Origin of the sequence: Moorena bouillonii PNG (assembly GCF_001942495.1) — a bacterium.
In the GTDB taxonomy this organism is placed as follows: domain Bacteria; phylum Cyanobacteriota; class Cyanobacteriia; order Cyanobacteriales; family Coleofasciculaceae; genus Moorena; species Moorena bouillonii.
Window position 1 is genome coordinate 1,365,452 of sequence record NZ_MKZS01000001.1, and the last position, 115,343, is coordinate 1,480,794.

Genomic DNA, 115,343 nt, shown 5'->3' on the forward strand with positions numbered 1-115,343 from the left:
GCATAGATCTTTCCCGACTCACTCTATACAATAAGTCTACACCCGGATTTGATATTATAGCATCAAACAACCTGTCGATATGTCGTATCCAAGTTACGAGGAGTACCGTGATTTTTGTCTGAAAAGTCCCCGGATGACAACCACCCGAAATTATCTGGAGCAAATCGGTAGACTAGAAATACAAGTTCCCAATAAAGTTGTCGAGGTCGATCCCAATTTCTTGTCTCAAAGTGACTCAGATATGTCACGCTATTGGAGCTTATTTAAGGAAAATGTAGGGAGATTCTCCTGGCATTATCATGCTACGGTTCCATTTATAACTGAGGAATCAATGCGCTTAGGCATGACCATGTGCAAATTTGCAGAATGGCTATCCGTTCAGCGAAATGACAACATTAAATATTACGAGATTAGTGGTGCAGATGCAGTTCATGGTCGCACAATGGCTGAATACTCTAACGGTTTGATTAGAACCTTAACTGATTCTCCTGACTTGGCGAATAAGGAGGATTTTTACCGCTTACTAAAACATAATTATTCAAAATTCTATCATGGCTCATTCGTAGATATTACACCTGAATATCTGGCTTCTGAACCGGAGTTAGAGTGGTTTAAAGATGGATTTGATATTGTTCATATGTGGATGACTTTACAATTCTATTGTTCGGATCGAGATACTCAAATCTTTTACATCAAAAAAGTACTGAAAGAAGATGGGATAATTTTATTCAAGGAAAAGTTGTTGATCCCCGATCAAGAACAATATCAGAGAAATGAGGATAATAAAGATAAATTATTTAAGTCACTCTACTTTTCAGAAGAAGTGATTGAATCCAAACGGTTGAATGCTCTGGTAAAAGGGAAGGGGCTGGGTGTTGGTCAAGTTGATTTTGAAACTTGTGTCACAGCAATTAAAAAGCACTTCAAGTTTGTCTATTTGATTTGGAATTGTGGAAATTTTTATGAGCTGGCAGCCTCGGATAATGAGTTAATGATCTCTAAGTTCCTAGAGATTTTGCCACCTCCTTATATGCCTGATCCATTTTCCACTGAAAAAGATTTGCCCAGACAGCTTTGATCCGAGGTCGATAAGGAATTGCACAAATGATAATGTCTCAGCAAATTACCTCTGCCATTACCATGACTCAACTCCATCTGGGTGAGCGAGCCTTACAAATTGATTGGTCTGATGGTCGAAAAAGTACGTTTCATTATTTCTGGTTACGGGACAACTGCCCTCAGTCAAGACTGATTGCAACTGACCAGCGAATCGTTGAGACGATTAATATTCCAGAGGATATCTATCCTAAAGCAGGCTATCTCACCGATGACAATCAACTGCAAATCACATGGGCTTACGATGGTCATGTCAGCCGTTATGATGGGAATTGGCTACGGGCCTATGACTATTCCAATGGTGCAAAATCTCCCCATAGACTCTTGAATGAGCAACCGAAGTTATGGGATGCCACGATTAAAAACGAATTGTCGATTGTTGATTATTCATCCTTGATAACGCAGCCATCGGTAGAGCGAGCTTTTTTGAATCAGTTTCATGCTCTGGGTTTTGGCATTCTCTGCAATGTGCCAACGGAACTGGGTCAAGTTCTCAAGGTTGGACGTCGATTTGGGATTGTGCGACCAACCAGTTGGGGCGAGTTGTTTGATATTAAAGCACGGGTTGAGACCGATGCAGTTGCCTACACCAACATTCCCTTAGCAGCTCATACCGATAGCACCTATCGTAACCCGCCACCGAGTATCCAAATCTTGCACTGTCTGGTTTCAGAGACAGAAGGGGGTGAATCAACCTTGGTCGATGGATTTAAGATTGCAGCCGATTTGCGAACCCAAGCCCCCCATAAATTTGATCTGTTAGCAACCACCCCGCTTCACTTTTATAGTCATACGGTCAATACTGAGCACCATGCCATTAGCCCTGTAATTCGCCTTGATGCTCAGGGTAATGTAGAAGGGATTCGCTACTCCAATCACGCTGTCCAGCCGTTTCTCCTACCTTCTGATGTAATGGAGGCTTATTATGATGCCTATTGCACCTTTGGTCGAATGCGAGAAGATAACATCTATCAAATTCGCTATCAACTCCGTCCAGGTGATTTGTATATGGTCGATAATCGGCGGGTGATGCACGGACGGACAGGATTTTCAAGGGGAGGCGATCGCCATCTCCAGGGATGCTACATCGAATATGATCAATTATTGAGCCGTAGAGAAGTCCTAAATCGTGACCAATTTAGTTAATCCGCTCGAACAGATGATTTTTATTGAAGGGGAAAAGCAAGTATGGAAAAAGTCAAGTTTACTTCCTTTGAAACAGGGAATCAGAAAGATTATGATCTGTTGTTTAACAGTTTTCAGAACTATAACTCAGATCTACCCAAACGCATTATAGGTGCATTAGCCGAATTGACAACTGCATACGGAGGCTATCAAATTACTCGTTATGAACACTCTTTGCAAACGGCAACAAGGGCTTATCGCAACGGTGAAAATGAAGAGATGGTCGTCGCTGCACTTGTTCACGATATTGGAGGAACTTTAGCTCCCTATAATCATGGGGCGATGGCTGCTGTCATTCTTCGAGCTTATGTTTCTGAAAAAGTTTGTTGGATTATCGAACATCACGACATATTTTCCATTTATTACTGGGGCCATCATTGGGGTTTAGATCGCCATGCTAGAGAAAAATATAAATACCACCCCTATTATCAAAGCGCAATAGATTTTTGTGAAAATTACGATCAAAAAAGTTTTGATCCTGATTATGATAGCCTATCTATAGAGTTTTTTGAACCTATGGTACATAGAATTTTCGCTCGACCTTGCCATAACAGTTCATACCTCCCAAAAAATTAAAGATGATCGTGATAAATATTAGACTTAGATCTTTCACCAAGTCGAAAATTTTCCGATGAAAGTAGGCAGCGGGCAATATTAATAATCCCTGACGGGGTGACAAACAACCTTAAAAGCTTTACTGGGTGTGGGGTGTGGGGTTAGGGCGAACGGGAAACATCAGGAGCTTGAAACGTTGGTAGCAGGGGCTATAGCTTTTTTAGAAATGCTCTGCATAAGTGACAGGTCCCGATAGATAGTCCTTTTTAGCACACTTTATTTCTCTGAAGGAGAAACTTGTTATGACAGCTGGGATGAATTCAGATCCCCCCAGAGGTCAAAACCTCGCCAGCACCATCGTGCTGGTAGTGGCTTGGCTTTTGGGGAATATCTGGGCACTGCAATGGCTATTTGAGTCATTTAAGTACGCATCACTGCTAAATCTGATGCTAATCGGTGTTGTGCTCATGGCTTGTTTGGTACAGCTATGGCGCGATCGCTTAATTATAACTGTGTCAGCAACTCCTACCTTAAGACTCTATCCCCTGTTGCTAATGTTAGGGTCTGGGATTAGTGCGATCGCATTCAGATGGTTGGTGTATATCCCACAACTCAACTTACTCCTATTCCTACTGGGTAGCTACGGGTTATGGGGCTTGTTTATCCCACCATCCCTTTGGCGTAAAGGGTTAGCTGCTGCAATTTTAGCTAAACCGCGAGAAGCCCCGCACTTTACCTGCGGAGGGTAAGTGTCGCATGGGAAGCGCGGGGCAAGGGTCGGAACGTCGAAATGCCAATGTGATATATTAAAAATGGTAGGGAAAATAAATTAAGAGCTAATCGCCACCTACCAACTGAAAATAGAACTTTTTTTGTATTGTTCCGGCGGGTCGGGGCATCCCGGAGACGAAACCTTAGAATAGGGCAGCCTTAATCATAAAGTTTTAACCCTTTACGCATAACCGACTAACCATAAAGGCTGCCCTATTCTTGCGGTAACTTCTGACCGTGTCGTTAATAAAGTTTACCCTTGTATCCTCAGCATTAGCTGGAGTTGGTAAGAAGCCCGCGCTGTCGAGTTAGGGCAGCGTCGGGAGTATGTCACTTTAACAGTGGTTTGGGTTTTCCATTAAGGGATGGCTATGCTTGGTTTATGGAATCAGCAACTGCTGAGACTACTGGTCAAACTGGATTTGAACCACTGGCGGCCAGGCAACTTATCCTAGGGTTGAGTCGAAACCTGAATGGTTCTCTAGAAGAACTGGATCGGATTCATGGCATAGCCAAGACCTATGACATTGTCAGTCCCTATTCATCCATGATTGTGCTGGTGAATGATGAGCAACGAAAGATGCTCAAAGAAGCAGAAGCGTCGAGCGATCGCTTTGACCGAGAGGTGGAAACTGGGGAAGAACAGTTGAATCAGCCGTCTAATCCCTTTAGTGTTTCCGGTGTTCCTGAACCAGAGGTATGGATGTTGATTTTGATAAGTGCGATCGCACTTTTGATTATTAGTAGACGGCAAAAAATTACTGTTGACGGTTAACGCTCAATAGTTGCCAATTATTTCATCAATAAGCAAGTGGCGTAGGGTGCCTTAGGGGCGGGATCGGCCTGATTTTCTCGGTTTCCAGTGTTGAAAAACCTAGCCCCGTAACGCACCACCGCCTCTTTGCCCTTTTTACTTTTTCAGACAACACGGGTCAAAATCTCTCCAGCAACTCGCTCAGCTGATTCCAACGCTGATTCCTTACCAGGAGATGCGATCGCAGTATGTTCACCTCATCCTACCACGATGGTCTACTAGTCATTAGTTTGTAGTGATTATTACATTATTTTATAATTTTAATATTTCATTTTATTGTTTACTATTACAATCTTTTCACATAGTTTAATTTTTATGTACTTGCCATGGTAACAAGAAGACAATTTAGCAAAATTGTTGAGGAATTATAATCAATTGAATTGAGAGACTTCAATGAGTAATAGTCAGTCCACAGGATTGCCTGTTTGGGTGCAGGAAAGAGATACAGTTATCGCCAATGATGCTGGGGTTGAATGGCGAGAGGGCAAACGCCCTGATTATTCCGAAACTAATGAATTTCTTAAGAAAGGGAGGAAATTCAATCATCCAGAGGGGTCTTTGGAAGCGATCGCTCAAAACTTAGTTAGAACTTTCGAGATGGAAGCCTCCTATAAAGCGAATCCTGAGCAGTGGTTGTCTATTGTTGCCGACCAGTTTCGGATGAGCACTAACGGTGGACCAAAGTACAATGCCCAGACTGTTGCTGATATCGGCACATACAACGTATTTCTTGGGGATACGGAACACTATCGTTCAACAGAAGAAACCTTTGAATCATCCATAGAAATTTTCCATAACGCTTTTCCCAATGGCTTTCTTTGGGAACTGATGGAAGTGCTTTCCGGACCTCCTAATGTCACCTTTAAGTGGCGGCATTGGGGGACGTTTAGCGGTTCCTTTAAAGGTCATGAACCCACAGGAGAAACCATAGAAGTTTTTGGAATCAGTATTGCTCGGGTTACTGAAGACTTGAAGATTGTCTCCTTGGAGCATTTCTTTGATAACAGTTTGTTTCTCAAGCAATTAACATCAGGCTGTCCATTCCACTAAAATTTCAATAAAATTAATCGTAGGGTGGGCAGTGCTTGACACCGATAAGATTAGCTTAATATCAAGTTATTAGGCACTGCCCACCGACTAAAATTTTAATAAAATTAATCGTAGGGTGGGCAGTGCTTGACACCGATAAGATTAGCTTAATATCAAGTTATTAGGCACTGCCCACCAACAGGATATTAATTATCAAAATCGTCGAAATTTTTAATAACATTAATCCGATGGTGGGCAGTGCTAAATAACAATGTCAAAGGTGAATATGGGGAAGGTAAGCACTGCCCACCCTACATCTCTGCCCACCCTACATCTACTACATCTATATCTGGGCTGGTGGGCAGTGCTAAATAACAATGTCAAAGGTGAATATGGGGAAGGTAAGCACTGCCCACCCTACATCTCTACTAGATCTCTACATCAAATCAAACGCAATCGCACTAAATTTTCAATAATAAGATTAATCCTAGGGTGGGCAGTGCTTGACACCGATAAGATTAGCTTAATATCAAGTTATTAGGCACTGCCCACCGACTAAAATTTTAATAAAATTAATCGTAGGGTGGGCAGTGCTTGACACCGATAAGATTAGCTTAATATCAAGTTATTAGGCACTGCCCACCAACAGGATATTAATTATCAAAATCGTCGAAATTTTTAATAACATTAATCCGATGGTGGGCAGTGCTAAATAACAATGTCAAAGGTGAATATGGGGAAGGTAAGCACTGCCCACCCTACATCTCTGCCCACCCTACATCTACTACATCTATATCTGGGCTGGTGGGCAGTGCTAAATAACAATGTCAAAGGTGAATATGGGGAAGGTAAGCACTGCCCACCCTACATCTCTACTAGATCTCTACATCAAATCAAACGCAATCGCACTAAATTTTCAATAATAAGATTAATCCTAGGGTGGGCAGTGCTTGACACCGATAAGATTAGCTTAATATCAAGTTATTAGGCACTGCCCACCGACAGGATATTAATTATCAAAATCGTCGAAATTTTTAATAACATTAATCCGATGGTGGGCAGTGCTAAATAACAATGTCAAAGGTGAATATGGGGAAGGTAAGCACTGCCCACCCTACATCTCTACTAGATCTCTACATCAAATCAAACGCAATCGCACTAAATTTTCAATAATAAGATTAATCCTAGGGTGGGCAGTGCTTGACACCGATAAGATTAGCTTAATATCAAGTTATTAGGCACTGCCCACCGACAGGATATTAATTATCAAAATCGTCGAAATTTTTAATAACATTAATCCGATGGTGGGCAGTGCTAAATAACAATGTCAAAGGTGAATATGGGGAAGGTAAGCACTGCCCACCCTACATATCTACTGCTGCCGCGACTGCTGTAATTCAGCAACGCCCTATCGCTTTATAGGCTTGCCCTCTATATTGGTCCTATATTTATATAGGCTTGCGCCAGTTTTTGATAAACTTCTATTGCCTCTGCCTTAATCTCTTGACGGCGTTGATCATTTATTGCCCAACTCCGCATGAGTTCCACTGCAGTTTTGCCTTGTTCGTAGGCATCGATGGCGGGTTGCCAGTTACCTTGGGTGAAGTGGAGGTTGCCTAAGCTGCGGGAAGTTGTCAGACAGTTAATCGGATTTGCTTCTGGGGTGCGAACGGACAAAGCTAGTTGGTATGCAGCAATTGCTTTGTTCAGATTCTCTTGCTTATCACCACGGATTTTCTGACTGTAGGCATTGCCCAGATTGTTTTGAGTCTTTGCCCAATCTTCGGGGAAGTCTTTTTTGGTGCGAACTGACAATGCTAGTTCGTATGCTTCAATCGCTTTTTCGAGATTCTGAGCCCTGTCGTGGCGGATTCTATCACGGTAGGCTGTGCCCAGATTGTTTTGAGTTATTGCCCACTCGATGGGGAAGTCTGTTTTGGTGTAAACTGACAAGGCTCGTTGGTATGCTTCAATAGCAAGTTCTATATTCTCAGCCCTGTGGTTGCGGATTCTTTGATAGTAGGCATTGCCCAGATTGGTTTGAATCACTGCCCAAATTTCCCGGTTACTCTCACGGGTAAAAACTGTTAGCAGCTGTTCGTAACCAGCCATAGCGATTTCCACGTTATTGGCTTTATTGCCCAGTGTAAAATTCTTGATCAGGTTGCTGAAGTTGCCAATATTTCTAGCAATGCCTTCTGCTGTTTCTGGTTCCGCTTCTGAGAATTTAGCACTAGCCCAGGCTTGAAGGATATGGATAAAGTTATCATCGAGTTTGTCTAGGTTGGCTTGCAGGAGTGGGTAGACAACTTTGGGGTCGCCATTGCTGTGGGCGATCGCTAGCAATACCTCCATCAAGAATTCGCGATAGTCTTGGGATGAGGGATTAGCTGAGGTAGCGGTTTCTGAGATTTCGTCCATTGTTAGTCGTTTTTTGTTGATCACAAAAAAAGCAAGTCCTTCAAAAGCACCAGGGGGGCTGCCTTAGATCAAGTCCGGTTGAATACCCATCATCAAGAAGATTGATGGGGAGATGGGGCAGATTGTGATTAAGGGTAATTATCAGGACATTATCTGAGTACATATATAAAAATGCGTGCTCAGGATATATAGCAATAAATCAATAAAAAAAATCGGTCAAGTTTTGGTTAACCCCAATTCTTGAGCAAATTCTATTATGTAAGCCTCAAGTACTTGGGGCGAGAGTATTGGAGGTGTGGTAAGTGTTTTAAATATGGTAGGCGTGGTAAGTGTGGGTGGGCAGATTGTGATTAAGGGTAATTATGAGGAGATTATCTGAGTACATATATAAAAATGTGTGCTCAGGATATATACCAATAAATCAATAAAAAAAATTCGGTCAAGGTCTGGTTAACCCCAAGTCTTGACCGATTTTTAGTTTGTAAGCTTCCACAAGTACAGCTGAGCTGCACTCAACTCTAAATCACTACTGATAAACTATCGAATTAGTCAGCAACTACTCGAAAGTAACTAGATCCCAACTCATCCTTCATCCTGATGTATACCCCTCCACAAAACAATTTTCACGATTCATAGTCGCCAGGGCGACGCCCTGGCAATTTACTATCCTAGTTTAGGTATAAGTATCGAATCAAAAAGGTCATAACCTGACCAGATTTTCCGGTAGGCTCGAAAGCGCTCCACTCGTCGGGATAGGCGTATTTAAGGGAATAGATAGCATTAATTGTTTTGCGAACTTGTTTAGGAGAACCGATCAAGATGTGCTTGACTTTCTTAGGTTTACGACCTGGGTTTTCAGGGTTGGTATTTTCATCGGAGTTGGGTGGAAGGTTGTCATTCATCAGTAGTAATTCCTTAAAACTGCTTACATTATTAATATATAAATAAATTAATTTAATGTCAAGGGATTTAGGAATTTTTTTTTATTATGAAATTGGGCATGTATGGAATATAAAATAGTTTTAGATTTTTAATAAATAAAAGTCATCGTAGGGTGGGCAGTGCTTTTAGATAAAATTAGCTAAATCTCAGGTAATTAGGCACTGCCCACCGACAGGATATTAACTATAAAAATACTTAGTTGTCTAAATTTTCAATAAAATTAATCCTCTGCTGGGCAGTGCTAAATACCAATTGAAAAGCTGATCCGGTACGAAAGGTTAGCACTGCCGAGTCTACATCTAAATCTGTAAAGCGATTGGCCTACGGCCACGCTAAGCGAACGCACTACATCTATTACATCTACTGGTACATCTACTGGGCTGGTGGGCAGTGCTCAATATCAATTAAAAAGGTAATCCGGTACGAAAGTAAGCACTGCCCACCCTACATCTAAATCTAAATCTATATCTATATCTACTAAATCTACTTACCTGGTGGGCTGGTGGGCAGTGCTCAATACCAATTAAAAAGCTGATCCGGTACGAAAGTCACCACTGCCCACCCTACATTTATAACTTACCTAATCATTCTTGGAATGGTCAAATTCATAAACGTAAAACAGCCGACTTAACCTTTTAAATGAGTAGCCTATGGTTGCTAGAATAATTGCTCCCGCAATCCCTAGCCAGAATCCGGTTGAAGGTATCACTTTCAAAGGAGATATAGTCACGGTATCTGTAGTCATTGCCATCTTAAATGCTACAGCCCGGGCATCCATAACTATTCCGATTAATAAACAGAGCGCCGCCGCTCCATAACTGATTACCACAGCACGATTGATATTGGTCAGAGCCTTTTGACAAACAACACAATCTTTAGTATGAGTTGACCACACATCAAAAAGCTGCTTTTTATCTAACTCAGCATTGGGAAGTTGATCATTGATACCTGAATCCCAAGGAATTTTACCTCCTGCTCTCGTTTTAAACCACTGACGAAAGGTGATTACCATTTTGTCTTGAGGATTGGGAGTATAAACTGTCTTGAGCCAGTCTTGCTGTTGTCGTCGAGCCAATATTTTTTCTTGGTAGTGAAGGAATACTAAGTCTTGATGCAAAAATACTGAAGCCAAGACATGACCCAACCAAATTGGCATTGGTAAGGCAAAAAATCCTAAGCCTTCTGGTGTTTTTCCCGCTTCATTCTTGACTAAGACCTGACAACCAATATGACGACACCAGCCAGGACGAGTAGGAATGGCATATAAGGCTAAGATTAATTTTCCGCCATCGTTATAGTTAGTAACAATTCTCATATGACAGGGAGGTTGAAAGTCATGAATTGCTTCGGCTACCTTTTCAACGGTGGGGTTAATAGCAAAGGAAAATCCTTCTTGAGTGGATATTTCCCTAAGACCAGGCATATCATAATACTTGGCATCTTCATAGCGACTACCCATAATACCGTGATGGGAAACCGGTACGTGAGCGGGATCAGCAACATTTTCCATGAAAAAGTCCCAGCCATAGGGCAAGTCGCGGATATTCCAAAATAGCTTGACTACTCGATCGGAATCTGATTCTAGTTCGGGAATTAAACGGGGTTTTCTCAACTGACTTTCCTGTTGAGCCTTGGTTCCCGATTCTGGCCATACCCAGAGTAAACCTTGATTTTCCTGAGTTGGATAGGCAACAGCACAGGATTTAGGATTCGAGCAGTTTTTAAGTTCAGTCTCCTGGTCTTGGGATTGAGGAATACTAACACAATTTCCTTGAGCATCAAAACGCCAAGCGTGATAAGCACACAATAAGGTTCCATCAGACTCCACACGCCCTTCAGAAAGAGGAGCTAATCGATGGGGACAAAAATCTTCAAAACAACGCCATTTACCAGACCCATCCCGCCATAACACTAGCTCTTTACCCAGTAACTGTATTTTGTGAGGACGAGATGGCGCAAGGAATTCAACAACAGCTACTGGATACCACTGCTTTGTCCATTGAAATGTTTCGTCTTGTTTGAGGTGAACTTGTTCCCTTGACTTATCAAGACTTTCGTTCAAATTAGTTAAATTGGCTTCAATCGTCATACTTTTCGGGAATACTTTGTTCACAAAGATAACAGCGCTTGCCGTAACTTCAATCATTATCCACCGAAACTAATCAATCTGAGGCAGGTGGGCAGTGCTTTATACCAATTAAAAGGCTGACCATCTCGAAGGGAACCACTGCCCACCCTACATCACAGGCTGCTATTGACTATTTTAGCTAAAATAGCTATTTTAGACTTTATGTCTAGTATTTTTACCTAAAAAGTTATGAAAATCCTTGGAGCATCTGATGCAAAAAACCGTTTTGGTGAACTGTTGGATTTAGCTCGAAGAGAGCCAATACAAATTACTAAAAAAGGACGTAAGGTTGCTGTTGTTATTTCTATAGAAGAATTTGAAAGGTTATTAGAATTAGAAGAGGAACTTATAGCTATCAAAGCTAAACAAGCACAACAAGAAGGGTTTATTGGGCTGTCAGAAAGTGAGCAGCTTTTGGAGGATATTATATAGAAATTATTATTTGGGTGACTGACAAAGCTTATCCTTTTAAGGCAAGAGGCAAGAGGCAAGAGGCAAGAGGCAAGAGGCAAGAGGAAAGAGGCAAGAGGCAAGAGGCAAGAGGCAGGAGGCAAGAGGCAAGAGGCAAGAGGCAAGCGGCAAGAGGCAAGAGGCAAGAGGCAAGAGTCAAGAGGCAAGAGGCAAGAGGCAAGAGGCAAGAGGCAAGAGGCAAGAGGCAAAAGGCAAAAGGCAATATTAAAGATAGTTTTCAGGGAATCAGTGTCCCAAAAAACTGTACCTCTTATTAAGTCATAAAAACGCTATAAAAGAAATGATGATGAAGATAAATCGTAGGGTGGGCAGTGCTCGAAACCGATCAGTAAGCCATGTCATCGGGGGAAAACACTGCCCACCGACAGGAAATTGACTGGGCTACTCCACCGCACTCAAACGCGATTGGCCGTAGGCCACGCTACGCGAACGCACTAAATTTTTAATAATATTAAGGAGCGTAGGGTAGGCTGTGCTCAAAACCGATCAGATTAGCTTTTCATCGGAGGAAAACACTGCCCACCACCAACAAAAAAAGGAAAAAAAAGTTACTTCTGTGACATACTCCCACACTGAATCGAAGATTACAGTGTGGGCTTCTTGCCAACTCCACCCAACGGTTCGGATACTCGGCAAGCTTTATTAACGACACGGGATGTCCCTCCGCGCCGGAACGATACAATAAGTTCTGTTTTTTAGTGGCTGACAAACCAGCATTTTCGGCTTTGTTTATCAGAATATATTATAGCAATTTTATTAATACCCTGTGCAAAATTCATCCCACACCTATGTGTGGGATGAATTTTGCCGGACAGCTAAATCATAACACAATTGATCCCACTGGTGGGGAGTGCTGGCGGACTAATTGAAAAGCTGATCATCGCCAAGGTCAGCACTGCCCACCCTACATCTACATCTACATCGATTCCCGACTCCCCACTCCCGACTCCCCACTCCCGGAATATATTACAATCTGTAAAGAAACTGAAAGGATAAGGGAGAATGCGCTTAGCAATCGTTGGTGCGGGGCTCGCGGGCATGGCCACAGCAGTAGAATTAGTAGATGCTGGTCATGAGGTGGAAATTTTTGAATCCCGTCCCTTTGTGGGGGGAAAGGTGGGCAGCTGGGTAGATAAGGATGGCAATCACATCGAAATGGGGTTGCATGTCTTCTTTGGCTGCTATTACAACCTGTTTGAGCTGATGAAGAAGGTGGGAGCGTTCCAGTTTCTGCGCCTGAAGGAGCATACTCACACCTTTATTAATAATGATGGACGCAAGGGTGAGCTAGACTTTCGCTTCATTACTGGTGCTCCCTTTAATGGCCTAAAAGCCTTTTTTACCACCTCCCAACTCTCCCTCCAGGATAAGCTGCAAAACTCCATTGCCCTGGGGATTAGCCCTCTGGTGCGTGGCTTGATAGATTTCGATGGCGCAATGAAAACGATTCGTGACCTAGATGCGGTCAGTTTCGCTGATTGGTTTCGCGGTCATGGTGGTTCCGACGGTAGTTTAAAGCGGATGTGGAATCCTATTGCCTATGCTCTGGGTTTCATCGATACCGAGAATATTTCTGCCCGTTGTATGCTAACCATATTCCAGTTATTTGCCGCTAGAACCGAAGCATCGGTACTACGAATGCTGGAAGGCTCTCCTCATGAGTACCTCCATAAACCAATTATTAACTATTTAGAGGAAAGAGGAGCAAAAATCCACACTCGCCGCCAAGTCAGGGAAATTCTGTTTACGGAAACCCCAGAGGAAACCCGAGTCACTGGTTTAGTGATTGCCAAAGGGGAAACCGAAGAAACCATTACCGCTGATGCCTATGTCTGTGCGGTTGATGTGCCTGGTGTTCAACGGCTGTTACCGAAATCATGGCGCAAGTGGTCCGATTTCGATAATATCTACAAGCTGGATACGGTACCAGTGGCCACGGTCCAACTACGATTTGATGGCTGGGTCACAGAGCTTCATGATGCCGAGAAACGCCAGCAACTCCAAGAAGCAGCAGGGATGGATAATCTACTGTATACTCCCGATGCTGATTTTTCCTGCTTTGCTGATTTAGCTCTCACTAGTCCTGGTGACTATTACAAAGCGGGGGAAGGGTCACTGATGCAGTTGGTACTAACTCCAGGAGACCCATTTATCCGACAAAGTAATGATGCGATCGCAAAACATGTGCTTCACCAAGTCCATAACTTGTTTCCCTCCTCACGAGACTTGACCATGACCTGGTCTAGTGTCGTAAAACTCGCTCAGTCTCTATACCGGGAAGCCCCTGGCATGGACCCCTATCGCCCTAACCAAAAGACCCCAATCCCTAATTTTTTCCTAGCCGGTAGCTATACCCAACAAGACTATATCGATAGTATGGAAGGAGCTACCCTATCCGGGCGTCGTGCTGCTAAGGCGATTGAGTCTTTGGTTAGTTGAAGAAGGGAATAGGGAACAGGGAACAGGGAATGGGGAATCGGGAATCGGGAATCGGGAATCGGGAATCGGGAATGGGGAATCGGGAATCGGGAGTAGGGAATCGGGAATCGTGGACAATAATTCACGACGAAAACAGTATCAGAAAACCACTTTTGCCAGAGGTCTACTCTTAATAAAAATCTCCCCCATCTCCCCATTTCACCATTTCCCCATCTCCCCACACTCCCGACTCCCAACTCCCGACTCCCGACTCCCGACTCCCGATTCCCGACTCCCGATATAATCACTAAAACTTGAGGAATCTAAAACCCTATGTCTGATTGGCTGGAACATAGTGTACAAGTTGAAGTAGAAGTTCCCATTGAGTTAGCGTGGGACCTTTGGTCAGATTTAGAACAAATGCCCCGGTGGATGAAGTGGATTGACTCAGTGGAAGTCCTAGAAGAGGATCCTGACTTATCCCGGTGGAAACTTGCCAATATGGGCTTTGAGTTTAGCTGGCTCTCTCGAATTCTGAAATTAGTTCCACACCAGATTATTCAGTGGGAATCAGTAGATGGTTTGCCCAATCGAGGTGCCGTGCGCTTCTACGACCGTAAGGATAGCAGTATCGTTAAGCTCACCATCGCTTACGCAATTCCCGGCATTCTTGGTCAGTTAATGGATAACTTATTTTTAGGTAACTTAGTTGAGTCTACCATCCAGGAAGATTTAGAACGATTCCGGGATTATGCTCTGAAGGTTAAAGGGTAGCAATGGGGAGTCGGGAATCGGGAGTCGGGAATCGGGAGTCGGGAATCGGGAGTGGCTCTATGGTAGAAACGCGCTGATCCCTATGGTTGTAAGTCTCCAAAAACATTTGCCATTTATGATATAATCCAAACCTTTTGTATACTAAGCGTACCCAATTTTTTAATAACAAATACAACATCCACAACCCGAAAAATATATCTATTCCCGATTCCCGATTCCCTACTCCCGATTAGCTACTCCCTACCGATTCGATTCCCGATTCCCGATTCCCGATTCCCGATTCCCGATTTACCATCAATCCTATGTTCACCTATCAAATACAAACCCTATAGTTTACATGCCTATTTTTTCCAAAACTTCTTGGGCAAGAGACCTAAATTCTTCTGAAGCCATAGAATAGGGCTTATAATCCAAAACAGACACAGGAGACGGTATATCTTGATTGTCTACTTTTTCAACTTGTTCAGCACACTTTGCCAAATCATCTCGATCGAAAATAACACTCTTCATCACATCAAAGCCATATCGATCGGAAATTGCTTGTATCCTTTTTGGCAAGGTATGTTGTATGAACATGTTATTGGTTGCTATTTTAGAAGGCAGCACTCCCAAGACTTCAAGTGGCGGTTTAATGTTGATTTGTTTTCGATAGCCATTAATAGCTCTGATGAAATCTTTTACATTCAGTAAGCCTTGATTAGAAAAAGGCTTGAGGTCTGAAGGGATGATTAAATAGTCAGCAGTGATTAAAGCAATTCTGGCATATAAATTCCAAGAGGGCGGAGTATCAATAATTACCACATCATAGTAAGTTTTAACATCCTCTAGTTTATCCATCAGCATTAGGAAGCTAAAATCAAGCTGATTCATATCAAGCTCATATTTCATGAGATCGATGTGGGCAGGAACCACATCAATTTCTGGATTGCTGAATTCAGATTTTCTAGCTACTTCCGAGATTGAGAAGAATTCCTCAGATTGCAAAACATGGAGAATATTACAATCTTTGATATCATCAAATGCTTCGTCATGAAATTTAACCAGTCCGGTAGCAAAGGTAGCATTCGCTTGGCTATCAAGATCGATCACAAGCACTTTTTTGCGGTTTTTTCGGATAGCGGCCCCTAGGTTAACCACCGTCGTGGTTTTTCCGACGCCGCCTTTGTTATGGTATACTGCAATGACCTTCACGTTATTTTACCTCTTTCTTTTTGTCAAAACTGGGATACACCATTTCTATAGTCAATATGAAAGGCGGTGTTGGCAAGACTACCACCACCGTCAACCTTGCTACCTGTCTTGCCAAAGATTATGGCATGCGAGTATTAATCGTTGATCTCGATACCCAGATTAATGCTACCCTAAGCCTGATGCCTCCAGTGCAATTTGCTAAACTCAAGAAGGAAGACCGAACCTTAAAAAAAATAATTAATCAAGTCATTCAGTCACCCACTCAGGCATATATTCCCATTGAACAAGCGATTCAGCGCAATATTTGTCGAGTCGATGGACTAGATTTATTGCCAGGGGATATCGAAACCTACAATGATTTTCTATTGGCTGCATTGCTGTTTTCTCAGTCAAAGGATAATCCTCAAGAGTTTGAAAACAACTGGAATCAGCTAGAAAATTATTTAATTAAGCGTGCCCTTGAGCCAGTTCAACAAACCTACGATTTTATTCTATTGGATTTCCCCCCAAGTGAGAATATTATCACTCGTAGTGGAATTATTGCTAGTGATTTTTATCTCATTCCTGCCAAAGCTGAACCGTTATCAGTGGTTGGGATTGGCATCCTCGAAGAAGGTCAGATCAAAAAGCTCGTACAAAGCGATCGCTCTGGGATAACCCTGATTGGGATTCTGTTTTTCTCCCTTGGTCACGCCACCAATATGGCTACACAAGTCAAGAACCGATTGACCGATAATTTTGGGAAAGACAAAATTTTTAGTATAGAAATTCCCAGGAATGTTGCGGTTGCCAAAGCTGTGGATGAGTTTCGACCTGTGGTCATCAATGAACCCCAAGCAACTGGAGCCAAAGCCTTTACTCAATTCACTCAAGAATTTATCCAAAAATTATCGAATATTATAACAAATAAATCTAAGAAATAGTTGAGCACAAGGGTGGAATCGGGAATCGGGAATCGGGAGTCGGGAATCGGGAGTCGGGAGTCGGGAGTCGGGAGTCGGGGATCGGGAATCGGGNACTGGAATCAGCTAGAAAATTATTTAATTAAGCGTGCCCTTGAGCCAGTTCAACAAACCTACGATTTTATTCTATTGGATTTCCCCCCAAGTGAGAATATTATCACTCGTAGTGGAATTATTGCTAGTGATTTTTATCTCATTCCTGCCAAAGCTGAACCGTTATCAGTGGTTGGGATTGGCATCCTCGAAGAAGGTCAGATCAAAAAGCTCGTACAAAGCGATCGCTCTGGGATAACCCTGATTGGGATTCTGTTTTTCTCCCTTGGTCACGCCACCAATATGGCTACACAAGTCAAGAACCGATTGACCGATAATTTTGGGAAAGACAAAATTTTTAGTATAGAAATTCCCAGGAATGTTGCGGTTGCCAAAGCTGTGGATGAGTTTCGACCTGTGGTCATCAATGAACCCCAAGCAACTGGAGCCAAAGCCTTTACTCAATTCACTCAAGAATTTATCCAAAAATTATCGAATATTATAACAAATAAATCTAAGAAATAGTTGAGCACAAGGGTGGAATCGGGAATCGGGAATCGGGAGTCGGGAATCGGGAGTCGGGAGTCGGGAGTCGGGAGTCGGGAATCGGGAATCGGGAATCGGGAATCGGGAGTCGGGCATCGGGGGAAGAGAGGTAAGAGGTATTTTTCGATTAATTTGGTTTATTTTACGACATTTTTGCTGATTTTTGATGAAATTGGGAATTTAGGAGCAAGGCGAAAATCATGATTAAATCTTGGATGGTAATTGCAGCGGTAACCCTGCTAGTAGCATTCGCTGGTAACTTAATCACCAGACCCGAAGGAGTCAGATGGTTCTATCGCTTACGTCGTCCGCAATGGCTCACCTTCGAGAGAGCAATTCCCCTGATCTGGATAACTATCTTTATTTGCGGTGGTTGGTCAGCGTATATAGTTTGGGAAAATGACCCAGGTAGCCGAAGCACCTGGTTGTTGATGGGTTTATATCTACTACTAGAAATCATCACCATGGCTTATACACCAGTCATGTTCCTGTTTCGTAGCCTCACCGTTGGCACCATTATTGGTGGCACAGGTGCCTTATTAAGTATTATCCTGGCTTTACTGATTTATCCTGTATCTCTCGTAGCGTTCTTGCTGCTACTTCCCTACATGATTTGGAGTCCGATTGGTACCTACACTACCTGGGAAATGAGGCGACTTAATCCAGGAGCAGCTTAATTTTATTGTAAGCATTCAGCCGTCAGCCGTCAGCAGTCAGGTGACGTAACAGAGATTAAACCAATACTTACTTGTTTTATTCAAAAGCTGTTCGCGTAGCGTGGGCGTAGCGCATTAGCTGATAGCTGATAGCTGATAGCTGAATGCTTACATTCATTTAATTTTAATTTAATTTTCCCAGAGATTAGTAATCATCCGTTCCATAAACAGTTTTCCCATCAGGCATCACAGCAAATTGTAAATCAGCGCCCTTTAGATTAGTGCCCTTTAATACTGCATCTTGCAAATTGGCGTAACGCAAATTGGCTTTATAAAGGTTAGCCCCAGTGAGATTAGCCTCCCTCAAAATTGCACCATAAATACTAGCATGACTCAAGTCAGCATGCTCCATATTGGCACCAGTCAAGTCAGCTTCTCGAAGCTCCGTACGATTAAGAATAGCAGCACTTAAATCAGCATTAGCCAATCGGATATTGAGGAGAGTAGCATCACTGAGATCAGCACCTTTCAAGTTAGTATCTTTAAAATCAGCGCCATCTAAGTCAGCAGAGGTTAACTTGGCGTTTTCTAAACGAGCACCAATTAGTTTGGCATCTTTGAGTTTAGCATTCTCTAGGTTACTATCGGATAAGTTAGCTTGGCTAAAGTCAGCTCGGCTAAAGTCAACTCCACTTAAGTCAAGTCCACTCAAATCAATACCGATGAGATCACACTCTACACAGGTCTTGGTTTTTAACATTAACTCAAGCACTTTTGTTTTGGCTTGTTGATGTTGAATTCTCTTACTAGAGTTATCATTAGTTTTTAGGGATATGCTGACCTGTTCCGCAGATGATAGATGAAGAGCAATTGGTATAGTTGCCCCGAAGATGACAGCAATGATTAAAGCTAGTTTAATGTTCATCAACAAAAGCTTGCCCAGATTGACCTGAGAGTAGCCCTCTACTTAGATAGATACAAGATATTTTTCGCCCCTACCGGAATAAAAGTTTAAACTTTTGTATATAGCAATAGCAGCTGTTGGCTGTAGTAAGAGGAGAGGCTTTGCCAGAACGGACCGATAATAGAGCTAGTTTGCCGTTTGCTTGCCCTCACCCTCTGCTCCCTGGTTAAACTATAGGGTGTAGCCTAGAAAAAAAATAGTTACTTAAAAAATTTCTCTGATTATAGCATGACATGGCACGAGAGCGTAAAAATTGGAATCAGGCTATGCTGCTAAAAGCTGCCATCATAGATGACAGCCTGGCCAACTAGATGGCAGTTAGATTAACTCTTAAAAGTTACCCACCAAAGCGCGGAATTTAAGGATTAAGGAAGTTCCATTATGTTAGTTTGTCCCCAGTGTCAGTTCGAGAACCCAAATACCAACAAGTTTTGTCAACGATGTGGAACTTCCCTAACCGATAAAAGTTGTCATGAATGCGCTACCCAAGTGCCCCTAAATGCTGAAAGTTGTCACAACTGCGGTGCCTTAACAGGAACGGTTTGGAGGGCAATTATTTCTAAGCAGCAAAATTCGCCAACGTCCCTCCAGGATTCTCCTCAAACCCCGGTTGAGGTGTCAGACTCCTCAGCTGAGCAGGCTACCCCAGTAGCAGTGTCACAACCACAGTCTGACCAGACCGAGAGGGCACTAACCCAGGCAGAATCATCCCTAGAAACAACACAAGAGTGGCTAACTGCATCGGATACTATACTAATTGAGTCAGGGGATGATGCTACCTTATCCCAAGCATCAACACTGTTGGCTGATGAAGCATCAATAAACAACAGCAGTGGCTCAGATCAAGTGGAACTAGAATCTGGGCAGGAGCCATTACTAGAGATTACGCCAATAGAGGAGAAACCTCAATCTACTGAAGCTTCGACCTGGTCAATTCCTAATCTCGAAAACCCAACTTCTCAGACAGCAACAATTGTCTATCTAGACCAGGGTAAGCGTTACAGAGTACTAGAACCTGAGAAAATCAGATATCAGATAGAGGAAAGTAAGACAACATATAGTATCTTTGTAACAGTTTTGGACTGCCAACCGTTACAAAAGTCTCCCCTAGAAGCCCTGATTACTCAAACAAAATTGTCTCCAGAGAAATTTGATCTATCGACAACTCTAGAGCAGCCAAAACCTTCCTCGAAAGAAAACGTAGACGTTTGGAAAGTCCTAGATATCCCACAAAGTGCTAAACCCTATTTGGCTCTTAAGGACTTATGTTACCCTAGCGTGCCAGAAATTCATGATGTTTGGCAGCAAAATGGTAAGGTGATAATCCTGCTAGAAAACCGTTCAGAATGGCAGTTACTGAGTAATTTGTGGGGTTCTGAAGAGTTTTCTAAACTGCAAATTTTATACTGGCTCGATGAAATGGCAAAGCTTTGGCAAGCTCTAGAGCCTTGGCATTGTCGTCAGAGTTTGTTGGAACTGACGAATCTCCGGGTGGATGAAGACCAAGCACTAGGTTTGGAGCGTCTCTATCTCGAAAGGGAGGAAAATCCCCTAAGCCTAGAGGATTTGGGACAACTGTGGCAACGATTATTTAACCAGTCCCAGCGAACCCAATTTACGTCCTTGTCAACGGTTGTCCGGCAGTTGTGTACTAAAGAAATTGAAACTATTGAGGAATTGCGATCGCATCTGCAAGGGATTGCTGACGAACAAGAATATGACCTATACGACTCCGGTATGCAATTAACTGAGGCTGTACTCTCAGAAATGGCAAGGGCAGACACTGAACCTCCTGATAGCGAAGAATTATTATCTGATCTATCCGCAAAAGAGCAACAAGGGGATGAAATGCCAACGGTACTGTTGCCAATGAGCTTGCAGAGTCTTGATGATCTCGGTATTACAGACATTGGTCATCAAAGAGATCATAATGAGGATTGTTTTGGCATCCAGACCCAAGTCAAAAAGCAGGAAAATCCTATTGGTCGAACTATACAAGCTCGTGGTTTATATATTCTCTGCGATGGCATGGGAGGGCATGCGGCTGGGGAAGTAGCCAGTTCTATGGCAGTAGAAGTACTCCAGAATTACTTTAAAGAAAATTGGCAAGACCAGTTTCCCACAGAAGATAGTCTCAGGAAATCCGTCTATGTAACAAATCAAGCGATTTTCGATATCAACCAAGAAAATGCTCGCTCTGGCAGTGGTCGAATGGGTACGACTCTAGTCATGATGTTGATTGAAAATACCAAGGTAGGGATTGTCCATGTCGGAGATAGTCGGGTCTATCGGCTAACTCGGAAACGAGGCTTAGAGCAAATCACTATAGACCACGAGGTGGGTCAACGAGAAATCCAGCACGGAGTAGATCCAGAGCTCGCTTACTCTCGTCCTGATGCCTATCAACTAACTCAAGCCCTTGGACCGCGTAGTGAGCAATTCCTAAATCCCGATGTGCAATTCATAGATATCGCAGAAGATAGTATATTCTTACTTTGTTCTGATGGTTTGTCAGATAATGACCTGTTGGAAAATCACTGGCAAACTCACTTAGCGCCTTTACTCAGTTCCCGATCTAGCCTCGATCAGGGTCTGGCTAACTTGATTGAGCTGGCAAATGAGCATAATGGTCACGACAACATTACACTAATCCTAGTTCGCGTGAAGGTGCGACCAAACTTGGCTCAACCAACATTAAATTAGGTCATTAGTTAGTCATTAGTTAGTCACTAGTCATTAGTTGTTTGTTATTAGTCATTAGGTTATTAGTTGTTTGTCATTAGTCATTAGTCATTAATCATTACTTGTATGTCATTAGTAGCTGCCAGTATATTCTGGTTAGTCACTTTGGACAAAGGACAAAACCGACAAAGGACAAAACCGACAAAGGACAAAACCGACAAAGGACAAAACCGACAAAGGATAAAACCGACAAAGGACTTTGGACAAAGGACAACTGACTATGGTCACACTGACCCTCTTAGATCCGTTAAGCCCCACTCCAGTGCAGCAGTGGAGCTTTCAGAGCAAATCTACGATTCGCATTGGTCGTGCTCCTGATAATGATGTGATTGTCGATGACCCGATCGTGTCACGACATCACCTGGAACTCAGGGCTAGTGCTTCCCCATCGGGTCCGATGTGGCAGTTGGTCAATCAGGGTGCCAATGGCACCTTCCTAAATGGTGTCTTGGTTTCCCAGGGGGTGCTGCCGGAAAAGGCTCTGATTCAGCTAGCCCAGAAAGGTCCACTGCTGCAATTCCAAGTTCAAACCCAGCAACTACCTGCCCTAGCACCCAAGCCCTTGGCTGAGACTACTAAGCCATGCCAACACCAAGGCAATGCACCAGGAAATTTGTTCTGTATTCACTGTGGTCAACCCTTGGTGCCAGTCGAGCGAGTCATTCGCAACTACCATGTTTTGCGAACTTTGGGACAGGGGGGAATGGGAACCACTTATCTTGCCTGGGACAAAGTTAACAGCAAAGATGGATACCCACTCCTACTAGTACTCAAGGAAATGAATGCTGACATGGCTCAAATTTCCAAGGCTCAAGAACTGTTTGAACGAGAGGCTCGCACCCTGAAAACCCTGAATCATCCCGGAATTCCCCAGTATTACGACTTTTTTGTGGAAGGGGGTAAAAAATACTTAGCAATGGCTCTGATTCACGGTGAAGATTTAGAAAAACGTGTCTTGAGCACTGGACCAGTTATCTTGCCCCAGGCAGTAGAGTGGATGATTCAAACTTGCGATATCTTAGACTACATCCACGATCGGCAGCCGCCTCTAATCCACCGAGACGTTAAGCCGGCGAATTTGATGGTACGCCATCGAGATAACCGAATTGTCATGTTGGATTTCGGTGCTGTTAAAGAAATTGGCACTATACCAGGTACACGGATTGGAGCGGAAGGATATAGCGCTCCTGAACAAGACCGAGGTCAGCCTTGCACTCAATCGGATCTTTACGCCATTGGCCCAACTTTAATCTTTCTGCTCACCGGGGAAGCGCCTCTAAAGTATTATCAAAGGCGTAGTTCAGGATATCGGTTTGATGTATCAAGCGTTCCCACTGTTACTCCCCAATTAAGGAAAGTGATTGAGCGGGTTTGTCAACCAAGGGCTTGCGATCGCTACCAAACGGCAAAAGAACTTATGCAGGCTTTGGTTGCTTGTATTTAGGAGTCGGCGTCTTAGAATATGAGCAGAAATTTCACGGGCAGAATTTGGCGTAGTAGGCTAGTGATTAGGATAAGGAAAATCAGGGAATAAAGAAAGTATATACTCACCATACCGGCAGCTATTCCTCATCCATGACCAAGCTCCACCGATTGAAGCTTGGACGCCAAACGGAAGCGAAAGAAGTCAGATCAAGTCCGGTTAATTACTTCTGACAATGGTTGATCCCCGTTGATCGCCTTTTGAAAATTGTTAATAGCTAATTGTTAATAGCTAATTTTCAATAGCTAATTAACCACTGACAACTTTCAATTCTCAATTTTCATTCTTACGAACAAAACAAATAGGTGCCCGCTTCCTAGGCCGCGAGGGATTGCTCGCGGCCTAGGGTCGCACCTGATGAGATATATAAGTACTTAACCTCAAATTGGATCAGATCATTCTTCGTCCCAGGCTTCCACAGCTAGTAAGTCACTGATCGGGTCTTGCATGGTAAACCCGAATTCAGTCAGTTCCTGTTTCCAGTAGGACCATTCATCCCCATAGAGCAGGGCAATTTTCCAAAGGCTGTCACTGGGTTTAATAATTTTGGATTCCGCCAGTGAACGCACATGGCGTTGCAACTTCACCATGGGGTGAGTAACTGTTTGAGTCATACTCTAAAATCTCTAAAATTCTGTTGTTAGATTGGCTTTTGCGAATACCTGAACTACAATGCTTCCCCTTTGCGGTAATGCGCCGATCTGTAGAGTTTTGTACGGCAAGGAAGCCCCTCTATACTCTTTTAGCGCAATCGGATGCATTTAAGCAAGTCCGATTTGGGTAAATGTACGGGAATCCCTACTTTAACGCTAACCATGGACACGTAGTCAGGTTATGATAGTACATATATCCTAAGCAAGTTAGAGGAAATAACAGCAGTTTTTCCATGACCCAACCAGCACACCTTGCCCCCTATGGTTCCTGGAAATCCCCTATTACCGCTGACATGATTGTTCAAGGCAGCGTTAGGTTGGGCAGCATAGCCCTTGATCAAAAGGATGTTTACTGGATTGAAGGGCGACCTGCAGAAGCTGGACGCAATGTAATCGTGCGACGCACCCCTGATGGCAAAAGTGTTGATCTGACTCCCGAGCCCTTCAATGCTCGGACTCGGGTTAACGAGTATGGTGGTGCTGCTTTTGCTGTTAAGGATGGCACAATTTACTTCTCTAATTTTGCTGACCAACGTCTGTACCAACAAACCCCAAGCTCCAAACCCCAACCCCTAACCCCCATAGCTAACTGGCGCTATGGTGATGGGGTAATTGACCAGCAACGGGGACGTATAATCTGTGTCGGAGAAAACCACACGGTGGATGGGGAACCAGTCAATACCTTGGTTAGCATCAGCCTAGAAAACGGTGAAGATATTCAAGTGCTAGCCTCTGGCTGTGACTTTTACTCCTCGCCGCGCCTAAGTCCCGATTGCTCTAAACTGGCGTGGCTAAGCTGGAATCATCCCAATATGCCCTGGGATGGTACTCAACTCTGGGTAGCTCCAATCTTAACCGATGGTTCTCTAGGTGTTGCAGAGCCCATTGCTGGTGGGGTAGATGAGTCGGTATTTCAGCCAGAGTGGTCACCAGATGGTGTCCTTTACTTTGTTTGCGATCGCACTAATTGGTGGAATCTCTACCGCTGGCAACCAACCCAAGGGGAAATCGAACCCCTGTGTGAAATGGAAGCCGAGTTTGGACTACCCCAGTGGGTCTTTGGCATGTCTACTTATGGCTTCGATGGTGCCAATCGAATCATATGTACCTATACTCAGGCAGGAAACTGGTATTTAGCTAGTATTGACCTAAAAACGAAGCAGCGGTCGGTGATTGCTACACCATACACCAGTATTTCCGACCTAAAGGTAGCTGATAATCAAGCGGTTTTTATCGCTGGTTCCGTAACAGAAGCAAGCGCTATTGTTCAGTTGGACTTGACAAATGGACAAATCAATGTATTAAGGAATAAGCGTGAGTTAGCTATCGATACTGGCTATCTATCGCGGCCTCAAGCGATCGCATTTCCGACAACTAATGGACTGACCGCCTATGGTTTCTTCTACCCACCACAAAACAAAGACTACACTGCACCAACCTCCGAAAAACCACCCCTAATTGTCAAAAGCCACGGTGGACCTACGGCAGCGACTTCCAGTGCCTTTAACCTAAAAATCCAATACTGGACCTCTCGTGGTTTTGCCATGCTAGATGTCAACTATGGAGGGAGTACTGGCTATGGGCGGGACTATCGTCAGCGCCTGAAAAACAACTGGGGGATTGTAGATGTTGATGACTGCACCAATGGCGCGCAATACCTAGCTGAGCAAGGACTAGTTGATGGTGAGCGACTGGCAATTGCTGGGGGGAGTGCTGGGGGGTATACAACTCTAGCTGCTCTGACATTCCGAGATGTGTTTAAAGCTGGCGCTAGCTACTACGGTATCAGTGATTTGGAGGTACTAGCCAAGGATACCCACAAATTTGAGTCCCGGTATCTAGATGGCTTGATCGGTCCTTATCCAGAACGTAAAGATTTATATCAACAGCGATCGCCTATTCATTTCACAGACCAACTGTCGTGTCCTGTAATTTTCTTCCAGGGGCTAGAAGACAAGGTAGTTCCTCCTAGTCAAGCAGAAATGATGGTGGCAGCTTTGAAGGCTAAGGGGTTACCTGTAGCCTATGTCACCTATGAAGGGGAGCAACACGGTTTTCGTAAAGCAGAAACGATTAAACGGACTCTCGAAGGGGAGTTGTATTTTTATTCCCGGGTATTTGGATTTGACCTAGCAGAGGCGATAGACCCTCTAACTATTTATAATTATTAGTCATTATTGAATTACGTTAATGTGTAGACATGGCTCAAGACCTGCGAAGTAAGCCAATGTCGGTATTTGTCTATTGGTTTCGATATTATTGTTCACCATAAACTGATCAACGATGACTAGGCAGGAAAAACAATCAATAACCAGTGAGTTACAAACTCAGGCAATTATCCTCGGTGGATGGGTCGCTCTGATGTGGATTGTAGAGCTGGTGGATATATTCATTTTTGGAAGGAAACTTGATCTATATGGCATCCTCCCCCGTAACCCGATTGGGCTGCGGGGTATTTTATTTGCCCCTTTTCTCCACGGCGGTTTTTCTCATCTGATTTCCAACACTATACCTTTTCTTGTCCTAGGCTGGTTTGTAATGTTGCAAGAAACTAGCGACTTTTTCGTCGTTACCACCATTACCATGCTGGTGGGTGGTCTTGGGGTTTGGCTGTTGGGCGCTCCCAATTCAGTTCACATTGGGGCAAGTGTGCTGATCTTTGGCTATCTAGGTTTTCTGCTATTTAGAGGCTTCTTTGAAAGAAACCTACCCTCAATTTTTCTATCAATTCTAGTCGGCTTCCTCTATGGTGGTTTAGTTTGGGGTGTCTTACCCTCACAGCCCCATGTATCTTGGCAAGGACATTTATTTGGTTTTATCGGCGGTATCCTAGCCGCACGTCTACTGGCAAAGCGTAAACTCTCTTCGTAGTGCTAAGTTTTGACTACTCAGTGTGAAAATAGAACCAGACAGACTTTGTGGGTCTGCAACAGATTTAAACTATCTGTCTGCTGGTGTGAGTAATATGTTTTGAGTAGAACTAGAGAAACTTTTATCAACAATTATGCGTTCACGTAGTGTATCCAAAGGAGAATCGCAGGGATTGTCGCTCCTTGGGTCAATTCTGAAAACCCAGTGTGAGTGCAAGGTGTCACAGTCTCAATCTTCTAGGTATAACTTTTACGTATAACCAACAAAGAACGAAAATTTTTTCCCTACGAACGCACTCACCACGCTCAAGCTTGATGATCAGACCATAGAGGAAATGGCTCAAAAACAAAAATTCCCTCATCTTGTGGGTTCAAAATGGACAGCTAAACAGAAAACTTGGGGCTGGCGGCATTTCCAAGTGGTCAATCGTAAAAACCAAGGAAAGTGGGTGTTTGCTGAAATGGTGGCTTCTTGTGACCCGAATGTCCGTTTTTGGCTAAATGCTAAACAGCTGAAAGATCCTGGCTTGTGGCAAGCAGGCTGGAAATCTTTAGCCGAAATCGAAAGCGAAGAGTAACCAATCCCCGTTGATATGGTATCAACGGGGATTTTGATTCAAACTCTCATAAAAATCTGCCTGATCTGGCGATATGCCTATCTCCCGATCAATCTTCAAGATTGATGGATATTCAACCGGACTTGATATAACAGAGAACTTTTATCCCCATGCATAAATCCCACAAGCTTCCAGTTTGCCCTTACCAACCCCCTACTCGGTCAAGGCGAAATCCTTGGTGCAGAGGATTAAAAGTCTTGGCTGTAAGCTAATGGTAATAGGTTTTAGGTATTTTGTCTGGTTAGTGATGCGGCTCAAGATGTTTGTCACACAACGGTTCCGGTTGACAGCAGCATCTGATTGATAAGATAAATGGCACGCTCCTTGAATTCAAGGCAAGCTAGTAATTGTTTATGGTTCAGTGTTTATTGTTTATTTGAGTTTTATGGTCATGGATGGAATCAATAAAGCAGAAATGCGGGAAAGACTGGGAAATCTTGAGAAGATACGTGATATAATAATAGGTTCTAACCTGCGAGAGTATGATACTCGCTTCACGAAGATAGAGTCTGACTTATCCATGTGGCAGCAGGAAATACGCGATCGCGTTGAGCAGATCAAAACGACTCTCTCAAAAGAAATGGCTGCTGCTGTAGATTCCCTGGAAAAAAAAATAAGTACTCTTAGTTTAACTGCAGCCGAAGAGAGGAATGAGATTCAGGAGCGGGTTGAGCTGCTCAACAAAAAGTTTTCTAAGAGTATTGAGGTGCTCGACGAGACAGTCTACAAGCAGTCAACCTCCCTAAAGAAGGAACTTTCAGAAACTAAAGAACAGCATCAGCAAGATGTGATCAATCTCAGAAAGCAGATCTTGGCCGAGCTGGAAACTAAATTTGCACAGATCAAAGATGCCAAAGCCTCGAAAGCAGATCTCGGAGACATGTTGTTAGAGTTGGGTTTGAGGCTCAAAGGGACTGAATTAGTTCCAGCACTCAAAGAAGCTAGTGATGGGTGGTCTGGGTTACCACAGACCAAAGGTCATAATGGTACGGTCATGGAGAAAACTGCTACTAATGATGACGAGCATCTCCAGTTAATCAAGCAAACTCAGACTTTGGAATAGACTTGGCACAGTCCTCCAATGCCAGCCACAAAAATTAACTTGATTTTCTCGCTAAGATTAGTTTTAAATCAAGGTGCGTTCGCGTAGCGGCTCTTTCAGAGCATCGCTGATTTTTGCAAAAGGTTAAATAGTAACGGATAGCCACCAGTGGCATTTTCAAACCAAAATCCGGCTGAGAAGCATCAGCCGGAAAATTCTAGATCAGAGTCAATTGAGGTCAATTCGAGTACAGAAGACGAGTTGAAGGATTTACTTAATTTACTCGTTGACCTCAAGATTATTGATCACAGGGATAAACCTAGCCAACATCCTAACTCTAAGCAGCAAGGGATGACCTCTGATCAGGGAGACACTATTGAACAATCCGATTCATCCGGTGACCTTGAGGTTCCAGCTATTGAACCTCAAACTGACCTAGGCAGTAGTAGCCTCCACGGGGTTCAGGAGAAAGAAGCATTAGCTCAAGAAAGGGATCAACCCCAATCCTTCGGTGTCAAAGTTTTTCCCCATCAGAACCCATCACCACAGCTTCCTACACCAAAGGAGCATCTGCCGCAAATGCCTCAACATCCCGAAGATCCAGTATTAGCTGAGAATTTAGTCCAATCCGAAGCCACAGAAACTAACCAAGACCTGCGATCAGAGTCTGATCACGACACCTCCCAGGAATTAGACACCTTGGCTGAGATTTTGCAAGAACTGGTGATATCTCCAGAAATGGCACAGTTTCGTGACCAGATAGAAACTCTAGCCCAGAGACAAGGCAGGCTTGAGCATCAGATTGATCAACCTCAAGAATTGATTAATCTATTGCTACCAGTTATGGCTAAGCTGCTGGATCTCACGGTAGCTCAGTTCAGTACCTCGGTGACCGATTCCGTGACCCCCATCATTGCGGAAGTCATTGGCCACAGAACTCAACAGGATAAAGAGGGTGTGGGAGAAGCGATCGCTCCCGCAGTTCCAATAGCTATTTCCTCCTGCATCGAGAAGTGCCCACAGGAAGTTGGGTTTGCGATCGCACCAGAAATGGCAGTAGCGATCCGGCAACAGATTAGAATTAAGCCAGAGGCCATGGTCAATGCTCTGTATCCGGTCATTGGCAGTACCATTTCCACATACTTAGCAGAAGAAATCCGAGCTATCAATGAGAAGCTGGAAAATGCCCTCAGCTTTGAAGGAATGATGCGCAAGATTCGCGCTAAGGTGCAGGGCGTTTCTGAAGCAGAACTGCTGTTTCGGGAGGTGATGCTATTTCAGGCGCGAGCTATCTTTTTGATTCATAAACACTCTGGTTTAGTGATTGCCGAGGTACAACCCTCTGACAGCCAGCATCTAGAGTCAGATATGGTAGCAGGGATGCTCACCGCTATCCGTAGCTTTGTCAATGACTGTATCGCTCAGTCTGGGGATGTGGCAGAAATCGATGCTATTGACTATGGTACATCCAAGATCATCCTGGAAGTAGAGGGATACTGCTACCTAGCAGTGGTAGTTCAAGGGGAACCCACCCACCAGTTCATTCATCAGTTGCGGGAAAGCCTAAAAACTATTATTACCCATTATGGTAAACCGATCAGGTCTTTTGATGGGGATATTACAACTATCCCGGTGGGAGTCAAGGAAATTTTACAAAATTTATTAGATCAATCCGTTAGTGAAGGACTTCGTGATACTCAGGAAAATCCGAAAAAAGGCAAGAAACCGCCAGGCTTATTGGTGCTTGGCTTGGGGCTTCTGGGTTTAATCGCTGTATTTGGGGGAATTTATCAGCATAGGGCTAGAATAAACCGTCGCATTGAGCAAAAAACTCAACTTGCCCTCGCCTATTATGCCCCAGAAGTGGCTGATTATGCTTTAACAGTTAAAGCCAATCGCCAGATACTAAAGCTAGCTGGACAGCTACCGAATCAGGCTATGCGCTCAAACGTCGAGCAAATTGCCAAAGCTGCGGCTCCTAAATTAGTGTTGGATAATCGAATTGAGGTGATCGAACTCCCCTATACTGAGCAGTTAACCAAAGCTCAAGTCCAACGGGTGAGCAACACCTTGAATCAAATGGATGGGGTTGTAATTTTAGCCCACTATACACAAGGCAAGGTCACAGTAAACGGAGCCGTACTTTATGCTCAGGATTTTCCTAAGATTATCCAAGCCTTTGAGAACATTCCTGGTGTCAAGTCGGTCGAGAACAATTTACAACTTCAAGGATTAGACCTTACCAGCCGGATCTACTTTGATCTTGGTTCAGCCAAGTTGAAACCAGAGGATATAGGCACTAAAATTCGATTAATTAAGGAATTCCTGGAGCGCTATCCTCAAAAGCACCTGAGGATAATCGGCTACGCCGATCCTAGGGATAAACTTACCGAAAATCAGGGATTAGCACAACAACGAGCCCAAAAGGTAAAAGATGTGCTTGTTCAGCAAGGCATTGATCCCAATCGACTGGAAGTTCGTGGGGTTGGCAAAGGACCGCCAGATGTTGATGCTAGTCAACCGCTATGGTTAAATCGATGTGTCGTATTTGATCAGTTTACCGAGAAACCCAATTGAAAGCGCCTTTGGTTGAGCCAGGAGATAACAACAAGTTATGGACTTTATTCCTTTGTTTATTAAATCTGGAATCAGGAGGTGAGCCAACTACTGCAATAGATCACTAATGCTAAAACTATACTGCTGTCTGGGAACATACGGTCGGTGAGCAATAGGTATTCAAGTCCGCTGAATAAATCATACCGTAAACCTGTTCAGATTTGGCTCCATGCCCATCTTGTAACAACCGTTTACAATCCCCCGTGATTTATCCATTGGAGAGTTCAAACCAGTTGTCAGCAACCAGTAACAATGTCCACTATTGATCGAAAAATTTGCCTAGTTGGAGACTTTGGTGTGGGCAAAACTAGCCTAATCCGCCGATTTGTGGAGGGTGTGTTTAGCGACCAATATCTTTCAACAGTTGGAGTGAAAATTTCCCGCAAAATCCTAAAATTTAAGGATGACACCCGATCAGAACTGCTGAATCTAAAATTGATGATTTGGGATTTAGAAGGTCATACTAAATTTAAGGGAATTTCACCAACATATTTAAAAGGGGCTCAGGGTGCAATTATTGTTGCTGATGTAACTCGCATTGAAACCATTGAGCACATTGTTCATCATATCGATCTGTTTTTATCCATCAATCCCAAAGGGGTGATTATTACTGCCTTAAATAAATCCGACTTAGTTGATCAAGAAAAATTGGAGCAATTGAAACAAATGTTAGAGAAAAAAACTGTGCAGGAAGACCAAGTGATAGCTAGTTATTATACCTCCGCGAAAACTGGGTTATACGTCGATGACATATTTCAGCAATTAGGTTGCGGAACGCTTCAACAGGATTCAGGAGCCTGGGAGTAACAAACCCCAAGGATAAATCCGGGGGCTTGTGAATCATTACCTGACCAGCCTAAGTCCCGTCAGGGACTACGTTATCAGCAAGAGTTAAAGTTCCTACCTTGAAATGCGAGGCTAGTTTCAAGCTCTAGAACCGGATTGTTAAACATCTTTATCAGGTTAAGGAAGTGCAATCTGGGAAGTACCGACTGATAACATTGGCGCAGCGAACTTTACCCTAGCAATAGGAGAATACTCACATTATGCGAGTTTTTGTACTTGATAAAAACAAAAAACCTTTAGATCCATGTCAGCCTGCTAGAGCTAGAATCTTGCTCAAACAAGGAAGGGCTAAGGTCTTTAGGAGATACCCGTTCACAATCATCATGGGCGATTTGGAGGAATTGGAATGTGTGACACATAATCATCAGATCAAACTTGACCCTGGTTCTCAAACGACAGGTTTAGCAATTATTCAAGAAAAGGTGGTTGTTTGGGGTGCGGAACTAACCCACAGAGGTCTTCAAATTCGAGATGGTTTAACCTCACGTAGACAGTTGAGACGTTCTCGTAGAAACCGCAAAACTCGTTATCGACAGCCAAGGTTTCTTAATCGTAAACGTCCTGATGGCTGGTTAGCTCCCAGTCTAATGTCGAGAGTTTATAATATTATCACATGGGTAAAAAAACTTACTCGATTTTGTCCGATAACTGGCATTTCTCAGGAATTAGTTAGGTTCGATACTCAGAAGATGGAAAACCCTGAGATTTCTGGCACAGAGTATCAGCAGGGCACACTCTACGGATATGAAGTTAGAGAATATCTACTTTCCAAATGGAATCGTAAATGTGCTTACTGTGGTGTGACTGATACTCCACTAGAGGTCGAACACATCAAACCTAAATCAAAGGGGGGTTCTGACCGAGTAAGTAACCTAGCAATTGCTTGTAGGAAGTGCAATCAAACCAAAGGTAATCAGGAAATCGAACAGTTTTTATCTGGTAAACCTGATGTTATAAAGCGTATTCTTTCTCAAGCCAAACGACCTTTAGTCGATGGGGCAGCCGTCAACTCAACTCGATGGAAGTTGTATAACGAATTAAAAGCCTTAGGTTTGCCGATTGAAACAGGGTCAGGTGGATTAACTAAGTACAATCGATGTCGGCAGAACCTTCCAAAAACACACTGGTTAGATGCCGCAAATGTTGGAAAAGTCGATACTTTGTACATCGAAGTTTATCAGCCATTGTTGATTTCAGCTAAAGGACATGGTACTCGTAAGATGTGCAGAACAAACAAGTTTGGCTTTCCCACTCGTTATGTACCAAGGTGGAAGTTTGTCAAAGGGTTTCAGACTGGAGATATTGCCAAAGCCGTTGTAACCAAAGGCAAGAAAGTGGGAACCTACACAGGTAGAATAGCTACTCGAAAAACTGGTTCATTCAATATCTCCACTAAACACGGACTGGTACAAGGAATCAGTCACAAATATTGCAGCATTGTACATAGGAAAGACGGATATGCTTATAGCTTCTAGTTCAAAAGAAGCACTGTCTAGCTGCTGTTTCTGTAAGGGGAGAAACTCCTCGGAGACGAAACCTTAGACAGTTGAGCCTTATTTCATATAACTTAAACTTATGACTCACAGACTGTCGCTTGTAAAGGCTCAACTGTCTTACGGTAACTTCAAACCCACGCATAAATGACAGGGGTATCCGTTTCTCCCCTTACCAACCCCCATTTTTGATGATTAGTTATATATATAGTGATATATAGCGTTTCTCATAGTAATGAGGTACACAAGGTTTTTTCCCTGTTACCTGTTGCCTGTTGCCGATTCACGAAAATCCAAAATTAAAATCCAAAATTTATCTCCCCTATTTTGGAAATGCTATATATCTTTATATATATAGCACAGTAGCTAATCTACCTATGCTTACTCAACTACTGAGTCAACCTCAACTACTGAGTCAACAGGTCGAGCAATCAGCACCCACTGTGTCAAGTCTCCGGGAGCAAGCCCTGGGAAAAAATCTAACATCCAACATCCAACATCCAACATCCAAAATCGAATGACGCCCCTCTATTGTAGTAAAGGACATGAGAATCCCAATGACAATAAGTTTTGCCGGGTTTGTGGCGAGATGCTGCCATCCTTAGCCAAAACCTTTGACACTGGGAAGATTCTGGGTGGTCGCTACCGCATCGTCCGGGAGTTGGGACACGGAGGCTTTGGACGCACCTATTTAGCTCAAGACCTTAACCGCTTTAATGAACCTTGTGTGCTAAAAGAATTTGCTCCCCAAGTTCAAGGTAACCACGCCTTACAAAAAGCAGAAGAACTATTTGAGCGGGAAGCAGGAGTTCTTTATCGACTGCAACACCCTCAAATTCCTCAATTTCGTGAGTTGTTTCAGGTACAACAACAGGACAAAGGCACCCTATTGTTGGTTCAGGACTATGTGGAGGGGCAAACCTACCGCGCTCTACTGGAGGCTCGCCGACCTCAGGGACTCCGGTTTAGTGAAGCAGAAGTGACTCAACTGCTGATCCAAATCCTGCCAGTGTTGGAATATATCCATTTTATGAGGGTGATTCATCGGGATATCTCTCCCGATAATCTGATTTTGCGCAGTACCGATGGTTTACCAGTGCTGATTGACTTTGGCGGTGTCAAGGAGGTAGCAGCAAATGTGGCATCGAAGTTCCTAGGGTCAAAGGTGGCTGGTCAAAATAAGCCGATAATAACTCGGTTGGGTAAAGTTGGCTATGCTCCCCCAGAGCAGATGCAAGGAGGAAGTGTTTTTCCCCACAGTGACCTCTATGCTCTAGGGGCAACTATATTAGTATTAGTGACTGGTCAGGAACCCCAGCAGATAATTGACCCCAATACCCTGACCTGGAACTGGCGGCGAGAGATCAGCCTTAGCCCTACCCTAGGTCGTATCCTCGATAAAATGCTTCAACCGAGACCAGGAGAACGGTACCAAAATGCCAAAGAAGTGTTGCGAGACCTCACCACTCACCTTCAATTTGCCAGTGACCCGCAATCAGCTTCATCACCTCCTCAGACTAAACCGACCTTAGCAGTTGCCCCTGGTTCCAAGCCAGTAGCGGTTAACCAGCCAGCAAGGCCAGCTACCGGAAGACCATTAACCACTTTTACGAACAATACCGTTTTAGACTGGCTTGGCAAGGTGGTTTTGGTATCTGTCTTAGCTGCTGCTGTATTTGGCTTTACCTTCTGGGCAACCAATTGGTGGTTCACATTGAGAGTACCTAGGCCGGGACCCTCACCAAAGGAATCACCCATCGATCAACCGGACATCAAGCCACCCGACTGGTTTACCAAGAACGAGGAAAACCGCAAGAAATTGCTAGATCAGCGTCGTGCCAATTTGGAGATTAACGAAAAGTTCTACATTGAGTTAGTCAATGAGGCGTTTTGGGACAAGTACCCAAATCAAGAAAAACGACAGCTAGGCAATGGATCACAGGATGCTCCGTTAAGAGAAGAGTGGGATAAGCTGGCATTTGAGCTATTGACCCGGATTGAGTTGCTCAATTTGAGTCGGACGGCACGGGGAAGGTTGGGAAGCTATGGGACAGCAGATTTAACTCGCTGGAAGCAGGAAGTGAATCAGGTGCGCCTTTCTAGCCGTGCAGCTTATGATATTGCAGATTCTAAATTCTTTCATAAGTTTCCCGATCAGCGGGGTCAGAAGTTTATCGATAAGTCTATTGGTCAGGTGTGGCAAGGAATTGTTGGGGATACGATCAAAGCGTTGACATCAGGAAAATCCCTACAGCGCATTGAGTTTGCTGCTGGCGGAGTTCAACAAGTTAATGGAACCCTCAAGCCAGGAGACGGGCAAGCGTTTACTGCTAAACTTTCTGGTGGTCAAGTCATGGAAGTGAGACTGGCTACCGATGTAAATGCCTTGTTTTCCATTTATGCTCCGACCCGTAAGACGACCCCCCTATTAGAAGACTCAAGCAAACGCGACTGGATCGGGGAGCTGCCAGCATCTGGCTTCTATGAATTTGTGGTAGTTTCTCAAGCTTCTAAACCGATTAATTATCAACTTAACTTTAGGGTTGAAGATTAGTGATTGGTGATTAGCTTCCGGTAAAATAAACCCCACATCTGCTGTTATATTAATCAGAGTATTGCTAACAAGATACAATAATGACAGACCCAAATTTTGTAGCTGACAACGCTACTACCACAGAAATACTGGAACAAGTGCTATACATAAATATAGCAAACTCGCCGCTTTGGGATAGGATTGATCCAAAATGAACCAACCAAAATATCTAATTACTCAAATAAGCCTCCTGTTCCAAATTATCCAGTAACTCTTCAGCAATTTGATACCAAGCTTGCCGGAATTGAACATCCTCTTGTTTATCGGAAAGAGTCTTTCCTTTTAATTGGGGATATGTACTATAAAAAAATTGATCAACTTTCTGATAAAAAGTCCCTGGATCAATGTTCAAATCTAGGCAACGCTGATAGATTTGCTTTTGCCGTTGCTGCTCGGTGTTACTCACAGATGGTGTAGAAGGCAATGATGGTATAGTGGGCAATTGCCAGGATATCTTCGGGAATTTTGGTGTAGGAAACCCTCCTCTGGCTACTGCTACCGTTCCAAACACTACTAATAAAGCAATGGACATAGAAAGACCAAAAAACTTTAGTTCACGGTTAGTGGATTGCTGTTTGCGATTTAGCACAGCAGTGAAGGTTGTTTTAATAGTTTGACCAGGAGCAGCAACTAAGGTAGCGATCTGGGTAAATAGTGTATTTGGTTGTTTATTTGGTAGCTTAGTTGGTAGCTTATTTGGTTGTTTATTTGGTAGATTATTTGGTAGCTTAGTTGGCTGCTGGCTACTTACCGGCTGGGGAATTACGGTTTCTAGGGCTTCACTGACCTCTTGGGCTGACTGATACCGTTGTTTAGGAAGATTATCCAGCATTTTAGCCAAGACCGATTTGAAGCTGGGGCTAATAGTTATCTCTTGCCAAAGCCAGGTAGCGTGATAACTATCATAAAGGTCTAGAGGCTGTTTACCGGTTAGCAATACTAAAGCAGTTACTGCTAAAGCGTAAAGGTCGCTAGTGGCATCAGCTTTACCATATCGTAACTGTTCATCTGGGGAGTAACCCCGTTTGCCCACTTGAGTTCCAATCACGTGTCCGGTTGATTGGACAATGGCAGTGGTTACCATTTCTTTGACACAACCAAAGTCAATTAATACTGGCTTATTGTCAGAATTCCGTTTAATCAGATTATCCGGAGAAATATCCCGATGAATGATCTGCTTAGAATGAATATAATCTAAAACTGGCAAGATGTCTTGGAGCAGTTTAATCACATCTGCTTCCCTAAACTTTTGACCCTGGACTAACAGCTGGTGATAGGTTAACCCTTCGACATAGTCTTGTACTAAAAAGAGATAATTTTTACGACCGATACTGGTTCTAAGTAACTCTCGAAAACAAGGAATTTGGTTATGTCTGAGCTGGTATAGCATCCCAGCTTCTCGCTCAAATAATTCTTGAGCTTTTTGTAATTCATGTTTGTTTTGAAGTTGGGGAGCAAATTCTTTAAGTACACAACGCTCTTGATAGCGATTAGCATCTTCAGCGAGATAGGTCCGTCCAAAAGTTCCTTGACCTAAGTCGCCTAAGATTTTATAGCGGTCTTTGATAATTGCTCCAGTTTTTAAGGTATTAGACATAATAGCCGCCAATTGATGATTTATAGTTTAGGGAAGAGGGAGCAGGGAGCAGGGAATCGGGAATCGGGAATCGGGAATCGGGAATCGGGAATCGGGAATCGGGAATCGGGAATCGGGAGCAGTAAGAAAGAAATACGAGGATTTTTTGTAGAAGTGTTTAATCCAGTAATAACAATTTACCTTGTCAACTTATCGTTGTTGTCAAGCTATCCAGAGGTGCGACTCGTGGCGAATTTAATTACGGGTCAAACGCACCATTACGGTCTTGGAGGTTTCCATCATGAGCGACTACATCAAGACACAGAGCAGAAAGTACGAGAAAAATGATAAACAATGTATTTAAATAAAATGTATTTAAAAATTCCAACTTAATCGAAAATCACTTCTTCCCTGTTCCCTGTTCCCGGGAGCAGGTCAAATTTTCTGAAACATTAGTACTATTTTCCAGTAGAGCAAGCTTAAACCCATGAGGGGGCTATAGATAATTTACAAATATTCATCCAGGACTAGCTCCCCTGATGCCCTATTACCTATTACCTATTACCCATTACCCATTACCCATTACCTATTACCTATTACCTATTACCTTAGTACAAATGTTCTGCATAAGTGACATGCTCCCCCTGTTCCCAGATCCGCTGTTCCCTGCTCCCTATTCCTAATGATCCAGCATCCCTTGTGCCTTTTTAATATTGTCACGAACTGATTCAGCAGATATCTTGAGGGAGGACAGTTCATAATCTGTCAACTTTAATTCCAAAATTTTTTCGATGCCTCGACACCCCAATCGGGTGGGTACCCCTATAAAAATATCTTCCAAATCATATTCACCCTGAAGGTAGGCAGCTGCGGTGATTTGGCGGGATTGGTTGTGTAATATTGCTTGTACCATCAAACAGGCGGAGGATGCTGGGGCAAAATAAGCACTGCCAGTGCGCATCAGTTCTACAATTTCTGCTCCGCCTCGACGAGTCCGTTCAATCAGGGCTTCTATCCGGTCTGGTGTCATCAGTTCGGTGATGGGAACACCACTAACGGTAGAGTAGCGTGGTAGTGGCACCATTAAGTCCCCATGGCCTCCAAGCACTACAGCATTGACATCCGCAACGGATACACCATTTTCCATGGCAATGAATGTCCTGAATCGGGTAGAATCCAACACCCCTGCCATGCCCATGACCCGATGGGGTGGTAAGTCAGTAGCTTGCCAGGCTAGGTAGGTCATCACATCGAGGGGATTGGTGACCACGATTATCATGGCATCTGGGGATTTTGCGATCGCATTTTTAGCCGCTTCCACCACAATTTTGGAATTGATTTGTAGCAGGTCATCCCTACTCATTCCTGGTTTCCGGGGACTTCCTGCGGTAATCACTACCACATCGGAACCAGCAGTATCAGCATAGTCATTAGTTCCGATAATCTGGCAATCGTGACCTTCAATGCCCCTTGCCTCTAGTAAATCGAGAGCAATGCCTTGGGGCATACCTGGTACAATATCGAGGAGTACGACATCGGCCAGATTTTTCTCAGCAATCCGTTGGACAAGAGTACTCCCTACTCTACCACCACCGATGACGGATACACGGTTTTCGTGGCAAGCAATTGGGGAGTTGGGATAGGGTACCATGATCGGAAGGGGTGAGTGAAAATGCGTTCGCGCCCCGCGTGGCCTACGGCCAATCGCTTTTGCTGGAACTCCCCCAAGTTTGGGGGATTTAGGCAGCTATAGGTGCCACAGCTCACAAGGATAGGTTTGTGAACATTGGGGCGAGTATGTAATTTCGTTACTTAGAATTATAAATATGTATTTAATTATACAATATTTTTCGGAATAATTCTTTCCATCTCCCTAATCCCTAAGGTGCGCGTTCCCTACTCCCTAATCTTTAAGACGAGATTTCCAACTGGTCAATACGTAACCAAATGTTCGGGGTGGGTACCCGACCAAATTTTACCAGGGCATAATCCCCCTTGATATCAACAATTTCCCCATCAGTTTCAAACAGATAAGGGGGAAAGCGGGGGTCACTTGCTTTTGCTTCCAGGCTACCTTCTAACTGGGCTTGGATAGCCCGAACCAATACTCCCTTTTTAATTTTCCCAGCCATAAAATCTCTTTTGTCTTTCCTCTTCTATTGTATCGGGGGAATGAGAAATCGGGAATCGGCAATCGGGAATCGGCAATCGGGAATCGGGAATCGGGAGCGGTGCGACCCCGGTCGGGTTTCCCGACAACCGTGAACGCGCACCGTAGGGAATTGGGAGTCGGGAGTCGGGAACAGGGAAAAAATCTTGTTTACCTTATTACTATGAGAACCGATAATTACCCTTAATAAAAATCTCCCCATCTCCCCATCTCCCCATCTCCCCATCTCCCCATCTCCCCATCTCCCCATCTCCCCATCTCCCCATCTCCCCATCTCCCCATCTCCCCATCTCCCCATCTCCCCACACTTACGACACTTCCGACACTTCCGACACTTCCGACACTCCCCAATCGGATCAATGCTGACAGTTCGGACAAAAGTGAGCGGAGCGACCGACTAATTTGGTTCGCTCGATGGGGGTGCTACAGATACGACAGGGTTCTCCGGTGCGACCATAAACCCAGGCAATCCCCTTATAGTTGCCATTGACTCCCTGGACGTTAATAAAATCACTAAACGTGGTACCACCAGACTCAATCGCTTTTTCCAATACTTGGATAATCGCGATGCTCAGCTTTTCGATCTGCTCTAAGCCCAAATCCTTACAAAGGGTTTCTGGTCGAATACCACTCAAGAATAATGCTTCATCGGCATAGATATTACCTATTCCTGCTACCAGGGATTGATCGAGCAAGGCGGTTTTAATCGCGCGTTGGCGGTGATGTAGCTTACTAACTAGGTAATCTGTAGAAAATTCCTGGGAAAACGGTTCTGGTCCGAGTTGCTTTAGACCAGTGATAATGGTTTCTGGTAACTGGGATGGCGGAATCCACCACATTCGACCAAAGGTGCGCTGGTCGATAAACCGCAACTCCTGGTTGTTTGGGAAAAACAATCGCACTCGCGTGTGTTTTGGGTGAGGCTGGTCTTGACTTAGCCATAGCAGTTGACCAGTCATCCGGAGGTGAACACCTAACCAACCGGCCTGATCAGCGTCTGACTTGGTTAGTTTAGCGAGTAGGTATTTGCCCCGTCGATGCCAATCACTAATGGTGACAGTTTTGAGTTGGGCTAAAAAATCTTTCGGAGAAATAGGGTGGGCGATGGTGCGCGATAGTAACACCTCTCCACCCTGGATTTCCTGGCCTGTAGTCACTTGATTTAGACCCAGGCGAATTGTTTCAACTTCTGGTAGTTCCGGCACGGTTGAGTGCTTTAGTTGATCAATGGTGAGTGCAAGCGTGTTAACTTAGCACTCTACAGACAGCAGGAACTCAAATTCCCGAGTCTGGTTAGGTTAACCAACTACTTCCACTTCACTCTCTGCATAGTTATTGGTATTCACCCCAGAGGCGCTACCACTGTAGCCAGTATAGTTTACCCTATCAAAGCGGACAATCACTGGGTATTTGATACCACTTTTGTCTACACTAGCCACAGTTCCCACATCGCCATACCAGTAGGATTCTTTTCTTTTAATCCGAACTTTTGCACCACGTTTTAGTTCTGCCATAAAAAAATTTACCTTACGCTCTAGTTCTACAGCGTACTACTCAATTAGGCTTATCCGTTGACTTGATTGTTTAAGTTTTATTAATTTCCCTGTAGTGAATCGGGAGTAGGGAGTAGGGAGTAGGGAGTAGGGAGTAGGGGTAAGAAAATTGACTGTATCTCATGAGTATGATTAACGCTATGATGACCGATACTTTTTAGCTACCAAAGTCTACCAAGATAGACCCTTACTAAAAATCTACTACGTTTACCACGCTTACCACGCTTACCCTGTCTAACACACTCTTCTCCCTATTCCCGACTTCTCGGTAGCGTAAGGTACATTTAAATTTTCTTCCCTGCTCCGTTCGCGTAGCGTGGCCTACGGCCTCAGTCCCTGCTCCGTTCGCGTAGCGTGGCCTACGGCCTCAGTCCCTGCTCCCTAAAACCCAGGACTTTGTACCCCAACCAATTGAGAACTCCTATAATCTGACAAACGCTGCCAATTCAGCTTTGATGTTTCCTCATCCAGATGCCAGCGTAATAACTGAGCTGGTTGACCAATGCTTAGGGTTGGCAAACCCATGGCTTGGCGAGGGGAAACCGTTGCGAGGGCAATGCCATTCTCAACGCTACAAATCCCCCACTCGACTAAATTCTCTACTCCTACCAATAAGGGCAAGGTTGTCCCAGATAATGTCCCATCTGCTAGCCGTGCTGTCCCGTCTTTGACCTCTATCTGGCGGGTGTCCCAGGGATAGACGCCATCGGGTAATCCCATTGGGGCTAGGGCATCGCTAACTAGAAAAATCCCTTGTTGATAACCCCCAGCACGGAGCAGCAGTTGGATCATGGTGGAACAGACGTGCTGACCATCCGCAATTAGTCCACACTGGACACCGGGAGTAACTAGGGCAGCTCCCAGTAATCCTGGTTTGCGATGATGGAGTCCTGGCATAGCATTAAAGGCATGGGTTACCATGGATGCCCCACGTTCAAAGGCGCTTTGGGCTTGCTCTGCTGTGGCTTGGGAGTGACCGAGACTAACGATTATGTTGCGCGATCGCAAATACGGAATCACCTCACCAATGCTATCTAACTCTGGCGCTATTGTAATAAGCTTAACTAGGTCACCATAGTCTCCCAAAACTTCCTTGACATTTTCAATAGTAAGTGGTAATAGATACTCAACAGGATGAGCTCCCCGTTTTTGGGGATTGAGAAAAGGCCCTTCTAGATGAACACCCAAGATGCGGGCGCTTGGGGTCTGGTAAGGTTGGGAAGGGATAAATTCAGCAAAGACAGAAAGCGTACGCTGAATCTTCTCGATCGAGGTAGTTACCAGAGTGGGTAAAAACTGATCCACACCCTGATGCCAAAGGAATTGACAAATGTCCTGGAGTAAAGGGATGTGGTGAAAATCCACATCGGTGAAAGCTAAGCCTAGCCCCCCATTAATCTGCAAATCCACACCCCCTAGGGAGACCCAATCCCCAGCAACGTCAAGGATAGCCTGGTTAGGAAGAGTTTCTAGCTTCGGAAGAGTTTCTAGGTTGGGTGCGATCGCCTTTGGCGCGGCTGAGGCCTTTGGCCACGCTTCGCGAACGCCGATCGCTTCAATAATTCCATGATCATTAATGTGAATATTCTGTAAACCCTCGTAACTGGGGACACGAGCATTGATAATATCTAGAGTCATTAGGGAATGTGGCGAAGTCTAATTCATCTACCATCAAACATGATTCATGACCAATAACCAACCGTTAATTGGGATTATTATGGGCAGCGATTCCGATTTGCCCACCATGCAAAATGCGATCGCAGTATGTGAAGACTTTGGTGTTCCTTGGGAAGTAGCGATTGTGTCAGCCCACCGCACCCCCGAACGGATGGTAAATTATGCCCAAGACGCTCACAAGCGTGGACTCAAAGTTATTATCGCTGGTGCTGGGGGAGCAGCTCATCTGCCTGGTATGGTGGCGGCCCTAACACCCTTGCCTGTGATTGGGGTCCCAGTGTCTAGTCGTCAAATGAAGGGTATTGATTCCCTATACTCCATTGTTCAAATGCCTGGAGGAATTCCCGTCGCTACTGTAGCAATTGGTAATTCCAAGAATGCAGGATTGTTAGCAGTGCAGATTTTGGGCACTCATCAGCCGGAATTACTAGAGAGAGTGCAGCAGTATCGCCAGAATTTAGCGGAATCAGTGATGGAAAAGCAAGCATTGCTCGATGAGTTAGGTTATGAGCAATACTTAGGCCAGATGAGTTAATCTGGTTGATTGGGTTTGAGAAGGTTAGTATTGAAAAAGGGCAAAAACCCCCATTAAATTGCCATCAGGGTAATCCATTATAGGGGGGATGTGAAAGAAAATAATTAGAGCGTAATCCGACTCGTTCTACTACGTTAAGCTGGGGGATCTCAAAAGCATCCCACCGAAGGGCGGCATCTGTTATAAATGAGCCGAGACTAAAGGCAATAGGACTTACGAATAGGAAGTTGAGTTTGGTGTTCAGGTGAAATACCAATAGCCTGTCCACACCAAATCCACGTCATGTCAACAAAAAATCTAGGAGGTAAATAGAGTTCATGGAACATCGTGGTGTTACAGTATGGTTAACTGGTCTTAGTGGTGCGGGAAAGACCACTATTACTAAGGCATTAGAAGAAAAACTAAACGCCCAAGGATGCAAGCTGGAAGTCTTGGATGGGGATATCGTTCGTCAGAACTTAACTAAAGGACTCGGATTTAGTAAAGAAGACCGGGATACAAACATTCGCCGCATTGGCTTTGTTGCCCATCTTTTAACCCGCAATGGAGTTATTGTCCTGGTATCTGCGATCTCCCCTTACCGTGAAATTCGAGAGGAGGTCAAGCAACGGATTGGTGACTTTGTAGAAGTTTATGTTAATGCTCCCCTAAACGTTTGCGAAGGCCGAGATGTCAAAGGACTTTACAAACGAGCTCGTGCTGGAGAAATTAAGAGTTTTACTGGTATTGATGACCCCTATGAGCCACCATTAAATCCGGAGGTAGAATGTCGCACTGACAAAGAAGAATTATCAGAAAGTGTGGACAAAGTTATCAAAAAGCTGGAAGAGTTAAATTATATTTCTAGTACTTGAAGCATAATCTTTATACCTTAACTAAAGCACCCCACCTACACGCTTTGAAGTGGGAGTCGTATCTTGAGACAATTCTTGAGACAATTGTAGAATCTAATTATTATTCCTAGAGTATGCAAAGCCCGGTGTTAAGCCATCCTTCACAAACTATCCCAGCTCACGGTGGTCAACTGGTCAACCGTGTTGCTACACCCGAACAACGGCAGGAATTTTTGGAGAAAGCTGAATTTCTGCCCAGAGTTACACTAGATAAACGGGCTGTCAGCGACCTGGAAATGATTGCTATCGGTGGCTTTAGTCCCCTGACTGGCTTCATGGCCAAAGAAGACTACCAATCAGTGGTAGACCGGATGCGTCTAGCCAATAACCTACCGTGGTCAGTTCCAATCACCCTCTCGGTTACATCTGAAGTAGCTGCTCCTCTGCAAGAGGGGGGGTTAGTCCGTTTGGATGATAGCAGTGGTCGCTTTATTGGTGTATTAGAACTGACAGAAAAATATTCTTACGACAAAACCCATGAAGCAGTGCAAGTTTACCGCACTGATGAAGACAAGCATCCTGGTGTGAAAGTCGTGTATGACCAGGGAGAGATTAATTTAGCTGGTTCAGTATGGTTACTGGAACGGTTACCCCATCCCCAGTTTCCCTCCTACCAAATCGATCCAGAAAAATCGAGAGCCATGTTCTCGGAACGGGGTTGGAAAACAGTGGTAGGTTTCCAAACCCGTAATCCCATTCATCGGGCTCATGAATATATCATCAAGTGCGCTCTAGAAACCGTAGACGGTCTATTCCTTCATCCCTTAGTAGGTGCTACTAAAAGCGACGACATCCCAGCTGATGTACGGATGCGTTGCTATGAAATCATGTTGGAGAATTATTTTCCCAATGACCGAGTGATTCTAGCAATTAACCCTGCTGCTATGCGTTATGCTGGCCCGCGAGAAGCAATTTTCCATGCTTTGGTACGGAAGAATTACGGCTGTACCCATTTTATTGTAGGACGGGATCACGCTGGAGTGGGAGACTATTATGGCACCTATGATGCCCAACACATTTTTGGTGAGTTTGAGCCAGGTGAGTTGGGGATCATGCCGATGAGGTTTGAGCACGCTTTCTACTGCACTCGCACCCAGGGTATGGCTACTGCCAAGACTAGTCCAAGTACACCAGAGCAGAGGATTCATTTATCCGGTACTAAGGTACGGAAAATGCTGCGTGAGGGAGAGTTACCACCACCGGAATTTTCCCGACCTGAAGTGGCAGCAGAACTGGCTAAGGCAATGCACGAGAGCACTTAAAGGTTAGACCGTTGTTCGCGTAGCGTGGCCAAAGGCCAAGGTTAGACCGTTGTTCGCGTAGCGTGGCCAAAGGCCAAGGTTAGACCGTTGTTCGCGTAGCGTGGCCAAAGGCCAAGGTTAGACCGTTGAAGGTTGAAGGTTAGACTGTTGAAGGTTGGAGGTTAGACCGTTGAAGGTTGGAGGTTAGACCGTTGAAGGTTGGAGTTTAGACCGTTGAAGGTTGGAGTTTAGACCGTTGAAGGTTGGAGGTGAAGCGGTTATTTGGTTATTTGGTTATTTGGTTAGGCGGTTATATTCCAAACCTGTAACCTGTAACCTGTAACCTGTAACCTGTAACCTTAAACCTGTAACCTTAAACCTGTAACCTTAAACCTGTAACCTGTAACCTGTAACCACATAACCTTCAATCTGTAACCTGTAACCTGTAACCACATAACCTTCAACCTGTAACCTGTAACCTGTAACCACATAACCTTCAACCTTGGCCTTTCGGCCACGCTACGCGAACAACCTTCAACCTTCAACCAAATAACCTTCAACCTGTAACCTTGGCCTTTCGGCCACGCGCTTCGCAGCAAAGCGGGACGAAGTCCATCGCGTTAAACCTTTAACTAGTGAACTAGTGAACTAGCTCAACTGGGAATCCCACGGCTTGTGGCCGTGGGAGCGCCAATCCTGGTAGGCTGATAGCTGAAATCTGAAAGCTGAAGCGCGGATATGGGACTTAATCGCCGGACTTTTCTGCAAAAAGCTAGTTTGGGATTGGCAACATTAGGAGTAAGTGAAACATTACTATCCCTCCTAGGGAATAGTGGTTTAGCTGTTCCTGGAATAGACCGTTACTTCCAAGTATTAGCACAACCCCTTGGGCGAAAGTTAGCCCTACTAGTGGGTATCAACAAGTATCCTCGTAGCACACTATTGGATGGCTGTGTTACTGATGTAGAACTACAACAAGAACTATTGATTCATCGGTTTGGCTTCAACCCGAAGGATATACTTATACTTAACGATGACCAAGCGACTCGCGAAAATATTGAAACGGCTTTTATTGAACATCTGACGGAGCAAGCGAAAGCGGGTGATGTGGTAGTCTTCCACTTCAGTGGCTTCGGTAGCCAGGTCAAGCTATCTCAAGGGTATCAAACCGATACGTCTGTTGCACTTCAAAATAGCTTGGTTCCAGTAGATGGGAGCCTGACCAAAAAAAAACCTAAGGTAGCCAACGATTTACTGGAAGAAACTCTAGTTTTGCTATTGCGATCGCTCTTCACTGACCAAGTCACTACAGTACTCGATACTAGCCACACGGTAGCTGATAGCCTCCTCCAAGGAAATATTAAGGTACGCTCTAGTACTAACCCACCAGCCCAAGAGGCTAGTCGGGACGAACTGGCTTTTCAAGAGCAACTGCGGCGGCGGATACAGGATTCTGGGAAAGGGATGGTAAACCAGAAATCGGTCTCGGTTGTGCCTGGATCGATGAATCCTATGGCAGGTCTGGTTCTCACCGCTGCTGAACCAAATCAAATGGCCATGGAGGCTAAATGGAATGGTTTCAGTGCTGGCTTATTTACCTATGCTCTTACTCAGTATCTGTGGCAGGCAATACCAACAACCACAAGTCAGGTGAGCCTGACTCACGCTGGTGTGATGGTTAATCAACTGACAGGTACACAACAACAGCCCAGGCTAGGGGGTCAAAGTAGTCTTGAGCCAATACCTACCTATTATTTGCCCCTTGACCCTAGCATGGGAGCGGATGGTGTGGTCACTGCCGTGGAAGATAATGGTCAAACGGCACAGTTGTGGTTGGCAGGATTACCAGCAACAGTTGTGGATTACTATAGCAACAACTCTGTATTGAAATTAGTTGGTGCTAAGTCGGGAGTCTCTCAACTACAAATAACCTCTAAAGATGGTCTGACTGCTAAGGCAAAATTTATTGGTGCTAGTACTAATAACAATCAGCTACAAGTTGGGCAGCTGGTGCAAGAAGCCGTCCGGGTGTTACCCCGTAATATTGGTCTAACGGTAGCTCTGGATGGGAACCTAGAAAGAATTGAGCGAGTAGATGCTACCAGTGCCTTTTCTAGTATCTCTACTGCATCGATAGTGCAAGCAGGGGAACAACCTGCTGATTACTTGTTTGGGAAAGCACTCTCTTCCAAAAATGCTGGGGGAGGGGGTTATGGAATCTTTTATATTGACGGTGAACCCATACCCAATGGAGTTGGGGAAGCTGGGGTAGCTGTGAAGTCAGCAGCTATGGGATTGGCTGGTAAACTGAACACCTTGCTGGCAGCGAAATTGCTGCGTCTAACTGCTAATGATGGGTCTTCCGGTCTAGGTATTCGAGTATCCCTACAGATGATTGAACCAGAGCAAAAGCTAGTGATGCAACTCGAAACATCACGGACAGCTTCCTCCTCACGGGTAGATTTGGTAGGTGAGGGTGAAGCTAAATCTCAGGCTGAGTTGACACAAACTTTGACAGAAGCAGGTGTTCCTATTTTGCCGGTAGGGAGTCGTCTCCATTATCAGATCGAAAACTACGGTGACCAACCGGTCTATTTCTTGCTATTAGGGTTTAATACCAGTGGCAATGCGATCGCACTATATGAACTGCCATTTTTGCAGACATCACAGACTTCAGAAAACTCTCCATCTATCAAAGATGCCGTCATTGGTCCTGGAGAAACTCTAACCCTGCCATCAGCAGTAGCTTCCGTTGGTGGGATTGTCTCAGGTCCTAGTGGACTGGTGGAAATGCAAATGATTTGCAGTCGCTCCCCCTTTACTCAAGCCGGTACAGCTCTCGATGCTGTGCCATCTCGTCGCGGAATCGGAGCACCAATTGATGATTTGTTTAACCCCTTAGACGTAGCCCAGGCGGTGCTGCAAGACATACACGATGCTAGTGCAAATTCCCTAGATTCTTCCCTCACTATAAGTGCTGATTCCTACGCCTTGGATGTTAATACTTGGGCAACTTTAAGTTTTCTCTATCGGGTAGTTTGAGTTCAGTTTGTTAATTGTTAATTGCTCCTGGGCAATTAACAATTAATCCATAATTGTTTAATAGGAAATAGGAAATAGGGAACAGGGAACAGGGAACAGGGAACAGGGAACAGGGAACAGGGAACAGGGGTAAGACTGTGGGTAAAGGGGATAGTTTGGTAAAATAATTAATGATTTTTAGTTATTTTTTTTGTTAAACTATACTGATAAATTTGGTTATTTCAACAACATAAATTTTATTGATTCTGACTCCTGAACAGAATTGATTAGTCAGGATAACACTCCATAATTGCTGGGGAGCGATGCAGCGCTATTCCCTTCTTCATGCAAAGCGCGAGTGGGGGTTTCCCCCAAGACCGCGCTGCATCGCTATTCCACCTCAAGCAGCGCTATAACTATTGTAAGCATATGCGCTACGCGCATATGCTTACGTATTATTAACTAACATTACATCAGGTAAAACTATGTCCAAGTCAAATAAGCCAGAAATCACAGTTGAGGATAAAGAGGCAGCAGAAGCAGAAATTAGGGAGAAGCAGAAGCCTGTTGATTACGACACCAAAGAGTATCCAGTTGAAATACTGGTTCAGAAATACATGGATGGCAAGGATGACGATACCAACGAGTTGTTCATACCAGATTACCAAAGGGAGATGGCTTGGGATGAAACAAGGCAGTCGCAGTTCATTGAGTCTGTACTTTTAGGGTTACCAATACCATATATCTTTGTTGCCGATACCAAGAACCCGAAACCGGAAGACGATCTAGGGCGTTTGGAGATAGTAGACGGTACACAGCGTATCCGTACTCTGGCTAGATTTCTAAATAATGAACTGACCTTAACTGGTTTGGAGAAGCTAAAAAAACTCAATAGATTTCGATATACTGACTTACCACTTGCCCGACAAAGGCGCTTTAAGAGGAGTACCCTTCGGATGATCCAACTGACTGAAAAGGCAAATGAGGAAGTGCGGCGGGATATGTTTGAAAGGATAAATACAGGTAGCGTCCAGCTAAATGACATGGAGAAACGCAGAGGCATATCACCCGGACCATTCCTAGATCTCTTGGATCAACTCTCCAAAAATGAAAAATTCCTTCAGCTATGTCCCTTTTCAGAAGCCCTAATTCGCAGACGTGAACCCCAGGAATTCGTGTTACGTTTTTTCGCCTATCTGAACAACTATAAAAATTTTGAAAGCCAAGTTAATAAATTTCTCAATGACTACTTGGAAGAACACAACAAGCCCGGACTTGAACGTGAAACAATGAAGGCGGAATTCCAATCAATGTTGGATTTCGTAGAGAAGCACTTTGAAAATGGATTTAGCAAATCAAAACGACATACAACAACGCCTCGTATTCGATTTGAGGCTATATCCGTTGGGGTTGCTCTTGCCTTGAGGGAAAATATAAATCTTCAGCCAAAATCAATTGAGAATTGGCTTGACTCGCCAGAATTCAAGGAGTACACTACCTCTGATGCAAGTAACTCTAGACCTAAAGTAATTCGGCGTATTGAGTATGTGCGTGATCAACTCCTAGATAAAGCATGACCAGTCCATTATTTGAAGATTTCAACGAACGCTCTAAAGAAGTGAGTAAGTATTTTATTGTTTTGAAAAATATGGAGCAAGGAACAATTAAGTTAAGTATGGAGGGGAAGAGTGGAAAACCTAAAATTAAACAAATTGACCCTGAGCTATTAAAAACCATGAAAGCTAGTGGATTCTTGTTGCTGTACAATCTGGTCGAATCCACAATGCGAAATGCTATAGAAGCCATCTTCGATGAACTCCAGAGTCAAGGAATTTCCTTTGATGAAATCAAACCTCAACTTAAAAAAATTGTCTTAAAGAACCTTAAAAAGAGAAACCCTGATAAAGTTATTTTAAATCTCACAGCGATTTCTATTGATATCATCAATGCTGGATTTGATAAAGAAGACCTGTTTTCAGGCAATATTGACGGAAAATTGATTAAGAAAACAGCAAAGGAATATGGTTTCTCATGCACAACTGACTACGCTAAGACGAGACATGGAGAGGATTTGGAAACTGTTAAAGAAAACAGAAACGATTTAGCCCATGGCATCAAGTCCTTTGCTGAAGTAGGAAGAGAGCAAAGTGCTGATGACCTCTTAAAAATACAAAAAAAGGTAGTCAAGTATTTAAGACAGATACTACAAAATATAGAAACCTATCTAGCTAACCAGGAATACTTGGATTCATCCACCAGTACTCCTTAATTTATATATTACTAACGTGCTTCAGAATACTTTGAGCTACTACCTGACCCAACTTTACAGGAACAGCATTCCCAATTAGACGCCCGACATTATTAAACACCACAGGTTTAGTGTCTGCAACAAATTTATAGTCCCGAGGAAAAGTTTGTAACAATGCAGCTTCCCTCAGAGATATGGCTCTATCTTGTTCAGGATGTCCAAACCGACCATTACCAAAACCAAAAAATTGTGTAGTAATCGTTGGACTTGGCAAATCCCATTCCATCCGACCATAGACTGCTGAATATGTCTTACCGCTATCCTTAGTATGACATTCTGCAACTAACTCATCGGGCCAGTCTCGCCAAGTTCCACCAGGCAATGAAGCACGGATACGACGGAGATTTAGTGCTGAAAGTTTACTGCACCGATGGAGTCGGTCAGTTTTTGATGATTCACCTGCCCCAAGAGGTTCAAGGTCATAGATTGTTTTGCGTACTGTTTCGTAATTCTTGTTATTGTGGGTGGGGAGAATTAGATTGATTTTACTAAACTTGGAAGCAAAAAAGACTAAGCGCTTGCGGATTTGAGGAATACCGTAGTCTTTACACTCAAGCTCATAAAAAGAGATAGAATAACCATGATGTTTTAATTCAGTAGTGAATTCCTCGAAAACTTGATATCGTCTCAATTGAGGAACGTTTTCCATGGAAACGATTTCTGGATTACACTCCCGGACGAGGCGAGCAAAGTCATGGAGAAGTTTCCACTTAGTGGTTTTGTTGGTGTATCGCCTGGAATAGTTGGAAAAGGGCTGGCATGGAGCACATCCTGCTAGTACCTTGATCTGATCCCTTCTGTAGTGTTTTGCTAAGTCAGTACCAGTGAGTTCTTCTACGCCTTGGAGTATAAACTTGGCTTTATTGTTGTATTCATAGGGAAACTGACATATAGGGTCAATATCATACCCGACAGTCACAGGAAGACCCGCCTGCTGGAAGCCATGGGTCAGCCCCCCAGCACCACAAAACAGGTCTACTGCGGAAATAGCGATCATTAAGTCTATCTAGAGGGTTTACCTAAACCAATTTGTTAACCGATTTATTAACGTAACTGATATAATCCCTAACTGCAAGTCTCAGGATAAAGCTAGCCAGCGGACAGATGGTGATGGTCTGAGGTGGTGAAGAGGTGATGAATGTCTATAGTATACTGTAAGATTGTAGCAATATTTTTGGAAATTGGCATAACAGACCCGATCAGGTCTGGGGCTATCTCTTAGGTTTTGCAATGCTAGGATAAAAGGCAAAAACAAGAAGTCGTAACCTTGTGTCTGTCTCTACTCAATCGAGGGGAAAAAACCTTGGACAGCCTTTAGCTGTACCAACTGAACCGGTCTGGCGCTTTAGGGTTGAACAATACCACCAGATGATTCGCTGGGGTATCCTGGGCGAAGATGACCCAGTTGAACTGCTGGAAGGGTGGCTCATTCCTAAAATGCCGAAAAATCCACCACATCGTGCGTCTACTAAACTGACTCGGAATGCACTGGAAGCGATTATTCCAAAGGGATGGTATGTAGATGCACAAGAACCAATTACTTTGGAAAATAGTGAGCCAGAACCGGATATCGTGATTGTTAAAGGCGATACTCGCGATTATCTTGACCGCCATCCTGGTGCCTCAGACCTAGCTTTAGTGGTTGAAATTGCTGACTCCACCCTAGAACGAGACCGAACCTTAAAGAAAGGCATCTATGCTCGTGCAGGTATTTCAGTTTATTGGATTGTCAATCTGATCGACAAGCAACTCGAAGTTTATACCCAACCCATTGATCTAGCTACAACGCCAACCTATCAGCAACGTCACGATTACAAACCCTCCGAACAAGTGTCTGTTCTAATCGATGGCTCTCCCATTGGTTCCTTGACTGTGCAAGACCTATTACCGTGACCTTTACGTGATTTTGACTCGAGTGCGTTCGCGTAGCGTAGCCCTTTGGGCTAATCGCGTAGCGTGGCCTACGGCCAATCGCATATCCGATTGCATCTTAATATCAAAATCCCACAATAATCCACCACAAACTAATTCCTAAAACTATCGTACTCACATGGTGTGGTAATAACAAACTAAACGGTTGACGCCCTATCTTCTGGGTCAATAACAGGGATAAAAGTACTCCAGCAATTAACGTAGTTCCCTGCAAGAACGCAATTACTGCTGGATGGGCGACCAACACAGGTAATCCTTCACCACTCAATCCAAACGTAGCAAACATTACCGGTAAAATCCGTCCTCCTTCTCCTAAACCAAGCCGCCAATAATGAGCCAAATTACCAGCTAACACTAAAGGTAAATATCCATAAGCTAATTTAACAAAAGAACTCGGCTTACGAATTTCTTTTACCTGATATAATCCTACCATTATTCCTTGAGCCAATAGTGGGACAATTGCTGGTAAACTCAACACTGTTACCGAGAGCAAACCATGAGTCCAAAACTGACTCAAATCCCACCCTAACCCCAGGTTTTCTTGCAATTCTGGTAAACGGTGCAAAAACACTGCTCCTAACAATAACAATAACAAAGCTACCTCATAACTGCGAGGCACATGGGTAGTCCACAATTCAATACCTGGAGGACGTAAATTCACTTCTACTGAACGATGGGGACAGGCTTTCAAACAGGTCATGCACAACACACAATCCCGGTTATCTTCCAATTGTGCTGGGTGAGAGTACAAGGGACAGCCATCCGTTTCCATTCCCTCCCCTTTTTCGGGACCACCTTTATAACATTGATAGGTGCTACATTCCGCTGAACATATCCCTTGTTGTGCTCGTAATTCCGTTATCGATAGTTTAGCGAACATGCCATTCATGCCGCCAATGGGACATAAATAGCGGCACCAGAAGCGTCGCTCGAAAATAGCGGAACATATCATCGCACCCGCTGTAATTAATAACAGTAGACAAGCGGAAAGATAAGCGGTATTTTCCAAATCCCACAATTCTTCCCACAATAAAATCAAGAAGAATAAGCCAAACAAAAACCAACCTCCCCACTTTTGAGCCTGTTCTCGGGGCCAACGTTTTAACTTACGGGGAAATAGCCACAGGGATAATTTCTGAGTAACTTCCCCATAAATCATGAATGGACAAACTGCACACCATAACCTACCCACAAAGGGAAAACTAATTAATACTAAGGGCCACCACCACGCCCAGAATAAATTAAGCGCAAAGTTTTCTTGACGATTCTGGGGTCCGATAAATAAAATAGCAACAATAATCGCAAAAGCGGTTAAGGTAAAGCCATAATTAATCCGGTCTGGCCACCAAGGGCTGCGGAGAAAGCGACGTAACCCTGGATAATAATTTAAGAGATTGAGACGGAATTTCTTTTTCTTACTTTGGGAGGGCCAGATAATTTCTTCGGTTACTTCTGAACATCCTTCTAGCTGCACAATGGCTCGTTCAACTAAATTGTATAATTCCCTGAGATTATTGGGAAAATCATACGCCTGTAATCGCCGTAATGCTTCGGGAGTGATCCGGTTTTTATTAATACATTTAGCACGAGATATGATACTAATATAGTAGTTGACTATGTCACCAATGTCGGCTTTTCGTACCCGTAGTGGTGGTACTTTAATCAATTTTTCTGCCACCGAATCAATCTCTGGCAGTTTTCTCTCGGCAATCATGATAATCCGAGCCTGACTGGTAGAGACGTTGGCTGGTGCAACATTTGTATGTTCTGAGGTAGCGCGGTCTTGGGGGTCTCCCCCATGAGCGACTACCGGTTGGGAACGGTTGACTGGAGTATAGGTATTGGTTCTAAGTAAATTAGCAATTTCTGGAATAAGTTCTGGGCTAAGTTCTTGAATATTATTTAATAGTAGAGTTCCTTGACCTAAGGCTTCAATTAACCCAGGTTTTCCCCCTGCACGACCAAATAATTCTGCGACCCTGGCTTGTAATTTAGAGCAATCGACTTTAATCATGGCTTCTCGCCGATAGGGAGAACTAAAATGAATCAAGGCTGCTATGTTATCTTTTTCCAGTCCAGGTTCTCCGAAGATTATCACCGATTCGCGGTTTTCCGCTGCTTGTTTAACTTGCGATCGCAGTCGCACCCCATAGCGACTTTTCCCAATAATCCCCCGTTTGGCTTTACTAACCAGATATGGTCGTAAGATAGTTTGACGCTCTTGTTCATAGGCTAGCTGAGCGGATAACTCTTCTACTTCGTAAGCGTTCAGGGGGTAGAAGAGCCCTCGCCAAAAATGGTAGCGAGAATATGCTAAGGTAAGGAACATGGAACAGCAGCGCCCAAACTATATAGAGCAAGTCCCCTGGTCAGATTGGGAAGAAACTCCAGCCAGTGTCAAAAAACTGGTAGAGGGAATGGCGCAGCAAATTGAAAATTTAAAAAAACAACTCACAGATATATCGGCAGTTCAGCAACAGCTATTAGAAAAAACCCGACGGACATCAAAGAACTCATCATCGCCTCCTTCCTTTGACCCACCAGGGCTGGAAAAAAAACCACAGAAAAACAAAAGTAAGAGAAAACGAGGAGGTCAACCAGGTCATGATGGGCATAGTCGAGACTTGTATCCAATCGAGCGGTGTAACCAGATCATTGACCATCATCCAAGCAAATGCTCCTGTTGTGGGAAAAGACTAAGTGGAGAAGATCAAAACCCCTATCGCCACCAAATAGTAGAGATTCCACCGATTGAACCGATCGTGATCGAGCATCGTTTACACTCGTTGAAGTGTGGGCAATGTCAGAGATCAACCAGGGCTAAATTGCCAGAGGAGGTCAACAGGAGTGGATACGGAGTACGAGTAGTAGCAATGGTGGCACTACTGAGTGGAGTTTACCGCAATAGTCAACGCCAGGTGCAAAGTGCTCTAGCTGACTTGTTTGAGATTTCCATGTCATTAGGAACGGTAAACAAACTCCGGCAAGAAGCAAGCGATGCAGTGGCAAGCAGTGTTGAGGATGCCAAACTTTATGTCCAACACTCAAAGGTGGTAGGAGCAGACGAAACGAGCTTTAATCAAGGAAATCTAGATGGGAAAAACCCCAAACAACGAAAAGCGTGGTTGTGGGTGGCAGTCACGCCACTAGTGACATTTTTTGAGATTGCCCTAACTCGTTGTACCTCTGCTTCTCAAAACCTACTGGGTCAAAATTTTGGTGGTATTTTAAACTCAGACCGTCATGGTGCGTATAACTGGGTAGACTTGGAACGTCGGCAATTGTGTTGGGCACATCTGCGACGGGAATTCATTAAAATCTCGGAACGTCCTGGGGTATCTAAAGAATTAGGGACTGCATTGGTTAAACAACAGGAGAAGCTGTTTGAATTGTGGCATCGAGTACTATATGGTACTTTGAAACGTTGTCAGTTTCAATTGCTAGTCGAGGAGATACGTGAAGGGGTCAAGTTGACTTTAAAACAAGCAGATTCTTACTCGATTGGGTCACAGGAGAAAACACCCCTTGCTAAAACTGTCCGCACTTGTCGCCAACTACTCAAAGTTGAACCAGCTTTATGGTTGTTTGTGAGTGTTGAGGGTGTGGAACCAACAAATAATGCAGCAGAAAGAGCCATCCGTCCAGCAGTAATCTGGCGGCGTACCAGTTTTGGTTCTCAGACTCAAGCAGGGAGTGCTTTTGTTGCTCGTATGTTAACTGTTGTGACAACATTGAAGTCCCAGCAGCGTAATGTCTTGGAGTTTTTGACAAATGCAATCAACGCTGCACGCGCAGGTAAACCTGCCCCTTCGTTACTGCCATAGGTAGCTATTTCTGATCACGAGCATGAGCAAGAGCTAGTGATCGCAGCTCAATAATTTTATTTCATTATTACTCCTGCCGGGTGTGTTTTTTTGATGATTACAACCCCCCTGAACGGTTACTCTACTTCTTCAGCCAGTTGTTGGGAGAAAGCTTGGGTAATTTCTGGATAGTGTTCCACGAGTGCCCGAAATTCGGAAGCACTGACAAACCAAAACTGACATTCGTTGAGGGTAATTAAGGTTTGCTCAACAGGTTTGTTCAATAATAGAGCTTGTAGATTAATCACTGCCCCAGGGAGTAAACCCACAGCTTGCCAATCCTCAGTATTGCTTTCGATCCGACCTGAGCGGAGAATATATAATCCTGCGGGAGGGGTGTTGGCTAGCACTAAGGTTTGGTTTGCGGGCAAAATCCGCTCTTCCAGCTTAGGTGCTAGATTCTGTAACACCTCCTGAGTCAAAATACTCAGAGCAGTTCGTTGTTTTAGCCACGTCACTAAGTCTGGAATGGTCATGATTGGCTCTGGGATAAACAATGATGGGAAGTTCAGTTAATCAAAATATTATTATGGTTAGGAAAATTTTGTTAATTGTTTATTTTTAATTGTTTATTGTTAACTGAATAATAATTGGGAAGAAGCCCTTTCAAGCTCCCAAATGATAAGTAAATCTACAACTTTCACTATAATCTAGCTCTGGTCGTGCCTAACGCCAGAGCTAGCCCTTTGAAGAATACAATTTAGACTGCTATATCAACTTATCCAAACGAGCACGGAGGGATTTGAACCCCCGACACCCAGAACCGGAATCTGGTGCTCTATCCACTGAGCTACGCGCCCTTATGCTTGAGTGACTATATTTTAGTTACTCTATCTTATTAGCTTTGATAATAGCACACTATCGCCAATTTTAACTATACACGACTTGAGCACCGAGAAGTGTAAACTGTTTGAAATCTGCCTTAGCAAGTGCCATCGGCTAGAGATAACTTGCCGGATCGACAGGTTCACCGTTCTTACGAACCTCAAAATGGAGGTGGGGACCGGTAGAGAAACCCGTAGACCCAACAGTTGCGATCGCATTTCCTCGTTTGACCGATTCTCCCTTACTCACCAATAGTCTACTGGCATGACCATAGAGGGTAGCAATACTGTCGCCATGGTCAATAATTACTGTATTGCCATAGCCACCATACCAACCCGCAAAAATTACTATACCGCTATCTGCTGCTCGAATAGTACTGCCATAACTAGCCCCAAAGTCAATTCCAGAATGGAACCGAGATGTACCTAGAATGGGGTGACGTCGCCAACCAAAACTACTGGTAATGGAGCCATTACTGGGATAAAGCAGCTGACCAGTATTAAAAACAAAAGTTTTGCGAAGCCTTGCCTTCCTAGCTGCCGCAATCTTGTTTTGACGGGCAATCTCTCGTTGAATCAAGATGACAATATTTTTAGAATCTTCTGCTAACTGGGCTTGGGATGCTTCTAAAGCTTGTCGGTTAGAGTTAAGTCGGTCAATCAGTTGTTGCTGTTTCCTCAGCTGGGCTTCAAACTGCTTCTTTTTGGCTAGGAGTTGTTGTTTAAGTAGGGAAACTCGGTTTTTCTGAGCCTCTATCTCGGTTTTGCGTTGGTTAATGCTGTCGGCTTCAGCTTTTAAACTAGTTAAGATTTTCTGGTCTGTTTGATAGACTAACTTCAATCGGCGGCGTCGAGCCAGAAATTCGTTGATATCTTGACTCTTGAGGAGGAGATTCGACCCAACTTCAGCATTGGGCTGGCGCTGTAAAAAACGCAGTCGAGCAATGATTGCAGCACGCTTTTCGTAATAGCTTCTCTCGGCAATTGCTAAATCCTCCTGCAACTGGTCTAGACGCTGGTTAGCCAGTTGGATTTGGCCATTATAATCCTGGTTAGCCGTATCAGTGGACTTGAGATTAAGCTCAATCACACCCAGCTTCTTCTGGGCAGATTGCTCCACATTAGATATGCGATCGCTTTCCTTAATAATAGTAGACCGTTGCTGCTCAATATGTTGCTGTATCTGTTGCAGGGTATCTACTGCTCCTGGGTTTACTACTTCTGGGTTTACTACTCCTGGGTTGGGTGAGGGAGAAGTACTCCCTGGAATTGTGACGATTAGCAGCCAAAGAACACAGCCTAGACAAACTCTCCCTATCCCGTGTAAGCCATACCAATCCCTAACCTTACCAGACGGGTTGACGTTTTTGGTATAGGTTGCCCTTTGCCGGATTTCCTTAACCACAGACTATCTCAGTATTGTGAACAATCATCGAAAAAATTCCCGAATACAGCTGTCAACGGTTGTAGATCAGTTCTATATAAATTGATGCTGACGAAAGTTAAACACTCCTTGGATATTATCTACTACTACTGGCCGATAGTGAATAGTGAGGGGAAAGCATTAGTGTTGTCATTATGGGGACTTGTCTGTACTATTTAGGTATCTAAGGTATTTGAGCTGGGAAATCATACACCAAAGTAAACACCACACACCCTAGCAACAACCTAAGCACAAACCTCAGTCCTCTAGTCTATTTAAGTAAGGGCAATCAAGTATACAGCGGGTTAAAATTCCGTGAAGTACAGTATATATCTCGTTTTTTAGCAGATTACAACAGGCAACATAAGACTTGATCGTTCTGTTTTCGGTTCCCCTTTACCCGTTCCCTAACTATTCACTTTGGGGGAATTTAGCCCTTTGTTCACTAAAACTGTTACTTTAGCCTAATTTTCGGTAACTCTGTAAATGTAGCTGATCTCAAATCCGGTCAACTAATTATTATATCCCTGATCGGGTAATTGGTAACTCGTAATTGGAAATGAGTAGTTGATGATTCCCCATTCCCCATTACCAAACATCGAGGGAATAGTTAACAAACCAGTAATTAACCGGATTTGATCTCATCAGAGTTTTCAGTCAATCAGACCGAATGAAAACTTGTAATTAACCAATATTAGGATAAAATTTAGTTATGACGGTACTAGCAGGATTTTACGTTTCTGGCGCTCTCTACTTTTTTGCGATCTGGTTTCAAGCTTTCCAGAAAGACACTAATTTATCTCCTGAGCAAATCCGCATATCTTGGATAGTGTTGACGATAGCAACCGTTTTTTGGCCAATTGTTGCCCCGATTGCTAATCTGGAGAAGAGTTCTATAAAAAAAGCTTCTTTAGTTCAGGAAGAAGATGTGGATGCTAAGGAAACAGCGATTGCAGCTAAGCTATCCCGCACTTAATTGGGACATATCAATTGAATGATAGCGATTGCAGCTGAGCTATCCCGCACTTAATTGGTAAACCTAAATTGAATAATGCTGATATTATATTCGGGAACATCAGTATTGTAAAAATTGGGTAATGGTAAATTGGTAACTTTGATTACTCCCAAGCCATTACCCATTTTACTATCTTCCACCTTCACTTAAAAGCTCTGAAATTTAGCAATATCAAGTCAGGAGCTTCGAGTCAGAATAAGTCAAAGTTATGTTGTTGGAATATAAGAGTTCTTAAGCTGCAGATACGCGCAGCCTAATCAACCAACCATCAAGATCTGCCAAAGCGCGATCGCGATATGCTCCATATCGTTCTCGCTTATTCTTTATCCGCACTGGCAATTCGGGCAAAATCCCAAAATTTGGTGGCATAGGCTGAAAATGCTTAGGTGATGCGGAACTGATAAAGTCAAATAACGCTCCCATCATCGTAGTGGGTGGCATCGTTACCAGTTCCAATCCCAATACCAGTCGCGCCGCATTTGTACCAGCCAGCCACCCTCCCGCAGCTGCTGCTGTATAACTTTCTGTTCCTACCAATTGACCAGCTGCCAACAAAGTAGAGCGTTTTTTGAACTGTAGGGTTGGTTGCAATAACTCAGGAGCATTCAGAAAGGTGTTCCGATGCATCACCCCCATGCGCACAAACTCTGCTTCTTCCAAACCTGGAATCAGTCGAAATACCCGTTTCTGCTCACCCCAGCGCAAATTAGTTTGGAATCCCACCATATTCCACAGCTGACCTGTTTTATCTTCCTGTCGCAGCTGTACCACAGCATAAGGACGGTGGTGCTGATTTTCTGGGGCGCGGAAGTCTCCCTTACGGGCATCAAACAGTCCCACTGGCTTCAGAGGACCGTAGCGCATAGTATCTTCCCCCCGACGAGCCATCTCCTCAATCGGTAAGCACCCTTCAAAAAATTTAGCAGTTTCTTGCTCAAAGTCTTTCAATTCGGCCTTTTGGGCTGCACACAGTTCTTCCCAGAAGTGACGATATTGCTCCCGATTCATGGGACAATTAAGATAAGCCGCTTCTCCTTTGTCATACCGGGATGCCATAAAGGCAATATCACGATTGATGGATTCCCCCACTATAATCGGTGATGCGGCATCAAAAAAACTAAAGTATTCTAAACCAGTGAACTGTTGCAGGTCTTGGGCTAAAGCAGGACTAGTCAACGGACCGGTTGTCAGTACTACCACCCCTGTGGTAGTAATTTGCGGAACTTCCTCCCGCTGCAACTCGATCAGGGGATGACTAGCTAAGGTTTCAGTCAATTCCCGACTAAATACTGCTCGGTCTACAGCTAAGGCACCCCCAGCTGGAACAGCATGTTGATCAGCTTTGCCAATAATAATTGAATCAAGGCGTCTCAATTCTTCGTGCAACAAACCCGCAGCGCGATCGCTTGACTTAGCACCAAAAGAATTGCTACATACTAATTCTGCCAATTCGACCGTATGATGAGCCGGGGATAGTCGCACTGGTCGCATTTCGTGCAACACCACTGGTACTCCTGCCTGAGCAATTTGCCAAGCGGCTTCTGTACCCGCTAGTCCACCACCGATAACATTTACTTGTTGTTTGTCATTAGTCATTATATAGCAAAGGGAACAGGGAATAGGGAACAGGGAGTAGGGAGTAGGGAGTAGGGAGTAGGGAGTAGGGAGTAGGGAGTAGGGAAAAAAATCCTGTGTACCTGATTTCTATGACAACCACTTTATTCAATTGTTAATTATTAATTGTTAACTGTTAATATCCAACAATTCACAATTAACAATTTTATAGTCTCAATTTTTACTTCTCAATGTTAAATTTTGACTAAATAGTTAACAACTTAGTGATTGTTCCTGGTACTGGCAAAATAATACTGACTAAAATCAACAATGCTATAATTCCGCAGAAATCTCGCCAGTTGTCAAGTTCTGAAACATCATTAAGGGCTGGTTCATCTGCCACTGGCATGAATAAAATAATAATTGCCCACAGGAGTAATTCTGGCTGAATCAATACTAGGAGCATCATTAAAAGCCGGGTAATTTGACCAATGGTCATACCAGTTCTTTGACCCAACATCGCATGGACGATATGCCCACCATCAAGTTGCCCCACTGGCATTAAATTGAAAGCAGTAACAACTAAACCGACATAACCAGCGACTGCCACAGGATGAAGGTTAATGGCTGTGTTGGAGATAAACTCACTGCCCAATGCCCATTTACTTAGTAAGGTGAGCAAAAGGGAAAATCGGGGATTGAGGGATTCTAGGTTCAAGATTCCTGAAGAGTCAGACAAAGGCACTACACTGGAATGGGCTAATCCCCACATTAGGATTGGTAGGGTAACCACTAAACCGACCAGTGGACCAGCAATGCCTATATCAAATAACGCTTTACGGTTAGGAACAGGAGAGCGTATATGAATAAATGCTCCCAATGTTCCCAAGAAGAAAAAGGGTATCGGGATAAAGTACGGCAGAGTTGTACGCACCTTGTAAACCATTGCGGCAAAATAATGACCGAGTTCATGAATGCTGAGAATTGCCATTAAGGCCAGGGCATAGGGCAGTCCTTGCAGTAAAAGCGCTGGGTCAGTAAGGGGATTTTCTGACACTCCAGCTATCTGAGTGCCCATCCAGGTGGTGGTAAACAAGGTAATGAGCATCAGACCCAATGCTAAACCAGGTCGCGTTAATGATTCAGACCCCCTGTAAGGTTTGGTTGATTTTTTGGTATTGGGCACTAGAGCAAAAAAGGGTTTGCCGCTAAAGCTTTCTTGAAAGACTACGAAGAAGCGATCGCCAAACTCAGCTTCTATATTTGACCGCACGGTACGGTAGGCTTGCTCTGGGTTAGTGCGCAGTTTGCCGCGACACAACACCACTTGAGGTCGGTACTCAATATTCTGGAGATAGTAGATTCCCCAGGGAAAACAATTTCTGAGGTCTTTTTCTTCTTCTTTAGTTATAGGACGAAGGCTTGACTTTTCAGTTGCCGATGAAATTTTGGCGACCGGGTCTGAGGTAGTTGTTTTAGTAGGATTCTCTTTGGTCATGGTTGAATTGGGATCTGAGCGTCCCCATTGAATCAGCAGCCAGTACAATGGCAAGCAAATGACAAATGGACCGAGCAATAGGGCTGGTGGTATTGGTGTGTTCTCACCATTGAACAGAGTCCAACCAATCCAGACTAGTGGTGGAGTCATCATTACCAGCCACAGTAACCAGACTGGTGTCCGAGTGAGGCTAGCAACGCTTCGCTGGATAACGAAGTAAGTGATCACAGCGAGTAAAATAAATGGGAGTAGCCAGAGTTCCATGATGAAAGATCACACCGTCTACTAAAAACTACAATTAAACTACAAGCATTGTGCAACCCGATACTCCAGCAAAAGGCGATTTTAATCTTACGCCAAGCGCATCTTCTAATCAGCAACCTGCTGCATCCAAGCCACCACGCCTTGTTCTAGATCCCATTTTTGCTTTTCCACCCAATCGAGATACGTTAGGTGGTACGGCTTATATTATTGTAGGAAATTCCTTCAACCTATTGATTGATTGTCCTGCCTGGAATGAGACTAACCAACAATTTTTGCGTGAGCAAGGGGGAGTCTCATTACTGTTTATTACCCATCGCGGTGGTATTGGTAAAGCAAAGGAAATTCAGGAGAGTATGGGATGCCAAGTCCTGATTCAAGAACAAGAGGCTTACTTACTGCCGGGATTGGACGTAGTTACATTTCACCAGCAGTTGACTATAAATCCCTGCTGCTACGTGATTTGGACTCCTGGTCACTCTCCTGGTTCTTCTTGTCTTTACTACACTGGTGCCGGGGGTGTGCTATTTTCTGGGCGTCATTTGCTTCCTAGTAAACAAGGAGAACTGTTGCCCCTGCGAACCCCGAAAACATTTCATTGGCCAAGACAGATTCGGAATGTGCAATCTTTGCTTAAGCGTTTTACCCCAGAGACTCTTCAATTTATCTGTCCTGGTGCCAATACTGGTTTTTTGCGAGGCAAAGGGGTGATTGACCAAGCTACAGAGCGTTTATCAGAAGTGAGCGCGAAGTTTAAAAACCCAGAAGAGCTATATATCTGACGCCCTGACGGCCTGATGCTCTGACGCCCTAATCTACAGATAATCTAACTTGCCTTAGCAAGAAAAGTATCAGAGGTTAACAACTTGATTGCTTCCTGATACTGACTATCTGCTTCTGTTCCCACTTGGCTCATAGTAATTGCTTCTAAAGGCACCTCCAAGTCTGGCTCAATCCCTAATTTATTAATATCCCGGTGATTTGGTGTCTCATACTTGGCAACGGTAACTGCTAATCCTGACCCATCTATTAGTTCAAATAACGACTGAATTAACCCTTTGCCAAAGGTTTTTTCCCCGACTAGCTTTGCCCTACCATTGTCCTGTAAAGCCCCAGCTAGAATCTCACTAGCACTGGCGCTGCCTTGATTAACTAATACAACCAAGGGGTCTTCCGTAAGAGCGTCACCATAGGCTTCAAAGCTACCAATGGTGCCTTGGCGGTTAACGGTGTAAACAATAGTGCCTTGATCTAACCAGAGGCGAGCAATTTCAATACCTGCCTGCAATAGACCCCCTGGATTATTCCTGAGATCAAGAATATAGCCATCTGCACCCATCTCCTTGAGTTTAGCAACGGCGTGGGCAACTTCCATTGGGGCGTTGGCACTAAATTGAGACAGGCGAATATAACCGACTGGGTCTCTATTGTCCTGGGTATCGAGGACAGAATACACTGGGTTTAGGGAAATGCGATCGCGTACTATTTCCACCAATTTTGGCTGTTCTTTCTGGCTTTGAATCTTCAAGGTAACTGTTGTACCAATTGGTCCACGCATCCGCGCTGCCGCTTCATCTAGAGTCATGTCCCTAGTCAGCATGCCATCAATTTCTAGGATGTGATCCCGTGGTCGGATACCGGCTAAATCCGCTGGTGATTGAGCAATTGGGGTGATTACTTCTAACTGACCAGTTTCCACATCAATGGCAATTTGTAGCCCGACACCGGAGAGTTCACCAGAGGTGCTGATTTGCAAACTATGATATTGTTCAGGTCTGAGCAATCGTGTGAAGGGATCCCCAAGACTACCTAACATTGTTTCTATGGCAGTATAGGTAGCTTCACGATTAGGCAGCCGCTTTTTCAAGGTCTTCTGACGTAACGACCACCAATTTTGATGGTTAAAGGTATCATCAACGTAGGATTGAGAGACAATCCGCCATGCTTGGGAGAAAAGCCTTTCCTCCTGAGAGAAGGCAGCCGCTTTTGGTGTCCAGCAGGCAGACAATAGCATGATTGGCAAGATTAGTAACAGTCCAACCCACAAGGATCGTTTGTGCATGATCAAAATTATTAGAGTACTTGTTAAGTTATATTACCTGTAACCGCTATCAGGTATAATATTAGGGCTGTAACCGCCAGAGTTTACGGCAAATTAATGAAGCAAGTCATGTTAAAATTAACATCATGTAACATATAGGCTGTATTCGTTGTAACTTAGGGAGTTGAAGACTCCGACATTCAACGTCTGACGGCAAAATCCTTTCGGAAACTCTGGCCTCATGTTTTCTAAGCAAATCACTGACTCGAAAGTATACGACTGGTTTGAGGAGCGTCTGGAAATTCAGGCACTTTCCGATGACATCACTTCAAAGTACGTACCTCCCCACGTTAATATTTTTTACTGCCTGGGTGGAATTACTCTAACTTGCTTTATAATCCAGTTTGCTACTGGATTTGCCATGACCTTCTACTACAAGCCGACGGTCGCTGAGGCATTTAGCTCTGTACAGTACATTATGACTGAAGTGAGCTTTGGCTGGCTGATCCGCTCTGTTCACCGCTGGTCTGCCAGCATGATGGTGCTGATGATGATTCTGCACGTCTTCCGGGTCTATCTGACTGGTGGTTTCAAAAAGCCCCGTGAACTGACCTGGGTGACAGGGGTAGTTTTAGCAGTAATTACAGTCTCTTTCGGTGTGACTGGCTACTCCTTGCCTTGGGACCAAGTTGGTTACTGGGCGGTCAAGATTGTATCTGGCGTTCCTGAAGCTATTCCCGTAGTTGGTTCTTTAATCGTCGAACTGCTGCGCGGTGGTACTAGTGTAGGTCAGGGTACTCTGAGTCGCTACTACAGCCTACATACCTTTGTTCTACCCTGGTTTATCGCTGTCTTCATGCTGCTGCACTTCCTGATGATTCGCAAACAGGGCATTTCTGGTCCGTTGTAAATCTGTACTGACTAAAAGTCAGGAAAGTGTTAAAACTAAATGCAAACCTTCCTGCTGCCACCTGCTTACCTTTACTTATTAAGGAGAATAATTTAAGCAATGTCAGTTCTTAAAAAGCCGGATCTAGACGATCCCATTTTACGTGCCAAACTAGCCAAGGGGATGGGTCATAATTATTATGGCGAGCCAGCTTGGCCTAATGACCTCCTCTACGTTTTCCCAGTGGTAATCATGGGTTCCATTGCTCTATGCATTGGTTTAGCTGTGCTCGATCCAGCTATGATTGGTGAGCCAGCAGATCCCTTTGCCACACCGTTAGAAATCCTCCCGGAATGGTATCTATATCCTGTTTTCCAAATTTTGCGGATTCTCCCTAATAAACTTTTGGGTATTGCTGCTATGGGATCAGTTCCCTTGGGTCTGATGCTGGTTCCCTTCATCGAAGGTGTTAACAAATTCCAGAACCCATTCCGCCGTCCAGTGGCAACTACGGTATTTTTATTTGGTACCCTAGTCACCATCTGGCTTGGTGTTGGTGCTACCTTCCCCATTGATCAGTCTTTGACTTTGGGTCTGTTTTAAGATAAGCCTAACCATCAGGCTGATCCTACAACTAGAGTTTGAACAAGACGTGAGACGCATTCCCCCACCTCGTCCAGGTGGGGGTTAGTCCACGCCAACAACAATAGCTAAAAACCTAAAACATCAATCAATCTATTGTCGTCTACATTTTTAGAGGTTAAAATATTAACTAACAATAGAATCATAGACTAGTGAAAACGCCGACCAAAGTCATCAGGACTGATAAATGGAAGCTTAATCCGTCTCCCGGACAAAAAATCTTGTTTTCGGAGACGGTTAAAGTTTATCGTCAGGCTTGTAGGTACTTAGTCGGTATTATCTATACTCATTGGTCTGAGCTTGGTGGCTTGACTGCTGTACAGCTAACTCCTGCTGTCGAAAAGTTGATGCATAAAACAGCCAAGCGTCCAAATATCAAATATCCACAATTCAACAAGGCTTTTTACAAGTTCCCTAGTTACTACCGTCGAGCTGCGATAGCATTTGCCGCTGGACAGGTTAGTAGTTATGTGACTCGATACCGTGAATGGCAGTCTGGTAGTCGAAAAAGAAAAGATAGCAAGCCACCAAGATTAAATGCTGATACTGGCTGCTATCCAGCTTTGTACAAAGGTCAATGTTACAAGCTACATGGTTTTGACCAAATCGAAATCAAGGCTTTTAATGGTAAAGATTGGGTTTGGACTACAGTTCAAATAACTGGTCTAAGAGAGCGTCATAAGATAGCTACAAACAAGATGATGTCCCCTTCGTTGATTTTTAACGTACGGTACTGTCATCTGTCTGTTCCGTTTACTTGCAAACCAGAAAAACGCCAGCCATTGGCTAACATAACTGCGGTAGATTTAGGGATTAATACTACCGCTACCGTAGCAGTTGTAACCCATAGTGGCACTGTAATCCATTCGGCAAAGCCGACGCTACGCGAACGTGATTTTATTCATCTTGGAAGAGACATAGACCGCAGGGACAAACGACTAAAGTCCGTATCAGCAAGAGCATCGAAAACGATGGGAAAAGGAGGAAAACTACATAAAGGTTTTTGCTCTTTGACTTATCAAAAATGCCAAAGAATCAATAACCAAATTGGCCATATTGTTTCCAAGCGGATTGTTGAGATTGCTGAAAAGTTTAACTCGGAAGCCATTGTATTCGAGAATCTTAAAGGGTGGAAGCCCATTGGTGGACGAAAGCGGTCTAATTTAAAACAAAGATTCCACGGATGGCTCAAGGCAAAAATCCGCGACTTCACAGAAATGAAATGGGCTGAATTGGGTGGAAAAGTGATAGAAGTCGTTGCGTCTTATACCTCTAAACTTGCTTTTGATGGCTCTGGTACGGTTAAGAGAAATTCTCAAAAATACTCTTTGGCAACCTTCCCTTCAGGTAAGCGGTTTAATGCCGACTTAAACGGCGCTTACAACATCGGTGCTAGAGGTGTGTTTAAACTCACTCGCAGAAATGACGGTGAGGGTCGTTCCAGCAAAAGTTCTGGACGACCACCTAGAAGCTGGGTTTGCTTGTGTGATTTGTGGGCTGCGGCTAGCCCTAGATTAGCATAAGACACCACCACCTGGCTATCGCCACGCTACGCGAACGGTGATAACCAGGTGGTGGAAGCTTCATCTAGAGTTTGTGGGATTTCCAGTGGTAGCGTGATTAGTCCTGTAAAAAAGCTTTTCTGAAAATCCCACGTACTTTGAGCCGTGGGATTTTTGCTTGATAGGAATTTCAAAGAATTTCCTCAGTGCCAAGAACTTGTAACCCTGTCTCCCATGGCTACAAGTTCTTGGTTGTTTTTCCCTAATATCCCTAATGCTTTTAGAAATAGTTCGAGGGTAAGATAGGTGAATCGAACTCAAAACTAACTAACGAATTTGAGCGACACACAGAAAACCGCATCTAACTACGTATTCATTTTCCTAGAGATTTTTGAGTGTGAAGGGGGCATCCAATCCTACGTCAAAGATATTTTCCAGGCATATTTGTCTGTTGCTGCTAAGACTGTTACCAGTTCTAGCGCTCAAGTATTTTTGCTGCGGGATGGTATTGGTTGTGACAATCCCTTTGATGTCTACCCACTCAAATTCCATTACCTGAAAACTAAGTCTCCTGTGCTAGGGCGTGTTCGCTTAACAATAGCGCTATGGTTTGATTTATGGCAAAAACGTCCCAAGCATGTTTTCTGCGGTCATATCAAACTGGCTCCCCTGACTCAGCTGTTGTGCAATAGTCTGGGGATTCCCTATACAGTTTTGACCTATGGCAAAGAGGTTTGGCAACCCTTACCCCTAAAAGAACGTAATGCCCTAGACCGGGCAGGAGCAATTTGGACTATCAGTCGTTACAGTCGCGATCGCGCTTGTGCTGCCAATAAGCTAAATCCTGAAAAGGTAAAGATGTTGCCTTGTGCTGTTGATGGGAATACTTTTACTCCTGGTCCGAAATCACCAGCCTTAATCGAAAAGTATGGTCTGACTGGTGCTAAGGTGTTGATGACTGTGGCCCGTCTGTGGTCTGGGGATATTTATAAAGGAGTTGATGTTACCATTCAAGCACTTCCTGCGATCGCAAAAATCTTTCCAGAGGTTAAATATCTAGTGATTGGTCGTGGTGATGATCAACCGAGACTGGCACAGCTAGCCAAAGATTTGGGTGTTGCCGATCAGGTGGTTTTTGCTGGTTTTGTCCCTACACCAGAATTAGTGGAACACTACCGAGTAGCTGATGCCTACGTCATGCCCTCTCAAGAAGGCTTTGGGATTGTATACCTGGAGGCCATGGCTTGTGGTAAACCTGTCCTTTCTGGGGATTCTGATGGTTCTGCTGATCCGTTGCAAGATGGTCAGCTTGGTTGGCAAGTTCCCTATCGAGACCCCGATGCAGTCGCTGCGGCTTGTATTGAAATTCTCAAGGGAGAGGATCAACGCTGTGATGGTCAGTGGTTACGAGAACAATCCCTAGGGTTATTTAGTAAAGAGGCTCTGACAAAGCGGTTACAAGAGTTACTCGATTTTGTGTAAAGATTGAGTCGCCCCTTGCGGAGCATAAGCAGCGAGGGGTAATTTCTATTCAAGTTAAGACGAATGTGAACTAGTATATAACTACCCGATGAGATTTGTTATTCTTAAAAGAAAACTGTGAATCAGAATAACCCGAAACTGTTTCAGTTCAACCTGTCAGGTATGGGCTGTTGGCTAGCGTTCTTCTTAACTTGTTTCTTGCTAGGCACAGTTGGCTTGGGATGGGTAGTCAATGGTTTTTTGATTTTGATTGGTTTTTTAATCATCTCACCAGTGATTGCCTGGTTCGGAGTTCGCTGGTGGCTCAGACGTAATCTAGTGGTAGATCAATGTCCAGTCTGTGCCCATGAGTTCACTGGGTTTAATAATACCCAGTCTCAGTGCCCCAGTTGCGGGGAAGTTTTGAAGATAGAACAGGGTCGTTTTAAGCGCTTAACAGCTCCAGGTACAATTGATGTGGAAGCGGTTGAGGTATCGGTTGAGCAGATTGAAGATTAGAGCATTAACTAATCAACCATAGACTTCGCCGCAGTTGTCAGGCAAAAGGCTTGCACCCAAAAGCCTTACGTACAATAATTATTGACTGTTGAACTTTTCATTCTGCACGCTGGTACTAGGGAGTTTTAGTGATCGATAAGGTATAAGGATGCTGTTCACCATTGCGATCGCCGACGTAGAATGAGTAGCTGCCTTGCTCCCAATATCCCATTTTAACAATATTCCCCCCAGATAAATTATCGGCCTGTGTACATGAGGTACCATTGGGCTCCTGAATCAATAGAGTGGGCTGGCCCTGGCTTTCTAGGTTGAAGCGCAAGTAGGTAAAATCTTGGTTCAAATTAATGACATGATTGGGCTGGGTACTAACCATACCGCATTGGCTCTTGTTTGATCCTCCAGAGTTTCCAGTAACTACGATGGGATCAGGCTGGAATTCAGGCTCAAGGTTGATGGTTTCGGCGCTGGCGACACCAGCGCTACTTAAGCATACAGCTATGGTGATCGGAACAATCATCCAGTGTGGGAATAGTTTAGTCATTGTCATCCCCTAAAGTCTTCTGATCTATTACTAATACACTTGTTCTAGATTACTTGACTATCTCCATTTGAATTTGTTTCGGGTAAGCTATCAGCTATCAGCTATCAGCTATCAGCTATCAGCTATCAGTTATCAGCTATCAGTTATCAGCTAGCATTAAAATGCTGAAGGCTGAGGGCTAAGGGCTGAGGGCTGAAGGCTGACTGCTGATAGCTGACGGGTACCTCACCCAATTTAAAACTGCTATATAATAATGAGGCTTGATTTCATAGCGGATCAGTGCTCTCGCCGGTATTCAACCGGTTAAGTCTAGACATAGTTAAACATAGTCATCAGGTGTTTGCAAAAAAAAATGGTATCAAGCAAAATCTGCTATAATCTCGGGGAATTTGCTTACTGATCCTTGAAATCAGCGTTTAAAGTCATTACAAAGCAACCATAAGCAGCCTGGTAATTAAATATGGCTAGCCCCACTCTAAAAACAGGTCAACATCGAGAAGGTAGCTGGTATTTTCCGCTGCGACTGAACTTGGTTCTGCCACTGGTGACTAGGCGTTGCGTGGCAGCGCTTTTGGAAGTATCGCTGGTAACTACCAGTGCGCTGCTCCCTTACGGGATTGGTTTGTATGCAGAAAAATACTCGAAGGCAGAACCGGTTCCCCTTAACCCAGTGTTGGGGGCAACCCAGAATGCGATCGCAAAAACTCTAGCTTACCCGCGCCTACAACTAACCAAGCGAGTCACTCCCCTGACCAATTTTTTTTGGTGTGCTTCGTTAGTGATGCCAGTAGGAGTAACCCTATGGCAACTTTATCTGCTGGGAAAAACTGGTCAAACTATTCCCAAAGGTTGGTTTGGAGTGCGAGTGGTTACCGCTTCGGGAAAACCGCCTGGTTTGATCGGTGCGGTGTGGCGTGAGGCAGTGGGACGCTGGGGATTACCACTGGGAAGTGCTTATTTACTCTGGCGCTACACTGGAGCGTTTCCCGACTTGTTAATTTTGTTGGGATTGGCAGGATTGATGCTATTGGCAGAGAGTTTTAGTTCTGTATTAAATGCTCAACATCGCAGCCTCCACGACTACATAGCCGGAACTTATGTGTCGGATTCCTCTCGGTTGCTCTTGCCGTACTGGTCAAGTTTTGAATCCTCCCCCTCACCAGAGTATGAAGAGGTTGAGCTAGAGGAGGAGACTGATGGGCAATGGTCTCAAGAGTATGAAGAGGTAGAGCTAGAGGAGGAAACTGATGGGCAATGGTCTAATCACCAGAAAGCTACCTGGGGTTACCGTAGCGCAACAGTTAATCCCATTACCCTGTACTCAAAATCTCAACAGCACTCCCCCAATCTTTGGTTGTGGATGCGCCGAAATCCTGGTCTTACTCTGCTAATTGTTACCTTTGGCGGGATGGGTTCTGTACTCGGCACGTTTGTGGGTACCCAAATCTATATTCAAAGTCAGGCCAATTGGCGAGCGTTCAATCAGCAGAAAAATCAGGTCTTTCTGACCTTAGTGAAACAATTAAGCTCCACTGATAGCACTGCTCAAGAAGAACGTATGGGATCAATTCTGGCTCTAGGTAGGATAGACGACCATCGTGCTGTACCGTTTCTGGTGGATTTGCTGGGTCAGGAAAATACCCCTAGCTTGATTGATACCCTCCAACAAACCTTGGTCAGTAAAGGTGTTCAACCCCTTCCCCATCTACGAATATTGAATCAATCTTTGGCCAACGACCAGAAAACCCTAACCAGGGAAGGTAAACCAGGGGTTGGGGGAGTGCTAGCGGTGCGGCACCGAGCAACTAAGCAAGCTATCTCGAAAATTCTGACTATCTACGACGGTCAAGTGCATAATGCTAACCTGAGCTATATTAACCTCAGTAAGGTTAATCAGGGTTATGGCTATTTTAATCCAATTCTGAACAATCTGAATTTGTCGGGCATTAATTTCCGCTACGCTAATTTGTCCGGTGCTAATTTGCAGGGTAGTCGCTTCTATGGCCCTGGTGAGGATGAACATTTTGGCACTTTTGATGATTGGGTCAGTGACTTTAGCGGAGCTGATCTCAGAGAAGTTAACCTAACTGGTGCTATTCTCGACAATGTCTTGATGAATCGCACCAATTTAATCGGGGCAACCCTGAACCGAGCAAGGTTTTATAACGGCAGCCTGATCGGTGCTAATCTCAGCAGTGCCCAGCTGATTAATGCTGATTTCCGTAGAGCTATCTTAGAAAATGCTAGCCTCACAGGAGCTAATTTGGGGGAAGCAAAATTCAGTCTCTCTAGTCTTCATGGTGCTCGTTTGGGCAAAGTTAGTGCTGTGGGGAGTGATTTCTCTTCTGCTGATTTAAGTCAATCAAGCTGGCAAGGAGCGAATCTTTCTAGGGCAAATTTGAGTAATGCTAATCTCAAAAATGTTGATTTTAATTCAACCCAATTGGTAGGGGCTAATTTACGCAATGCCCAGCTGTACAATGCTAAGCTACGTCACGCTAATCTAAGTGCTGCGGATTTGCGAGGGGCTAATTTAGCTGGAGCAGATTTTCTGGGAGTTACCTTTGCTATGGCTAAACAGAACAAGGCTAATCAATTTATTACCTTGCCACCACCTAAATCGAATTTAGCCCGGATTAAGGGGGTGAATTTTACCAATGTTAAAAATTTAGATGAGCAGCAACTTCGATATATTTGTACCTATGGTGGACTTCATCCTCGATGTTTGTGACACTATTTTAGAGTAGGGAGTAGGGAATAGGGAGTAGGGAGTAGGGAGTCGGGAGTCGGGAGTAGGGAGTAGGGAGTCGGGAGTCGGGAGTAGGGAATCGGGAGTCGGGAGTCGGGAGTCGGGAGTCGGGAGTCGGGAGTCGGGAGTCGGGGTAAGCTATCAGCTATCAGCTATCAGCTATCAGTTGCGTAGGGTGCGTTAGGGACGCGATCGCCTAATTTTCCGCCTCTTCGCGAGTTGGAACAGTCCGTCCGATTGTAACGGGCAAGATGCCCGTTACACCCATCGGGTCAAATAGCTTTTAGGAGATGCACCCAACAAGGAAGAAACAAGTGGTAAGAAACAAGTGGGAAAAAATCAAGTAGGCTCAATTTTTTCTATTGTCAAAAAATTAGCGATGCTCTGAAAGAGCCGCTACGCGAACGCATAAATTCAAAAGCTACTGAGTCGATTGACTATCTTCGAGTTGACTTGAGTTGAAAACCCCCTTAACCAGAATAGATTGCTTAATGGATTGCGTTGATTTAAAGTTAACTATCAACAGTGAACAAAACATCAACCTGTATATAGCGGTTTCTATTATAATCAAATAATTTTTACTTTCTTGCCTGTTCCCTGTTCCCTATTCCCTGTTCCCTATTCCCTGTTCCCTATTCCCTGTTCCCTGTTCCCTTTGCTATATTAGTTTCACCAAAGCAATTAAGCTAATATGAGCGAGAAAGCAGCCATCATTAGAATTAGGATTGAGGAGTTGAGGAAATGGGTAATGCTATTGGTTTATTGTCCACACTAGGAACGCTGGTGCTGGGGAGTCTGGCTAGTTTAATGATTAAGTCGCAACCAGCATTTGCTCAAGCTGCCTACGGAAGTTATGTGGGAATCGGTCCTACCTTTGGTATTACAAAGGATGATGATGGAGAAGGTCAGCAAATTGGTGGATTAATTGCGTTTCGCTACAAATTCCTAGAAATCCCGATTTCCTTCCGGACACAAGCCCTGATTGGTGCTGGCACTGCTATTGTGCCAACAATTAGTTACGATTTCCCCCTTAATTGGCAAACCGATGCTTACGTGGGAGCAGGGGCTGTATTTGCTAGCGGTCACTCTCCCTCACCAGTAGGAGATAAAACGAGTTTTGCTATACAACCTGGTATTGATTTTATGATCCCTAATAGCCAAACGGTTTTGTTTGGTAATGCGATTATTGCTTTTGATGCCTATCGGGAGGGTGGCGGCGTCGCTGCTTCTGTTCAAGGTGGATTTGGTTTAAGATTTTAGTTTGAATCGTCGGGAGTCGGGAGTCGGGAGTCGGGAGTCGGGAGTCGGGAGTCGGGAGTCGGGAGTCGGGAGTCGGGAGTCGGGAGTCGGGAGTCGGGAGTCGGGAGTCGGGAGTCGGGAGTCGGGAGTCGGGAGTCGGGATTCGGGAGTCGGGAGTCGGGAGTCGGGAGTCGGGAGTCGGGAGTCGGGAGTCGTGACTTAACTCTATGCCAGGCTTTTGCTTTGCTCAAGGCTAGTTTCGATTGCGAAAATGCGTTCGCGTAGCGGCTCTTTCAGAGCATCGCTCTTTTGGTTTTGCTCAGAAGTCTTGAATCGAGTAATAAATGATTACCAACATGGCTGATCAACAAAAATAGTCTTAAAATACCAACTTCATCGAAAACTACGTCTCCCCTCTCCCCTATCTCCCCACACTCCCCTATCTCCCCACACTCCCCTATCTCCCCACACTCTTCCCCTAAAATCCCTTAACAAAAATTAATACAATTGGTAAAATAACAAAGCGTTGGACTGAGGCACAGCAAGCACAAACACCATGGTAAAAGCACAAATTGGGATTATTGGCGGTAGCGGACTTTACAAAATGGCTGCTCTCAAGGATGTGCAGGAGGTACCGATTGAAACCCCCTTTGGTTCTCCCTCCGATGCCTTGATGGTGGGAACCCTAGAAGGAACTACTGTGGCTTTCTTATCTCGTCATGGTCGCAATCATCATTTGATGCCTTCGGAGTTACCCTTCCGAGCCAATATCTATGCCATGAAGCAGTTAGGCGTGGAGTATATCATTTCTGCCTCAGCAGTAGGTTCTCTCCAGGAAGAGGTCAAACCCTTAGATATGCTGGTACCGGATCAGTTTATTGACCGGACGAAGAATCGGGTTTCGACCTTTTTCGGGGAAGGGATTGTGGCTCATATTGGGTTTGGACACCCGGTGTGCAACCAACTGGCGGGAATTTTAGTGGATGCGATCGCAAGTTTGGAGTTACCAGAGGTGACCGTACATAACGGTGGGACTTATCTGTGCATGGAAGGGCCAGCATTTTCCACCATGGCCGAATCTAATCTCTACCGGAGTTGGGGCGCAAAAGTAATTGGCATGACCAATTTGCCAGAGGCCAAGTTAGCACGGGAGGCGGAAATTGCCTATGCTACCCTCGCCCTAGTCACGGATTATGATTGCTGGCATGAGGATCATGACCATGTCACTGTGGAGATGATAATTGATAATCTACAGCGCAATGCGATTAATGCTCAGAAGGTGATTCAAGAGACAGTGCGCCGGTTAGTTGATAATCCACCCGTTTCTAAAGCCCATTCCGCCTTGAAGCATGCTATTTTCACTCCCTTAGATCAGGCTCCAGAAGCAACTAAGGAGAAGTTGGAGTTGTTGTTGCAGAAGTATTTGTAAAATCGCAAATATCGAAAGGTGGCGCAGGATATATATAGCAATTTTCTTTCCCATGAGGTACAAAGGGATCCCCCGTTGGTTCCCCTTAAAAAGGGGGACTTTGAGGTTGATAATTGTACCTCATACATGCAATAAACGCTATATATAGCGTTTTTATCAAGGGAGCAGGGAGCAGGGACTTCGGAGCAGTAGGAAAGACCTTGGAAAATTTTTTGGTGTTATAGGTACAAGGAAATAGGGAACAGGGAATAGGGAACAGGGAAAAGTAGGAAAGAGCTTGGATAATTTTTTCCCACTCCCCACCCTCCCCAAACTTCCCACACTCCCCACTCCCTACTCCCTACTCCCTACTCCCTACTCCCTACTCCCTACTCCCTAAAACCCAAAAATTAATACCTCACCCCAATAATAATTGCTATTAAAAATGAGAAATGATCTACAGCAATCCCTAAGTCGAAGTTATATAGACCCCTCGACTCTGAGTATTTTCCAAAGAATTCTCTTAACGACAGATGGCACAGTAACCGATATGTTGGAAGCCTATCTGTTTGAACAGATTCGTCTAGTTAAGTTGTCGGAAGAATTGGTAACGACAACTGATGATATAGATCCAATGCAATTAAATAAAGGAAGCTCAGTACTTGATAGGAAAATACTATTACAGGGTAAAATAAGTCGCAAGAATTATATCTATGCTGAGTCAATTATTGTTATTGATCGTCTAGATGAGTACTTTCAAAAAGATTTACTTAAAACTAAAACCCCCATTGGCAAAATCTGGCGAGAGCAGAGATTCGAGACCTTTAAAGAAATTGTGGATACTGGAAAAAAGCCAGCTAAGGAATTAGCTGATTATTTCCAGATTGAACCGGAAGCAAATTTACTGTTTCGTACCTATTGCGTCTTTTCTAATCACCAATCGGTAATGATGATTAGTGAATATTTTCCTGAAAGCTATTTTTTGAATAGAGTATAGGGAGTAGGGAGTAGGGAGTAGGGAGTAGGGAGTAGGGAGTAGGGAGCATGTCAACTTTGTAATTAGGTACATAGATCCCCCCTAACCCCCCTTAAAAAAGGGGGGAATTAGATTGAAAAGTCCCCCTTATTAAGGGGGATAATGGGGGATCTGAATCAGGGATTAACAAAACTGACATGCACCCGTAGGGAGTCGGGAGTCGGGAGTCGGGAGTCGGGAGTCGGGAGTAGGGAGTAGGGAGTAGGTATAATCAAAGTTATAGTTTTAATTTTTTATTCCTGAATAATTAAACTTAACTATGACACTAACAGGACCGCAATATCAACAATTAACGAATGCTTTAATTGATGCTTTCCCATCAAAACAAAAACTTGCTGAATTAGTTTACTTTAAGTTCAGTAAAAATCTAGATTCTATTGCGATGGGAGATGACTTAAAAGAAATTGTATTTAAGTTAATTAAAGCTGCCCAAGCAGAAGGATGGGTTGATAAATTAATTGCAGGTGCCCGTGAATCGAATCCAGGTAACCCAGCGTTATTCGCTTTTGCCCAGGAGTTGAATCTTGCTATTACTCTGCCTCAACCCCTATCCGCAAGAGGTAGAGTAGAAAGACTGATTAAGAAAACCAATTCTTTTTTAGATGTAAATCAGTGGCGGGAGAAGTTAGGTCAAATTGAAGGGCAAGTCTGTCGTGTCGAAGTTACGAATAATGATAATAGTCAGGAATTTGGCACAGGTTTTCTGATTGCGCCCAATGTGGTTATTACTAATTACCATGTGGTGGAATCGGTAATTTTAGAACAAGCAACGTCTAGTAATGTTATCCTGCGTTTTGACTACAAGCAGTTAGGGGATGGTAAAGTTATCAACCCAGGTACAGAGTATCGCTTAGTAGAGGATGACTGGCTAATTGATCAAAGTCGTTATACCAACAATCCGTTACCAACCCCTGACGAATTGGATTATGCCTTGCTGAGAGTAGATGGAGTTCCTGGGGAAGAACCGATTGGGAAAAATCCCGATCCCGATTCTCCCAAGCGCCAGTGGATTGAGTTACCACAAGAGCCATATTATCAGTTTGTGCCCGATACTCCACTGTTTATAGTGCAACATCCCCAGGCGGAACCCTTAAAATTGGCCTTTGACACCGAGGCTATTATTAGTATTGACGATAATCGTACCATGGTTAAGTATAAAACCAATACCGAACCCGGTTCCTCTGGTTCTCCATGTTTTGATATTAACTGGAATTTGGTAGCCCTGCATCATAGTGGTGACCCAAGCTGGAATCCTAGTTATAATGCTGGCAGTCCTTTCAGTGCTATTTGTGCGCGATTAGAGAAGCAAGGGTTATTGACAAATTTACGTAAGGGTGAAGCAATGTGGTGAATGGTTGTCTGAACCTGTAAACCACCACCAGGTTGCCAAATGCCAGCAAATAAAGCAAAATTTACGGAACTCGGTATAATCAGAGTGTAGATACTTAATTAGAGTCAGAGTATTAACTTCTATTGTTCACAGATATTGAAGTAACCATCAATGAATGCTGGAAATCCCCCTGGTTATCTCCTCGAGCAGATAGAGTCAGCACTGTGTAGTGCTTTCCCTAGTGAAATGAAATTAGCAATGATGCTACGACATCAATTCAGTCAAAATCTGGCACAGGTTGCTAGTGGTGGCAATTTGAATGAAATTGTTTACAACCTAGTAGAATATTTTAAGACTAGGAATAGTTTAGAAAAATTAATTAAGAACGCTCTTAAAGAAAATCCCAAGAATGCTGAGTTAAAGGCAATTAAAGAAAAATTTAAAATTACAACTAGTTTAGTAAACTTATTGCTTCCTTTAGAAAACAACTTTATGACGCAAATGCAACAGGCTTATCAAGTTTGTTGTGCTGATTTATTATATAATTCGGCAGAGGAAATCCCTGAAAGTTTAGAGGAAATTCTAAAAAATTTAGATAAAATACCTCAATACTACAATGATCAGGAAATACCTATTATACAATTTGGCGCTCGTTTATTAGAAACTGAAGATATTCCCAACCCAATTGGTGATCAACTAAAGCAATGGTTAGACAAAAATGCCAAGCATGATTTGAGCCCTGGGACGGCGAGGAGTGGGAAAACATCCTGTAAAACCACCCATATCCTCCACCTCTCGGACCTCCATATAACCACCCCTGAGCAAGCTAAGATTTGGTCAAACCAACTTGCCGAAGACCTCATCAAAGACCTTGACATCCCTAACCTTGATGCTCTGATCCTATCGGGTGATATCGCCAATAAGTCTACTCTTCAAGAATACGAGGCTGCACAACAGTTTCTCGATAACTTCCGCCAAGACTTCCGCCTAGACCCGAAGCAAATTGTTATAGTTCCTGGTAACCATGACCTAAACTGGACACTAGCAAAGCAGGCTTATCAGTTTTTGTATCGCGAAAACTACGACGGTGAACTAAAAGAGGGTCACTATATCAAAAGTGAAGAGCTGATTGGAGTCCCAGACGAAGCCAAATACCAACAACGCTTTGCCTACTTCAGCCAATTCTATAAAACTATCAAAAATGAACCGTATCCCCTCGACTATGACCAGCAAGCCATTATCGACCATCTCCCAGAGCAAAACTTGCTGATCCTAGGACTAAACTCCGCTTGGGAACTGGATCATCACTTCAGAGCTCGTGCTAGCATCCACTCCGGTGCTCTGGCCAACGCCCTGACAAAGATTCGCCGTAACCCAGACTACGATAAGTGCCTGAAAATAGCGGTTTGGCACCATCCCCTCAATAGTGACGGAAGCGATCGCATTACTAAAAAAGGCTTCATTGAACAATTGGCCGTTGCTGGATTCCGCTTCTTCCTCCACGGACATATCCACAAAGCCGAAACCAACCTTTTCCGTTACGACCTCAGCCCAGGTGGACGCAAACTCGACGGAATTTGTGCTGGCACCTTTGGCGCACCGACCTTTGAACTACGATCCGCTTATCCCTGGCAATATAATCTACTGAAAATTAACGATAAACAGCTCACTGTCCACACTCGCCGTCGCGAAGAAGAAAATGGTGCTTGGAAACCTGATTCACGCTGGGGTCAGGGTCCGGGACAAAGTGCTTTGGATCATTATTGTATTGAGTTGTAATCAATTTTTGGCAAATCCATCCCTTAAACTATTGAAGTAACCGTAAATGAATGGTGGAAATACCCCTGGCTATCTCCTCAAAGAGATAAACAAAGCACTGTGTAGTGCTTTCACTAGTGAAAATCAATTAGAAATGATGGTGAATTATGAATTAAATATAAAGCTGAAGGAGGTTGCTAGTGGTGGCAATTTGAAGGAAATTGTTCACAGATTAGTAGAAAATTTTGATGCTAAAAATAAGTTAGGAAATTTAATTGATGGAGCCCTTAAAGAAAATCCAGATAATCCTGATTTAAAGGCAATTAAGGAAAAATTTAAAATTACGACTAGTTTAATCGATATCTTGCGTCCTTTAGAAAAACACTTTATCAACCAAATGCAACAGGCTTATCAAGCTTGTTGTATTAATAAATCCTGGGATGATTGGGAAAATAAATCCCCTGACAGTTTAGATGAAATTCTAAAAGAATTGGATGAGCAACCTCAAGGAACTCATAATGAAAAACCTATTGTACAATTTGTTGATCATTTATTAAAAACTGGAGATATTCCCAACTCACATGCTGATCAACTCAACCAATGGATAAGAGAAAATGCTAATAACCCTTCTGATTTATTATCTCAGAGTAGCAGTCACTCTCAAAATCATCAGCAACAAAATTTAGATGCACAACCTTATCTGCTTGTCAAGGTAGATTCCAGTAAGCAATATCACCAAAAAGGTCAAAAAAGATATTTAGTATCAGCTTGGTTCATTCCTGACAAAAATAATTATAATTACTTAGAATATCCTCAAAATTGTAAATTTTTAGAGACTCGATCAGCTGATGGAGAATCTGAACAAGATGTTTTATCTCTTAAAAAGTTAGAAAATTTCATAAAAAAATTTTTAAGTGATCCACAAAACAACAGTAAATTTTGCAAAAATACAAGTATTGTATTTTCATTGCCTTATGAACTATTAAACTATGAAATTGAAAGAATTAATATTACAAATTATTATGGTTTAACATGTCCTATGGGTAAGCATTATAAAGTATTTATTCGATCTCTAAAACGTTTTGAACGTTTGACTCATAACAATGGTAACCAAAAAATTTGCAGCGAAAAATGGAAAAAAATCAAAGATAGTCGTGAAAATAAATGCCATCAAGAATTTGTTGATGTTGGTAAATTTGATTTTGATTCGGAAAGGTTGTATGCTCATTTAAAAAACGAAAAAATGAATAAAAAAACCATAGCATTAAAATTATATAACCCCCCAGATTATGAGATATTAAAAGTAATTGACACGATGGAAATACCAGTTGCTTTATGGCTGAGAAAAAATGATTTTAAAACTATCATCAATTGTCAAGATGAATTTGATAAATTATTCGAGTGTCAAATAAATGAACTTCCCAAAAAGGTAGAAGAACAACGTTTAAAGGCTCCTAAAAAAGAGCATGGACAAGAACATATCGGACACCATCTTGCTCTTTTGTGGGAAGACCCCGATCTACTACCACCCCAGATTGACTATACAACCCTATGACTAATAACTCTTGGAAAATATTTCGCGGCACTCCCGAACAACCCCACGAAGGCATTGAACGCCTTCCTGATCCTCCTAGCTGGCGGAATTTTGAGAAAAAAGAACCGGGTAAAACCTATCAGACCAGGCCAGAGGCAATAGAGTTAGTCAATGCAGCGTTGTATCTGCGTCGTCCTTTATTAGTAACCGGAAAACCAGGCACAGGAAAAACATCTTTAGCCTATGCAGTCGCTCATGAGTTAAAATTAGGAGAAGTGTTACGTTGGAATATTACCACTCGCTCCCATTTACAGCAAGGACTTTATAGTTATGATGCCATTGGTAGATTACAAGATGCTCAAGGAAGCGGCAAGGATAATTTAGGGGAAATTGGTAAGTATATTCAATTGGGTCCCTTGGGAACAGCGTTACTCCCCTCAACTTACCCCGAAGCCTCAAAGAAGCGGAGGGTATTATTAATTGATGAAATGGATAAAAGCGATATTGATTTACCCAATGATTTATTGACTATTTTTGAGGAAGGAGAATTTGAAATCCCGGAATTAACACGAATAAGTGACCGGTTTCCAGACATTGTTGTCAAAACCTGGGATAATGAAACCAGAACTATCCACAACGGAAAGGTAACCTGTAAACCATTTCCCTTTGTAATCCTTACCAGTAACGGAGAGAGGGAATTTCCCCCGGCTTTTTTACGACGCTGTTTACGATTAGATTTACTGCAACCAAGTCGCGAGAAATTAGAAGCAATTGTCAAAGCTCATTTAGGGGATAGTCTTGAACAAGCCAAACCAATTATTGAAACGTTTATCGAGCGACGGGAGAACGGAGACTTGGCTACAGACCAATTGCTCAATGCCATTTATCTGTTAACTAACACAGTTAATACAGAGGATGCTCCCATGGGTGACTCTCAAGACGAAGACAAAGACCAGAACAAAAAAAGGTTAATTGACCGATTACTCCAAGACCTCAGTAGTACCTAAGGGATATGCTTGAAGAAGCGATCGCTATTCTACAAAAAGCAGGATTTGATTTAACTGCTCGGGAAATAGCAGAAATTTTCTGGTTGGCTGTTCATCTAGACCAGCCCATAGACCAGTCAGAGGAACCACAGCAGCCATTACCACAGGAGCCATCGCAATCATCAACGGTATCCCAAGACCAATCACAGCAACCACAAAAGCGATCGCAATCATCAACGGTATCCCAAGACCAATCACCGCAACCCCCAAATCAAACTCCAGATATCCAACCAGATACCCAAGAATTACCGTTACCTGAAGTCACAGAACCTGGTGCTGATGTTGGTCTTGCCTCTTCCAAACCTAAAAAGACTAAAGCAAGTGGAGAAGCAATTCCGATTAAAGTGCCAGCAGCGGTAGCATTGAGAAATAGTCTGGCGTTGGGACGGGCACTTCGTCCGTTAATGCGGAAAGTCCCATCTGCTACAGAAAAGATATTGGATGAAGAAGCTACTGTTTACCAAATTGCCGAATCAAAGATTTGGCTACCAGTTCTGAAACCCGCTTCCGAACGATGGTTAGAGTTAGCGTTGGTAGTTGAAAAAACTAGTTCAACTGCTGTTTGGAAACAGACAATCATTGAACTGCAACATTTAGTCAAGCATCATGGAGCGTTTCGGGATGTACGCACGTGGGAATTAAGGATTACTGAAACGGAAGACATCAATAAACCAAAGGTAGACTTATTTCCTCAAACTAGCACGGGTCGGTATGATTCCACTCCCTATCCTCCCCAGGTATTAATTGACCCGAAGAAGCAACGTTTAATTTTATTGGTAAGTGATTGTATTTCTGTGGCTTGGCGCAGACAATTAATTCATCCAGTGCTCAAGTTGTGGGGACGCAACGGTTTACTAACTATCCTTCAGCTACTCCCTGAACGGCTTTGGGAACGCACGGCTTTAGCTTCAGAAATACCAGTGCAACTGCATTCTCTTAGTCCTGGAGTTGTCAATTCTCAGTTGATTGTTAAACCTTGGGATCAAGATGACAGTAAGTCTATTCAGAATAAATCCTCTGTCAATGTTCCCGTCGTTACGTTAGAACTCTACCCGCTGCTGGCGTGCTCACAGGTAATAGCTGGTCAGGGAAATGTTAGTACAGTGGGGTTTAACTTTGATGTATCCGAAAACCCCCAACCACAGAAAAAAGCGGTAGATGCTAAACCCAGTCAACCCCAACTCGAAGCACCAGCATTAGTTAGTCGATTTCGTGCGACGGCTTCTCCGATGGCGCGTCGGTTAGCTGGATTAATGGCAGCTGCTCCAGTTAGTTTACCTGTAGTGCAACTAATTCAGCAAACCCTGCTACCAAAATCTGCCCAAATTCACGTAGCGGAGGTGTTTATGAGTGGACTGCTCCAGTCTATAACCCCTGTAGACCAAGATTCAAATCCCAATTATATTGAGTACGAATTTAAGCCAGGGGTAAGGGAGTTATTAGTAGATTCTGTACCCATTAGTAAAACCCTTTCAGTTAATGAGAAAGTATCTGAGTTTCTTGCTGATCAATTAGGGTTATCAGTAAAGGACTTTGAAGCCCGTTTACTGACACCGGCAACTGCAAGTAATGATGAGTTAGAAGAAAAAATTCGTCCCTTTGCACGCCTAAAGGCTCAAGTATTAGGGCGATTAGGAGGGGAGTATGCTCGTTTGGCTGAAGAACTACTCATTTCAGAAACCCCTACCTCAGCTAATCCCTCAGGGTTAAAGCAGTTTTCCTTTGAAGTAGTAACAGTTAACCGTAAAGGAGTAATAATCAAGAAAGAAAATAAGCAAGCGCGTTATTTCACTGAAGATCTGGGGAATGGAGTAGACTTACAGATGGTGTATATCCCAGCAGGACGCTTCTTAATGGGTTCCCCGGAAAGTGAGAGGGGGAGTGATTACAGTGAAAGACCTCAACACCAAGTAACCATCCAACCCTTCTTCCTGGGGAAATATCAGGTAACCCAGGCGCAATGGCGAGCTGTTGCCAAGAACCTCCCAAAAATTAACCGGGACTTAGATCCAGACCCTTCGAGATTTAAAGGAGACAATCGACCAGTAGAGCAAGTAAGCTGGTTTGATGTGGTGGAATTTTGCGATCGCCTCTGTGAATATACAGCAACGGAATACAGATTACCGAGTGAAGCGGAATGGGAATACGCCTGTAGAGCAGGAACTACCACACCATTCCATTATGGAGAGACCATAACCAGTAAATTAGCTAATTATGACGCTTCCTATACTTATGCAGAGGAAGCAGAAGGGGAATATCGAGGAGAAACCACCCCAGTAGGAAGTTTTCCCCCCAACGGCTTTGGCTTATACGATATGCACGGCAATGTTTGGGAGTGGTGTGAGGATCCAAGGCATGATAATTACGAAGGAGCCCCTATAGATGGGAGTGTCTGGATTATTAATAATCATAATGATTATCGTAGTGTGCGGGGCGGGTCCAGGTACTTCCTTCCTAGGTATTGCCGTTCTGCCTCCCGCCTCTTCTATATCGCGCGCGTTGACTTCAGCTCCCTTGTCGGTTTTCGTGTGGCGAGGGGTGTTGGGAGGAAATAGCCCTTGCGCAAGTCAGAAGTTAGAAGTCAGAAGTCAAAAGTAAGCTTAGACTTAGGTTTCGGAGTTTAGGAATGTCAAACATCTGAATGCGTAGTGTTGTACCAATAAAAAAAATCGGTCAAGTTTTGGTTAACCCCAATCCTTGACCGATTTCTATTGTGTAAGCCACCACAAGTACAGCGGAGCTCAAATCTAGATACTGTTGATCAACGAATACATTACTCAGTGGTCAGCTTTGTGGCACAGGCTTCCAGCCTGTGACCTAACCCATAAGCTGATAGCTTCAAAATAACCTCCACAATTCCTAGTCGCCAGGGCGTCAAAACCCTGGCAAAACCCTATCCTAGTCTACATAGAAATATCGAATCAAAAAGGTCATAACCTCACCAGGCTTTTCAGTAGGTTCTGGAGTGCTCCACTCGTCGGGATAGGCGTATTTCAGGGCATAGATGGCATTAATTGTATTCCGAACTTGTTCAGGAGAACCGATCAAAACGTACTTGACTTTCTGAGGTTTACGACCAGGGTTTTCAGGAGTTTGATTGTCATCGGAGTTAGGCGGAATGTTTTTTGTCATGATCAACAGTATCCTTAAATGGTGTACATTATTAATATATACATAAATTAATCCAATGTCAAGGGGTTTAGGAATTTTTTTTTATTACGAAATTTAAAATTGCTATAATAGTAAATAGGACATAAATAAGAGAAACTTTTTGTTAGTGTGGGGATTGTATTCAGTGTGGTAATTTTGGTAAAAATATTATAATTTTTGCCCAATTACAAACGCAATTGCTCCTACTCCCTACTCCCTACTCCCTACTCCCTGCTCCCTGCTCCCTGCTCCCTACTCCCTACTCCCTACTCCCTAATCCCTAAAATAAAACTGTAGATGGAGGATTTTAAGCATGGCTAATTTAACGGTCAAAGATTTAGAAACGCTGCAAGCACAGCATCCTGATTATCAGATGGAATTAATAGGGGGAGAAATTATTTTTATGAGTCCTTCAGGGTTAGAATCCGATGAAGTAGCACTAGAAATCGCTGCTCAACTTCGTAACTGGGTAAGACCGCGCAAATTAGGAAGAGTTTCTGGTTCTAGTGGTGGTTTTCGCTTACCGAATAAAGATGGGGATGTTCGTGCCCCGGATGCGTCTTTTATCTTAGCTGAACGTCTACCTCGCACTACGGAAGATTACGCCGAATTAGTCCCTGATTTGACATTTGAAGTGAAATCTAAGAGCGATAGCCTACCAAAATTGCGCCAGAAGATACAGCAATTTCTGGAATTGGGAACTACAGTTGGGGTGTTAGTAGATCCGAGAACTCGCACCATGGAAGTTTATCGCCTCAATCAGGATAAAGTTGTGCTGGGGGATGGGGATGTGCTGCAAGTACCAGAATTGCTTCCTGGTTGGGAATTACCTATTGTTGAAGTGTGGGCACCGGAGTTTGATTGAGTATAGACAAGGGAACAGGGAATAGGGAATAGGGAAGAGGCAATAGGCAATAGGCAATAGGCAATAGGCAATAGGCAAGAGTGAGATTATAAAGTAGGGTGGGCAAAGTAATATAATCATTAATACTCAACAAAACCAAACTGTTTTTGCCCACCCTACAAGCTACCTGTTCTCTATTCCCTATTCCCTGCTCCCTGTTCCCTGCTCCCTATATAAAGCTGTAAAACCATGAGATTCATCAGCCCGAAAACTGACTTTGCTTTCAAGAAAATCTTTGGCTCAGATCAGAGTAAGGATATTCTGATTTCCTTCCTCAATGCCATGATATACTCTGGTAATTCCGTCATCCAGGATTTAGAAATTATTGATTCCTATAGTGACGAGTATTTGGTAAATTTCAAAGATACTTATCTGGATGTTAAGGCAGTATTAGAGGATGAAACGACTGTCCTGATTGAAGTGCAAATCTGGAATGTAAAGGATTTCGAGAAGCGAGTGGTTTATAACTTGTGCCAAACCTATGGAAATCAACTTAAATCGGGAAAGATATATTTCGATATCAATCCAGTCATTGCTTTAACCATCACGGATTTTAAGTTATTCCCCTCAACCGAAAAAGTCATTAGCTGTTTTTACTTTCAAGAAGAAGAAGACCACTTGCCTTATCAGGAAAATGAATTAAAGTTGGTGTTTGTGGAACTCCCTAAATTTACTAAGCAACTGGAAGACTTGGAAAGTGTGATCGATAAGTGGATCTTTTTTATCAAAGAAGCACCCAACTTAGAAATCATTCCTGACCAGCTCAAAGAAATCCCACAGCTAGAAAAAGCTTTAACTATAGCGAATCAAGCGGGGTTTAGTGAGTCAGAATTGGAAAAGATTTGGAAACAGGAAATGGCCTTGTGGGACTGGCGAGGTGCATTGAATTTTGCGAAAAGGGAAGGACGAGAAGAAGGACGAGAAGAAATAAGGCTAGAAGGACGAGAACAAGGTAGACTTGAAGGAAAATACCAGATTGCTAAACAGATGAAGGCCGCTGGGTTACCCCTGAGTGATATTGCTCAATATACGGGGTTGACTATCGATGAAATTAATCAGTTGTCCTAAGAGAGAAAGAAAAAGTTCAAAAAAATACCAATTAACGTAGGGTGGGCAAAATAGTATAATCATTAATACTCAACAAAACCAAACTATTTTTGCCCACCCGACAATCTCTAGGAAATAGCATAGCCAGTGTGTTGTCGGATATGGGGAGGATGAAAAGCTAAAACAATTTGTTCTTTGGGTATTCCCGCCGCCAGTAGCTCTTCTGTAATGCCGTGATCTAGACCATCATGGTGTAGCCAAATTTTATTGTTACGTATCTCAGCATCAAAAATGAGTGAATGAATTCGTTGTGTATCGTTCCAACCTTCCCTAATAACTAGATAGCGAGTTTTATCATCGCTAACAATAATTTTACTGATCACGGTATTATTGATAGAATTATTTTTGTGACGATTCAGGATATTACAATAGTTGGTCAGGATATGAATAAGAGCTGTAGCACAATTGGTTACTCCAGTGAAGGTTTCCATAGCGTAATTGTCTCCTGGTTTTCATCATCGTGGTAAAGATCCTTGGCAGGCATGTAGAACGTGGATTATATGGATATTGCTATTATAGTAAAGATTATAAAGTAAGGTGAGCAAAGTAATATAATCATTAATACTAAACAAAACCAAACTGTTTTTGCCCACCCTACTACTCTCCCCGATTCCCTGTTCCCTATTCCCTGTTCCCTATATAAACCTGTAAAACCATGAGATTCATCAGCCCGAAAACTGACTTTGCTTTCAAGAAAATCTTTGGCTCAGATCAGAGTAAAGATATTCTGATTTCCTTCCTAAATGCCATGATATACTCCGGTAAGTCAGTCATCCAGGATTTAGAAATTATTGATCCCTATAGTGCGGGGGATGTAGTAGATTTAAAAGACACGTATCTGGATGTGAAGGCAGTATTAGAAGATAAAACTACTGTCATCATTGAGATGCAACTCTGGAATGTGGAGGCTTTCGAGAAGCGAGTGGTGTATAACTTGTGCAAAACCTATGGAAATCAACTTAAATCGGGACAGGGATATTTCGATCTCAATCCGGTCATTGCTTTAACCATCACGGATTTTAAGTTATTCCCCTCAACCGAGAAAGTCATTAGCTGTTTTTACTTTCAAGAGGAAGAAGACCACTTGCCTTATCAGGAGAACGAATTAAAGTTGGTGTTTGTGGAACTCCCCAAATTTACTAAGCAACTGGAAGAGTTGGAAAGTGTGATAGATAAGTGGATATTTTTTATCAAAGAAGCGCCCAACTTAGAAATCATTCCTGACAAACTCAGGGAAATCCCACAGCTAGAAAAAGCTTTAACTATAGCGAATCAAGCGGGGTTTAGTGAGTCAGAATTGGAAAAGATTTGGAAACAGGAAATGGCCTTGTGGGACTGGCGAGGTGCATTGAATTTTGCGAAAAGGGAAGGACGAGAAGAAGGACGAGAAGAAATAAGGCTAGAAGGACGAGAACAAGGTAGACTTGAAGGAAAATACCAGATTGCTAAACAGATGAAGGCCGCTGGGTTACCCCTGAGTGATATTGCTCAATATACGGGGTTGACTATCGATGAAATTAATCAGTTGTCCTAAGAGAGAAAGAAAAAGTTCAAAAAAATACCAATTAACGTAGGGTGGGCAAAGTAATATAATCATTAATACTCAACAAAACCAAACTGTTTTTGCCCACCCTACTACTCTCCCCGATTCCCGATTCCCGATTCCCGATTCCCGATTCCCCTTCCTATATCCCTTAACTAATCCATTCGTTTCAACCGCACCATAAAGAAACCATCCATCTGGTCTCGATAGGGCACAACTTTCAGCCAACCTTCCGGTGTTGAAAACCCCTTAAGAAACGAAAGAGTAGGGGGTTCAATTTCCCACTGAGAATGACCTTCCAGAAACCATTGTATTACCGCCTCATTTTCTTGAGGATTTAAGGTACAGGTAGCATAGACTAACACACCTCCGGACTTGACCCAAGTTGCGGTATGCTCTAACAATTCTTTTTGCAAAACAGTAAGTTCTTGAACTTTTTCTGGAGTCATGCGCCAACGAATATCAGGACGTCGGTGAAGGGTACCATTACCGGAACAGGGAGCATCTAATAACACAGCATTAGCGATGTTAGTAAATTCAGGGCAATCGCGACTATCACCAGTACTGATCTGAATCGATTGTAATTGTAACCGTTCGGCATTCTGTTGGACTTTTTTGAGGCGGGAAGCTGAGCGATCGCATGCCCAAATCTTGCCCTGATCTGCCATTAATTCCGCAATATGAGTTGTCTTGCCCCCCGGTGCAGCACAGGCATCAATCACCACATCACCAGGTTGAGGGTCTAGCAGATAACTGACCAGCTGGGCACTACAATCTTGAACAGTCCACCAACCCTCCTTAAACCCCGGTAGCTCTTGAATCGCACCAACACCACCCACAACCCGCAGTGCTTGGGGGACCTGAGCTGCATTGCTGAAAATAGGGATAATCTCACCATTCCCCTCGTCCTCGTGAGACACCAAGGTCGGTAACCGCTGAATAGCCACTTCAGCAGATTGCATCCCTGCCTCCACCTCCTCCATGGACACCTTGAGGGGATTGACCCGTAAGTCAATGGTAGGAGATTGGTTAAACCATTGACACAGCTGTTCTGTTTCGTCTAGTCCCAGCTGTTGTAACCACAGCTGGATCATCCAATCGGGAAAACTGTGTAAAATGCCCAAACCCTCGATATCCCCTTCTGGCAACTGCAAAGGGTCAGGGGAATTGGCAGCTAAACGGGCATAGTTTCGTAATAAACCATTAACCACCCCTGCCAGTCCTTTGAAGCCATTGTTCTTAGCTAGCTCAACGGTGGTATTGACCGCTGCTGAAGCAGGAATTCGGCCTTGATAGCGCAGCTGATATAGTCCAAGGTGAAGTATAGTGCGCAAATCTGGAGGTTGTTGATTCGCTTTCTTTTTGCCCAACTGGTCAAGTAGAGCATCCAAAGTGCGCTGTCGTCGGACACTACCATAAACTAATTCTGTCACTAAGCCCCGATCAGCACCAGTTAACTGAGCAGTGTGTAGCACTCGATTCAGGGCAATATCAGCAAAAGCACCCCGCCGATGAATATCCCGGAGAGCTAGGAATGCTAACTGGCGAGGATTTTGTTTATCAAAGGTTGACGGTTGACCCTTGACCGTTGACGATTTATATTGGCTCACAAACTCTGTACTCCTCTGGATGTCAACTGATCAGCTAATATGCAGTTATAACAGTTATTAATTCGGTTCGGAACAAAGTCCTGGGTTTTAGGGAGTAGGGAGTAGGGAGTAGGGAGTAGGGAGGAAAAGGAAGACAAGTCCAATCACCCCACACCCCACACCCCAAAGTTGATACTCACGTCTTTGTTAAAAACCTACCCTGATCAGCTCCTCCCTGTTCCCAGATCCGCTGTTCCCTATTCCCTGTTCCCGACTTCTGCAAGAAGTCTAGTTATCAATTCGGTATTGAGAACTGCTATAAATAAAATGGTTAATCCTTTTTAAACATTGGGTATGTCAGCCACCTCAAGCCCTTTACCAGAAGCTCTTGCTCGGATTGTAGAACGCTTTCAGCGCCGCAAAGACCCCAAGCAACGGTATCAGCAGTTGCTGTGGTACGCCAAGAAGCTTCAGACAATGCCAGAAACTGATAAAGTGCCAGAAAACAAGGTTCCTGGCTGCGTGTCCCAGGTTTATATCACCGCTAACTTGGATGATGGCAAAGTCTTGTATCAGGGAGACTCAGATGCCCAATTGGTTAAAGGATTAGTAGCGTTGTTGATTGAAGGCTTGAATGGACTGACGCCGACAGAGATTGTCAACCTATCTCCTGACTTTATTCAAGACATAGGATTGAACGCTAGTTTAACCCCTTCTCGCGCTAATGGATTTTACAACATTTTCCAGACCATGAAGAAGAAGGCCCTGGGATATCAGTTGGGAATGTCTTCCAGAGAATTGAATTGAGGCTATCCCAGATAGAACTGATAGATTGGTTAAGACAAAATTAAACAAAAAAAAATCCCTAGCCGGTAGCTGAGGGATTAGTCAGGGTGCATCTACTATTTCTTAATCCTTCATTACTCTGTCTAAATCCGGAAGAAATTAGAAACCCTTAGGCCAAGGAGACAGCCAGGGTAAACGCAAGAAAATTTATACCTTAGATATGCTAGACTTCAAAGGAATAGACGCTTCTAAAACCTTAAACATATACCTTGTATCCATGCTGGCTCGTTTCGCTTTTTGACGAGTACTGCGCTTATACTTAGTTTCTTGATTCAATAGATTGAGACTCCAGCGCTTTAGTAAAGCCATATTTTGCGGTGCATGCCCTGTACGAATCCGACTAGCATCCTCCCCAAAGGTCACATCTAATACCCAGTGAAGTTGGTTTTCAATAGACCAGTGTTGTCGAATAGCTTTACCCAACTTTTGGGCATTCGATGGTAGAGAAGTGAGATAGAACATGACCTCACGGGTAGTCTTGTTCCACAAATAGCGGGTACGAATAACCATCACGATGCTCTGTAGTCCAGACCACTGGGACTGTTGGTACAAATCCTCCTCGATCTGGTCGAGAGAAACTGCCCACACTTGACGCTTTTCAGTACGATGGTGTCCTGATTCTACTCGGACATCATAGCTATACTCAATGCCCTCAAACTTATTATCAACAGCAGTTTCAAACCATTGCTTAACCTGCTTAAACAAAGTGGGATGATTCCCTTTGAGGGTCAAAACATAATCTGCACCTTTCGAGCGAATACTATGGGCTATCTGATGTTGAGTCCCCATGGCATCAATGGTAATGATACACCCACAAATGTCCAATAATTCTAGTAAAGCTGGGATAGCTGTAATCTCATTGGTTTTATCATCCACTTTCACTTGCCCGAGAAACAGCCGATGCTCAGTTGCCCAAGCACTAACCAAATGCAACGCTGATTGTACCTGGTTACGGTCATAGGAGCCCTTGAGTTGTTTGCCATCAATGGGAATCACTTGGGCTCGATTATCTGTGACCAAACATCTTAACCAGCTCTGGAAACTATCTTCAAACGCACTGGGGGATATCTGTTCAAACACTCGCCGATATGTATCCGCCGAGGGAATCCCATGGGGCAATGGTAGAAAGCTGGATAACCAATGCTGGTGGCTGACCCCATAGGTTTCGATATCTTCCCACCCCGTCGCACCCCCAATGGTAGCTAACAGTGCAATCATCACAATACTTACCAATGGATGAAGCACCCCTTGTTTCCCTCGCGGATCACTGAGGTTCTCAAAATGCTCGAGCAGTTGCTGCTGAACCTGTTGACAATCAAGGGCAGGCTGTAGCGGCAAGGATTGACCACTGGTTCTGGTTGAGTTATTTGGTTTATCGAAGCCTTTAACCATTGGATACCTTTATTGTGACATCGCTTCCCTTAGCATATTATTAGTTCATTTTTCTTGCGCTTACCCTGAGGAGACAGCCAAGATGGCTATCCCAGATAGAACTGATAGATTGGTTAAGACAAAATTAAACAAAAAAAATCCCTAGCCGGTAGCTGAGGGATTAGTCAGGGTGCATCTACTATTTCTTAATCCTTCATTACTCTGTCTCGATCCGGAAGAATTTAGAAACCCTTATGCCAAGGAGACAGCCAAGATGGCTATCCCAATAACTAATAGATAACTTGAGACAAAATTAAACAAAAAAAATCCCCAGCGGGTAGCTGAGGAATGAGTCAGGGTGCATCTACTATTTCTTAATCCTTCATGACTCTGTCTCGATCCGGAAGAATTTAGAAACCCTGTAAGCATTCAGCGGTCAGCGGTCAGCCGTGAGCTAAAAGCTCACGCTACGCGAACAGCTTTCCATAACTCAGCATTATTCGAATGCTTACTTGGTTTTATTCAAAAGTTCCGTAGCTTCCTAATAGCCCATAAGCACATCAAGTAGTACGATCTGTAGCGCTAATCGCTGATAGCTGATAGCTGAATGCTGAATGCTTACGAAACCCTTAGGCCAAGGAGACAGCCAAGATGGCTATCCCACATATAACTAATAGATAACTTGAGACAAAATTGAACAAAAAAAAATCCCCAGCGAGTAGCTGAGGGATCAGTCAGGGTGCATCTACTAATTCTTATTCCTTCATGGCCCTGTCTCGATCCGGAAGAAATTAGAAATGGGTAGGCCAAATCAGAAGCCAAGTTGTGAAACCGTTTGACCCTGAGGTAAAAAACCTAGCCCTTTCAGCCACACTTCCCTTTCTATCCTCTCCCCCCACACATCCCAAACCTTCCACAAGACCCACACTTCCCGGACGAAGTACCTCACCCAATTGAGAACTGCTATAAACTTGGATAAGTTCTATAAACCAGAAAGCACAATGGAAAGTATTAAATTAATCTCCCATGTGGGGTCTGATGGCATTCTACATCTGGACGTTCCAGTAGGGATAACGAACAAAGAATTAGAAGTTATGGTAATTTTTAACCCATTAAAATCATCGTTAAAAGTAGAAACACCCCAAGGTTGGATGCCTGGTTTTTTTGAGGAAGTAATTGGGGGTTGGGCTGGAGAACCGTTACAGCGGGGGCAGCAGGAAGAGTTTGAGACAAGGGAGAGTCTATTTTGAGCTACCTTTTGGATACCAATGTTTGCATTCGGCTGTTGAACAATACCAGTCCGGCGGTGACATCTCGCCTTGCTACCGAACAACCAGAGACTATTTTTATCAGCTCCATAACCGAAATGGAGTTATATTACGGTGCTTATCGTAGTGCCAAACAGTCAATAAATTTAGCACTTTTGCAACGATTTTTCAGTCAGTTTAGGATTCTACCGCTAGACACCAATCCTGCCAGAATAGCAGGACAAATTAGGGCTGATTTAGCAGCTAGGGGAACACCAATCGGACCTTATGATTTACAAATCGCTGCGATCGCCCTTGCTAATGATTTAATTGTGGTTACCCATAATACGGCTGAATTTAGCAGAGTTCGTGGACTACGCATTGAAGATTGGGAGCTGGACTAGCTTTTAAGCAAATACTACTAGAGAAAGTTGACAAATAATTGGTATGAGAGTTTAAAACAAAAAGCCATCATTTGACCGCTGACCGCTGACCACTGACCGCTGACCACTGACCACTAAATGGTTACCTAAAAATTACCGAAAAATATCATTTCAAAATCAATAGCTCTCCAGTAATTTTCAATCCTCTTTGAGTTTTATCAAAGACACTAAATCGGTCTTTCCTAACTCTAGCCAGCCTAACTCATGAGGGGGGGGTTCTATCGCCCTCGTTCTAGTTAGTCGCAGGGTTTGCCGCAGCAGCGGAAGAGTACTTAAGCCAATTAAAATAGCTACACTAAAGCTGATGATCGCATCCGCCTGAGGCCAGTTGAAAATTCCAACCGCCAAAGCAGCTATTATAGTGCCGATTGAGCCAACTACGTCTGCCAGTACATGCAAAAATGCACCACGCAGATTGAGGTCTTGCTCAGTATTTTCCCCTAGCCAATAGAGGTTAATGCTGTTGATCACTACGCCAATTAACGCAGTGACTAGCATCGGCAAACTGAGGATTTCCTCAGGTGTCCCTTGCAGATGGGCGATCGCTTCTCGCCCAATCCATACAGACATAGCCACTAGACCGATACTATTGATCAGACCAGCCAAAACCTCAATCGGTTGATTGCTCATTTGCTTTCGAGACTTCGAGGAGCCTTGAGCCAGCCATGCAGCAAGCAAAGCAATACTCATTGCTACAATATCTGCCAGCATGTGAGCCGAATCAGCTTTGAGAGTTAAACTGTGGCTAACAAAGCCGACAACCATTTCGAGTACAGCAAAGATTGTGATTAATACAATCACCCTCTTCAACCGCTGAACCTTACCCAGAGATACGCTGGTCTGGCACAAACAACCTAATCTGTTGCAATTGAGCATAGTTTAAATTACTTTGGTTAGTCAACTGGGAAAATAGTCTTGCCTCGGAAAATAGTTTCCTGCACCTTGATATCAATGATATCCATTGGCTCAACGTCCAGAGGATTGTCATAAATACTCACAAAATATAATTTTTTTTCATAGATATTTCCATGATTAAATTTTATTTATATAGAGAAATTATTTTCCTAATACAACATAAGTAAATCTGAGTAAAAACTTGTTATCACAAGTTTAATCAATGTCTATAACACTAATCTTAGACTGTTGTCAAGCCAATGATAATTTTAAACAATATGAGCCTTAAATACCATATAGCCAAACCTATTTTATTGTCAAAATTTAGTTTTCTTTAAAAATTGAATTTTAAGGAATTATATTTGAGATAGTACCAAAGTCTATCAACGCTTCTTGATGCAATAGCGAGTGGGGGAAACCCCCGCATGAAGGCGCTGCATCGCTTTACTATGCTTAACGTACCGCCGTTTAAGTGACCTCAACAAGTTGATAAGATCACAACTTTATTGATTAAATTTTCACAACTTTATTGTATTACACACATATTACAAACTAGGCGACTCAGTAGGTAAGACACCGTCATATGAACAACAAAAACATCCTAAGGTTACTCCCAAATTAGTTTTTTAAGTTTTTTAAGGTTTTTATCCTATTTATACTTTTTGTATTATTACAAAAGGAAGGAGCCAGAAGCCAGGGCGAAGATTCGACAACTGGTGCTGGCTTCTGGCTCCTTCCCTTAGACTTCCTTCTAGAGAATTTTGAGGAAATGCCGGAAAAACTCCAAAATTTCCTCTGTCCCCCAGATTAACCAGATGGGGAGATGGGGAGATGGGGAGATGGGGAGATACCGAAAAGTAGGGCAAGAGCCAAGAGGCAAGAGTTAATAAAGTATAGCGCTGCATCACTGCTCCCTGTTCCGGTGATCCGCTGTTCCCTGTTCCCTGTTCCCTGTTCCCTGTTCCCTGTTCCCTATTCTCTATAAAAATGTATCTCACCTAATTTAAAACCGTTTATTCTAAGATACTGTGTGTTAGGCATTTTAATTCTTTACTAAAAATTAACAATATCTTCTAATTTTCTTTAACACTAATATCTTGACAGTTGTAAACTAGTATTAGCTATCGTTACAAAAGAAAACTATTTCGGTGTCGCCATTGAGAGTAATACTACTCAAATTTAAAGTGCCTTTGTCAATCAAATAGGATGACCTATTATCTCCTTTATTAACGGAGACTTAGAGACTAGTTCGTTTTCCCTTTATTACACAGGGATGATTTACCCTGTTTCGTTATTTTTATAGTCATAAACAACAGAATAAACCACAAAAAATGGTAATGTGACCTGTTTTATTTTTCCAGTATTAAACAGGGGTGATTTGACTTGATTGGTTCTCAAAAATTACTAAAAATTTACTAAATTTTAATTACTAATGAATGCATCTACTCCTGTTCAAATCAACCCATCCAATGGAAATGGTGAGACTGTACCTAGTATCATCAGCAGCAATTTCTCAACCAATTTATCAACACAGTTTAACTATGGTGATGCTGTCGAAAAGTCCTTCTTATTTTATGAAGCTCAGCGCTCTGGTAAACTTCCAGAGGACAATCGCATCCCATGGCGCGGGGATTCTGGCCTCAACGATGGTGCTGATGTAGGAGTTGACCTCACTGGCGGTTATTACGATGCTGGGGACCACGTCAAGTTCGGCTTCCCCATGGCTGCTGCCATGACTATGCTAGCTTGGGGGGCAATCGAATATCAAGATGCCTACCAGCAAATGGGTCAATGGGATGAGGCGTTGGATGCCATTAAATGGGGTACCGATTACATACTCAAAGCCCACATCACAGACAGTAACGGTCAAACCCAAGAGTTCTGGGCACAGGTTGGATCCGGTGAAATCGACCACAGCGTCTGGGCACCGCCGGAAACCATGACCATGGCGCGACCAGCGTTCAAAATTGATCCGTTAAATCCAGGTTCTGACCTAGCTGGTGAATCCGCTGCTGCCTTAGCTGCTGCCTCAATTGCCTTCCAATCTACAAACAGCAGCTACGCTAATCAACTACTCACAAACGCCAAAGCCCTATTTGACTTTGCCGAGACCTATCAGGGTAACTACTCTGACTCTATCGCCGATGCTGCTATTTTCTACAATTCTTGGAGTGGCTACGAAGACGAACTAGCCTGGTCTGCAACTTGGCTGTACAAAGCAACCGGTGACCAGACCTACTTGGATAAAGCCGAAAGTTACTATCTAGGTATTGATCCGACTCAGACTCAATCTTGGGATCAAAAAGTCTATGGTACTGGCATCCTCCTTGCTCAGGAAACTGACGAAGATAGGTACCGTATCGAAGTAGAACGCTGGCTGGACTACTGGAGTGACGACAGTGGTGAAGGTATCGAATATACTGAGGGTGGACTAGCTTGGTTCAATGACTGGGGTTCCCTACGATATGCTGCCAATACCGCTTTCCTTGCTGGTATTTATAGTGATACCGTTAATGATGGTAATGGTCGTTACTCCGATTTCGCAGCTGATCAAATTGACTACATTCTTGGGGATAATCCCAATAATTTCAGTTATGTCGTGGGTTTTGGCCACAATTCTCCCAAGAATCCCCACCATCGTGGAGCCCATGGTTCCACCACCAATGACATCGAATCACCAACGGACAACCTCAACATTCTCTATGGTGCATTGGTAGGTGGTCCCTCTGAACCAGACGATAATGCCTATGTCGATGATCGAACTAACTATGCCATTAATGAAGTCGCTCTTGACTACAACGCTGGCTTCACTGGTGCTCTTGCCCGTATGTACCGTGAACAGATGGAACTAAGTCTGGGTTCTAACCTTGAACCAGTAGTGTCTACAGTAGATCCGATCACTGAGTTAATAGTTGAACTATCCCCTGCCGGGGAATTCTAAAGGGTTGTTATCCCTCTTCTATCACTTTCCGGTTTTTCCTATTATGAATAATTTCTACACACAAGGTATATTAAGCAATACAGACCTTGATAATAACATTTTGATAATTTTAGCCCTCTGATCAATTTTTATCAAGAAAAAATCGGGCGATCCCTTGCCAGAGAAAAGCTCTAGAATTCAGAAATGGTAAAAGTTTTCCGAGAGTGACAGAAGAGGGATATAACCCATATTCCGCACCTACCCCATCTATCATTCATCACAAGTTAAGGCAGAATAAATTTTGTCAAGGTATTGTTAATTAATCTTTACCTTACCTTCAATCTATTTAGGTGCGCTTTCCGCATCTAATTATTAAATTCGCCACGGGTCGAACCTGCTTGTGATTGGCATTGAGGATTTACACCCAATGATTGCAGATGATTGAATGACTTGTCTTTGGGGAGTGGGTATCTGGCGATCGCTTTGCCAAGAAACACGATCGCCAAAACCATGAAAATCTCAAAAGCCTGAATTAGCAAGCACTTTGACAACCAGTAACATTTTGTAACTAAGTCATTGACAAATGATACACAATCTTAACTTGTGACAAATGCCCATCTATTGAGGTTTGTGATTGCTTTGCACTGGCTCCAAAAGAAGTCCTCAAGCAGGTTTCAGGACTTCTTTTGGAGCCTGAAAGTCCCTCTATTACGAGTTTTTTTCGCTTGAATAGTATATATGTACACAAAGTTTCTAAAAAAAATAGTAGGCTTTTTGCATAATTATCCAAACAGAGGTATATAGTTATATATAGATACCTACTCACAATCTCTGAAAAATTCAGGAGTAAGTTTCATGAATACATTAATCGGTGGTCCAGGTAATGACACTCTAGTAGGAGACAACTGTGACGATAACCTGATCGGGGGTGCTGGCAATGACCTCTTACTAGGTGTGGGTGGCAATGACCTTCTTGATGGGGGTGCTGGCAATGACACCCTGGCAGGGGCTGCTGGGGAAGATTTACTTGATGGCAGAGCTGGCAATGATTTATTAAGCGGTGGTGATGGTATTGATCTTCTAGATGGTGGTGAAGGCAATGATACCCTGATTGGCGATCGCGGTGATGACAATATCAATGGCGCAGATGGTGATGACCGACTGATTTGGAATAACGGTGATGGTAGCGATATCATGGAAGGGGGTGCTGGCTTTGATGTGGTAGAAGTCAATGGCGCAGATGGTGCCGGAGATAACTTTGCCCTCAACCCCAATGGCCCCAGGGTACGCTTTGAGCGGTTGAATCTCGGTCTGTTCAACCTGAATGTCAATGATGTAGAACAGTTTGAGATCAATGGTCTTGGGGGTGATGACACCTTAACTGTTAATGACTTGTCCGGTACTGATGTACAGCAGGTAGTCTTTAATGGCGGTGATGGTAATGACCTTCTCGACGGAACCAATGCTGTCTTACCTTTAGTTGGTATTGGAGGTAATGGCAACGACACCCTGATTGGCGGAGCCGGTGATGACAACCTCAGGGGTAATGCTGGCAATGATAGCCTGGTTGGCGGAGCTGGTGATGATAACCTAATTGGAGATGCCGGGAATGACACTCTGATTGGAGGTGATGGCGATGACAATCTGGTTGGTGGAGCTGGTAATGATGTCCTAATCAGTGGCAACGGTATTACTAGCTTTACTTTTGGTGGAGTTTCCAATTTCAGCGATTTGGGTCTCGATAGCATTCTTAACCTCGGAGGTCAAGACAAAATTCGTCTGGAACAGAATATCTTCACTACGCTCACTGGTACGTCGAGTGGCGGCTTAGCTAGCAGTGAATGGGCGGTTGTATCCAGTAATAGCCAGGTCGCAAGTAGTAGTGCTTGGATTGTCTACAACAGCAACACCGGGGATCTATTCTACAACCAGAATGGCAGTGCAGCTGGTCTCGGAAGCGGAGCTCAGTTTGCTACAATCAACACCAGCACCTCGGTGGGTGTCCAAGACTTTGAGATAGTATAAGTTAATTAAAAGTTAACTTATCTAGTATTTATCAATTCGGTGAGGTACATTTTTGAGTTTAGGGACTGAGGCCGTGGGCCACGCTACTCGAACGGAGCATGGAGCAGGGAGCAGGGAACAAATCCTGTGTACCTCATTAGGCTATAAAATGCTAGAGTCGTTTTTTGTTGAAGGTTGACTGTCAACCTTCAACTTTCAACCTTAAACCTTCAACCTACCCTAGACCAAACGCCTAAGGCAAACAACCTTCATGCTCATTAATAACCGTCCTAATTACAGGAATTATGGTAAAAAATGTGCGATTACTGTGGGAAATTTTTTCTATTAGTGAGCGCCTTTCCAAAGACTGTAAAACGGAAATAAGTTGTGAATTATAGTCTAAGGTAATGCTATGGCGCAATTGTTTAATAGAAATGGGGGTAGGATTCCTAGCTAGATAAGCAATCACCTTCTTCTCTGACTCATCTAACCGATTCAATTGCTCGATTAAAATTGTTCTCATTGGCTCAGGAACAATCACGTCATCCCAACTTAAAAATTCCGATACACTACCAAAAAAAAAGTCTTTAATTGTTTTTACAGCCAGCTTTAACCCTAAGGGATTGCCTCGATAACGTTTAATGAGTTCTATGTCTTGCTCTTGTTCAGACAAACCATTAGCTACTAATAGTTGCCGAGCGTCTTCTGTTGGTAAACCGTTTAGGGTTAATGAACGAGTGGAATAGTTTTTTTTCTCCAGTAACTCCATTTGTAGCGGTGGTTCCCAACTGATTAGGAGCAAACAACTTTGGTGTCTTTCTTGTCCTACTCGTCTAAAAAGTTTACCATAATCCTCATATCCCGCTTTATACTGTCCAACTAAAGTGCCACGGCTTAAAATCTGTTCAGCATCATCGAGTATTACCAGACAGCGATGCTCTCGTAAACACTCTAGAAAATCAGACATCAGCAGGTTAATATCTTCTGGTAACTCCGATGACTGCTGGTGAGACAGGAATGGTATCAGCTGTGTCAGCAGTTGCTTCAGGGGTTGGCCAGAGGATAGCGATCGCCAAATAATATAATCAAACTCCCCCTGAATCTCTCGTGCTAACTTGGCAGCTAACGATGTTTTGCCAACCCCTACTATCCCAAGTATTGCTACCAATTGGCTTCGTTTGAGACTAATCCATTGCTTAAGGGTGTTCAGTTCCCTAGTGCGTCCATAGAATGCAGAAATCTGTGGTGCTTCACCCCAATCTTGGCACTGCTGCGGAGTTTTGTATCCAGCCGCTTCCAGCCATATCGAGATATCTCTCCAACTTTTTAGGGTGTTCGATTTCCGATTAGTTAAGGTTTCTACATACCGATACAAACCTTTAGTTAGTTGAACGCTAAGTGAGCCACAACTCCAATGGAGAGCACCAGCAATTTTTTTGGGAGCATAGCCGCACAGCAAACCTCTTAAGCATGCTTTTTCCACTGGGGTCAATTTGATTTCCCTATTTGTAGCAATGGTTTTTTTCTGAGCCAGTTCTGTATACAACTTTTCTAAATTCCACAGTTTGGCTGCTTTGATAAACAGTTCATCTTCAAATCGATTGGTGTTATAGTTCATAGTAGGTAATTCTAATCAATAGCACCGACTAGCTACCTATAAACTAATCAATAAACTAGTAAATAATGTAGCTATTGGGAGCGTTTACTAGATAGATTTGCAAAACGTATATGTCCCCGATGATGATAACTATGCTGTTTTTTTTTTTTTTAATCAGTTTTTTTGACATCTATACGTAAGCAAATTACCCTGATTACTGTCCCTAAATTTGTAAGGCTGTTTAAAAAAAAATCTAAGGAAATATGAGAATTTGATATCGGTAATTATCAGGTAAATTCGGCTGAATTTAGGTTTAATTTAATTCCTAAACTAAACACCCCCGATAACCGATTGACTGACAACTCTAGTTTACTTTATTTAATAAAATTTGACAGTACCCGTTATGGGTACCATAGCAGTTCTCAATTGGGTGAGGTACCTCGCCCTTGGGGTTTTAGGGAGTCGGGAGTCGGGAGTCGGGAGTCGGGAGTCGGGAGTCGGGAGTCGGGATAAGAAAATTGAATGTACTTCATAAGTAGGATTAACACTATATATCTTTTTTGGATCGAGCTGGTGCTGCCAAGTAACAAGTCACAATTAACATTTGTTAATTTTTTATTAATAATTAATTAATAACTATAGCGATTCTCATAGTAATTAGCTACACACACCTATTTTTTCCCTGTTACCAGATTCGCTCTTACCTATTCCCTATTCCCTATTCCCTATTCCCTGTTCCCTGTTCCCTATTCCCTGTTCCCTTTGCTAAGGCTATACTCCTTGACCTAATCCTAAAACCTAATCAACTGCTAATCACCATTAGGTATGTTATAGCTGCTGCGATCGCTAAGGTGGATTCATACCAAAAAAAAGAGAAAATTAACCATGGCTACGTTAGTAACTGAACTTGATAAGCTATCCAACCTAATTCCGGAATCAGAACTAAATTTAATCAAGTCACTGCCACAATCTATTCAGGATCAGGTAGTTCCTAGCCCCGATTTATCTAAGTCTGCTGGTACACCGATTCAGTTAAATTTGACCCAGATACAACAGTTAGTTCCCAATGATTCAGGCTTAAAAAGCTTATCATCGAAATCTATAATATCAGGGCCTTTTAACTTTATTATTGGTACTCCCAATCCTGACTTTTTAATAGGTAGTAACAAGAACGATTTAATTTTAGGACGTGGCGGAAATGACGTCATTGTAGCACTCGGTGGCAATGACCTTGTGTTTGGTGAAGAGGGAAATGACATTATTATCGCTGGCTCAGGTAATGATTTTGTATCTGGCGGCTCAGGTAATGACTTTGTGTTTGGCAGTTCTGGTAATGATATCTTGGATGGTGGCTCTGGTAATGACTCCCTATTTGGCGGAACTGGCACAAACAATTTTATTGGCAGTAGTGGTAATGATGTCCTGGATGGAGAGGAAGGTAAGGATACCGTCGATTACACTGGTCTCGGTCGAGCCATTACTCTTTTACCCACGGGAATCGTTAACAAAAGTGGTCTTGGTAAGGATGAGCTGATCCGAGTGGAGACGATTATTGGGGATGCAGGTCAAGCTAATACTATTGATGCCTCTTCTGCTGGTACTGGTGCCTCTGTGAACGTAAATCTGCAAAAGAACAGTTTACAGATTAATGTTGTTAATGGTCCAGTTCTGAATCGCACTGTCCAAAACTTTGTGAATGTCAAGGGTGCTGGTCGTAACGATACCATTATTGGTGATAACAACAGTAATCAACTTACTGGTGGTGCCGGAAGTGACGAGATTACTGGTGCCGGTGGTAATGATACCATTGTAGGTGTCGATCCCAACAGTAAAAAGCCAGGTATTAAGGAAATTGATGTCTTAACCGGAGGAGCTGGTGCTGATAAATTTGTGATTGGAGATAGCAAAAATCCTTACTATGTCGGTGGAGGAGGATTTTTGGGTCTGAATGATTACGCTCTACTTAAGGATTTCCAATCCGGTACGGATAAAATCCAACTGAAAAAAGCTAACTATATCTTTGGATCAAACTTTATCGCTCTTAATAACGGCTTATCTTCTTCTGAGAAAAGTCTTGCTTCAGCGGAACAGATTGCTCAGGATATTGCTGGAGGTAAGAGTAATGGTCTTGAATCTCAGCTCACCACAGGGGATAGTTTGGACTCTGTTAAGATCGCGCCTAGTTTCGGCTTTGACATTGTTGCGATTGTGTCTGGTGGCTATAACCAAGGGGATCTGATCTTTGTCTAACGATTAGTTTGGTGGGCAGTGTCAAGTAATGCGATGTTCCGTTCGCGCAGCGTCTGGCACTGCCAGTAAGGAACCGCTTCGCGATCGCGCTTCTTGGTGAATCGGTCTGGTTGACTGCGGACCCTACATCAATTGTGATTAATCCGTTGGTGGCCAGTGCCTAGCAATGGGCTATGGCTTGGTGAATTGGTCTGGTTCACTGCCCACCCTACATCAATTGTGATTAATCCGTTGGTGGGCAGTGTCAAGTAATGCGATGTTCCTTCGGAACCGCTTCGCGAACGCGCTTCTTGATGAATCGGTCTGGTTCACTGCCCACCCTACATCAACTGTGATTAATCGTTTGGTGGGCAGTGCCTAGCAATGGGCTATGGCTTGGTGAATTGGTCTGGTTCACTGCCCACCCTACATCAATTGTGATTAATCCGTTGGTGGGCAGTGCCTAGCAATGGGCTATGGCTTGGTGAATCTGTCTGGTTCACTGCCCACCCTACATCTACTGTGATTAATCCGTTGGTGGGCAGTGCCTAGCCATGGGCTTTGGCTTGGTGAATTGGTCTGGTTCACTGCCCACCCTACATCAACTGATTCACTCTTTACCCCAAGTTATGACTTTTGTCAATCACTTGGGGTAATTTTTGTTTGTTTTAATAAAAATCTGCCCCATCTCCCTTGGCCAGAAGATCGCCAGAACAATTGATATGTAGCCATCTCAGCCCCAATAAATCCTGTAAATACCCAGAATCCGGAAAATCGTTACAAAACTTTATATACAACTGTAGAAAAATCGGATTTTTGGAGTGATTAAAAGAGTGATGGCAGCTAAGAACCCTTAATGGTCTTCATGGGACTTTGAAATTTTTGGGCTCCTTCCACGGCCCTGTCCCGATCTCGGTGATCGGTGATTGGAGTCTAAGATTTTGTCAAAGTCCGAGTAATCAACTGCTCTTGACCATTAGGTATTGTCTAGATGCTGCGATCGAAACGTTAGGTACATTCAAAAAAAGAGTAAATTGACCATGGCTACGTTGGTAAGTAACACTCAGACATTAGTCAACCTAATTCCCAAATCAGAACTAGATTCAATAAAGTCACTGCCAAAATCTATCCAGAATACAGTAGTTAGTATCCCCCAACCTAGGTCTGCTGGTACACTGACTTCGTTAAATTTGACCCAGTTACAAAAGTTAGTTCCCGATGAGTTAAGCTTACGAGCATTATCGCCGAAAACTAAAATCCCACGAATTGTTAACAGGATTTTTGGTACTCCCAAAGATGATTGTCTAGCGGGTACTATCAAAAACGATTTAATCCTGGGACTTGGCGGAGATGACACCATTTGGGGATTCGGTGGCCATGACGTTCTGTTTGGGGGCTCAGGTAACGATATTATTTTCGGCGGGTCAGGTAATGACGTTCTGTTTGGGGGCTCAGGTAACGACTTTCTTCTCGGTGGCTCAGGTAACGACTGTCTGTATGGTGGCTCAGGTAACGACTGTCTGTATGGTGGCTCAGGTAACGACTTTCTATCTGGCGGCTTAGGTAACGACATTCTTATCGGCGGCTCAGGTAACGATTGTCTGTTTGGGAACTCAGGTAACGATCGTTTGTATGGGAACTCAGGTAAGGACACTCTGTCTGGGGGCTCAGGTAAGGACACTCTGTCTGGGGGCTCAGGTAACGACTCTCTGCTTGGGGGCTTAGGTAACGATATTCTGATCGGTGGCTTTGGGGATGATACAATCGTCGGTGTAAATCCGAACGGTAGCAATCCAGGTATTAATGAAAAGGATACCTTAACCGGAGGAGCTGGTGCTGATACATTTGTGCTTGGAGATAGCAACAATCCTTACTATGTCGGTGGAGGAGGATTATTTGGTCTCAATGATTACGCTCTACTTACGGATTTCCAATCCGGTACGGATAAAATCCAACTCAAGTCAGGCATCAACTATATCTTTGGATCAAACTTTATCGCTCTCAATAACGGCTTATCTTCTTCTGAGAAAAGTCTTGCTTCAGCTGAACAGATTGCTAAGAATATTGCTGGAGGTAAGAGTAATGGTGTTCAATCTCAGCTCACCACAAGGGATAGTTTGAAGTCTGTTCAGATCGTGCCTAATTTCGGCTTTGATGTTATTGCTATAGTCTCTGATGGCTATAACCAAGGGGATCTTTCCTTTGTCTAAGCACTAGTACAGGGTGGCGGAAACAACTGACTAGTTAAAATCTCCTTGATCTGGTTTGTTTCCTGTTTTTCCTCTGTCTTAATCCGTTGGTGGGCAGTGCGAGCGTAATTCTATCGCCAGCTTGATGAATCGGTCTGGTTCACTGCCCACCCTACATCAATTGTGATTAATCGATTGGTGGGCAGTGCCGAGCAATGGGCTTTGGCTTAGTGAATCGGTCTGGTTGACTGCCCACCCTACATCAACTGTGATTAATCCGTTGGTGGGCAGTGCTTAGCCATGGGCTTTGGCTTGGTGAATCGGTCTGGTTGACTGCCCACCCTACATCAACTGTGATTAATCCGTTGGTGGGCAGTGCCTAGCCATGGGCTTTGGCTTGGTGAATCGGTTTGGTTCACTGCCCACCCTACATCAATTGTGATTAATCCGTTGGTGGGCAGTGGCTAGCAATGCGATGTTCCGTTCGCGCAGCGTCTGGCACTGCCAGTAAGGAACCGCTTCGCGATCGCGCTTCTTGGTGAATCGGTCTGGTTGACTGCGGACCCTACATCAATTGTGATTAATCCGTTGGTGGCCAGTGCCTAGCAATGGGCTATGGCTTGGTGAATTGGTCTGGTTCACTGCCCACCCTACATCAATTGTGATTAATCCGTTGGTGGGCAGTGCCTAGCAATGGGCTATGGCTTGGTGAATCTGTCTGGTTCACTGCCCACCCTACATCTACTGTGATTAATCCGTTGGTGGGCAGTGCCTAGCCATGGGCTTTGGCTTGGTGAATCGGTTTGGTTCACTGCCCACCCTACATCAATTGTGATTAATCCGTTGGTGGGCAGTGGCTAGCAATGCGATGTTCCGTTCGCGCAGCGTCTGGCACTGCCAGTAAGGAACCGCTTCGCGATCGCGCTTCTTGGTGAATCGGTCTGGTTGACTGCGGACCCTACATCAATTGTGATTAATCCGTTGGTGGGCAGTGCTTAGCCATGGGCTTTGGCTTGGTGAATCGGTGTGGTTCACTGCCCACCCTACATGAACTAAGTGGGATAGGGGATGCGTGAGAATGCGATCGCTTTTAGCGGCTCCTAGGTCGCATCGCGTAGCGTGACCTACAGTCAATCGCGTTTTCACCAATTGCCTGATTCACTGATCTGATTCACTCTTTACCCCAAGTTATGACTTTTGTCAATCACTTGGGGGCATTTTTATGTCTCAAATAAAATTTTTAAATTTGCTGAAATCCTGGCTTATAGGCTATTTCGACGTTTTTATAGTACATAAGTCCCATAAAATTCACTTCTAGAAAAAAAAATATTAGGCTTTTTGCATAATTATCTAAATCCAGGTGGATAGCTTTTATAGATACCTAATTAAAATCTAGACAAAAACAGGAGTAAATCTACCATGGCTACGTTAATAGATGCAATTAATAGCTTACCCAACATTCCAGCATCAGAACGACAGTTATTCAACTCACTGCCACAATCTATCCAGAATCAGGAAGTTCCTAGCCCCCAGTTAGCTAATCCTTCTGTTCCAGCGATTCCGGTCTCTCGTTTCCAGATACAAGCGCTTGTTTCCAATGAGCCAGACGTACAAACATCATCATTGTTCCAAAATCAAAGCTCAGGGCTTTTGCAGTTGATTCTTGGTACTCCCAATATTGACTTTTTACCGGGTAATGGTGGCAACAATTTAATTTTGGGACTTGAGGGAGATGACATCATTGCAGGACTTGAGGGCAATGACATTCTCTTTGGTCAAGAGGGCAATGACATTCTTATCGGCGGCTCAGGTGACGATTTTCTGTTTGGCGGCTCAGATAACGATTCTCTGTTTGGGGGCTCAGATAACGACTCTCTGTTTGGGGGCGATGGTAATGATTCTCTGTCTGGTGACTCTGGTAACGATTCTCTGTCTGGGGGCTCTGGTAACGACTCTCTGTCTGGTGGCTCTGGTAATGATACCATCGTAGGTGTAGACCCCAACGTTAACAATCCAGGCATTAATGAAAAGGATACCTTAACTGGAGGAACTGGTGCTGATAAATTTGTGATTGGAGATAGCAACAATCCTTACTATGTCGGTGGAGGAGGAGTATTGGGTATTAATGACTACGCCCAAATTACAGATTTCCAATCCGGTACGGATAAAATTCAACTCAAGTCAGGCATCAACTATATCTTTGGAGCAAACTTTATCGCTGTCAATCAAGGCGTCTCTTCTCTTGGCACAAGTAGTCTTGCTTCAGTTCAACAGGTTGCTAATAATATTGCTTTAGGTAACAGTTCAGCTGTTCAATCTCAGTTCAATATAGGGAATAGTTTCAACTCTGTTGACATTATTGCTATTGTGTCTGGTGGCTATAACCAAATCGGGGATTTGTCCTTTGTCTAAGGATTAGTAAAGAATGGCAGAAATAACTGATTAGTTAAAGTCTCCTTGATCTGGTTTGTTTCCTGTTTTTTATATCTTTTAATCCGTTGGTGGGCAGTGCCTAGCAACGGGCTTTGGCTTGGTGAATCGGTCTGCTTCACTGCCCACCCTAGATCAATTGTTATTAATCCGTTGGTGGGCAGTGCCCAGTAATGCGCTTTGGCTTGATGAATCGGTTTGGTTCACTGGCCACCCTATATGAACTTCATAATTTATCTACATGAACTTCATAATTTATCCTTCATAATTCATCTATACTTCATATATCATTATTCATATTTTTTCCTTAATTAAAATTTAATAATTAATCCTTGATAGGACTTGATTTGATGCAGTAAATGAATTACTCTTCTATCTAGAGAACGAAAAAAGATAAATGGGTGGCAAGTGGAATTCTGCCCCCATCGCTAAGATAGCTGTTTTGGCGTTATTCAAGGTAGCCTTACTTGCCTAGTTTGTGGTTGCCAGAATAAACACGGTGCTTAACACTCCCTAGGGTTTTGGGTTATCCAAAAACTCGATTATAGGTATGGGTAACTTCAAATCGGAGCCTATAGAGTTAATCACAAATAATCTCCAGGATTATAGATAGGTGGAGTGTTCAAATTTTCGTTCCAAAGTAAACGAATTATTCACAGGACAAACCCATCTAAATTATAGAATCCTTACTCATCAAAGATTTCAAAATTCATCAGGATAAATACTTATCTGATGAATTCCATATCCAGTAGGCATTCCAAAATAAGATGGGTTTACCCTGGGGTGATCGCAGCCAATAATCCTTAATGGTCTTAATGGTAATTTGACATTTTTGGGCTCCTTTGGATCTCCCCCATCAGGGACTACTACTGCTGCAAACCTTTCTAGGCAAGGGGAAAAGGTAAATTTCCTAAAGATTCCTGAAAGCGATGCAGTCGGTCAAAGAGGAGGCAGTTTGGAGTCTAAGATTTTGTCAAAGTCGGAGTAATCAACTGCTGATGACCATTAGGTATTTTCTTGGTGCTGCGATCGAAACGTTAGGTACATCCAAAAACAAGAGTAAATTCACCATGGCTACGTTAATAGATACAATTGAGAGCTTACCATCCGGCCTAATTCCAAAATCAGAACTAGAGTCAATCAAGTCACTGCCAAAATCTATCCAGGATCAGGAAGTTCGTAGCCCGATATTACCTTCTAAGAGTCCTATCCTGACTCCGTTAAGTTTCAAGCAGATACAAGATTTAGTTCCCAATGAGTCAGACTTAAAAACTTTCTCATCGACAACTAAAATCTCAGGGCCTTTTAACTTTATTATTGGTACTCCCAATGCTGACTTTTTACTGGGTACTGCCAACGACGATTTAATCCTGGGACTTGAGGGCAATGACATCATTATAGGACTCGGTGGCAATGACCTTCTTTTTGGTCAAGAGGGAAATGACACTATTATCGGCGGCTCAGGTAACGATTTTCTGTTTGGCGGCTCAGGTAATGATGTTCTCTCTGGCGACTCAGGTCACGATTGTCTGTTTGGGGGCTCAGGTGAAGACACTTTGTTTGGGGGCTCAGGTAATGACTCCCTTCTCGGTGGCGATGGTAACGACTCCCTTCTCGGTGGCTCAGATAATGACACTCTATCTGGGGACTCAGGTAATGACTCCCTGTCTGGGGACTCAGGTAACGACTCTCTGCTTGGGGGCTTAGGTAATGACTCTCTGTCTGGTGGCGATGGTGATGATACTATCGTAGGTGTCGATCCCAGCAGTAACAATCCAGGTGTTAATGAAATTGATATCTTAACCGGAGGAGCTGGTGCTGATACATTTGTGCTTGGAGATGAGAATAATGCTTACTATGTCGGGGCAGGATGGTTTGGTTTCAATGATTACGCTGTAATTACGGATTTCGAATCTGGTATAGATAAAATTAAACTCCATGGAGCAATTGGCGACTATATCTTTGGGGATAACTTTATCTCTATGAATACTCCTTCCCTGGAGGTTATTGCTATAGTTACTGATACCTATAACCTTGGGGATCTGATGTTTTAATAACGACTAGTACACCGTGGGAGAAATAACTGACCAGTTAAAGTCTCCTTGATCTGGTTAGTTCCCTGTTCTGTGTCTTAATCCGTTGGTGGGCAGTGCTTAGCCATGGGCTTTGGCTTGGTGAATCATTCTGGTTCACTGCCCACCCTACATCAATTGTGATTAATCCTTTGGTGGGCAGTGTCAAGTAATGCGATCGCCAGGTTGGTGAATCGGTCTGCTTCACTGCCCACCCTACATCTACTGTGATTAATCCGTTGGTGGGCAGTGTCAAGTAATGCGATGTTCCGTTCGCGCAGCGTCTGGCACTGCCAGTAAGGAACCGCTTCGCGATCGCGCTTCTTGGTGAATCGGTCTGGTTGACTGCGGACCCTACATCAATTGTGATTAATCCGTTGGTGGGCAGTGCTTAGCCATGGGCTTTGGCTTGGTGAATCGGTGTGGTTCACTGCCCACCCTACATGAACTAAGTGGGATAGGGGATGCGTGAGAATGCGATCGCTTTTAGCGGCTCCTAGGTCGCATCGCGTAGCGTGACCTACAGTCAATCGCGTTTTCACAAATTGTTTTCAGCAATTGTCTGATTAACTCCCTACCCCCAGTTATTGACAAAAGTCGTAACTGGGGGTAATTTTTGTTTCTATATTGTTCACTTTTCCTTACTATAAACAGAAAGATCATGAACAAGCGCAGTAAAAATAAAAAACGCCGAAAAAAGGGAAGACCTTTTTCCTATTACGCTCCTAGTTTATGGTTTTATAAAGATAATTTAATCCCCCATGACTCTATAATCACTCCCAGTCAAGTAGACGAATGGCGCTATGAGGTTGAAAAAAGGTATCAAGATTTATATTTAGGCGTTAAATTTTGTTCTCTAGTAGATGAAAACTTGAAATCAATTGCCAACTCTGAGCAAATGACCTTTTGGCTAAAGCTGAATAAAGATAAGTCAGAGTTATATAAATTAATCGAAGAATACTATGAAATTATCTTTGAAGAAATTCCTTTTTTGATGTATCTTGATATCTACAGATATGACAGTACTGCTGAGATGTTGCCTTGGTCAGATGTCAGATGTTTTAGTAGCTCACCAGTTCCAGTAACCTTTACTGATATTGATGACTCGGGAAACATGTATGAATGGGAGGATGAGTATACCGAAGAAGACAATCCGATTCTAGAAATGTTCAGAGAGTATCCAGAGTTCAATATAGCAGATGCATTATCAACATTTATTAGCACTTACTCTCTGGAGGAAGAAGATGAAGAGATTGAAGAATAGCATCTCCGATTAACTAATTATTATAGCGCTGCGCCCAGGGAATAGGGAGTAGGGAGTAGGGAGTAGGGAACAGGCAAAAGGCAAAAGGCAAAAGGCAAAAGGCAACAGGCAACAGGCAACAGGCAACAGGGAAACAATCTTGTGTATCCCATTAGTATCAGAACCGCTATGGGTTCATCTCACTGTCTTGATGCAAAGCGCGAGTGGGGGAAACCCCCTGTTCCCTGTTCCCTGTTCCCCGTTCCCTGTTCCCAAATTCAACACTTATTAGCCATTACCCATTACCTATCCCAGGATTTTCTGAAGAAATTTCATAGTGATTAAATAGGTGGGCTTAACACCTGTTGTTCCCAATCCCCCGGAAGCTAAGGTGCTGCCAGTCAACAAGGGGTTATCAGAAGCATAGTAAGCATAACGCAGCTTTACCTTCTCATCGATACTTTTTCGGATCATAGAAGCAGCTTGAATTGCCTTTTGTAAGTGTGCCCCTTCCATCTCCAAGCCAATTACATTCCACGATGAACTTTTGAAGTAAGCTAAAATATCAGAATTTTGCAAAGAGGTTCCCATTACTGTCACCAACGCTCCTTCATAAATGGGAATGCCATCATCTTGAAAATCTTCACTCTTTAGCTCATTAACAAAAGGATAATTATCCGCTGTTCCCTCAAAAATGTGTGCCGTTGGTAGCATTAAATCTCCCTTGTGTCCCACCAATATTCCCGCTTTTCCCATTACCGAAATCGATTTAACATTAAGTTTTTGGGATTGCCCACCGGTTTTATAAGGTTTGAGTAATTCATCCATAATCTCAAACGCTTGTTCCCCAAAAGCATAATCCATTACCAAGAGAACTGGCTTTTCTTGTTCAATTATGTTAGGATTAATGGGTAACTCAGGAGATAGCAAAGGGAGGGGTAACATAGCAGTATCAAAAATTTGCACGTGGATATTTGTCCCAGCTCTATCGGCTAGATAAAACATCCCATTTTGTAAGGCAAACTCCCTAACCTCTTGGTTGAGGTGGGCGTTTTCTGGTAGACTTAACTCACGGGCAATGTCCTCAATTTTTTTGTCTTCTCCCAAGGTGTGTTTCAGTGCTGATGGCGCAAATAAGCAATTCATCACGCTATGCAAATTCGCACTAATAATATGGAGTGGGCGCTCCCATAAGTTGTTTTCTAACACAAAGCCTTTAACATCACTTGCCCACTGCGCCCCGTGGATATGATGTCCAATCCGCTCCCGCAGTGTGGAACTGAAAGTAATTTTGCGATCGCGTTGGGATTGGACTTCTTCCATTGCCACTCGACCCAGCCAATAAATAATATCAAATAGACCATTATTATCAGAGCTTCCCTGAGCCAGGCGATGGTAAGCGTGTTTGGTTTCTTCAAAGGTGCGTCCTAAAAGAGTACTTAAGTAAGAAAAAGCTCGATGCTGGACTTCAAGGTCTTCTGACACCAACGACTTAGGATTATCTGGGGATTGTTGAGCTGTAACCATTTCTTCGAGCTTTATCCACTCTCGTGTTGGTTGACCTTCCTCCAGAGCATGGTCTCTAATTTTATTAGCTTCGATATAAATAAACGTCAGATGGGTAAGAATGTCATAAATCTCGCTACGCCCTCGGGTAATTTCGATCAGCATCGTTTCTTGATCAATGCGGTAGCAATTACGGCGACGTTTAGCAGGAACAATTGTCTCAAATCCTGATTGACTATACCCTTCTGCCGCCACCAGTTTCACAAAACGACACATTTCCATGCCGCAGGGTAAGCGATCGATAACATAAACTAGACCATTCAATTCCACTTTCTGTGGGTCAGCAATCGAGCCATAAATTTCCGGTTGCAAAGTCAGCAACGCTTGCCTCAAGGCTGCACCAGAAGCCCCGCCCGGCTTGTAGTATCCTCGGATAAATAGATGTCGCATGATCACATAAATCCGTTCGATAGCAGCCCGAGATTCTTGAGCACGAGTTCTTGGCGGAACCGGAATAGTCATAGAGAGGCTCTGTTACGATTGCTAGGAATGATATCAAGTATAGTTGGGTCAATTACCCATTACCCATTACCCATTACCCATTACCCAGGGCTATTTCATTCTAAAAAGTTGCTTAAGCGTGTCTAGACCAAAAGAACAGAGTCGTTGTCTTGATGCAGTCGCTCATGGGGGAAACCCCCAAGACCGCGCTGCATCGCTGAGCTTGTGCCATGTTGTTAAACATCTGGTCACGGTATAAATTGAGTGTAAAATTGCGAGCTACGGTAAAAATCTTAGGCAGAGGGTTAGTGCGAATTCTGGATTTATCTTCACCTTGAGTACCAGTGCGAACATAGTGGACTTTATTCTCAACACCCCAATATCCACGGATACGTTCAGCAAATTCTTGGGCTGTTAAACGTAAATGTTGAAATAAGTAGTCGGACAAAAGTAAAATTAACTGTTGAAATAGGGAGCAGGGACTGAGGCCGTAGGCCACGCTACGCGAACGGAGCTGGGAGTAGAGGGGCTTTTGGCAACTTTACAGAAGTTAATACAGCGATGCAGCTTCGGAACAGGGGGTTTCCC

At 43.6% G+C, this 115,343-nt stretch carries 106 protein-coding genes and 1 tRNA gene; 64 read left to right on the forward strand and 43 right to left on the reverse strand.

The genetic code is table 11. The annotated features are described in order from the left end of the window. Nucleotides 1-133 precede the first annotated feature (133 nt). From BJP37_RS05620 to BJP37_RS05645, 7 genes are all read left to right on the forward strand, one after another. Nucleotides 134-1,078: a hypothetical protein gene (locus BJP37_RS05620; RefSeq protein ID WP_075897138.1), complete on the forward strand. Its 945-nt coding sequence runs from the start codon at nucleotides 134-136 to the stop codon at nucleotides 1,076-1,078. A gap of 26 nt (nucleotides 1,079-1,104) precedes the next feature. Beyond that, nucleotides 1,105-2,262, forward strand: coding sequence for a TauD/TfdA family dioxygenase (locus BJP37_RS05625; protein ID WP_081431085.1), 1,158 nt, complete (start codon nucleotides 1,105-1,107; stop codon nucleotides 2,260-2,262). A gap of 42 nt (nucleotides 2,263-2,304) precedes the next feature. After that, nucleotides 2,305-2,877 (forward strand): HD domain-containing protein, encoded by a 573-nt coding sequence (locus BJP37_RS05630; protein WP_075897142.1) that lies wholly within the window; start codon nucleotides 2,305-2,307, stop codon nucleotides 2,875-2,877. A 281-nt stretch (nucleotides 2,878-3,158) separates the two neighbouring features. Continuing rightward, nucleotides 3,159-3,605: a hypothetical protein gene (locus tag BJP37_RS05635; RefSeq protein WP_075897144.1), complete on the forward strand. Its 447-nt coding sequence runs from the start codon at nucleotides 3,159-3,161 to the stop codon at nucleotides 3,603-3,605. A gap of 305 nt (nucleotides 3,606-3,910) precedes the next feature. Then, nucleotides 3,911-4,402: a PEP-CTERM sorting domain-containing protein gene (locus tag BJP37_RS05640; protein WP_158069442.1), complete on the forward strand. Its 492-nt coding sequence runs from the start codon at nucleotides 3,911-3,913 to the stop codon at nucleotides 4,400-4,402. A 126-nt stretch (nucleotides 4,403-4,528) separates the two neighbouring features. Continuing rightward, nucleotides 4,529-4,663, forward strand: coding sequence for a hypothetical protein (locus tag BJP37_RS43305; protein ID WP_269086955.1), 135 nt, complete (start codon nucleotides 4,529-4,531; stop codon nucleotides 4,661-4,663). 171 nt (nucleotides 4,664-4,834) lie between these two features. Then, on the forward strand, nucleotides 4,835-5,491 hold the full coding sequence (locus BJP37_RS05645) for an ester cyclase (protein ID WP_075897148.1): 657 nt from the start codon (nucleotides 4,835-4,837) through the stop codon (nucleotides 5,489-5,491). Between the two features lie 1,410 nt (nucleotides 5,492-6,901). Here BJP37_RS05645 and BJP37_RS05650 read toward each other — a convergent pair. From BJP37_RS05650 to BJP37_RS05660, 3 genes are all read right to left on the reverse strand, one after another. After that, nucleotides 6,902-7,891: a tetratricopeptide repeat protein gene (locus BJP37_RS05650; RefSeq protein ID WP_075897150.1), complete on the reverse strand. Its 990-nt coding sequence runs from the start codon at nucleotides 7,889-7,891 to the stop codon at nucleotides 6,902-6,904. 668 nt (nucleotides 7,892-8,559) lie between these two features. Continuing rightward, nucleotides 8,560-8,793 carry a hypothetical protein gene (locus BJP37_RS05655; RefSeq protein ID WP_075897152.1) on the reverse strand — a complete coding sequence of 78 codons (234 nt, stop codon included), beginning with the start codon at nucleotides 8,791-8,793 and terminating at the stop codon, nucleotides 8,560-8,562. Nucleotides 8,794-9,413: 620 nt separating this feature from the next. Then, nucleotides 9,414-10,922 (reverse strand): aromatic ring-hydroxylating dioxygenase subunit alpha, encoded by a 1,509-nt coding sequence (locus BJP37_RS05660; protein WP_075897154.1) that lies wholly within the window; start codon nucleotides 10,920-10,922, stop codon nucleotides 9,414-9,416. A gap of 228 nt (nucleotides 10,923-11,150) precedes the next feature. Here BJP37_RS05660 and BJP37_RS05665 point away from each other — a divergent pair, with 228 nt between their 5' ends. After that, entirely contained in the window at nucleotides 11,151-11,393 is a 243-nt protein-coding gene (locus BJP37_RS05665; RefSeq protein WP_075897156.1) for a type II toxin-antitoxin system Phd/YefM family antitoxin, read from the forward strand. A 14-nt stretch (nucleotides 11,394-11,407) separates the two neighbouring features. Beyond that, nucleotides 11,408-11,689, forward strand: a complete 282-nt coding sequence (locus BJP37_RS38575) for a hypothetical protein (protein WP_158069443.1) — start codon at nucleotides 11,408-11,410, stop codon at nucleotides 11,687-11,689. A 229-nt stretch (nucleotides 11,690-11,918) separates the two neighbouring features. On the opposite strand, the gene BJP37_RS41890 is transcribed toward BJP37_RS38575, so the two are convergent. Beyond that, a complete protein-coding gene (locus BJP37_RS41890) occupies nucleotides 11,919-12,068 on the reverse strand; it encodes a hypothetical protein (RefSeq protein WP_158069444.1) in 150 nt (49 codons plus the stop codon). A 179-nt stretch (nucleotides 12,069-12,247) separates the two neighbouring features. Beyond that, entirely contained in the window at nucleotides 12,248-12,472 is a 225-nt protein-coding gene (locus BJP37_RS40780) for a hypothetical protein (RefSeq protein WP_198954360.1), read from the reverse strand. On the opposite strand from BJP37_RS40780, the gene zds reads away from it, so the two are divergent. After that, nucleotides 12,435-13,871, forward strand: coding sequence for a 9,9'-di-cis-zeta-carotene desaturase (gene zds, locus BJP37_RS05670; protein WP_070391536.1), 1,437 nt, complete (start codon nucleotides 12,435-12,437; stop codon nucleotides 13,869-13,871). The genes BJP37_RS40780 and zds overlap by 38 nt on opposite strands. Here zds and BJP37_RS38590 read toward each other — a convergent pair. Continuing rightward, a complete protein-coding gene (locus BJP37_RS38590; RefSeq protein ID WP_158069446.1) occupies nucleotides 13,796-14,158 on the reverse strand; it encodes a hypothetical protein in 363 nt (120 codons plus the stop codon). The genes zds and BJP37_RS38590 overlap by 76 nt on opposite strands. Before the next feature lie 25 nt (nucleotides 14,159-14,183). On the opposite strand from BJP37_RS38590, the gene BJP37_RS05675 reads away from it, so the two are divergent. Continuing rightward, nucleotides 14,184-14,624, forward strand: coding sequence for an SRPBCC family protein (locus BJP37_RS05675; protein WP_075897158.1), 441 nt, complete (start codon nucleotides 14,184-14,186; stop codon nucleotides 14,622-14,624). A 333-nt stretch (nucleotides 14,625-14,957) separates the two neighbouring features. On the opposite strand, the gene BJP37_RS05680 is transcribed toward BJP37_RS05675, so the two are convergent. After that, on the reverse strand, nucleotides 14,958-15,815 hold the full coding sequence (locus tag BJP37_RS05680) for a ParA family protein (protein WP_075897160.1): 858 nt from the start codon (nucleotides 15,813-15,815) through the stop codon (nucleotides 14,958-14,960). Between the two features lie 29 nt (nucleotides 15,816-15,844). Here BJP37_RS05680 and BJP37_RS05685 point away from each other — a divergent pair, with 29 nt between their 5' ends. Both BJP37_RS05685 and BJP37_RS05690 read left to right on the forward strand, forming a co-directional pair. Beyond that, nucleotides 15,845-16,738, forward strand: a complete 894-nt coding sequence (locus BJP37_RS05685; protein ID WP_070396514.1) for a ParA family protein — start codon at nucleotides 15,845-15,847, stop codon at nucleotides 16,736-16,738. 12 nt (nucleotides 16,739-16,750) lie between these two features. Continuing rightward, nucleotides 16,751-17,335: a ParA family protein gene (locus BJP37_RS05690; protein WP_075897162.1), complete on the forward strand. Its 585-nt coding sequence runs from the start codon at nucleotides 16,751-16,753 to the stop codon at nucleotides 17,333-17,335. Here the strand turns inward: BJP37_RS05690 and BJP37_RS38595 are convergent. Continuing rightward, on the reverse strand, nucleotides 17,300-17,452 hold the full coding sequence (locus BJP37_RS38595; protein ID WP_158069447.1) for a hypothetical protein: 153 nt from the start codon (nucleotides 17,450-17,452) through the stop codon (nucleotides 17,300-17,302). The genes BJP37_RS05690 and BJP37_RS38595 overlap by 36 nt on opposite strands. Before the next feature lie 104 nt (nucleotides 17,453-17,556). Here BJP37_RS38595 and BJP37_RS05695 point away from each other — a divergent pair, with 104 nt between their 5' ends. Then, complete coding sequence (locus BJP37_RS05695) at nucleotides 17,557-18,033, forward strand: TspO/MBR family protein (RefSeq protein ID WP_070391544.1); 477 nt, start codon at nucleotides 17,557-17,559, stop codon at nucleotides 18,031-18,033. Between the two features lie 184 nt (nucleotides 18,034-18,217). On the opposite strand, the gene BJP37_RS05700 is transcribed toward BJP37_RS05695, so the two are convergent. Further along, nucleotides 18,218-18,937, reverse strand: a complete 720-nt coding sequence (locus BJP37_RS05700; protein ID WP_075897164.1) for a pentapeptide repeat-containing protein — start codon at nucleotides 18,935-18,937, stop codon at nucleotides 18,218-18,220. A 420-nt stretch (nucleotides 18,938-19,357) separates the two neighbouring features. On the opposite strand from BJP37_RS05700, the gene BJP37_RS05705 reads away from it, so the two are divergent. Beyond that, nucleotides 19,358-21,679, forward strand: coding sequence for a serine/threonine phosphatase (locus BJP37_RS05705; protein ID WP_075897166.1), 2,322 nt, complete (start codon nucleotides 19,358-19,360; stop codon nucleotides 21,677-21,679). A 259-nt stretch (nucleotides 21,680-21,938) separates the two neighbouring features. Next, nucleotides 21,939-23,162, forward strand: coding sequence for a protein kinase domain-containing protein (locus BJP37_RS05710; RefSeq protein WP_075897168.1), 1,224 nt, complete (start codon nucleotides 21,939-21,941; stop codon nucleotides 23,160-23,162). A gap of 434 nt (nucleotides 23,163-23,596) precedes the next feature. On the opposite strand, the gene BJP37_RS05715 is transcribed toward BJP37_RS05710, so the two are convergent. Then, nucleotides 23,597-23,815 (reverse strand): DUF4327 family protein, encoded by a 219-nt coding sequence (locus BJP37_RS05715; protein WP_008181701.1) that lies wholly within the window; start codon nucleotides 23,813-23,815, stop codon nucleotides 23,597-23,599. A gap of 272 nt (nucleotides 23,816-24,087) precedes the next feature. Here BJP37_RS05715 and BJP37_RS05720 point away from each other — a divergent pair, with 272 nt between their 5' ends. The 9 genes from BJP37_RS05720 to BJP37_RS05755 all read left to right on the forward strand — a co-directional run bounded on the left by BJP37_RS05720 (nucleotide 24,088) and on the right by BJP37_RS05755 (nucleotide 35,892). After that, nucleotides 24,088-26,025, forward strand: a complete 1,938-nt coding sequence (locus tag BJP37_RS05720; protein ID WP_075897170.1) for a S9 family peptidase — start codon at nucleotides 24,088-24,090, stop codon at nucleotides 26,023-26,025. Nucleotides 26,026-26,137: 112 nt separating this feature from the next. Continuing rightward, nucleotides 26,138-26,725, forward strand: a complete 588-nt coding sequence (locus BJP37_RS05725; protein WP_075897172.1) for a rhomboid family intramembrane serine protease — start codon at nucleotides 26,138-26,140, stop codon at nucleotides 26,723-26,725. 334 nt (nucleotides 26,726-27,059) lie between these two features. Then, nucleotides 27,060-27,302, forward strand: coding sequence for a TIGR02450 family Trp-rich protein (locus BJP37_RS05730; RefSeq protein WP_008181697.1), 243 nt, complete (start codon nucleotides 27,060-27,062; stop codon nucleotides 27,300-27,302). A gap of 430 nt (nucleotides 27,303-27,732) precedes the next feature. Further along, on the forward strand, nucleotides 27,733-28,404 hold the full coding sequence (locus tag BJP37_RS05735) for a hypothetical protein (RefSeq protein ID WP_075897174.1): 672 nt from the start codon (nucleotides 27,733-27,735) through the stop codon (nucleotides 28,402-28,404). Between the two features lie 147 nt (nucleotides 28,405-28,551). Continuing rightward, nucleotides 28,552-30,960, forward strand: a complete 2,409-nt coding sequence (locus BJP37_RS05740; protein WP_075897176.1) for an OmpA family protein — start codon at nucleotides 28,552-28,554, stop codon at nucleotides 30,958-30,960. Nucleotides 30,961-31,251: 291 nt separating this feature from the next. Beyond that, nucleotides 31,252-31,806: a Rab family GTPase gene (locus tag BJP37_RS05745; protein ID WP_075897178.1), complete on the forward strand. Its 555-nt coding sequence runs from the start codon at nucleotides 31,252-31,254 to the stop codon at nucleotides 31,804-31,806. Nucleotides 31,807-32,045: 239 nt separating this feature from the next. Continuing rightward, nucleotides 32,046-33,320, forward strand: coding sequence for an RNA-guided endonuclease IscB (gene iscB, locus BJP37_RS05750; protein ID WP_075897180.1), 1,275 nt, complete (start codon nucleotides 32,046-32,048; stop codon nucleotides 33,318-33,320). Nucleotides 33,321-33,715: 395 nt separating this feature from the next. Then, nucleotides 33,716-33,859, forward strand: coding sequence for a hypothetical protein (locus BJP37_RS40785; RefSeq protein WP_198953964.1), 144 nt, complete (start codon nucleotides 33,716-33,718; stop codon nucleotides 33,857-33,859). After that, nucleotides 33,856-35,892: a serine/threonine-protein kinase gene (locus BJP37_RS05755; protein ID WP_229415217.1), complete on the forward strand. Its 2,037-nt coding sequence runs from the start codon at nucleotides 33,856-33,858 to the stop codon at nucleotides 35,890-35,892. The genes BJP37_RS40785 and BJP37_RS05755 overlap by 4 nt, the downstream gene beginning before the upstream one ends. 208 nt (nucleotides 35,893-36,100) lie before the next feature. Here BJP37_RS05755 and BJP37_RS05760 read toward each other — a convergent pair whose 3' ends face one another. After that, nucleotides 36,101-37,528: a serine/threonine-protein kinase gene (locus tag BJP37_RS05760; protein ID WP_075897184.1), complete on the reverse strand. Its 1,428-nt coding sequence runs from the start codon at nucleotides 37,526-37,528 to the stop codon at nucleotides 36,101-36,103. Between the two features lie 15 nt (nucleotides 37,529-37,543). Here BJP37_RS05760 and BJP37_RS05765 point away from each other — a divergent pair, with 15 nt between their 5' ends. Continuing rightward, nucleotides 37,544-37,855, forward strand: coding sequence for a hypothetical protein (locus tag BJP37_RS05765; protein WP_075897186.1), 312 nt, complete (start codon nucleotides 37,544-37,546; stop codon nucleotides 37,853-37,855). 331 nt (nucleotides 37,856-38,186) lie between these two features. Here BJP37_RS05765 and mdh read toward each other — a convergent pair whose 3' ends face one another. From mdh to nagA, 6 genes are all read right to left on the reverse strand, one after another. Beyond that, nucleotides 38,187-39,158 (reverse strand): malate dehydrogenase, encoded by a 972-nt coding sequence (gene mdh / locus BJP37_RS05770; protein WP_075897188.1) that lies wholly within the window; start codon nucleotides 39,156-39,158, stop codon nucleotides 38,187-38,189. A 259-nt stretch (nucleotides 39,159-39,417) separates the two neighbouring features. Further along, nucleotides 39,418-39,639 carry an NAD(P)H-quinone oxidoreductase subunit O gene (locus tag BJP37_RS05775; protein WP_075897190.1) on the reverse strand — a complete coding sequence of 74 codons (222 nt, stop codon included), beginning with the start codon at nucleotides 39,637-39,639 and terminating at the stop codon, nucleotides 39,418-39,420. 24 nt (nucleotides 39,640-39,663) lie between these two features. Beyond that, nucleotides 39,664-39,951: a hypothetical protein gene (locus tag BJP37_RS44875; RefSeq protein WP_158069448.1), complete on the reverse strand. Its 288-nt coding sequence runs from the start codon at nucleotides 39,949-39,951 to the stop codon at nucleotides 39,664-39,666. An 82-nt stretch (nucleotides 39,952-40,033) separates the two neighbouring features. Beyond that, nucleotides 40,034-40,882 (reverse strand): DNA-formamidopyrimidine glycosylase, encoded by an 849-nt coding sequence (locus BJP37_RS05785; RefSeq protein ID WP_075897194.1) that lies wholly within the window; start codon nucleotides 40,880-40,882, stop codon nucleotides 40,034-40,036. Between the two features lie 93 nt (nucleotides 40,883-40,975). Continuing rightward, nucleotides 40,976-41,191: a photosystem I reaction center subunit IV gene (locus tag BJP37_RS05790; protein WP_075897196.1), complete on the reverse strand. Its 216-nt coding sequence runs from the start codon at nucleotides 41,189-41,191 to the stop codon at nucleotides 40,976-40,978. A gap of 420 nt (nucleotides 41,192-41,611) precedes the next feature. Then, entirely contained in the window at nucleotides 41,612-42,868 is a 1,257-nt protein-coding gene (gene nagA, locus BJP37_RS05795) for an N-acetylglucosamine-6-phosphate deacetylase (protein ID WP_075897198.1), read from the reverse strand. Between the two features lie 46 nt (nucleotides 42,869-42,914). Here nagA and purE point away from each other — a divergent pair, with 46 nt between their 5' ends. The 6 genes from purE to BJP37_RS05825 all read left to right on the forward strand — a co-directional run bounded on the left by purE (nucleotide 42,915) and on the right by BJP37_RS05825 (nucleotide 50,866). Beyond that, entirely contained in the window at nucleotides 42,915-43,442 is a 528-nt protein-coding gene (gene purE, locus BJP37_RS05800) for a 5-(carboxyamino)imidazole ribonucleotide mutase (RefSeq protein ID WP_075897200.1), read from the forward strand. Nucleotides 43,443-43,759: 317 nt separating this feature from the next. After that, nucleotides 43,760-44,296 carry an adenylyl-sulfate kinase gene (gene cysC, locus BJP37_RS05805; RefSeq protein ID WP_075897202.1) on the forward strand — a complete coding sequence of 179 codons (537 nt, stop codon included), beginning with the start codon at nucleotides 43,760-43,762 and terminating at the stop codon, nucleotides 44,294-44,296. 113 nt (nucleotides 44,297-44,409) lie between these two features. Further along, nucleotides 44,410-45,597: a sulfate adenylyltransferase gene (gene sat / locus BJP37_RS05810; RefSeq protein WP_075897203.1), complete on the forward strand. Its 1,188-nt coding sequence runs from the start codon at nucleotides 44,410-44,412 to the stop codon at nucleotides 45,595-45,597. A gap of 717 nt (nucleotides 45,598-46,314) precedes the next feature. Beyond that, nucleotides 46,315-48,618: a caspase family protein gene (locus tag BJP37_RS05815; protein ID WP_075897205.1), complete on the forward strand. Its 2,304-nt coding sequence runs from the start codon at nucleotides 46,315-46,317 to the stop codon at nucleotides 48,616-48,618. Nucleotides 48,619-49,082: 464 nt separating this feature from the next. Then, the gene (locus tag BJP37_RS05820; RefSeq protein WP_075897207.1) at nucleotides 49,083-50,174 is read left to right on the forward strand and encodes a DUF262 domain-containing protein; all 1,092 of its coding nucleotides are present in this window, start codon (nucleotides 49,083-49,085) and stop codon (nucleotides 50,172-50,174) included. Continuing rightward, nucleotides 50,171-50,866: an MAE_28990/MAE_18760 family HEPN-like nuclease gene (locus BJP37_RS05825; protein ID WP_075897209.1), complete on the forward strand. Its 696-nt coding sequence runs from the start codon at nucleotides 50,171-50,173 to the stop codon at nucleotides 50,864-50,866. The genes BJP37_RS05820 and BJP37_RS05825 overlap by 4 nt, the downstream gene beginning before the upstream one ends. A 1-nt stretch (nucleotide 50,867) precedes the next feature. On the opposite strand, the gene BJP37_RS05830 is transcribed toward BJP37_RS05825, so the two are convergent. Next, entirely contained in the window at nucleotides 50,868-51,902 is a 1,035-nt protein-coding gene (locus BJP37_RS05830) for a DNA cytosine methyltransferase (RefSeq protein WP_075897211.1), read from the reverse strand. A gap of 272 nt (nucleotides 51,903-52,174) precedes the next feature. Here BJP37_RS05830 and BJP37_RS05835 point away from each other — a divergent pair, with 272 nt between their 5' ends. Then, on the forward strand, nucleotides 52,175-52,798 hold the full coding sequence (locus BJP37_RS05835) for a Uma2 family endonuclease (protein ID WP_075897213.1): 624 nt from the start codon (nucleotides 52,175-52,177) through the stop codon (nucleotides 52,796-52,798). Between the two features lie 103 nt (nucleotides 52,799-52,901). Here BJP37_RS05835 and BJP37_RS05840 read toward each other — a convergent pair whose 3' ends face one another. Continuing rightward, nucleotides 52,902-55,166 (reverse strand): sigma 54-interacting transcriptional regulator, encoded by a 2,265-nt coding sequence (locus BJP37_RS05840; protein WP_081431087.1) that lies wholly within the window; start codon nucleotides 55,164-55,166, stop codon nucleotides 52,902-52,904. On the opposite strand from BJP37_RS05840, the gene tnpC reads away from it, so the two are divergent. Next, nucleotides 55,165-56,661, forward strand: coding sequence for an IS66 family transposase (tnpC, locus tag BJP37_RS05845; protein ID WP_075897215.1), 1,497 nt, complete (start codon nucleotides 55,165-55,167; stop codon nucleotides 56,659-56,661). The genes BJP37_RS05840 and tnpC overlap by 2 nt on opposite strands. A gap of 116 nt (nucleotides 56,662-56,777) precedes the next feature. Here the strand turns inward: tnpC and BJP37_RS05850 are convergent, their stop codons facing one another. The 3 genes from BJP37_RS05850 to BJP37_RS05860 all read right to left on the reverse strand — a co-directional run bounded on the left by BJP37_RS05850 (nucleotide 56,778) and on the right by BJP37_RS05860 (nucleotide 58,842). Further along, nucleotides 56,778-57,176, reverse strand: a complete 399-nt coding sequence (locus BJP37_RS05850; RefSeq protein ID WP_075897217.1) for a cyclic nucleotide-binding domain-containing protein — start codon at nucleotides 57,174-57,176, stop codon at nucleotides 56,778-56,780. 251 nt (nucleotides 57,177-57,427) lie between these two features. Continuing rightward, a tRNA-Arg gene (locus BJP37_RS05855) sits at nucleotides 57,428-57,500 on the reverse strand. Nucleotides 57,501-57,639: 139 nt separating this feature from the next. Next, entirely contained in the window at nucleotides 57,640-58,842 is a 1,203-nt protein-coding gene (locus BJP37_RS05860) for a murein hydrolase activator EnvC family protein (RefSeq protein WP_075905799.1), read from the reverse strand. Nucleotides 58,843-59,659: 817 nt separating this feature from the next. Here BJP37_RS05860 and BJP37_RS05865 point away from each other — a divergent pair. Next, a complete protein-coding gene (locus BJP37_RS05865) occupies nucleotides 59,660-59,923 on the forward strand; it encodes a hypothetical protein (RefSeq protein ID WP_075897219.1) in 264 nt (87 codons plus the stop codon). A gap of 270 nt (nucleotides 59,924-60,193) precedes the next feature. On the opposite strand, the gene trmFO is transcribed toward BJP37_RS05865, so the two are convergent. The 3 genes from trmFO to BJP37_RS05875 all read right to left on the reverse strand — a co-directional run bounded on the left by trmFO (nucleotide 60,194) and on the right by BJP37_RS05875 (nucleotide 63,278). Next, complete coding sequence (trmFO, locus tag BJP37_RS05870) at nucleotides 60,194-61,558, reverse strand: FADH(2)-oxidizing methylenetetrahydrofolate--tRNA-(uracil(54)-C(5))-methyltransferase TrmFO (protein WP_075897221.1); 1,365 nt, start codon at nucleotides 61,556-61,558, stop codon at nucleotides 60,194-60,196. After that, nucleotides 61,551-61,688 carry a hypothetical protein gene (locus BJP37_RS40790; RefSeq protein WP_198953965.1) on the reverse strand — a complete coding sequence of 46 codons (138 nt, stop codon included), beginning with the start codon at nucleotides 61,686-61,688 and terminating at the stop codon, nucleotides 61,551-61,553. Before BJP37_RS40790 ends, trmFO begins: the two co-directional genes overlap by 8 nt. A 93-nt stretch (nucleotides 61,689-61,781) precedes the next feature. After that, nucleotides 61,782-63,278, reverse strand: coding sequence for a site-2 protease family protein (locus BJP37_RS05875; RefSeq protein ID WP_075897223.1), 1,497 nt, complete (start codon nucleotides 63,276-63,278; stop codon nucleotides 61,782-61,784). A 50-nt stretch (nucleotides 63,279-63,328) separates the two neighbouring features. On the opposite strand from BJP37_RS05875, the gene BJP37_RS05880 reads away from it, so the two are divergent. Beyond that, the gene (locus BJP37_RS05880) at nucleotides 63,329-64,057 is read left to right on the forward strand and encodes an MBL fold metallo-hydrolase (RefSeq protein WP_075897225.1); all 729 of its coding nucleotides are present in this window, start codon (nucleotides 63,329-63,331) and stop codon (nucleotides 64,055-64,057) included. Nucleotides 64,058-64,101: 44 nt separating this feature from the next. Here BJP37_RS05880 and ctpA read toward each other — a convergent pair whose 3' ends face one another. After that, a complete protein-coding gene (ctpA, locus tag BJP37_RS05885) occupies nucleotides 64,102-65,337 on the reverse strand; it encodes a carboxyl-terminal processing protease CtpA (protein WP_075897227.1) in 1,236 nt (411 codons plus the stop codon). Nucleotides 65,338-65,557: 220 nt separating this feature from the next. On the opposite strand from ctpA, the gene petB reads away from it, so the two are divergent. From petB to BJP37_RS05910, 5 genes are all read left to right on the forward strand, one after another. Beyond that, entirely contained in the window at nucleotides 65,558-66,226 is a 669-nt protein-coding gene (gene petB, locus BJP37_RS05890; RefSeq protein WP_070391575.1) for a cytochrome b6, read from the forward strand. Nucleotides 66,227-66,325: 99 nt separating this feature from the next. Next, the gene (gene petD, locus BJP37_RS05895) at nucleotides 66,326-66,808 is read left to right on the forward strand and encodes a cytochrome b6-f complex subunit IV (RefSeq protein WP_075897229.1); all 483 of its coding nucleotides are present in this window, start codon (nucleotides 66,326-66,328) and stop codon (nucleotides 66,806-66,808) included. 191 nt (nucleotides 66,809-66,999) lie between these two features. Beyond that, entirely contained in the window at nucleotides 67,000-68,370 is a 1,371-nt protein-coding gene (locus BJP37_RS05900; protein ID WP_075897231.1) for an IS200/IS605 family accessory protein TnpB-related protein, read from the forward strand. Nucleotides 68,371-68,685: 315 nt separating this feature from the next. Continuing rightward, complete coding sequence (locus BJP37_RS05905) at nucleotides 68,686-69,831, forward strand: glycosyltransferase family 4 protein (protein ID WP_075897233.1); 1,146 nt, start codon at nucleotides 68,686-68,688, stop codon at nucleotides 69,829-69,831. 117 nt (nucleotides 69,832-69,948) lie between these two features. Beyond that, on the forward strand, nucleotides 69,949-70,329 hold the full coding sequence (locus tag BJP37_RS05910) for a hypothetical protein (RefSeq protein WP_075897235.1): 381 nt from the start codon (nucleotides 69,949-69,951) through the stop codon (nucleotides 70,327-70,329). A gap of 115 nt (nucleotides 70,330-70,444) precedes the next feature. On the opposite strand, the gene BJP37_RS05915 is transcribed toward BJP37_RS05910, so the two are convergent. Continuing rightward, nucleotides 70,445-70,870 (reverse strand): hypothetical protein, encoded by a 426-nt coding sequence (locus BJP37_RS05915; protein ID WP_081431088.1) that lies wholly within the window; start codon nucleotides 70,868-70,870, stop codon nucleotides 70,445-70,447. A gap of 460 nt (nucleotides 70,871-71,330) precedes the next feature. Here BJP37_RS05915 and BJP37_RS05920 point away from each other — a divergent pair, with 460 nt between their 5' ends. Together BJP37_RS05920 and BJP37_RS05930 are read left to right on the forward strand one after the other, a co-directional pair. Further along, complete coding sequence (locus BJP37_RS05920; protein WP_075897239.1) at nucleotides 71,331-73,601, forward strand: pentapeptide repeat-containing protein; 2,271 nt, start codon at nucleotides 71,331-71,333, stop codon at nucleotides 73,599-73,601. Between the two features lie 759 nt (nucleotides 73,602-74,360). Then, nucleotides 74,361-74,879, forward strand: coding sequence for a hypothetical protein (locus tag BJP37_RS05930; RefSeq protein ID WP_075897241.1), 519 nt, complete (start codon nucleotides 74,361-74,363; stop codon nucleotides 74,877-74,879). On the opposite strand, the gene BJP37_RS38605 is transcribed toward BJP37_RS05930, so the two are convergent. After that, a complete protein-coding gene (locus tag BJP37_RS38605) occupies nucleotides 74,876-75,109 on the reverse strand; it encodes a hypothetical protein (RefSeq protein WP_158069449.1) in 234 nt (77 codons plus the stop codon). The two genes, BJP37_RS05930 and BJP37_RS38605, sit on opposite strands and share 4 nt — an antisense overlap. A gap of 305 nt (nucleotides 75,110-75,414) precedes the next feature. On the opposite strand from BJP37_RS38605, the gene BJP37_RS05940 reads away from it, so the two are divergent. The 7 genes from BJP37_RS05940 (at nucleotide 75,415) to BJP37_RS42185 (ending at nucleotide 85,525) form a co-directional block, all read left to right on the forward strand. Beyond that, nucleotides 75,415-76,287, forward strand: a complete 873-nt coding sequence (locus BJP37_RS05940; protein ID WP_075897243.1) for an S-methyl-5'-thioadenosine phosphorylase — start codon at nucleotides 75,415-75,417, stop codon at nucleotides 76,285-76,287. 424 nt (nucleotides 76,288-76,711) lie between these two features. Further along, nucleotides 76,712-77,263, forward strand: coding sequence for a chorismate--pyruvate lyase family protein (locus tag BJP37_RS05945; RefSeq protein WP_075897245.1), 552 nt, complete (start codon nucleotides 76,712-76,714; stop codon nucleotides 77,261-77,263). 298 nt (nucleotides 77,264-77,561) lie between these two features. Further along, the gene (locus BJP37_RS05950) at nucleotides 77,562-78,653 is read left to right on the forward strand and encodes an effector-associated domain EAD1-containing protein (RefSeq protein ID WP_075897247.1); all 1,092 of its coding nucleotides are present in this window, start codon (nucleotides 77,562-77,564) and stop codon (nucleotides 78,651-78,653) included. Nucleotides 78,654-78,803: 150 nt separating this feature from the next. Continuing rightward, complete coding sequence (locus BJP37_RS34245) at nucleotides 78,804-80,411, forward strand: effector-associated domain EAD1-containing protein (protein WP_081431089.1); 1,608 nt, start codon at nucleotides 78,804-78,806, stop codon at nucleotides 80,409-80,411. Nucleotides 80,412-80,457: 46 nt separating this feature from the next. Then, the gene (locus BJP37_RS05960) at nucleotides 80,458-81,945 is read left to right on the forward strand and encodes a VMAP-C domain-containing protein (protein ID WP_075897249.1); all 1,488 of its coding nucleotides are present in this window, start codon (nucleotides 80,458-80,460) and stop codon (nucleotides 81,943-81,945) included. Then, nucleotides 81,942-82,931, forward strand: coding sequence for an AAA family ATPase (locus BJP37_RS05965; RefSeq protein WP_075897251.1), 990 nt, complete (start codon nucleotides 81,942-81,944; stop codon nucleotides 82,929-82,931). The genes BJP37_RS05960 and BJP37_RS05965 overlap by 4 nt, the downstream gene beginning before the upstream one ends. Nucleotides 82,932-82,936: 5 nt before the next feature. Next, a complete protein-coding gene (locus BJP37_RS42185; RefSeq protein ID WP_075897253.1) occupies nucleotides 82,937-85,525 on the forward strand; it encodes a formylglycine-generating enzyme family protein in 2,589 nt (862 codons plus the stop codon). A gap of 343 nt (nucleotides 85,526-85,868) precedes the next feature. Here the strand turns inward: BJP37_RS42185 and BJP37_RS05975 are convergent, their stop codons facing one another. Beyond that, a complete protein-coding gene (locus BJP37_RS05975; protein ID WP_075897255.1) occupies nucleotides 85,869-86,102 on the reverse strand; it encodes a hypothetical protein in 234 nt (77 codons plus the stop codon). A gap of 331 nt (nucleotides 86,103-86,433) precedes the next feature. Here BJP37_RS05975 and BJP37_RS05980 point away from each other — a divergent pair, with 331 nt between their 5' ends. Then, nucleotides 86,434-86,985: a Uma2 family endonuclease gene (locus BJP37_RS05980; protein WP_075897257.1), complete on the forward strand. Its 552-nt coding sequence runs from the start codon at nucleotides 86,434-86,436 to the stop codon at nucleotides 86,983-86,985. Here the strand turns inward: BJP37_RS05980 and BJP37_RS38610 are convergent. Continuing rightward, nucleotides 86,951-87,139 (reverse strand): hypothetical protein, encoded by a 189-nt coding sequence (locus BJP37_RS38610; protein WP_158069450.1) that lies wholly within the window; start codon nucleotides 87,137-87,139, stop codon nucleotides 86,951-86,953. The two genes, BJP37_RS05980 and BJP37_RS38610, sit on opposite strands and share 35 nt — an antisense overlap. A gap of 74 nt (nucleotides 87,140-87,213) precedes the next feature. On the opposite strand from BJP37_RS38610, the gene BJP37_RS05985 reads away from it, so the two are divergent. Then, nucleotides 87,214-88,092, forward strand: coding sequence for an Rpn family recombination-promoting nuclease/putative transposase (locus tag BJP37_RS05985; protein WP_075897259.1), 879 nt, complete (start codon nucleotides 87,214-87,216; stop codon nucleotides 88,090-88,092). Nucleotides 88,093-88,199: 107 nt separating this feature from the next. Here the strand turns inward: BJP37_RS05985 and BJP37_RS05990 are convergent, their stop codons facing one another. After that, entirely contained in the window at nucleotides 88,200-88,562 is a 363-nt protein-coding gene (locus BJP37_RS05990; protein WP_075897261.1) for a XisI protein, read from the reverse strand. A gap of 224 nt (nucleotides 88,563-88,786) precedes the next feature. Between BJP37_RS05990 and BJP37_RS05995 the strand changes: the two genes are divergently transcribed. Beyond that, entirely contained in the window at nucleotides 88,787-89,665 is an 879-nt protein-coding gene (locus BJP37_RS05995) for an Rpn family recombination-promoting nuclease/putative transposase (RefSeq protein WP_075897263.1), read from the forward strand. 164 nt (nucleotides 89,666-89,829) lie between these two features. On the opposite strand, the gene rsmB is transcribed toward BJP37_RS05995, so the two are convergent. Both rsmB and BJP37_RS38615 read right to left on the reverse strand, forming a co-directional pair. Beyond that, nucleotides 89,830-91,284 (reverse strand): 16S rRNA (cytosine(967)-C(5))-methyltransferase RsmB, encoded by a 1,455-nt coding sequence (gene rsmB / locus BJP37_RS06000; protein ID WP_075897265.1) that lies wholly within the window; start codon nucleotides 91,282-91,284, stop codon nucleotides 89,830-89,832. After that, a complete protein-coding gene (locus BJP37_RS38615; protein ID WP_158069451.1) occupies nucleotides 91,281-91,421 on the reverse strand; it encodes a hypothetical protein in 141 nt (46 codons plus the stop codon). The genes rsmB and BJP37_RS38615 overlap by 4 nt, the downstream gene beginning before the upstream one ends. 196 nt (nucleotides 91,422-91,617) lie before the next feature. Between BJP37_RS38615 and BJP37_RS06005 the strand changes: the two genes are divergently transcribed. Further along, a complete protein-coding gene (locus tag BJP37_RS06005; RefSeq protein WP_075897267.1) occupies nucleotides 91,618-92,070 on the forward strand; it encodes a SufE family protein in 453 nt (150 codons plus the stop codon). Between the two features lie 186 nt (nucleotides 92,071-92,256). Here BJP37_RS06005 and BJP37_RS06010 read toward each other — a convergent pair whose 3' ends face one another. Then, nucleotides 92,257-93,501 carry an ISAs1 family transposase gene (locus BJP37_RS06010; protein WP_075897269.1) on the reverse strand — a complete coding sequence of 415 codons (1,245 nt, stop codon included), beginning with the start codon at nucleotides 93,499-93,501 and terminating at the stop codon, nucleotides 92,257-92,259. 980 nt (nucleotides 93,502-94,481) lie between these two features. On the opposite strand from BJP37_RS06010, the gene BJP37_RS06015 reads away from it, so the two are divergent. Both BJP37_RS06015 and vapC read left to right on the forward strand, forming a co-directional pair. Continuing rightward, entirely contained in the window at nucleotides 94,482-94,730 is a 249-nt protein-coding gene (locus BJP37_RS06015) for a hypothetical protein (protein WP_075897271.1), read from the forward strand. After that, nucleotides 94,727-95,131: a type II toxin-antitoxin system tRNA(fMet)-specific endonuclease VapC gene (gene vapC / locus BJP37_RS06020; protein WP_070391598.1), complete on the forward strand. Its 405-nt coding sequence runs from the start codon at nucleotides 94,727-94,729 to the stop codon at nucleotides 95,129-95,131. Before BJP37_RS06015 ends, vapC begins: the two co-directional genes overlap by 4 nt. A 177-nt stretch (nucleotides 95,132-95,308) precedes the next feature. Here vapC and BJP37_RS06025 read toward each other — a convergent pair whose 3' ends face one another. After that, entirely contained in the window at nucleotides 95,309-96,046 is a 738-nt protein-coding gene (locus BJP37_RS06025; RefSeq protein WP_075897273.1) for a cation diffusion facilitator family transporter, read from the reverse strand. Nucleotides 96,047-96,887: 841 nt separating this feature from the next. On the opposite strand from BJP37_RS06025, the gene BJP37_RS38620 reads away from it, so the two are divergent. Further along, nucleotides 96,888-97,049 (forward strand): hypothetical protein, encoded by a 162-nt coding sequence (locus BJP37_RS38620; RefSeq protein ID WP_158069452.1) that lies wholly within the window; start codon nucleotides 96,888-96,890, stop codon nucleotides 97,047-97,049. 447 nt (nucleotides 97,050-97,496) lie between these two features. Further along, nucleotides 97,497-99,005, forward strand: a complete 1,509-nt coding sequence (locus tag BJP37_RS06030) for a glycoside hydrolase family 9 protein (protein WP_075897275.1) — start codon at nucleotides 97,497-97,499, stop codon at nucleotides 99,003-99,005. Between the two features lie 344 nt (nucleotides 99,006-99,349). On the opposite strand, the gene BJP37_RS40800 is transcribed toward BJP37_RS06030, so the two are convergent. Further along, nucleotides 99,350-99,496, reverse strand: coding sequence for a hypothetical protein (locus BJP37_RS40800; RefSeq protein ID WP_198953967.1), 147 nt, complete (start codon nucleotides 99,494-99,496; stop codon nucleotides 99,350-99,352). 343 nt (nucleotides 99,497-99,839) lie between these two features. On the opposite strand from BJP37_RS40800, the gene BJP37_RS43310 reads away from it, so the two are divergent. Further along, entirely contained in the window at nucleotides 99,840-101,009 is a 1,170-nt protein-coding gene (locus BJP37_RS43310) for a calcium-binding protein (protein WP_075897277.1), read from the forward strand. A gap of 232 nt (nucleotides 101,010-101,241) precedes the next feature. Here the strand turns inward: BJP37_RS43310 and BJP37_RS06040 are convergent, their stop codons facing one another. Beyond that, nucleotides 101,242-102,606 (reverse strand): NB-ARC domain-containing protein, encoded by a 1,365-nt coding sequence (locus BJP37_RS06040; protein ID WP_075897279.1) that lies wholly within the window; start codon nucleotides 102,604-102,606, stop codon nucleotides 101,242-101,244. Between the two features lie 864 nt (nucleotides 102,607-103,470). On the opposite strand from BJP37_RS06040, the gene BJP37_RS06045 reads away from it, so the two are divergent. Both BJP37_RS06045 and BJP37_RS06050 read left to right on the forward strand, forming a co-directional pair. Further along, nucleotides 103,471-104,835, forward strand: a complete 1,365-nt coding sequence (locus tag BJP37_RS06045) for a calcium-binding protein (protein WP_075897281.1) — start codon at nucleotides 103,471-103,473, stop codon at nucleotides 104,833-104,835. Nucleotides 104,836-105,854: 1,019 nt separating this feature from the next. Beyond that, the gene (locus tag BJP37_RS06050) at nucleotides 105,855-107,024 is read left to right on the forward strand and encodes a calcium-binding protein (RefSeq protein WP_081431091.1); all 1,170 of its coding nucleotides are present in this window, start codon (nucleotides 105,855-105,857) and stop codon (nucleotides 107,022-107,024) included. 942 nt (nucleotides 107,025-107,966) lie between these two features. On the opposite strand, the gene BJP37_RS35740 is transcribed toward BJP37_RS06050, so the two are convergent. Continuing rightward, on the reverse strand, nucleotides 107,967-108,149 hold the full coding sequence (locus BJP37_RS35740; protein WP_143727485.1) for a hypothetical protein: 183 nt from the start codon (nucleotides 108,147-108,149) through the stop codon (nucleotides 107,967-107,969). A 273-nt stretch (nucleotides 108,150-108,422) separates the two neighbouring features. Between BJP37_RS35740 and BJP37_RS06055 the strand changes: the two genes are divergently transcribed. Next, nucleotides 108,423-109,415, forward strand: coding sequence for a calcium-binding protein (locus tag BJP37_RS06055; RefSeq protein WP_075897283.1), 993 nt, complete (start codon nucleotides 108,423-108,425; stop codon nucleotides 109,413-109,415). Nucleotides 109,416-110,362: 947 nt separating this feature from the next. Continuing rightward, nucleotides 110,363-111,487: a calcium-binding protein gene (locus BJP37_RS06060; protein WP_075897285.1), complete on the forward strand. Its 1,125-nt coding sequence runs from the start codon at nucleotides 110,363-110,365 to the stop codon at nucleotides 111,485-111,487. 37 nt (nucleotides 111,488-111,524) lie between these two features. Here the strand turns inward: BJP37_RS06060 and BJP37_RS35745 are convergent, their stop codons facing one another. Beyond that, entirely contained in the window at nucleotides 111,525-111,761 is a 237-nt protein-coding gene (locus tag BJP37_RS35745) for a hypothetical protein (RefSeq protein WP_143727486.1), read from the reverse strand. 103 nt (nucleotides 111,762-111,864) lie between these two features. Then, on the reverse strand, nucleotides 111,865-112,047 hold the full coding sequence (locus tag BJP37_RS38625; protein ID WP_143727485.1) for a hypothetical protein: 183 nt from the start codon (nucleotides 112,045-112,047) through the stop codon (nucleotides 111,865-111,867). Nucleotides 112,048-112,166: 119 nt separating this feature from the next. Here BJP37_RS38625 and BJP37_RS06065 point away from each other — a divergent pair, with 119 nt between their 5' ends. Next, nucleotides 112,167-112,769, forward strand: a complete 603-nt coding sequence (locus BJP37_RS06065) for a hypothetical protein (RefSeq protein WP_075897287.1) — start codon at nucleotides 112,167-112,169, stop codon at nucleotides 112,767-112,769. A 20-nt stretch (nucleotides 112,770-112,789) separates the two neighbouring features. Here the strand turns inward: BJP37_RS06065 and BJP37_RS43315 are convergent, their stop codons facing one another. The 3 genes from BJP37_RS43315 to BJP37_RS06075 all read right to left on the reverse strand — a co-directional run bounded on the left by BJP37_RS43315 (nucleotide 112,790) and on the right by BJP37_RS06075 (nucleotide 115,254). Next, entirely contained in the window at nucleotides 112,790-112,921 is a 132-nt protein-coding gene (locus BJP37_RS43315) for a hypothetical protein (RefSeq protein WP_269086956.1), read from the reverse strand. A gap of 133 nt (nucleotides 112,922-113,054) precedes the next feature. Beyond that, nucleotides 113,055-114,776, reverse strand: coding sequence for a DUF6909 family protein (locus BJP37_RS06070; protein WP_075897289.1), 1,722 nt, complete (start codon nucleotides 114,774-114,776; stop codon nucleotides 113,055-113,057). Between the two features lie 112 nt (nucleotides 114,777-114,888). Then, nucleotides 114,889-115,254 (reverse strand): hypothetical protein, encoded by a 366-nt coding sequence (locus BJP37_RS06075; RefSeq protein WP_075897291.1) that lies wholly within the window; start codon nucleotides 115,252-115,254, stop codon nucleotides 114,889-114,891. Between the last annotated feature and the right edge of the window lie 89 nt (nucleotides 115,255-115,343).

Coding starts and splice junctions, on each gene's coding strand:
- BJP37_RS05715 (WP_008181701.1), bottom strand. CDS start 23,815: ATGACTCAAACAGTTACTCACCCCATGGTGAAGTTGCAACGCCATGTG.
- BJP37_RS38620 (WP_158069452.1), top strand. CDS start 96,888: ATGGGGAGATGGGGAGATGGGGAGATACCGAAAAGTAGGGCAAGAGCC.
- BJP37_RS05850 (WP_075897217.1), bottom strand. CDS start 57,176: ATGACCATTCCAGACTTAGTGACGTGGCTAAAACAACGAACTGCTCTG.
- BJP37_RS05720 (WP_075897170.1), top strand. CDS start 24,088: ATGACCCAACCAGCACACCTTGCCCCCTATGGTTCCTGGAAATCCCCT.
- BJP37_RS05730 (WP_008181697.1), top strand. CDS start 27,060: ATGGCTCAAAAACAAAAATTCCCTCATCTTGTGGGTTCAAAATGGACA.
- BJP37_RS05915 (WP_081431088.1), bottom strand. CDS start 70,870: ATGACTAAACTATTCCCACACTGGATGATTGTTCCGATCACCATAGCT.
- zds (WP_070391536.1), top strand. CDS start 12,435: ATGCGCTTAGCAATCGTTGGTGCGGGGCTCGCGGGCATGGCCACAGCA.
- BJP37_RS42185 (WP_075897253.1), top strand. CDS start 82,937: ATGCTTGAAGAAGCGATCGCTATTCTACAAAAAGCAGGATTTGATTTA.
- BJP37_RS06010 (WP_075897269.1), bottom strand. CDS start 93,501: ATGGTTAAAGGCTTCGATAAACCAAATAACTCAACCAGAACCAGTGGT.
- tnpC (WP_075897215.1), top strand. CDS start 55,165: ATGGAACAGCAGCGCCCAAACTATATAGAGCAAGTCCCCTGGTCAGAT.
- BJP37_RS05665 (WP_075897156.1), top strand. CDS start 11,151: ATGAAAATCCTTGGAGCATCTGATGCAAAAAACCGTTTTGGTGAACTG.
- BJP37_RS05830 (WP_075897211.1), bottom strand. CDS start 51,902: ATGATCGCTATTTCCGCAGTAGACCTGTTTTGTGGTGCTGGGGGGCTG.
- BJP37_RS05920 (WP_075897239.1), top strand. CDS start 71,331: ATGGCTAGCCCCACTCTAAAAACAGGTCAACATCGAGAAGGTAGCTGG.
- BJP37_RS40785 (WP_198953964.1), top strand. CDS start 33,716: ATGCTTACTCAACTACTGAGTCAACCTCAACTACTGAGTCAACAGGTC.
- BJP37_RS05990 (WP_075897261.1), bottom strand. CDS start 88,562: ATGGAAACCTTCACTGGAGTAACCAATTGTGCTACAGCTCTTATTCAT.
- BJP37_RS05705 (WP_075897166.1), top strand. CDS start 19,358: ATGTTAGTTTGTCCCCAGTGTCAGTTCGAGAACCCAAATACCAACAAG.
- BJP37_RS05945 (WP_075897245.1), top strand. CDS start 76,712: ATGAGAAATGATCTACAGCAATCCCTAAGTCGAAGTTATATAGACCCC.
- ctpA (WP_075897227.1), bottom strand. CDS start 65,337: ATGCACAAACGATCCTTGTGGGTTGGACTGTTACTAATCTTGCCAATC.
- purE (WP_075897200.1), top strand. CDS start 42,915: ATGACCAATAACCAACCGTTAATTGGGATTATTATGGGCAGCGATTCC.
- BJP37_RS05675 (WP_075897158.1), top strand. CDS start 14,184: ATGTCTGATTGGCTGGAACATAGTGTACAAGTTGAAGTAGAAGTTCCC.
- BJP37_RS06040 (WP_075897279.1), bottom strand. CDS start 102,606: ATGAACTATAACACCAATCGATTTGAAGATGAACTGTTTATCAAAGCA.
- BJP37_RS05710 (WP_075897168.1), top strand. CDS start 21,939: ATGGTCACACTGACCCTCTTAGATCCGTTAAGCCCCACTCCAGTGCAG.
- BJP37_RS05815 (WP_075897205.1), top strand. CDS start 46,315: ATGGGACTTAATCGCCGGACTTTTCTGCAAAAAGCTAGTTTGGGATTG.
- BJP37_RS06030 (WP_075897275.1), top strand. CDS start 97,497: ATGAATGCATCTACTCCTGTTCAAATCAACCCATCCAATGGAAATGGT.
- BJP37_RS05865 (WP_075897219.1), top strand. CDS start 59,660: ATGACGGTACTAGCAGGATTTTACGTTTCTGGCGCTCTCTACTTTTTT.
- BJP37_RS05635 (WP_075897144.1), top strand. CDS start 3,159: ATGACAGCTGGGATGAATTCAGATCCCCCCAGAGGTCAAAACCTCGCC.
- mdh (WP_075897188.1), bottom strand. CDS start 39,158: ATGGTACCCTATCCCAACTCCCCAATTGCTTGCCACGAAAACCGTGTA.
- BJP37_RS05625 (WP_081431085.1), top strand. CDS start 1,105: ATGATAATGTCTCAGCAAATTACCTCTGCCATTACCATGACTCAACTC.
- BJP37_RS05655 (WP_075897152.1), bottom strand. CDS start 8,793: ATGAATGACAACCTTCCACCCAACTCCGATGAAAATACCAACCCTGAA.
- sat (WP_075897203.1), top strand. CDS start 44,410: ATGCAAAGCCCGGTGTTAAGCCATCCTTCACAAACTATCCCAGCTCAC.
- BJP37_RS40780 (WP_198954360.1), bottom strand. CDS start 12,472: ATGCCCGCGAGCCCCGCACCAACGATTGCTAAGCGCATTCTCCCTTAT.
- BJP37_RS05995 (WP_075897263.1), top strand. CDS start 88,787: ATGAGATTCATCAGCCCGAAAACTGACTTTGCTTTCAAGAAAATCTTT.
- nagA (WP_075897198.1), bottom strand. CDS start 42,868: ATGACTCTAGATATTATCAATGCTCGTGTCCCCAGTTACGAGGGTTTA.
- BJP37_RS05700 (WP_075897164.1), bottom strand. CDS start 18,937: ATGAACATTAAACTAGCTTTAATCATTGCTGTCATCTTCGGGGCAACT.
- BJP37_RS05735 (WP_075897174.1), top strand. CDS start 27,733: ATGGATGGAATCAATAAAGCAGAAATGCGGGAAAGACTGGGAAATCTT.
- BJP37_RS05630 (WP_075897142.1), top strand. CDS start 2,305: ATGGAAAAAGTCAAGTTTACTTCCTTTGAAACAGGGAATCAGAAAGAT.
- BJP37_RS05840 (WP_081431087.1), bottom strand. CDS start 55,166: ATGTTCCTTACCTTAGCATATTCTCGCTACCATTTTTGGCGAGGGCTC.
- BJP37_RS34245 (WP_081431089.1), top strand. CDS start 78,804: ATGAATGCTGGAAATCCCCCTGGTTATCTCCTCGAGCAGATAGAGTCA.
- cysC (WP_075897202.1), top strand. CDS start 43,760: ATGGAACATCGTGGTGTTACAGTATGGTTAACTGGTCTTAGTGGTGCG.
- BJP37_RS40800 (WP_198953967.1), bottom strand. CDS start 99,496: ATGGTTTTGGCGATCGTGTTTCTTGGCAAAGCGATCGCCAGATACCCA.
- BJP37_RS05960 (WP_075897249.1), top strand. CDS start 80,458: ATGAATGGTGGAAATACCCCTGGCTATCTCCTCAAAGAGATAAACAAA.
- BJP37_RS05875 (WP_075897223.1), bottom strand. CDS start 63,278: ATGGAACTCTGGCTACTCCCATTTATTTTACTCGCTGTGATCACTTAC.
- BJP37_RS05755 (WP_229415217.1), top strand. CDS start 33,856: ATGACGCCCCTCTATTGTAGTAAAGGACATGAGAATCCCAATGACAAT.
- BJP37_RS05975 (WP_075897255.1), bottom strand. CDS start 86,102: ATGACAAAAAACATTCCGCCTAACTCCGATGACAATCAAACTCCTGAA.
- BJP37_RS06060 (WP_075897285.1), top strand. CDS start 110,363: ATGCAGTCGGTCAAAGAGGAGGCAGTTTGGAGTCTAAGATTTTGTCAA.
- BJP37_RS05965 (WP_075897251.1), top strand. CDS start 81,942: ATGACTAATAACTCTTGGAAAATATTTCGCGGCACTCCCGAACAACCC.
- BJP37_RS05645 (WP_075897148.1), top strand. CDS start 4,835: ATGAGTAATAGTCAGTCCACAGGATTGCCTGTTTGGGTGCAGGAAAGA.
- BJP37_RS05825 (WP_075897209.1), top strand. CDS start 50,171: ATGACCAGTCCATTATTTGAAGATTTCAACGAACGCTCTAAAGAAGTG.
- BJP37_RS05765 (WP_075897186.1), top strand. CDS start 37,544: ATGATTTATAGTTTAGGGAAGAGGGAGCAGGGAGCAGGGAATCGGGAA.
- BJP37_RS06005 (WP_075897267.1), top strand. CDS start 91,618: ATGTCAGCCACCTCAAGCCCTTTACCAGAAGCTCTTGCTCGGATTGTA.
- BJP37_RS06015 (WP_075897271.1), top strand. CDS start 94,482: ATGGAAAGTATTAAATTAATCTCCCATGTGGGGTCTGATGGCATTCTA.
- BJP37_RS06055 (WP_075897283.1), top strand. CDS start 108,423: ATGGCTACGTTAATAGATGCAATTAATAGCTTACCCAACATTCCAGCA.
- trmFO (WP_075897221.1), bottom strand. CDS start 61,558: ATGACTAATGACAAACAACAAGTAAATGTTATCGGTGGTGGACTAGCG.
- BJP37_RS05930 (WP_075897241.1), top strand. CDS start 74,361: ATGGGTAATGCTATTGGTTTATTGTCCACACTAGGAACGCTGGTGCTG.
- BJP37_RS05660 (WP_075897154.1), bottom strand. CDS start 10,922: ATGACGATTGAAGCCAATTTAACTAATTTGAACGAAAGTCTTGATAAG.
- BJP37_RS05790 (WP_075897196.1), bottom strand. CDS start 41,191: ATGGCAGAACTAAAACGTGGTGCAAAAGTTCGGATTAAAAGAAAAGAA.
- iscB (WP_075897180.1), top strand. CDS start 32,046: ATGCGAGTTTTTGTACTTGATAAAAACAAAAAACCTTTAGATCCATGT.
- petB (WP_070391575.1), top strand. CDS start 65,558: ATGTTTTCTAAGCAAATCACTGACTCGAAAGTATACGACTGGTTTGAG.
- BJP37_RS05940 (WP_075897243.1), top strand. CDS start 75,415: ATGGTAAAAGCACAAATTGGGATTATTGGCGGTAGCGGACTTTACAAA.
- BJP37_RS05980 (WP_075897257.1), top strand. CDS start 86,434: ATGGCTAATTTAACGGTCAAAGATTTAGAAACGCTGCAAGCACAGCAT.
- BJP37_RS05760 (WP_075897184.1), bottom strand. CDS start 37,528: ATGTCTAATACCTTAAAAACTGGAGCAATTATCAAAGACCGCTATAAA.
- BJP37_RS44875 (WP_158069448.1), bottom strand. CDS start 39,951: ATGGGGAGATGGGGAGATGGGGAGATGGGGAGATGGGGAGATGGGGAG.
- BJP37_RS05620 (WP_075897138.1), top strand. CDS start 134: ATGACAACCACCCGAAATTATCTGGAGCAAATCGGTAGACTAGAAATA.
- petD (WP_075897229.1), top strand. CDS start 66,326: ATGTCAGTTCTTAAAAAGCCGGATCTAGACGATCCCATTTTACGTGCC.
- BJP37_RS38595 (WP_158069447.1), bottom strand. CDS start 17,452: ATGCCCGACTCCCGATTCCCGATTCCCGATTCCCGATTCCCGACTCCC.
- BJP37_RS43315 (WP_269086956.1), bottom strand. CDS start 112,921: ATGGGATACACAAGATTGTTTCCCTGTTGCCTGTTGCCTGTTGCCTGT.
- BJP37_RS05950 (WP_075897247.1), top strand. CDS start 77,562: ATGACACTAACAGGACCGCAATATCAACAATTAACGAATGCTTTAATT.
- BJP37_RS05745 (WP_075897178.1), top strand. CDS start 31,252: ATGTCCACTATTGATCGAAAAATTTGCCTAGTTGGAGACTTTGGTGTG.
- BJP37_RS43310 (WP_075897277.1), top strand. CDS start 99,840: ATGAATACATTAATCGGTGGTCCAGGTAATGACACTCTAGTAGGAGAC.
- BJP37_RS05725 (WP_075897172.1), top strand. CDS start 26,138: ATGACTAGGCAGGAAAAACAATCAATAACCAGTGAGTTACAAACTCAG.
- BJP37_RS06045 (WP_075897281.1), top strand. CDS start 103,471: ATGGCTACGTTAGTAACTGAACTTGATAAGCTATCCAACCTAATTCCG.
- BJP37_RS05985 (WP_075897259.1), top strand. CDS start 87,214: ATGAGATTCATCAGCCCGAAAACTGACTTTGCTTTCAAGAAAATCTTT.
- BJP37_RS05775 (WP_075897190.1), bottom strand. CDS start 39,639: ATGGCTGGGAAAATTAAAAAGGGAGTATTGGTTCGGGCTATCCAAGCC.
- BJP37_RS06050 (WP_081431091.1), top strand. CDS start 105,855: ATGGCTACGTTGGTAAGTAACACTCAGACATTAGTCAACCTAATTCCC.
- BJP37_RS06065 (WP_075897287.1), top strand. CDS start 112,167: ATGAACAAGCGCAGTAAAAATAAAAAACGCCGAAAAAAGGGAAGACCT.
- BJP37_RS05820 (WP_075897207.1), top strand. CDS start 49,083: ATGTCCAAGTCAAATAAGCCAGAAATCACAGTTGAGGATAAAGAGGCA.
- BJP37_RS06070 (WP_075897289.1), bottom strand. CDS start 114,776: ATGACTATTCCGGTTCCGCCAAGAACTCGTGCTCAAGAATCTCGGGCT.
- BJP37_RS05695 (WP_070391544.1), top strand. CDS start 17,557: ATGATTAAATCTTGGATGGTAATTGCAGCGGTAACCCTGCTAGTAGCA.
- BJP37_RS06025 (WP_075897273.1), bottom strand. CDS start 96,046: ATGCTCAATTGCAACAGATTAGGTTGTTTGTGCCAGACCAGCGTATCT.
- BJP37_RS05650 (WP_075897150.1), bottom strand. CDS start 7,891: ATGGACGAAATCTCAGAAACCGCTACCTCAGCTAATCCCTCATCCCAA.